The sequence below is a fragment of the Hyphomonas sp. genome (genome assembly GCF_013823385.1).
In the GTDB taxonomy this organism is placed as follows: Bacteria; Pseudomonadota; Alphaproteobacteria; order Caulobacterales; family Hyphomonadaceae; genus Hyphomonas.
Window position 1 is genome coordinate 1 of the sequence record NZ_PNMA01000015.1, and the last position, 85,891, is coordinate 85,891.

The following is an 85,891-nucleotide window of genomic DNA, read 5'->3' on the forward strand; positions in this document are numbered from 1 at the left end:
AGTTTGGAGTCTTCCGAGAAGATGACAGCGAGGTTTGGCGCAATATGACTTTCCCAGATGGGATTGTCCCAACTCGGTTTGACGGCTTTGGGTTTCTTGTAGGCCCTCCAGTGGTCGCCGACATGGACGATGTGGACATGGCCCCATTTGCTGACCGAGATCAGGAGGGTCCTGAGTTCCTTGTCCTGACGTTTGAAGATCCAGCGCAGCTGCAGCCAGAGGTATGGCCAGAAGACTGGCAGCACATGGGCATAGAGGCGGGCGGCGATCTGGGGCGACATGGGGCGGAGTATAGCTCCGTTCCCGGAGGGGGTGGGAAAAGAAAGTTTTTTCTGCCTGTTTGCTGCAGGTTTGGCGGGAATTTTGTTGGATAGGGTGCGGATTTGCGGAGAGGGGCCCCACCCTATCCCTCCCCACCTCCGTGGGGAGGGGACCTGTTGCGTTGTTGGGTGAGGGTTGCTCTCCCAATGCACGATTTGCCCCCTCCCCATGGCTATGGGGGCTGCGAGGAAAAGCAATCGCACCGCGATTACCCGAGCAGCGGGTGGGGTGGCTATCCGCTTGAAATGCCGTTGGAGGTTTTTCCGGAAAGCTCCAACGGGACTCCAAAAAACTCCAACGGCATTCCTGCGCCCCTTCCGGGCAAAAGAAAACGGCGCGGGACTGATTGCTGTCCCGCGCCGCTGGCTTGAATGCTCTTTGGCCGGATCAGACGATGCGGCTGTTCTTGTTGCCCCAGTAGCGGTCGCGGATGAGGCGTTTGTAGAGTTTTCCGGTCGGGTGGCGGGGGAGTTCGGGGTCGAAGTCGATGCTCTTGGGGCATTTGAGCTTCGAGAGATTTGCCTGCGCGAAGGCCATCAGCTCGGCAGCCAGTTCTTCAGACGGCGCAATGCCCGGCATCGGCTGGACGACGGCCTTGACGGCCTCGCCGAAGTCTTCATCGGGCACGCCGATCACGGCGACATCGGCCACTTTCGGGTGGGTGATGAGGACGTTCTCGGTTTCCTGCGGATAGATGTTTACCCCGCCGGAGATGATCATGAAGGCCTTGCGGTCCGTCAGGTAGAGGAAGCCCTCTTCGTCCAGCTTGCCCACATCGCCCAGCGACGACCAGTCGGGATGTTTGGGGTTGAGGGCGGCTTTGTTCTTTTCCGGGTCGTTGTGATAGTTCGGCGGCGTGGTGCCGGAGAAATAGACCTGGCCTTCCTCACCGATGGGAAGCTCGTTGCCTTCCTCGTCGCAGATGTGGACCTTGCCATGGATGGCGCGGCCGACGGTGCCTTTGTGGGTCAGCCAGTCGGGGCTTTTCACATAGGTCATGCCGTTGCCTTCAGAGCCGGCATAGTATTCGTCGATGACCGGGCCCCACCAGGCAATCATCTGTTCCTTGACCGGCACCGGGCAGGGGGCGGCGGCGTGGATGGCGAAGGTCATGCTGGAGACGTCATATTTCTTGCGGACGTCTTCGGGCAGTTTCAGCATCTTCACGAACATGGTCGGCACGACCTGGGTGTGCGTGACCTTGTATTTCTCGACCGCTTTGAGGAATTCTTCCGGATCGAACTTTTCCATCACGATGACGGTGGAGCCGATGCGCGTGAAGGTCATGCACCAGCGCAGCGGCGCGGCATGGTAAAGCGGGGCAGGCGAGAGATAGACCGAGTCCGGATTGGCGCCGGACATGGCGCGAGCGATCTGGACGAGGATGTTGTCGGCATCGATCGGCAGGTTCCGCTCCAGCGGCGGGCGGATGCCCTTCGGGCGGCCCGTGGTGCCGGAGGAGTAGAGCATGTCGGTGCCGGCCATTTCGTCGGCAACCGGCGTCTTCGGGAAGGGGGCGGCGTGGGCCTCCAGGGCCGTGAAGCCGGCAACTTCGCCGTCGATCGACCAGAGGTCGGTGAGGCCGGCGGCCCTGGCGGCTTCCAGGGCGACGCTTGCCTTGTTGGCGCCGGCGATGAGCAGTTTCGAGCCGGAATCCTCGATGATGTACTGAACTTCCGGGGCCGTGAGGCGCGAGGAGATGCAGACATAGTAAAGACCGGCGCGCTGGGCGCCCCAGCAGATTTCGAAATAGCGCGGCGAGTTTTCCGCAAAGATGGCGATGGTGTCGCCGGGCTGGCAGCCGGCGGCGCGCAGGGCGTGGGCGATCTGGTTGGAGCGCTCGTCCAGTTGGCGGAACGTGATCGTTTCGCCCGATCCGGCCATGATGATGGCGGGTTTGTCAGGGTGGGTCCGCGCGTGATGACAGGGGTGCATGACGTATCTCCTCCGGGTGTGAAGCCTCGGCGCCAGGGCGCCCGCTTCAGTCTCGCGGCGGACTTTAACGACCCTTAAGGGACTGTCCACGACTGACCTAACGAGAGGGCCTGCGATTCCAGTGTCTTACCGGCCGGAGGGGGCTGCCCGGCCCCTTGCGGGGCCGGGTCGCGGAGAGGATCAGGGCTCCATCGGGCCGTCGAACTGGCGGGCGAAGAAATCCTCCTTCCGCCAGAGGGGGCGCTGATCGGCATTGGCGAGGGCGAGCGCGATGCGCGCCTTGATGGCGGCAAAGCGGGCGGCGGCGTCAAAGTCGATCGAGTTGGTCATGTCGTCTGACGGGCGGTGGTAGTTGGTCGTCATGTGGCGGGCGAACTCTTCGGCGCCGCCATTTTCCCAGCCGGGGATGAGATAGACAGACGGAATGCCCGCTTCGACGAAGCGGAAATGGTCAGACCGGGTGAAGAGGCCCTGATCGGGGACGGGGTCCGGGCTGAGGGTGATGTCCATTTCGGCGGCGGCCTTTTCGACCGCGTCGAGGATGGTGGAGCGGGCGCCGCCGAAGACGACGAGATCGGTGAAGGGGTAGGTCAGGATCGGCATGTCGAGATTGACATTGGCGACGAGATTGCCCTTCGGCACGGTCGGGTTCTGGGCAAAATACTGCGCGCCGAGGAGGCCTTTTTCTTCAGCGGTGAGGGCGATGAACATGACCGAGCGCTTCATCGGCGGGCCGGCCTTCAGCATCCGGGCGGCTTCCAGAAGCGTGGCCGTGCCGCTGGCATTGTCGAGCGCGCCATTGTTGATCTGGTCGCCTTCGATGCCGCGCGTAATGCCGATATGGTCAAGATGGGCGGTCAGCACGATGACTTCGTTCTTGAGGACTGGGTCTGTGCCCTCGATCATGCCGATGACATTGGCCGATTGGACCTGATCGTGCGTTGAAGCCTGGGTGAGATGCACCGTATAAGGAAGGGCGAAGCCCTTGACATTGCCCCCTTCCGCTTCTGCCGCTTCAAGGATGGCGGGCCAGCTTTCGCCGGTGCCTTCAAACAGTTTCGCCGCGCTATCCATGGATACGGAGGCACCGGCCTTGATATTGGGCGCGCTGCTGAACGGGGCGCCGTCTGCGCCGATCCAGGTGAGGCTGGCGCCATCGAGGCGGCCTTCACGGATCAGACGCTCGAAGGGATAGACCCCGCGCGAGGTGGGCGTTTCCAGCGTGACGACGGCGATGGCGCCGCGCTCGGACGCGTTCATGAATTTGCGGCTTCCGTAGAAGGCGCGCTCCTCGCTCTGGATGCCTTTGGGCGTGCCCGAAAGCATCACGGCGACCTTGCTGTTGAGGTCGAGCCCGGCATAGTCATCCCGGCCAAGGTCCGGCGCCACGATGCCGAAGCCGACGAACACGGCTTCGCCGGTGACATCGGAATTGGGGGCGGAGAGGGAATTGCCCATGGCGTAATCCACATTCTCCGTGAACGGAACGGGCGCGCCGGTGGCGGTGCTCGTGACTTCCATCAGCCGGCCTGCGGGCGCGCGGACAGAGCGCAGGAAGGTGATCGTCTGCATATAGCTGCCGGCGTCTCCGGCAGGCTTGAGGCCGATCTCGGCGAACTCGGCGGCGACATAATCGGCCGCCAGATCAAAGCCGGGCGTGCCCGCTTCGCGGCCTTCCAGATCGTCGGAGGCCAGGAATTCCATATCGGCGCGGATGTTCTCCGCATTGGCCTCGGGCAACTCTGCCGGGGCGGGCGGCGGCGTGGCGGCGGGGGCGCAGGCCCCGAGCGTCAGGGCGGCAGCGAGGATCAAGCTGGGTAAAGTGCGGGACATTCAGCAGTCTTTCTTGAAGTGAGGCGCCGGGATCAGAATTCGCGTAGCCAGTAGTTCATGGGGTGGGTGAGGTCTGGACCGCCCGGCTCCGTAGGCCAAGCGAAATCCGTAACGATGCCGGGAAGTTTGCGATAGCCGCGTTTCTGCCAGAAACTGTCAAGCGGGCTGTAATCTGCCGGGCGGCGCGGATGGTCTGACGGGCGGTCCACCGCGCAGAAGCAGGCGCGGGCATAGCCGCGTTCCCTTGCGTGCGCCTCACGCGCATCGAAGAAGGCATGGCCGAGGCCGCGCCCGCGGAAATCCGGCTTCAGCACGGATTCGCCGAAATAGAAGGTGCCCGCCAGATCAAAGCCTGCGTCTTTCAGCGGGGCGGCAAATTCGCCGTGATGCGCTTCCATTGCAGAGCCGGTGGCGCAGCCGACGATCTCGCCGTCTTCCTCGGCGGCGATGATGAAGGCGTCGCGCGCGGTTGCAAAGCTGCGCAGGTATTTCTGCTCGTAGTCTTCTGTGCCGGCATAGAGATAGGGGAAGGCGGCAAACACCTCGATGCGCAGCCGCGCCAGCGCCGGCAGCGCCCGTTCCAGATCCTCTCCTGTCAGGGGACGGACGATCATGAAACCTGACGGATCCATTCCTTGAGATTGTAATAGGTGGTGACGCGCTGGATCTCGCCATCCTTCACATCGAAGAAGGCGCCGGCGGGCAGGCGGTAGGTCTGGCCGCGCGCTTCGGGAAGACCCGCATCGGTTTTCTTGTAGACGCCGTTGACGATGAATTCGGCCGAGGCGCGGGTGCCGTCGGGCGAGGCCATGACGACGATATCGGTCAGCGTCTCGTCATAGCAATCGTCCATATGGGCGATGAAGTCTGCAAAGGCGGCGCGCCCGCCGCGCTTGTCGCCCTCATTGACGAAATGGTTGATGTTTTCCGAGACGCAGCCCGCCATCCCGGCCCAGTCCTTGGCGTTGAAGGCGGCGTAATAGCGGCTGATGAGGTCGGTCGTCGTGGTCATTCGGGCGTTCCTGATGGAGGGGCAATTCAGCGGGCCGGTGGGGCAGGAGAATACCTATAGCCTCAAAATCCGCAGCGCAAACACCCTGCGGGCCTAGTCTTCCTCCCTGCGGCGCGGGGGATTGGCAGCTGCGCCGATGGAGGAGGTGGTTTCGCCCGAAACAGTGGCCGCCAGGGCAGAGGCTTCGGCTGTTTCCGCGTCTGGCACGCGCATGTCCCGTTCGCTGCGCCAGTTGCCGAAACGGTAAAGCACGATGGCGAGCAGCATGGTGACCACCATGCCGGCGGGGAAGCTGTACCAGATGGCGTCCGAACCGAGCCAGCCCTGGAGGCCATAGGCGAAGCCGAGGCGCACCGGGAACATGGAGATGAAGAGGATGATCAGCGGCCAGATGACCTGGCCATTGGCGCGCACCGTGGCGAACAGCACCATGGTGACGGCGAAGGGGATGAAGCCCCAGGTGGCAAGGCGGGCGATGTTCTGGCCGATGGCAACCGCGTCGCTGGCGCTGCCGAGGAAGATTGTCATCGCCGCCCGGTCGGTCAGCAGGAGCAGCACAACCAGCGCGCCGGTGAGGGCGAGGTTGAACAGGATGCCGGTGCGGGTGATCTGGTTCACCCGGTCCCAGCGGCCTGCGCCGATATTCTGGGCGGCCATGGCGCTGACAGCCGCGCCGATGGCCATGGCGGGCATCTGCACATAGGTCCAGAGCTGCTGGGTGGCGCCGAAGGCGGCGGTGGTGTCAACGCCCTGCCGGTTGACGAGGGACATCATGGCCAGCAGCGAGCCGGAGATGACGATCATCTGCAGGCCCATGGGGAAGCCTTTGACGACCATCAGACGCAGGATGGAAAGATCGGGCTTCAGGTAAGCCAGTTCCGGCCCGCGCAGGCGCAGCGGCAGGTCGCGGCGGTAGATGTAGATCAGCATCGCGATGAGGCTGATATAGTTGGCAAGCGTCAGCGCGAGGGCCGAGCCGCCGATGCCGAGGCGCGGGAAAGGGCCGATGCCGAGGATGAGGAAAGGGTTCAGGGACGCGCAGACAACAACCGCCACCGCCATGAAGATCAGGGGCGTCATCGCGTCGCCCGCCCCGCGCAGGGCCATCATCAGCATCGTCATGATAAGGATGGGTGGCAGCGCGAGGAAGACGATCTGAAGAAACTGGATGGCGAGCGGCACGACCTCGGCTGGCGTTTCCAGCACGCCCAGCAGGGCCGGCGCGAGAAACCAGCCGGCAATGGCGAGGGCCGCCGAGATGGGCAGGAAGGTACCGATCACGGTGCCGACAACACGCCGGGCCGCGGTCACATCATTGCGGCCCATCGACTGGCCAATAAGGATGGTGGAGGCCATGCCGAAGCCGAAGACGAAAGCCGTCAGCAGGAAGACGACGAGGTTCCCGTTGGTGGTGGCGGCGACGGCGTCTTCGCCGAGGAGGCGGCCGACCCAGATCGTATCAATCGAGCCATTGGCCGATTGCAGGATGGAAGAGGCAAGCGTGGGGAGCGTGAAGGCGATCAGCGCCGGGCCGATGGGGCCCGTTGTGAGGTTGTTGCGCTTCTGCATTCCCCTACCGCTTGAACACGCGCTCTCCGCCCACGAAGGTCTGCATCACGCGGCCCTGCAGGCGGCGGCCATCGAAGGGGGAGTTGGTGGAGCGGGAGAGAAGATCTTCCCGCTCGCAGAGCCAGGGCTTGCCGGGATTGAACAGGATGACGTCTGCCGGGGCATCCTTCGCCAGACGGCCCTGGGGCAGGCCGAGGATGGTGGCGGGGCCGAGGGTGACCGGGGCGATGGCTTCCAGCAGGGTGAGCGGGCCGTCATGATGCAGGTTCAGCAGCGCCGAAAGCACCGTCTCGAGGCCTGCGGCGCCGAAGGCCGCTTCGCCGAAGGGCAGGCGCTTTTCTTCCGGGGGCTGAGGATCATGGGCGGAGACGACGGCGTCGATCTCTCCGGCTTTGAGCGCTTCGATCAGGCCCTGACGGGTGGCCTCGTCGCGGAAGGGCGGGTTCACCTTGCAATAGGTGAGATAGTCGCCGACATCGCGCTCGTTGAAGAAGAGGGAGTGGGCGGCGGCCGTGGTGTACACTTTTGCGCCGCGCTTGCGGGCGGCGGTGGCGATTTCCAGCGTGCGGGCCGTGGAGACCTGATCGAGGATCAGCGTGCAGCCGGTCTGCTCGGCCAGCGTCACATCCCGCATCGCGCCGATCCATTCGGCCTCGGGCGGAATCCCCGAGAGGCCCGCGCGGGCGGCAAAAGCGCCGGCATTCATCACGCCGCTGCCGGTGAGCGCGCGCTCGTCGGGGCGGGACATGACGATGGCGCCGCGGCTGGCGGCATAGGCCATCGCGCGCTTCATGACCTGCGCATTGGCGACGGGAATGTCGCCATTGGTGAAGAGGATTGCGCCGGCGTCGGCCATCAGGCCAAGCTCGGCCATCGCTTCGCCGGCAAGGCCCACGGTGAGACCGCCGGCGGGATAGATGCGGGCTTTGGAAGTTTCGCGGGCACGCTCGGCGATGAACTGGACGAGCGCCACGTCATCGATCACGGGGCGCGTGTCGGGCATCACGACGAAGCTGGTGATGCCGCCGGAAAGGGCCGCGCGGGCGGCGGTTTCCAGTGTTTCCTTCTGCTCGTCGCCGGGCTCGCCGGTCTTGACGCGCATATCGATCAGGCCGGGGGCGAGGCAGAGGCCGGCCGCGTCGATGGTCGTTTCCACGCCGGGAAAGGCGGATTCGGCGCCTTCGCGGATGTCCTTTATCTTGCCGTCTTCGATGAGAATGGCGCCGGGGCTGTCAAGCTCCGTGGCCGGATCAAGCAGGCGCGCATTGATGATCTGCAGGCTCATGACTTTCCTCCGGCGAGAAGGTGGAGGACAGCTTCGCGCACGGCGACGCCCATTTCGACCTGCTGGGTGATGACCGAGCTGGGGCCGTCTGCAATGATGCTTTCGATCTCGACGCCGCGGTTCATCGGGCCGGGGTGCATCACGGTAGCGTTGGGCTTGGCGAGGGCGAGGCGGGCCTGGGTGAGGCCGAAATAGCGGAAATATTCGCGGCGGCTGGGGAGGAAGGAACCGTTCATGCGCTCCAGCTGCAGGCGGAGCATCATGACGACGTCTGCGCCTTTCAGCACCTTGTCGAAATCGGTGCCTGCGCTTTCGGCGCCCCAGGTGTCCGTGCCCGGAGGGATCAGCGTTCTGGGGCCGCAGAGATGCACGCGCGCGCCCATCAGGTGGAGCGCCATGGTTGTGGAGCGGGCAACGCGGCTATGGGCGAGGTCGCCGCAGATGACGACTTTCAGGCCCTCGATGCGGCCTTTTACGCGGCGGATCGTGAGCAGGTCGAGCAGCGCTTGGGTCGGGTGTTCATGGGTGCCGTCGCCGGCATTGATCACCGCGCAGTCGACCTTGCGGGAGAGGAGCTTTGCCCCGCCTGAGGCCGAATGGCGCACGACGAGGGCGTCCGGCTTCATGGCGTTGAGGGTCATCGCCGTGTCGATGAGGGTTTCGCCCTTCTTCACCGAGGAGTTGGCCACCGGCATCGAGACCACATCGGCGCCAAGGCGGCGGGCGGCGATCTCAAAACTCGACATCGTGCGCGTGGAATTCTCGAAGAAGAGGTTTACCACCGTCTTGCCGGTCAGCACCGGATCGGGCCGGATGCCGGCGCGCGTCTTTTCGGCATAGCTGTCTGCAAGGTCGAGAATATGGGCGATATCGAGGGGATGAAGGCCTTCGATTCCGAGCAGATGCTCGTGGGTGAAGGTGTAGTCTGGCCTACGCGGCGCCATCGGAATACCTCAGATTTGCGGCGGTGTAGGCGGGATTCTGAGGCAGGGCAAGCCTTTGGGGGACGTTACTTTGAGATGGGTATCTACCCATCCGGTCGTCACCCTCGACGGGCTTTGCCCGTCTGAGGGCCCAGCTTCGAACGCCTTCGTGGGCGCAGCGGGTGAAGGCAGGAGATGGGCGCTCAGATGGCCTGCGGCCATCGAGCGTGACGAAAACGAGAGAATTGGAAGACCTTTGGGCGCGCGGATTGACGGTCAAACCGCCCCCAGCCACAGGATCAGGGCCCAGGTGAGCGGCAGGGTGATGGCCGCCAGCAGCGTCTGCACGGCGATCAGGTTAGCCGCCAGCGTCGTGTCGCCGCCGAGTTCGCGGGCGAGGACGTAGGAGTTGGGGGCGGTCGAGGTGGCCGCGCAGAGAAGCGCGATGGCGAGCGGCAGGCCGCTGAGGCCGATCATCAGGCCGATGGCCAGGACGAGCGCGGGCATTCCCAGGAGGCGGATGAGCGACCAGGTGAAGGTGCGCAGGCCCGCGCGGGTCAGGGCTTTGAGGTCTACGCCCGCCCCGGCGCTGAGAAGGCCGGTGGCGATGGCGGCGCTGGCGAGGATGCGCAGGGTTTCATCTATCGCGGCCGGAATCTCAATGTGGGCCGCAGCCAGGCCGATGCCGATGACGCAGGCGATGACCAGCGGATTGCGTGTCATGGCGAGGAATGGCCGGGGTTTGGTGCCAGGCGGGCGCTCGGCATGGGCGGTGAGGGCGTAGACGGAGAGGACGTTTGCCGCCGGGATCATCACGGCGGCGGCAAGGCCTACAAGGGCGACGCCTTCATCGCCAAAGAGCGCGGCGCCGAGGGAGAGCGCGATGATCGTGTTCCAGCGGACGTTTGACTGGATGATCGTGCCGATGGCGGGGCGGCTGATCCCCGGCCAGCCATAGGCGGCGAGGCCGATGACGCCCATCAGGCATTGGGCGGCGATGAGGGTGACGACCATCTGCCAGGGCGCGGTGTCGAACTCGGCATTCGCCAGTGCGCGCACGATAAGGGCGGGCAGGAGCACAAGGAAGGAGAGCCGGTCGATCGAGCGGAAGGCTTCGGGCGCGATCCAGCGGCGGGTGGAGAGAAGTTGCCCGAGGGCAACGATCAGGATGACCGGCAGGAGCGCGATCAGGAAGGCGCTCATGGGCGCTGCTCCAGCCGCGAGAGGGCGTCCTGCAGGATGATCGCGGCGGCGGCGGCGTCGATCCCCGCTTCGCGGTGGCGGCGGGAGGCCCCGGCGGCGCGCAGGACGTCGCCCGCTTCGGCGGAGGAATAGCGCTCGTCCTGAAAGGCGACGGGCAGGTCTCGCACCTTCAGGAGGCTGGAGACGAGCGTGCGGACGGATTGGGCGCGGGGGCCCATGCTGCCATCGACATTCAGCGGCAGGCCTACGACGAGGCCAACGGCTTCGCGCTGGTCGTAGATCTGGAAGAGGCGCTCGAGCGCGGGGGCGAGCTTTTTCTTGAGGATCGTCTCTACGGGCGAGGCCATCATGCGGATGCGGTCGGTGGCGGCAACGCCAATCGTGGCGGTTCCGGGGTCGATGCCCAGAAGAACGCCCTCGCGGGGCAGGTCGAAGAGATCCACCACAGCCATGTTCGCTGCGTCCCTTACAGCCTTGATGGGCCTCTGCCTATGGCGTATGGGGCGGGGATTATCAGGAAGTCTCTTCAGGAATCCGGCCCATGAGCGTTACCCGCGACGATGTCCGCAAAGTTGCCCGCCTGTCCCGCATTGCGGTGCCGGAAGAGCGGCTGGACGAGCTGGCCGGTGAACTCAATGGCATCCTCGGCTGGATCGACCAGCTGAATGAAGTGGATGTCGAGGGTGTGGAGCCGCTGACCTCGGTGGTGGAGACCAAGCTGCCGATGCGCGAGGACGTGGTGACGGATGGCAACATCCAGGACCAGGTGCTGGCCAACGCTCCGCGCAGCGAGCACGGGTTTTTTGTGGTGCCGAAGGCTGTGGAATAAGACGCCGAATAAGACCGGCTGCCCGCCTTACATTCCGCGCAGTTGTGCATCACATTGGTTTGAAGGGGCGATTCTTGCCCCGGTCACTGAAAGTGCGAACCGATGGCCAAGGGTCAAATGAAATCCAAAAAGGAAATCCGCAAACCGAAAGCGGAAAAGCCCAAGGCGAAGCCGGGTGGCCAGCCTGTTGCTGCGCCGGGCGCGATCAAGGGGCTGGAGCATCTGAAGCGCTAAGGCGTTTCGGGGCGCTCTTCGCCACTCTCAATTTGAAAGAACGACCTGCGCGCGTCACCCCGGAATTGCCGAAGGCAATGTCCAGGGTCCAGAATTGTGGCAGGTCTGGGTCCCGGTCTTCGCCTGCGGCGAAACCGGGATGACGAAAGCTGGGAGGGCCGGTTAGCCTTCTGCTTATTTGCTCGGATTGATCAGATACTTCGTGCCCGTGGCCTTGGCGTTGTAGGCGTGGAGGGTGTCGAGATCGAGCGCTTCGGCGAGCGAGATTTCGGCGGTGTAGTGGCTGGCGAAGGTGGTGGTCAGTTCGTCCATGACGCGCTGGCGCATCTTGGCGCGCACTTCGGCGCCGGCCTTCTGCAGGAAGGGTGTGAGCAGGTAGCCGGAAAGGTTCCAGGCAAAGCCGACGCCGGGGGGCACCGTGGTCGGCGACATGTCGAGCCGGCCGTAGATGTAGACCTGCGTTTCCTGGCCCGAGCCGTAGCGGCTGAACTCTTTCATCTTGCGGCTGGCGGCTGCTTCCATGGCGATCAGCAGCTGGCCGGCGAGCGGGCCGCCGCCGATGGCGTCGAAGCCAAGCGTGGTGTCGGTCTCGGCAAGCGCGGTGATCAGTTCTTCCATGAAGTTCGGTGAGGTCGAATCGATGACGTATTTCGCGCCGAGGCCTTTCAGCAGATCGGCCTGTTCCTGCTTGCGGACGATGTTGACCAGCGGGACGTTATCCTTCTGGCAGATCTTCACCAGCATCTGGCCCAGGTTTGAGGCGGCCGCTGTGTGGACGATGCCCTTGCGGCCTTCCATGCGCATCGTCTCCACGAAGGAGAGCGCCGTCAGCGGGTTGACGAAGCAGGAGGCGCCGTCGCGCGAGGTGGCGCCGGCGGGAAGCTCCATCACCTGGGCGACGTTCAGCATCCGGTACTGGGCGTACATCTCGCCGCCGAGGCCGGTGACGCGCTTGCCCAGAAGGGCCTGCGCTGCGGGCGAGGAACCGGCTTTAACGACAAGCCCGGCGCCTTCATTGCCGGCGGGCATGGACAGGTCGAGCCGCGCTGCCATGGCGCGCAGGGCCGCCTGGGGCACATCGGCGGTGATGACCGGGCGGTCTTTGGTGCCCGATGCCTGGGCGGTGCGCATGTCGGCGCCCCCGACGAGGAGGCCGAGATCAGACGGGTTGATCGGGGTGGCTTCCACCTGGATCACCACATCATCCGGGCCGGGCTCAGGCACGGCGACTTCGGCGAGCGACAGCTCCAGCTTGCCGTCTTTGGTGACAAGGCTGCGCAGTTGCAGGCCGGTTGCGGGAACGGTCTGGCTCATGGGGGATTCCTCCAATTTTATATCTGGGTCGAGGGAGCCTGCTGCGCCGCTCAAAGCGCCTCGTCAGCAAAGTCCTCGTAATCAATCAGGATTTCATCGCCCGCTTTGAGGGCGACACGCGAGGTCAGGGTGACGGTTTCTGCTTCGGCGTCAACGTAGAAGTCTGCGTTTGCGTCCGGGCTGTGGTTGCACATGGATATCTTGCCGAAGGCCACGGCGGCCCGCATGGCGCCGTCTTCTGCGCGCTCATCGACATAGAAGACGTAGTGGTAGACGCGTGTGGTCTTCAGCCGCTCGGTGTCTTCATGGGACAGGATGAGCAGCGGATAGACGCCAAGCAGCGCGCCGGCCGGTATGTCGGTTGAAGCAAACAATCCGCGTCCGTGAAGGGGCGAGGTTTTGACCTCGACGCGCGCGCCCCCTGATGATGTGGCCATGGGCGGGGTGTCTAGCACGCCCGGAGGCAGCCGCCATCCGGGGGCCGGGGAAAATTATTCAGGCTCGGTTTCGGCGGCAGGTTCCGCGGGCTTTTCAGCTTTCGGGTCCCATTTGCGGATTTCCCGGATGTGGCAGCGCTGGGGGCCCATGCCGGTGCCGCCGGGGCTGTAGCCGACAATGATCGCATCGCTTTTGGTCAGGCATCCAGTGGCGGAATCGATGCCAATGCTCTGGGCGTATTCCAGGTCCGTGCAGGCGCCGAACACTTCGACCAGATACGAATCGCGCCCTTCGCGCAGGACGACGGTGTTGCGGGTGTTGTTGCTGAAGCCGTCAATGCTGGATGCAAAGCAGATGCGGTCCACCGGCTCGCCAAGGCGCGGGTCATCGGCATAGGCGGCGATGCCCTGGGGTTTTGCTGTGCCCGGCGCCGACTGGCAGGCGGCCAGCAGGGCGGTGGTGAAAATGAGGGCGGCGGATCTCAGCATGGGGAACTCCAGGAGCAGGTGAGCCTTGAGGCACACTGTGCACCCGGCCCGGAACCGCAGCAAGCGGCCTCACGGACACTTGAACTTTTGGGCATTGGGGCCTAGCAGGCGGGGGTTATTATCCATGGGATTTCCCGATGACCGACCTGACCGACCTGACCCTCGCCGCCGCGCTGGATGGGCTGAAATCCAAGCAGTTTTCCTCGGTGGAGATCACGCAGGCCTTCCTGTCGGCCATGGAAAAGGCCCGCATCCTCAATGCCTATGTCGTCGAAACGCCGGAAAAGGCGCTGGAAATGGCGAAAGCCTCCGACGCCCGGATCGCCAATGGCGAGGGCGGCAGGCTGGAAGGCGCGCCGCTGGGCATCAAGGATCTCTATTGCACCAAGGGCGTTCGCACGACCGCCTGCTCGAACATCCTGGGCGAGTTCACGCCCACTTATGAGTCGACCGTCACCCAGAACCTCTGGGACGAAGGCGCCGTCATGCTGGGCAAGCTCAACATGGACGAGTTCGCCATGGGCTCGTCCAACGAGACCTCGCGCTTTGGCCCCCCGATCAACCCCTGGCGCCGCAAGGGCGACAATGCCGGGCTGACCCCGGGCGGCTCCTCGGGCGGCTCGGCCGCGGCCGTTTCGGGCAATCTCTGCCTCGCGGCGACGGCATCTGACACCGGCGGCTCGATCCGCCAGCCAGCTTCCTTCACCGGCACGGTGGGCATCAAGCCGACCTATGGCCGCGCCAGCCGCTATGGCATGGTGGCGTTTGCCTCCTCGCTCGATCAGGCCGGGCCGATTGCCAAGACGGTGGATGACAGCGCGCTGCTGCTGGAGATCATGTGCAGCCATGATCCCAAGGATTCCACCTCGCTGAACATCGAGACGCCGGACTGGCGCGCCGATGTGCGCAAGGGCGTAAAAGGCATGAAGATCGGCATTCCGAAGGAATACCGCATCGAGGGGCTCTCGGAAGAGATCGACGCCCTCTGGCAGCAGGGCATTGCCTGGCTCAAAGCTGCAGGCGCCGAGATCGTCGACATCTCTCTGCCACACACGAAATATGCCCTGCCAGCCTATTACATCGTCGCCCCGGCGGAAGCCTCGTCCAACCTCGCCCGTTATGACGGCATGCGCTACGGCGCGCGCGTTGAGGGCAACAACCTGACGGGCACCTATGAGGCGACCCGCGCTGGCGGCTTCGGCAAGGAAGTGCAGCGCCGCCTGATGATCGGCACCTATGTGCTCTCCTCTGGTTACTATGACGCCTATTACCTCCGGGCACAGAAAGTCCGCACGCGCATCTTCCAGGATTTCGTGGATGCGTTCGAGCAGTGCGACGCGATCCTGACGCCGGCCTGCCCGTCGCCTGCCTTTGCGTTCGGCGAGAAATCGGGCGATCCGATCGAGATGTATCTCAATGACGTGTTCACCGTGACGGCAAACCTTGCGGGTCTGCCGGGGATTGCGGTGCCTGCCGGCCTTTCGGCCAATGGGCTGCCGCTGGGTCTGCAGGTGATCGGCAAGGCGCTGGACGAGAGCGCCTGCTTCCGCGTCGGCGGCGCGCTGGAAGAAGCAGCCGGCTTTGTGGCCAAGCCGGAGCGCTGGTGGTAATATCGGGCGTATGACCCGATTTCTCATCATTTTTGCCATCACGCTGGGTATTTCCTTCGCTCTGATGGCCAGCGTGCTTACCCAGAATGGTTACAGCATGTTTGCCCCCGAAATGCAGACGATGATCGCTGTCTGCATTGCTGTCGCGCTGTATGTGGCGTGGCGGATTTCCAATGTCCTGCGCCGCCGGCAGGAAGATGCCGTTCCCGGCGCGGAAGGCAGCAAGAAGCCGGCGCTCGCCCTGGGGCTCGGCTCGCTGACCGGTGGAAAAAGCCGCGCCCTGCGGGAGCGGGAAGCGCGCGTGGCCGCAAGGCGCCGCCGCCTTATCCAGGAAGGCAAGCTGCAGGAAGAAGAGCCCGCCGCTCCCGAGCCTCCCCTCGCCGCCGAACCAGCCCCCCCGGCTGAAGCGCCCACGCGCGCAGCCTCCACCGCCACCATGAAGGAAAAGATGGCGGCGCGCGCCGAGCGTGTCAGGCGGGCGCGGGAAGAGGGGAAGATCTAGGCGGGCGAGAGACGGGTTTGGCCTTCGCCGGCGTAACCGGCGCTTTCGTGCCCCCGCCGGGGCGGTCTTCATCATCGTTGTCGCTCTGCGGGGCTTCCGCCTCGGCCCGGTTGCGGTCGGTGATCTGCGAGAGATAGACGCCCGCCCCGATCAGCCCGCCAATCGGCCCGAACTGCAGCAGCATGGCGGCCACGAACACGAAGGGCACATTCAGCTCCAGATGGCTGAACATCAGAAAGATGCCCGCCACCAGAGCCGCCCCCAGCGCCAGGCCGCAGGCGAAGCCAGCCACAATATGCTTGAGAAAGCCGCGCGCGATGGGCCGTTCCTCAGCCTTGGCGCCATCGAGGATCATCTTGAACAGCATGGCCGTGCTGGCTCCTTGTGCCCCTCAGCTGATTTTGCGCCATCTGCCGCCAATTTGAAGCCCTTTTTTTGCAGCCTTGCAAAGGCAGGCGAGGTGCGGTGTCAGCGTGTCTCGACAGGGCCAGCCGGCGAGGGTTAGAAGGGCGCCTTAATTGCAGGTATTGATTGAGAGAAGCGATGACCGAGCGCACCCCCTACCGCATCAAAGGCGAAACCGGCGACTGGGAAGTCGTCATGGGGCTCGAAATCCACGCCCAGGTGGCCTCGAATGCCAAGCTTTTCTCGGGCGCCTCGACCACCTTTGGCGCTGACCCCAACTGCAACGTCTCGCTGGTGGATGCCGCGATGCCGGGCATGCTGCCGGTGATCAACAGGTTCTGCGTGGAGCAGGCGATCCGCACCGGCCTGGGCCTGAAGGCCAAGATCAACACCTACAGCCGCTTCGACCGGAAGAACTATTTCTACCCCGACCTGCCGCAAGGCTACCAGATCAGCCAGTTCGCCCACCCCATCGTGGGCGAAGGCGAGATTGATGTGGATGTCGAAGTGCCCGGCAAGGAAGACTATTCCTTCCCCTGCCGCATCGAGCGCCTGCATCTTGAACAGGACGCGGGCAAGTCGATCCATGACATGGACCCCAACTCCACCTATGTGGACCTCAACCGTTCGGGCGTCGCGCTGATGGAGATCGTCTCCAAGCCGGACGTGCGCTCGCCCGCTGAGGCCGCCGCCTATGTGAAAAAGCTGCGCGCCATCGTCATTGCGCTGGGCACCTGCGACGGCGACATGGAGAAGGGCAATCTGCGGGCGGACGTGAACGTTTCCGTCTGCCGCCCCGGCCAGTATGAGAAGTTCCGCGAGACGGGCGATTTCAGCCATCTGGGCACGCGCTGCGAACTGAAGAACATGAACTCCTACCGCTTCATCCAGCAGGCCATCGAATATGAGGCCCGCCGCCAGATCGAGATCATCGAGAATGGTGGCAAGGTGGATCAGGAAACCCGCCTCTTCGATCCGGTGAAGGGCGAGACCCGCTCCATGCGCTCGAAGGAAGACGCGCATGACTATCGCTATTTTCCGGACCCGGATCTTTTACCTCTTGAGTTCGAGCAGGCCTGGATCGAGGAAATCCGGGCCTCGCTGCCGGAACTGCCAGACCAGAAGCGCGCGCGCTTCGAGAAAGACTATGGCCTCTCCCGCTATGATGCCGGTGTGCTGACATCGGACGCCGACAAGGCCGCTTTCTTCGAGGAAGCCGCCAAAGGGCGCGACGCGAAACTCACCGCCAACTGGGTGACGCAGGAACTGTTCGGCTATCTGAACAAGGAAGGCCTTGAACTTTCCCAGAGCCCGGTTTCGGCATCCTCGCTGGGCGGGCTGATCGAGCTGATCTCGAACGACACGATCAGCGGCAAGATCGCCAAGGATGTCTTTGCCCGGATGATTGCGGGTGAGGGCGAGGCAGCGGCCATCGTCGAGAAGCATGGCCTCAAACAGGTCACCGATACCGGCGCGATTGAAAAGGTTGTTGACGAGATCATCGCCGCAAACCCCGATCAGGTCGCCAAGGTGAAGGACAAGCCGCAGACCCTCGGCTGGTTCGTTGGCCAGGTGATGAAAGCCTCGGGCGGCAAGGCCAATCCGAAGGCCGTGAACGACATCCTGAAGGCGAAGCTGGGGATCTGATTGCCCGCTCCTTGAACCCCTCTCCCCTTGGGGGGAGGGGCAGGGGTGAGGGGGCGAGGCAAATTACAACTTATCCGCTTATAGCCGGAGAGGGCGCGCCCCTCACCCCCACCCCCCTCTCCCCAAAGGGGCGAGGGGGCTAAAAGTACTGTTCAAATCGCCGCGCGGATCTTTGCGGCCACCGGTTCCAGCTCTTCCGGCTTTGCCATGGCGCCCGTGCCATGGCGGCCGAGTTCGCGGCCTTCCCACATCGGGATGATGTGGAAGTGCAGATGGAACACCGTCTGGCCCGCCGGGGCGCCGTTGAACTGGATCACGCGCAGGCCGTCCGGCTTCAGCCCCCATTCCACCGCCTTGGCCACCCGCTGCACGCGCAGCATGTAGCTGCCGAGATAATCGGGCGGCATGTCGAGGAAATTGCGGGCCTGAACGCCTTTGGGGATCACCAGCGTATGCCCTTCGCTTTGGGGAAACACATCCATGAAGGCGAGGGCGACATCATCCTCGAAGACCTTCATGCTCGGCATGTCGCCGCGCAGGATTTTGGCAAAGATGTTGTCGGGATCGTAGGCTGCGTGAAGGGTCATGCGCTCTGCTTCTGCCTTGCTCTCTGATTCAGGAACCGGCGTGCAAGAAACACGAAAACAGATAGAGGGACAAGGAAGTAAGCTGCGGCGAATATTTGCGCGAGCGCGAGTGCCAGCCAATCTATCCAGTTGAAGTGCAAGGGTATGAGCGACCAGTCAAAGCCGTAGATTTTTGCATCGGCGGACACTCTGAGACCCCCCGCGATCAGGGCAGGGATGACGATCAGCGGCAGATAGGCCAAGCCGGTATAGTAGGCGAGAAGGATGTAGTAGCGAAGCCGTTTTGGTTTCAGCGGGTAGTCTTCCAGTTTTGGGAACTCGGCCGACAGGCGGTCTTCAGCGCTCTCGGCGTATTCGATGATCGCCCGCCTGGCGTCGTCGAACTGACCGGCGGGCACCAGAACGCCGACACCGCCCAATGCCTGAAGCGCGCCCCAGTCGATCATTGCATGATGCCAGTTTTCCAGACTCGCTGGAATGCCCGCATCATTCAGCAGGGCGCACACAATCGCCGCTTCCTCCGCGCTTGCGCATCGTCTGATAATGACTGCCCCGCTCATTCCCCTTTCTTAAACGGCGTTCTCTCTTTCAGGTAGCCGAAATCTTCGTCAACCGCCGCCCGTTCGCGCTGCAGGTAATCAGCCACCGCGTCGCGGAAGCCGGGATGGGCGATCCAGTGGGCCGAGCGGGTGAGGACGGGGCCATAGCCGCGCGCGAGCTTGTGGCCGCCCTGCGCCCCGGCCTCCACCGTTTTGAGACCGTGCGCGATGGCGTAGTCGATGGCCTGGTAATAGCAGGTTTCGAAATGCAGCATGGGCCGCCCGTCCAGCGTGCCCCAATAGCGGCCATAGAGCGTGTCCGAGCCGACAAGGTTCATCGCGCCGGCAATGATGCGGCCTTCCTCGCAGGCGAAGATGAAGAGGAGGTCGTCAGCCATCCGTTCCCGGAGCATCGAGAAGGATTTCCGCGTGAGATAAGGCGAGCCCCATTTGCGGCTGCCGGTGTCCATGTAGAACTCGAAGAAGATGTCGAGATGGTCTTCGGTGATCTCGCTGCCGCGCACATGCTGGAAGGTTAGACCGGCCTGCGCCTTGGCGCGCTCCTTGCGGAGGTTCTTGCGTTTCTCGGAGGAAAGGGTGGCGAGGAAATCGTCAAATGATCCGTATCCGTCATTCTGCCAGTGGAACTGCTGGTCGGTGCGGATCAGGAGGCCTGCCGCTTCAAGGAAGGGCGCTTCGGTCTCTTCGATGAAATTGATGTGCATCGAGGACACGCCTGTCTGCTCGGCCAGTTGCAGCGCCCCGTCCAGCAGGGCGGCGTGATAGGCGTTGGCGTCCGGCCCCACCAGCAGGCGGCGTCCGGTTACCGGGGTAAATGGCACGGCGCAGAGCAGTTTGGGGTAATACTCCCCGCCCGCCCGCTCCCAGGCTTCCGCCCAGCTCTGGTCGAAGACAAACTCGCCGCGCGAATGATATTTGAACCACATCGGCATGGCCGCCCGCAGGCGCCCATTGCCGTCGCGCACGAGGATATGCGCGCCGCGCCAGCCGGTGCGCGGGGTAGCCGCGCCGGAGCTTTCCATCGCTTCGAGGAATTCCCAGGTCAGGAACGGGTCGTAAGGCACGCCCGGCGGATTGGCGACGCCATTCCATTCGGCCGGATCAATGCCGGCGAGGGTGGAAACAGAGCTGATCTGGGGGAGGGCGGCGTCCATGGCCCTCAAATCTAGGGCGCGATCGCGCCCAGCGCCAGCGCCGGGCTGAAGTGTTCAAAGATCAGGGCAGGCTGGTGGGGCTTGAGGGCGGCAAGATCCGCCTGCGTGCGCACGGTCCAGACCACGAAGGGCATATCCTCCCCCTCAAGCGCGGCCGCAGCGCGGGCAGCATCGGTATGGTGGACGGCGAGATAGTCGATCCCGTCGGCGATGGCCGCTTCGGCGAAGGCATCGAAATAGGCCTCGCCATACTGGGCGCTTGGCGCAATCAGCTGCCCGCGCATCAGGCCTTCGGGTAGCGCGCGCACGGCAATGTCGGAAAAGCTCATCGCTGCGGCGAGGCCCGGCCACTCCAGCAGGCGCTGGCCGACCCTGAGGGCAAAGGCGGCCGGATCGGTGCCCCCGTCGATCTTCATTTCCGCCAGCATCGGCAGATGCTGCGGCCAGAGGGAGAGCAGATCCTCGAAGGAGGGCAGAGGCTCATCCCCGCCATTCAGCCGGTGGCCGCGCAGAGTGGCGGCTGGCAGGGCTTCAAACGTGCCCGCAGCGCCGGTCATCCGTTCCAGCGCCGCGTCATGGAACACCATCACCTCGCCATCGGCAGAGGGGCGCAGGTCAAATTCGATGCCGAGGCCGGCTTCCGCCGCTGCCCTGAAGCTGCCGAGGGAATTCTCCGGCAGGCCGTCCTTCGTCCAGAGGCCGCGATGGGCGTAGGCGAAGTCCTTCAGGGCAAAGCGGCGGGCCATCGGGATCAGGCGATCTCGAAGATGGCGTCGACTTCCACCGCCACGCCAAGCGGCAGGGTGGGGCAGGCAACAGCCGAGCGGGCATGGGCGCCGACTTCCGGGCCGAACACATCCACCATCAGGTCCGAGCAGCCATTCACCACCTGCGGGATGTCCACAAAAGAGGGCGCCGCATTGACGAAGCCGCCAAGCTTCACGACGCGCTTGATGCGCGAAAGCTCGCCCACGGCGGCCTTGGCCTGGGCGATCAGGTTGATGCCGCAGATGCGGGCGGCCTGCTGGCCGGCAGAGAGTTCCATATTCTCGCCGAGGCGGCCCATGATGCGGCCCTCGGCCGTGGCCGAAACCTGGCCGGAGACGAACAGCATGTTGCCGGTGATGACGAAGGGCACATAGGTGGCGACCGGCTTCATCGGCGTCGGCAGGGCAATGCCGAGGGCATCAAGACGGGCTTCGGGGGTGGACATGGGGGCTACTCCTGTAATGCGTTCGCGCCCGTCCTAGCCTGCCGTGGCGGCAGAGTCAGCCCTCAGGCTTGCGGATGTGTTTTGCGGCTCTGCCGGTGACGACCGCCCCGGCGCCGAACTTGGCGCGGGCCTTGTCGGAGGCGCGCTCGGCGGCGGCGCGTTTGGCGATCTTGGGGTCGATCAGATCGGCCGCATCTGCGCGGTAGGTGGAAAGGTCGGACAGGCCGACGCCGATCAGCCGGTATTTTACCCGGCCGGTCACCTCCTTCAGGAGCAGAGGCCGCGCCGCCCGGAACACTTCCTGGGCGAGCTGGGTGGGCTCTGCCAGCGAGAGGCGCCGCGTCAGCGGGTGGAAGTCCGCCGTCTTCAGCTTCAGCGTCACCACGCGGCCGGAGACGCCTTCCGCCTTTGCCCGGTCGGCCGTTTTCACGCTGAGGCGCCAGAGATGATCCTCCAGGATGCTCAGATCGGCGGTATCCTCGAAGAAGGTCGTCTCGCTGGAGACCGATTTGCGGTCCTCATGCGGGTTCACTTTCCGGTTGTCCTGGCCATGGGCGCAGCGTTTCAGCCAGTCGCCGGTTTCGCCATAGCGCCGGATCAGGCTTTTCAGGTCCGCCTTCTGGATGTCTTCAATGGTGTAAAAGCCGTCCTTGGCGAGGGATTCGGCGAATTTCGGGCCGACCCCGTGCAGGAAGCTGACGGGGTGGGGCGCAAGAAAGGCTTCGGCCTCCTCCGGCGCGATGATGGCAAAGCCGCGCGGCTTGTCGAGTTCGCTGGCGGTCTTGGCGAGGAATTTGTTGGACGATAGGCCGACCGAGACGGTCACGCCCACCTCCCGCTCCACATTCTTCGCCAGCCGGGCAAGGCTGGCGGCGGGCGGGGCGCCATGCAGGCGCTCGGTTCCGGCAAGATCCAGATAGGCTTCGTCGATGGAAACCTGCTGCACCAGGGGGGTGAGATGATCCATCTCGGCCCGAATCGCTTTGGCCGCTTCCCGGTATTTCCGGAAATCCGGCGGTACGACGACCGCGTCCGGGCAGAGTTTCAGCGCCTTGAACATCGGCATGGCTGACCGGACGCCATAGAGGCGGGCGATGTAGCAGCAGGTGGTCACCACCCCCCGCTGGCCACCGCCGACGATCAGCGGCTTGTCCTTGAGCGTTGGATTATCTCGCTTTTCCACAGTGGCGTAGAAGGCGTCACAGTCCACATGCGCAATCGAGAGGCTGAACAGGGCCGGATGGGTCACGATCCTGCGGCTGCCACAGGCAGGGCAGGCCGTGAGGCCGGCCTCGCTCCGGTGCTGACAATCGCGGCAAAGACTCGACATGACAGAGCTGTTCCTGCCATGTTCCGGGGTCTGCCGCAAACAGGCCCTGCCGCAGGCGTAAAGGCGCGTTAACAATTTGCAGTATAGCTGAAGCTGGCGCCCCCGCGCCCGTGCGAATCGTCAACTAATCGGAAACCGATGGTCAAGAAGCGATCCGGAAAGGTGCTTGTTGTTGAGGACAATGAACTCAACATGCGCCTCTTTTGCGACCTGTTGGGCGCATACGGATTCACGACCTTCCAGTGCCGTGACGGCGCCAAGGCGGTCGAGATCGCGCGGAAAGAGCTTCCTGACCTCATCATCATGGACATCCAGCTGCCGGAAGTGTCGGGTCTCGACATCACCCGCTGGCTGAAGGACGACAAGAAGGTCGCCCATATTCCCGTCCTCGCCGTCACCGCCTTTGCCATGCGCGCCGACGAGCAGCGGGTGCGCGAAGCGGGCTGTGAGGGCTATCTCTCCAAGCCGATCCAGATCGCCTCTTTCATTCGCGCCGTGGAAGCGCTGATGCCGAAAGAGCCGGCAGAATGACTGCCCGCATCCTCGTCGTCGATGATATCGAGGCGAACCGGCGTCTGCTGCAGGCAAAGCTGGAAGCGCAGTATCATACCGTACTCCTCGCCGAGAATGGCCCCCAGGCGCTGGAAGTTACCCGCCGCGAGCATCCCGAGATCATCCTGCTGGACGTTATGATGCCCGGCATGGACGGTTATGAGGTGTGCCAGCGGCTGAAGGCAGACCCGGCGACCTCCTATATTCCTGTCGTCATGGTCACCGCGCTCAGCGAGCTCGAAGACCGGGTGAGGGGGCTGGACGCCGGCGCGGAAGACTTCCTCACCAAGCCGGTGGACGATTTCCTGCTCAATTCCCGCATCACGGCGCTGATGCGCTACAACACCGTGGCGTCCGAACTGCGCCAGCGGGAGGCAAGCGGCCTGCGCTCCGGCGCCATGGAAGAGGTAAGCCGCGAAGAGATCGACCGGCCCTCCCGCATCTTCATCGTGGATGACGACGCCCGTTCCTCCGGGCGCCTCGCCAACACCCTGCGCGCGCAGGGCCACATGGCCACGACGCTGATGGAAGCAGGCGACATGGGCGAGCTTGCGTCCGAGCGCGTCGATGTCCTGATCCTGTCGCTGTTTGCCCGCAGCTTCGATCCCCTGAAGATGATCGCGCATTTCAAGACGAACCCGGTGACGCGGTCCATTTCGCTCATTCTGATCTGTGATCCGCATGACAAGGCGAAGGCCCTGCGCGGGCTTGAGATCGGCGCCAGCGACATGATCACCATCCCGATTGACCGGCAGGAGCTGGCCGCCCGCATCCGCACCCAGACGCGCCGCACCCGCTATATCGACATCCTGCGCCAGCGCGTGGACCGGGGGCTGGAGCTGTCGGTCATCGACCAGCTGACCGGCCTGCACAACCGGCGCTACATGAACGGCCAGCTTGAGCAGTTCATGCAACGCGCCGTGCGCGGCAACCAGCCCCTGTCGCTGATGATGACCGACATCGACCATTTCAAGGCGGTCAACGATACCCACGGCCACCAGGCCGGAGATGATGTGTTGCGCGAGATCGGCAAACGCCTGCGCGCGAATGTCCGGCCCACCGATGTCGTGTGCCGGACGGGCGGGGAAGAGTTTGTCGTGCTGATGCCCAACACGCCGGGCGATCTGGCCTGCGCCGCCGCCGAGCGTATCCGCAAGGCAGTGGCCGCAGAGGCGTTTCCGGTTCTGGGCGGCACAAAGGATCTTCGCATCACTGTCAGCGCCGGCGTCTCCACGCTCCAGGGCGCGGGCGACACCGCCGACGACCTGATGCACCGGGCCGATACGGCGCTCTACCAGGCCAAGACGGGCGGGCGGAACCGGGTGGAGAGCATCGCCGCCTGATTGACTTTGCGGCACCGCAGGCCCACAGCGGCTGACCAGCCGTGAGGGAGCCTATTCGCGCTCATGTCAGATCGTTTCGAAGCGTTCCGGTTTCCGTCCTACACGCGGTATTTCATCTCTCGCTTCTTCACGTCCTTTTCCACGCAGGTGCTGTCGGTCGCCATCGGCTGGCAGATCTATGACGAGACGCGCAATCCCATCTGGCTTGGCTGGATCGGGCTGGTGCAGTTCCTGCCGGCGCTTGGGCTGGTGGTCGTGACCGGGAATGTGGCCGATCGGGTGGGGCGCCGCCTTGTGATGGCGAGCTCCATGCTGCTGATGATGGCCTGCGCCGCGGCGATCCTTTACCTTGCCCTGACGGGCCAGTTCGCGCCGGTTCCGGTGCTGAGCGTGCTCACCGTCTTCGGCGTCGCGCGGGCCTTCTACGGGCCTGCCTCGTCCAGCCTTGTGGCCAATCTGGTGCCCAAGGAAGCGTTTCCTAATGCCGTGGGCTGGATGTCTTCCTCCTGGCAGCTGGCCTCCATTGCCGGGCCTGTGGCGGGCGGCCTGCTGGCGGGCATCTCCCCGGCCTTTGCCTATGGCACTGCGATGAGCCTGCTGACCGTGGGCGCCGTTCTTATCCTGACCCTTCCCAAGCCCGACCAGAGGATCGAGCGGACGCCCACGACGCTGTCAACGCTGCTGGGGGGCTTCAGCTATATCTGGAAGGAGAAGATCGTGCTGGGCGCGATCACGCTGGACCTGTTCGCGGTGCTGCTGGGCGGGGCTGTGGCGCTGCTGCCGGTATATGCGCGGGATATTCTGGATGTGGGGGAAGCCGGGCTCGGCCTGCTGCGGGCCGCGCCGGGGGTGGGGGCGATCGCCGCCATCGTGCTGATCACGGCGTTCCCGATCCGCGACTATGCCGGCTGGATCCTGCTGGTATCGGTGGCGCTGTTTGGCCTGGCGACAGCCGTATTTGGCGCGTCTACGCTCGCCTGGCTGTCAATTTTGGCGTTGATGCTGGTGGGCGCCTTTGACATGGTGTCGGTCTATATCCGCGATATTCTCGTGCAGATCTGGACGCCCGATCAGGTGCGGGGGCGGGTGAATGCGGTGAACTCGATCTTTGTGGGGGCTTCCAACGAGTTGGGGGAAACCCGGGCGGGGTTTATGGCGGCGGCGCTGGGGCCCGTGTTTACCGTGGTGGCGGGGGGAATCGCGGCGGTGGGCGTGGCGGGGCTTTCGGCCTTCCTGTTCCCCAAGCTGCGGGACGCGCGCAAGCTGCATGACGGGCGGCCGGAGGCTTGAAACCTCAAGAAAAAACCCGCGCCGGAAAGCGCGGGTTCTTTGAAAAGTTCCTGAAGGAACAAGACCTTACTTGATCTTGCCTTCTTTGAACTCGACATGCTTCTTCGCGATCGGGTCATACTTCCGCTGGACCATTTTCTCGGTCATCGTGCGCGGGTTCTTCTTCGTCACATAGAAAAAGCCGGTATCAGCCGTCGAGTTGAGGCGGATTTTGATGGTTGCGGGTTTGGCCATGTCGCGGCCCTTCTGAGTCAGGGTTGAATCCGGAAAACGCGCTTAATGGCGAGGGTTCCGGGTGAAGTCAAGCGCCAGACACGGTCAGGCCTGTGCCAATTCGCGGACAGTTCCGGACAAATCCGGACAGTTCGTGACAAATCCGGACACTTCCGGCGTCACAGGCGGTCAGTCTGGTGCCCTGTGCGGGTCCAGCGCAGGAAGGGCGGGCTGTGCGCGTCCTGGGGCCGGGCGAGCCGCTCGGCAATCTCTCCCAGCATGAAGCGGGTGACCGAGGGCAGGTCGAGCTTCATGGCGTCCGCCAGCGTCACCCATTGCAGGTCAGACAGCTCTGCCCCGTCTACCGGGGGGCGCTCGTCGATCAGGGCGAGTTCGGCCTCGGCCATGAAGAAGCGGGCGTCAAACCGCCGGGGCCGGTAAGGCGGGGTCACCGCGCGGCCGATGAAGGTGAGCGGGGCAAGATTGGGCACCACGTCCAGCCTGTGGAAATCCTCCCAGCCGATGGGGCAGGTGTCCGGCATCTCGGCCGAGCGCCCGACGATCAGGCCGGTTTCCTCGAAAGTCTCGCGGATGGCGGTCAGCGCCATGGCGCGGGGCAGGCGGCGCGATTGCAGCCGCAGCTTCTGCTCCACATCCGGGCGCAGCTCCTGCCAGGCAAGGGCCTTGCCGTCATGCGGGTCAACCCGTCCGCCGGGGAAGACGTATTTGTCCGGCATGAAGGCATTGGTGCCCGCGCGCTTGCCCATCAGCACGCGGGGCTGGGCCTGATCGCGGCGCACGAGGATCAGCGTCGCTGCATCCTTCGGGCGCGGGCTCGGTTTGCCCTTGATGACGACGTCGCCGTCTTCTTCCTTGTCGAACGCAGATTTGAGCATACCGGACATGTGGTGATCTTAAAGACGAATCGCGGCCTCTGAAACCATGACGTTGGGGGAAGTTTCGCCCGCCGCGTCGCAATACGTGGAATGGGCAAGGCGATCGCGATGCTGTGCGTGCCATCTTCACGGATACGGGCAGGTGAAAAGATCAGTAAACGATCAACCGGCCTTCAGGGAATTTGCCCTCCCATCCACAGGGAATATGGCCCCTTAGATACCAACTGCCCAGTGCGCCGAAAAAGCCCGGCGGATCAAATTCAGAAAACTCATTTTCTATCCCCCAATGCAGAATGTCCCATCGTACGCATGCCTCAATAACCTTGAAGCTGGGATCATTCCGGAACGGCTCAATCTTGCGTTCTATCAACGGCAAAATGATGGGCTTCAGGAGATCAACCGGTTCATTCCACCTCCTGTAATCGGACCAGGACTTTCTCTGAATTGCCTCGCGGATTTGATTGGCCGCTTCCAGCGTCACATCTTCCCAGTAAGGATTGTTTATGGATTCTGCAAAGTCGTTCGGGTCTCGCGCAGCTTTCACTGAGCGATCATTGATGGCGTCTCCCAGGCGAGAAAACCATTCCTGCGCTTCAAGCTCCAAAAGCCATTCATGAGTCGCAGGCTTCAGCTTGGCCATATCTGTTCACCTGATTTGATCGGCCTCTAATTCCAGTACCAATTACTTCCGCTTGGGCTTGCCCTTCTTGGGCAGCGTGCGCTTGTCGAATTTCGGCTTGCCTCTGCGGGGTGGGCCGCCGCCGCCTCCGCCGCTGCGGCTGCGCGGGCCGCCCCGCTCGCGCGTGATGGCCTGGCGGGCGGCATGGCGGCCAGGCGGGGCAGGCAGCGGTTCTGACAGCATCTCCAGCAGCAGCCCGCCCTGAAGCGGCGTCACTTCCCGCAGCTTTACACGGACGATCTGACCGATGGAGAAAGTCTTGCCCGACCCGCGCGCATAGACGGCCACGGCCGCCGCATCATGTATCCAGTAGTCTTCCGAGATCGAGGAGATCGGCACAAAGCCATCGGCGCCCGACCCTGCCAGCGACACAAACAGGCCCGCCGGAGTGACGCCCGTTATGCGGCCATCAAATTCGGCGCCCACGCGGTCTGACAGGAAGATCGCCAGATAGCGGTCGGTCGCGTCGCGCTCGGCGGCCATCGAGCGGCGTTCGGTCATCGAGATGTGTTCGGCGATTTCCTCAAGGCGCACGGCGGCGCGCTCGGAGAGGCCATCGGGGCCGAAATCATGTGCGCGGATCAGCGCGCGGTGGACGACAAGGTCTGCATACCGCCGGATGGGCGAGGTGAAGTGGGCATATTTGGGAAGGTTGAGGCCAAAGTGGCCGAGGTTTTCTTCCGAATAGATCGCCTGGGCCTGCGTGCGCAGGACCATCTGGGAGATCATGCCTTCATAATCCCCGCCGCGTATCTCTGCCAGCAGCCGGTTGAACTTGTGCGTCTGCGGACGTTCCCCGATATTCCATTTCATGTCGAGCGTCTGCAGGAACTCGGCAAAGGCCGCCACTTTCGCGTCCGACGGCGTATCATGCACGCGGTACATGACCGGGCTGTTCTTCTGCTCCAGCGTTTCGGCCGCGGCGACGTTTGCCTGGATCATGAATTCTTCGATCAGGCGGTGGGCATCAAGGCGCACTTTGGTGGTGATGCCGTCAAGTTCGCCTTCGGGCGTAAACATGATCCGGCGCTCGGGCATGTCGAGGTCGAGCGGGCTGCGGATGTCGCGCGCCTTGGAGACGGCCGCATAGGCGCCCCAGAGCGGCTTCAGCACCGTTTCCAGAAGCTCGGCCGCCCTGCCTTCGGGATGGCCGTCGATGGCGGTTTGCGCCTCCTCATAGGAGAGCTTGGCCGCCGACCGCATGGTGGCGCGCAGGAAGCGGTGGCGCTTCTTGTGGCCGTCCTTTGAGAAGATCATCTCCACGGCGAGGCACGGCCGGTCTTCATTCTCGCGCAGCGAGCAGGCGTCCGCCGAGAGTTCAAACGGCAGCATGGGGACGACCCGGTCCGGGAAATAGGTCGAGTTGCCGCGCTTTTCCGCTTCGCGGTCGAGCGCCGAACCCTCGGTGACATAGGCGGCGACATCGGCAATCGCGACGATCACCTTCCAGCCGCCATCTTCCAGTTCCTCGGCCCAGACGGCGTCGTCATGGTCGCGGGCGTCATGCGGGTCGATGGTGATGAGGGGGGTACCCCGAAGGTCCGTTCGCGGAACGTCGGCGGGTTCCTTCTCGCGCGCTTCCTTCAGGGCGGCTTCGGGGAAGTCTACCGGAATGTCATGCGCATAGATGGCGATGAGGCTCGCCGAGCGGGCGTCGGTGATGTGGCCGATCACCTCTTTCACCACGCCCAGCGGCGGGCCCATCTGGCGGCGGCCCTGGGGCTTGGGCTCGGCCACGACGAGATCGCCATCCTTGGCGCCCTTGCGGTCGCCTTCCTGGATCAGCAGCTCGCGGCGTTCCTTGCGGCTCGCCGGAAGGATGCGGCCGCCGCGCGGGGCGTGTTCATAGAGGCCGACGATGCGGTCGCTGAGGCGCTTTTCCAAGAGCGTGATGACATAGGCGCGCCATTCGCCATTGTCGCGCTGGGCAATCTTGCAGACAGCCCGGTCGCCCTTGGCAGGCGCGCGGCCACGGCTTTTGCCGGAGGGGCCGCCATAGACCAGCTCTGGCCCGAAGAGGCCGCTATCGCCAACGCATTGGCCGAGGAGATCGCCGTCTTTGGTGAGGCGGGTGAATTCGACAAGGCCCGACGGCGGGGGCCGGTCGGCCTGGGCGAAGCTGCGCTTGCCGGTGCGCTCCAGCTTGCCTTCTTCCTCAAGCTCCTTGAGCACATCGCGCAGGATGGCCCGCTCGTGACCCTTCACTTTCAGGCCCCGGGCGATATCGGCTTTGGTGGTGGCGCCTGGATTTTCCCTCAGGAAATCAAGGACAGTCTGTCTATCTGGAAAACTCATGACGCCGCATATAGTGTAATTCGGGCGCAATTGCGCGGGAATTTATGCGCAACGCCCTTTCAACCCACCAGCTGCACCAGTATTGCCGTGCTGGCCCCATCGCTATTGGTGGTCAGGCGTACCAGCCGGGCAGCGATGAACACGCACTGGCCGGGAACGATCACGGTCTCGACCGTCTCGGCCTCGTCAAAATCCGGATCCCCGGAGAGGATCACCGCATTCGCGGCGCCGCTGCCGGCATGGCACACCTGCAGCACCGGGGTGGAGAGAACCTGCACGCCCTGGGGCAGGGGCTGGCCAATCAGGACGGGCACGACCTCCCTTCCCTTGGCGGTGACCCGGATGGGCGGGGGCACCTGGGCAAGCGCGGCAAGGGGCAGGGCCAGGAGGGCGGCCAGGGTTGCCAGAAGGATTTTCCGGAGCATGATCGTTTGATGTCCCCACGGTTCGTTGTGGCCGAGCTTGCTTGAGGCAGCGGCGGTGTCAATCTCAGCGCAGCAGCGTGACCGAGGCGCGCAGGGTGCCCACGCCCTTCCAGACGGCAAGATCTATCTGATCGCCGGCGAAGAAACCGCACCGGCCGGGCGGCAGCAGCTGCGTGCGCGCGCCGATATGTACGCTGAGGGTTTCCGGGGCGGGGGTGGACGCGCCGCTGCGATAGCAGATGCGGAAGACCGGCAATGTGCCCGCCGCCGCCATCTCCGGCGCGGCGAGGAAAACGGTCTCGCTTACCTTTTCACGGACGTAGATTTCCATCTCATAGGGGCTGTCTACGCTGGCGGGCGCGCCCATCAGGGCGATGGCGGAGAACAGGGCGGGCAAGGGCATGGTCGGCGGCCTCCGGTCACTTTCCTCCGCATAGGGACAGAGGGGAGATGAAGGGAGGGTGAATGACTATTCTTATGGAGACTGCTGTGTTTGAGGAAACGTCAGGAGATGGGCCCTCAGATGGCCTGCGGCCATCGAGGGTGACGAAATCTGATGGCTTAGCCGGTGATTTCAAACCACAGGTCTTTCCAGTCCGGGTTCTGCTGTTCGATCAGATTGATCTTGTTCTGACGGCGGTAAACCTTGATTGATTTCTCGCGACGAATGGCCTCGGAGATTTCGTCATGGGTTTCAAACCAGACCAGCCGGGTGCATCCCCACTTCTTCGAGAAACCTTCAAAGATCCCCTCTCTATGCTGCCAGATCCTTTGCACGAGATTTGAGGTAACGCCTGTATAGAGCGTGCCGTTCTTGCGGTTTGCGGTGATGTAGACGGCAATAATCCGGTCTTCGTTTGCCACGCCCTCGCCCCTTCGTCACCCTCGATGGCCGCAGGCCATCTGAGGGCCCATCTCCTGCGGAACGGCCGATCAATCCACTATCGGTTTGAAAATCTTTTGGCTAGGGTACTTAGACCTATTGTGGTGTACCCTAATGCGGCATCTGATCACTTGATCTGAAATCTCATGAGCATCGACCGGATGCTCGAATGATTGTCCGGGAAGCAGAGAACTTTTTGTGTGAGAGCTCAGTACCCACACTAAGGGTGTATGAAACTTTGAAGGCGTCTTTTCACCTTTCAACGTCCATTCGAAATCAATATCGAATAGTTGAATTGGAGCGGTATGATCATTTCTAATTCTGATCCACTGCCTCCCGTCATGTGGGAGGCAATCAATTACTTCAATGGTACAAGGATTTTGCCGAAGCGCGGTCCAAATCCTGTAGAGCAGCGGTGCCGGATTTGGAATATCCACCATCTGCCTACTCCTTCTTCGCAGCCTTCTTCTTCGGGGCCGCTTTCTTCGCAGCCGGCTTTTTCGCGGCGGCCTTCTTGGCGGGCGCTTTCTTCTTCGCGGTGCCGCCCTTGGCGTTTACAAGTTCGATGGCCTGCTCAAGCGTCACGGCATCCGGCGTGATTTCCTTGGGCAGGGTGGCGTTGACCTTGCCCCATTTCACGTAAGGCCCGTAGCGGCCTTCGAACACTTCGATGGCGCCGCCGTCAGGGTGATCGCCGAGGGATTTGAGGGCGGTGGCCCCGCCGCGGGCGGAGCCGCGGGCTTTCTTGTCCTCGATCAGCGCGACGGCATGGTTGACGCCGATGGTGAACACGTCGCGCGGGTCTTTGAGGTTCGCATAGGTCTTGCCATGCTGAACATAGGGCCCGAAGCGGCCGAAATTGGCGAGGATCATCTCGCCATCTTCCGGATGGGGGCCGACTTCACGCGGCAGCATCAGCAGCTCAACGGCGCGCGCCAGGGTGAAGCCGTCCAGATTGTCCTTGTCCGCCTTGGTCAGCGAGGCGCGCTTGGGCTTCTCGCCGTTTGCCATCTCCACATAGGGGCCGAAGCGGCCGGATTTGAGGAAGATGGTTTCGCCCGTATCCGGATGAACGCCAAGCTCGTTGCCATCGGGGCTGATGGCGGCGCTTTCTCCGCCCTCGGAGGAAAACTGGCGGGTGTATTTGCACTCGGGGTGGCGCGAGCAGCCGACAAAGGCGCCGAACTTGCCGAGCTTCATCGACAGCTCACCCTCCTTGCAGAGCGGGCATTGGCGCGGCTTTTCAACCGGGTTGCCTTCGGCGTCCGTGCGCGGGAACACGTAAGCGCCCAGCGCCTCGTTCAGCGCGTCAAGCACGGCCGAGACGCGCAGATCCTTGGTGCCGTCGATATCGGCAGCAAACTGCTGCCAGAATTCGCGCAGGAAAGCTTTCCAGTCGAGCTTGCCATCGGAGATCACGTCGAGCTTTTCTTCCAGGCCTGCGGTGAAGTCATACTCCACATAGCGGCTGAAGAAGTTCTCGAGGAAGGCGGTGACCAGCCGGCCTTTATCCTCCGGCACCAGCGCCTTGCCCTCGATGCGGACATAGCCCCGGTCTTCCAGGGTGGAGAGGGTGGAGGCGTAGGTCGAGGGGCGGCCGATGCCGAGTTCCTCAAGCCGCTTGACCAGCGAGGCTTCGGTATAGCGCGGGGGCGGCTGGGTGAAGGACTGGTTGGCGTCCGCCTTCAGAAGGTCAGGATGCTGACCTTCGGCCATCTTCGGCAGGCGGCCTTCGGCGTCGTCATCATCCTCGCCGGCGTCGTGGCCTTCGGTGTAGAGCTTGATATAGCCATCAAACACGACGACCTGGCCGGTGGCGCGCAGGCCCGCGCGCTTGTCCTTCGAGGTGAGGTCGATGGTTGTGCGCTCGAACAGCGCCGCTTCCATCTGCGAGGCCACAGCCCGGCGCCAGACCAGCGTGTAGAGCTTCTTCAGGTCGCCGTCGCCATGATAATCTTCCGGGCGCAGATTGAAATCGGTCGGGCGCACGGCCTCGTGGGCCTCCTGCGCATTCTTGGCCTTGGAGGAATAGCGGCGCGTGTTTTCCGGCAGATAGCGCGCGCCGTAATTGGACTGGATCATCGCGCGGGCGGCCACATAGGCCTCCTCGGCCATGTTGACGCCGTCGGTCCGCATATAGGTGATGCGGCCTTCCTCGTAGAGCTTCTGGGCGGCCTGCATCGTGCGCTTGGCGGAGAAGCCGAGCTTGCGGCTGGCTTCCTGCTGCAGGGTGGAGGTGATGAAGGGCGGCGGCGGGTTGCGCTTGACGGGCTTTGCCTCAACCGAGGTGACGGAATAGCCGCCGACCTTGACGATCTCCAGCGCGCGGTCGGCGTCGCCCTTGTTGCCGAGGGTGAACTTCTTCAGCGTCTCGCCATCGAGCGAATGCAGCCGGGCCTCGAAATGCGAGCCATCGGGCGCACGCAGCTCGGCGGCGATGTTCCAGTATTCCTGCGGCCGGAACATCTCGATCTCGTTCTCGCGGTCGCACACGATGCGCAGGGCAACCGACTGCACCCGGCCGGCCGAGCGCGAGCCCGGCAGCTTGCGCCAGAGAACCGGGGAGAGATTGAAGCCGACCAGATAGTCCAGCGCCCGGCGGGCGAGGTAGGCATCGACCAGTTCCTCGTCCAGCTTGCGCGGGTTTTCCATGGCCTGGGTCACCGCGCTCTTGGTGATCGCGTTGAACACCACGCGCTCGACCGCCATGTCCTTTTTCAGGGCCCGGCGCTTCTTCAGCGCCTCGATCAGGTGCCAGGAGATGGCCTCGCCCTCGCGGTCAGGGTCGGTCGCCAGGATCAGCGTATCGGCGTCCTTCAGGGCGTTGGCGATGTCGGAGATGCGTTTGGCGGACTTGGCATCGGCTTCCCAGACCATTTCAAAGTCGTTTTCGGGGTCAACCGAGCCGTTTTTCGACGGCAGATCCCGGATATGCCCGTACGAAGCGAGGACTTTATAGTCCTTGCCCAGGTACTTGTTGATCGTTTTGGCCTTTGCCGGAGACTCGACGACGACAAGTTTCATGCGGGGGGTCCACCTCTTCAAGGGCGGCAGAGATGGTCTGCCACGGCAGGGGCTGTCAAGGCCGGGACAGCGTCAACCGTCTTCGCGGTAGGCGATGAAGGCCAGGCTGGCGAACAGGAAGAACAGCGGCGGAGCCCATGCCGCCACGGCCGCAGGCGCGGCGCCGGTTGCCCCCAGGCTGGAGGAAAATTGCGTGAAAAAATAAAGCCCAATGGCCGCCATGACGCCTGTTGCAAGCAGCCGGGAAGTGCCCCCCAGACGCTGCAGGCGCAGGCAGGCGAGCGCCCCGATCAGGGCCATTGCCGTAAACAGGATCGGTGTCGCCGTCAGGGTGAACCAGCGCATCGAATAGCGCGAAGTGTCCAGTCCTGCGGCACGTGTTTCATAAATGAAGCGGGGCAATTCCCAGAAACCGATCGTGTTGGGCGTGGCAAATTCGTCCAGCAGGCGCACCGCGTCCAGCGAGGTCGGGATGGCCAGCGTGGCGCGGCGTTCCGGCACCTGGTTGGGCAGGTTCTCGACCAGATTCTCCAGCTGCCAGAAGCCATCGTTCAGAACCGCCCGCTGGGCGTCGATCCGGCGCACAAAGGCAAAGTCATTGGTCGGCTGGCGCCCATTATAAAGACGCTGTTCCTCGATGATCTTCACGCCGGTCAGTGTCCGGCCGCCATCTTCGACCCGGCGCGCATGGATCACATACTGGCTGGTATCGTCGCCCTGACGCAGCCAGATGCCGGTTTCGGCAACCGAAACAGTGCCCCGGCCGATGTTCAGCAGCCGGGCCCGTTCGGCCTCGAAAGACTGGGTAAGGCTCGCCGCAAACGGGTTCAGCACCATCGAGGAGAACAGGCCCAGCACCACGCCCAGCACGATGACCGGCGTCAGGAACCGCCAGGCCGACAGGCCGCTTGCCCGGATGATCGAGAGTTCGGACCGCCGGTTCAGCCGGGTGAAGGCCATCATCGTGGCGGCCAGCAGCGCAAAGGGCAGGGTCTGCTCGACAATCATCGGCAGTTTCATGGCCGACAGGCGCAGCGCATCAAGCAGCGTGATCTCCACATCGCTGCCGATGGTGCGCAACTGCTCCACAACGTCGATCATCACGATCGCCAGCAGCAGGATGCCGAGCACCAGAACGAGGCCGGAGATGCATTCGCGCAGGATATAGCGCTGGATGCGGGAAAACACGGGCATCAGGCGCGCGCTCCGGGTATGTATCCGGACGGAGGGGCAATCCTCTGCTTGCGCCCGATGCGGGCGCCGCGGCTGAAATAGATCCAGCCCAGCATCAGGCCAGCCAGGAGCGGCACCGCCCAGAGCGCGATATTGAGGGCCGGGTCATCCGCCGCCGCCGATTGCAGCGCCAGATGCACCACCAGCACGAAGATCGCCCCGCCGGTCGCGATGCCGATCCGCTTGCTGTAGCCCTGGCGGCTGAAATCCCCGCCCAGAACGGCAAAGATCGCCAGCAGCGCCATGACGATGTTGAGCAGCGGCGAGGTGAGGCGCGCATTGGCCTCGGCCAGGAAGGTGTCGGCCTCCTTGCTCTCGAAATAGTTCTTCCGGTCCACGAACAGCAGTTCGAAGAGGAATTTGTCCGATGCCTTGAGCACCAGTTCGGAATCTTCCTTCATGAAGTCCGTCAGGTCGAACATGTACTGGTCGAATTCCAGCACCGAGAGCTGCTGGTTGGCGTCCAGCTGCTGGCTGAGCGCGTCGCGCAGGAGGAGGGTGGGGTGCCCGTCGACCGTCACCAGCGCCGCCGACCGGGCCAGGATATCGGTCGGATAGTCAGGATCGGTCATGTCCGAGATCAGAACGCCGCGCAATTCCCCGCCCACCTGATCGCGCGCGTAGAATGTGAGCCGTTCGCCATTGGAGGTGAACTGTCCGGCCCGGAACAGGGCGGCGGCAAGATCGGCCCGTGCATCGGCCACCGCCTCGCGCATCGCCCGCTGGGACATCGGCTGAACCCACAGGTTCACCGACATGTGCGCCAGCATGCAGACCACCGCCAGCCGCATCACCGGCGAGGCTATCTGCCAGCGCGTCATCCCGGCGGCCTGCGCCACCACGATTTCGGAATCCTTGTGTATCCGGTTGAGCGACCATACCCCGGCCACGAACAAAGCCAGCGGCAACAGCAGGGCAATCACCTGCGGCGAGCCGAGCATGACGATATAGAAATAGGTGAGCGCCGACTGCCGGTTTTCCAGGATCACATCGGTACGGGACAATCCCTGCGCCAGCAGCGCGACCATCACGAGGCTGCCCACGATGATCAGCACGGCCTGCAGGACCTGCCGGAAGAGGTGCAGCTGGATCTTGGTCATAAGTGGGGCGCGGGCACTCTAGCGTCCAGAAATCGAACCGGAATTGGCAGCATTTCTCTAGCTAACGAGTTGCGCTTGGCGCGTCGATGCCTAGTTTCCGCTCGGGCCGGAGTTTCCGCACATGGCGCGCCGTTTATCCGCGCTGCCTTGGCGCCGCCGCAGCCATTCCTGCTTAATTCATTCGTAAACGTTCTGGTGGATGGTCCTTAGTTAACCATGGGTTTTGCCTGCGGCGCAGGGAATCATGGATGCTGGGGGCAACAGGGCAGTGGCTAGCGCTAGGCTGGATGCAACGGGACGCGAGCGGAGCTCTCCGGCTCGGCACCAGGCCGTGCGCGCTATGACCGCCATCGCCGCGATCGGCGCCTGCATCGCCATCGAGTTTTTTCTGGCCAGGGCAATTCTGGAAGCGGGTTTTCCGCCCATCGCATGGTGCATAGGGAGTTGATAGTGTTCGGCACGTTGAAAACAGCCTCTACCCCGACCCTTTTCCTCCTCTATTCCTTCTTCCATGTGCCCATTGGGGCCGGCGCGGCCCTGTTGGCCGGCGCTCCGGTATTGCTGCTGATTGCCGGGTCTCTGGGGATCGCCATGATTTCGGTGATCGCGCGCTATGTGATCCAGGGGCAGGTTGGCTCGGTCGTCATGGGCGTCACCATCATGGCCCAGGCGGCCCTTCTGGTGTTGGCCCTGAGCGGCCATCCGTGGCAGATCGACGCGCATATGTACTTCTTCGCGGCGCTTGCCCTGCTGAGCGGTTTCCGGATGCTCACCGTCATCCTCGCGGCGGCGGCATTCGTTGCGGTTCACCATATCGTGCTCAACTTTGCCGCCTCCGATTTCATCTATCCCGGCGGTTCGAGCTTTGGCCGTCTGGCGATGCACGCCATCATCCTGGCTGTGGAAACCGCCGGGCTTTGCTTCGTGGTCCGCTCGGTTCAGGTCTATGCTGCAGCGGCCGATCAGCGCCAGCGAGACGCCGAACTTGCGCGCGCCGAGATCGAGCGGGAGTCCGAGAAACTTAAAGTCACGCTGGCAGACCTTGAAACGGCGCGCCTCAAGACCGCCGAGGCCCAGCAAAAGGAAGCCACCGCCCGCGCTGAAATCGAGCGGGAAGCCACTGCGCTCAAGAAGACGCTTGAAGATCTCGAAGCCGCGCGCAATTCCCAGGCCGCCGCAGAAGCCAAGGCCGCCAGCCAAAGGAAGCTCGCCGAAGCCGAAAGCGAGCGTGTGCGCGCCGAACAGGCGGAGATCGTGGAAGCGCTGGCCGAAGGACTGGGCGCGCTTTCCGCCGGCAATCTGACCTGCGAAATCGAGCGCCCCTTCGCCGCCAGCTATGAGGAACTCCGCCGGAACTTCAACGCAACCGTCGTCAACCTTCGCACCCTGCTGAAAGACATTCAGGGCGTTGTCCACGGCGTGGAAAGCGGTGTGCGGGAGATTGCCGGGGCGGCCGAGAACCTCTCGGCGCGAACCGAACGCCAGGCTGCCGCCTTGAGCGAAACCGCCTCGGCCATCGGTCAGATCAATTCCAACTTGCGCAATTCTGCCGATCAGGCGGGCCAGACCAAGATGGTTGTGGAAAGCGCCCGTCAGGAGGCCGACGATGGCGGCGCGGTCGCGCGCTCTGCCGTCCAGGCAATGGAAGACATCTCCGCTTCGGCCCTGAAAATCCAGAGCATTACCAATGTGATTGACGAGATTGCCTTCCAGACAAACCTGCTGGCGCTGAATGCCGGGGTTGAGGCTGCCCGCGCCGGGGAAGCCGGCAGAGGGTTTGCGGTGGTTGCCACCGAAGTCCGCGCGCTTGCCCAGCGATCGGCTGACGCCGCCAAGGAAATCGAAGCGCTGATCAAGACCTCCACCAACCAGGTCGGCAGCGGGGTCGCTCTGGTTGCCCAGACAGGGGACGCCTTCAAGCAGATCTCCGCCAAGGTTTCCGAAATCAGTGACCTGGTCAGCGATATCTATGCCGTCTCGAAACAGCAGGCGGCGTCCTTCGGCGAGATCAACTCGGCCGTCGGTGAAATGGATGCCTCGACCCAGCAGAATGCGGCCATGGTGGAAGAAACCACGGCGGCCACCCACACGCTGTCGCGCGAAGCCCAGCATCTGGCCGAACTCATCTCCCGATTCTCCGTCGAGGCCCGCCGCAGCCCCGCGCTGGTCGTTCCGGGCCGGAAGGCCAGCTAGGAACGTCAGGGGCCGGCCCGCCGCCGCCCTGACAGAGCCTGCGCGCGGCAGACCGGCGCAGTTCGCACCCGCGTTCTGAAAACGACACAGTATTGGCAGTTGTTTACTCGCTAACGAGTTGCGCTTGGCGCGCCGATGCTTAGTTTCCGCTCCAAACGGAGTTTCCACACATGAAGATTACATTCGCAGAAGCCGCAAAGGCCGACATCGCCGCCTTCATCGCCGATGAAGGGGCAGGTCTGCCGGGCAGCGCAGAAGCGCTCGACAAGGCCGCAGGCGGCCTGATCGCCGAAGCCATCGAGGGCGGCCGATTCGATGGCAAGGTTGGCCAGCAGGTGGCGGTTGTGCTGCCCAAGGGCTCGGACGCGCGCCGCGCCGTCGTGCTGGGCGGCGGCAAGCCGAAGAAGCGCGATGCCCGCGCGCTGGAGAATATCGGCGCCCATTTCATTAAGGCATTTGCCTCCTCCGGCTTCAAATCTGCCTCCATCACGGTCCACACTGCGGAAGAAGCCGCCCGCGTCGCTGCCGGCGCCAAGCTCGCCGCCTACCGCTTCGATACCTACTTCACCAAGCTCAAATCCGACCAGAAGCCCAGCCTTTCGACCCTCACCATCGTGTGTGACGATCCCAAGGCCGCCAAGGCTGCCTACGCCCTGCTCGATGCCGCCACCGACGGCACCTATCTGGCGCGTGACCTCGTCAACATGCCGCCCAACGACCTTCACCCGGAAAGCTTCGCGGAGAAGATCAAGGAACTCGCCGATCTCGGCGTGGAAGTGGAAGTGCTCGGCGAGAAGCAGATGGCCAAGCTCGGCATGGGTGCCCTCCTCGGCGTCGGTCAGGGCTCGGTCAAGGAAAGCCAGCTCGGCATCATGAAATGGAATGGCGGCAAGCCGGGCGAAGACCCCGTCATCCTCGTCGGCAAGGGCGTCTGCTTTGACACCGGCGGCGTCTCGCTTAAGCCCGGCCCCGGCATGGAAGAAATGCGCGGCGATATGGGCGGCGCGGCGGCCGTCACCGGCACGATGCGCGCCCTGGCCCAGGCGAAAGCCAAGGTCAACGTCGTCGGCCTCATCGGCCTTGTCGAGAACATGCCCGATGGCAACGCCATCCGCCCCGGCGACATTCTCCGCTCGGCATCCGGCCAGACCATCGAAGTCCAGAACACCGATGCCGAAGGCCGCCTCGTCCTGTGTGACGTGCTCTGGTACGCGCAGGAAAACTTCAAGCCGAAAGCCATCGTGGATCTTGCCACGCTGACCGGCGCGATCGTCATCTCCCTCGGCCACCATCATGCCGGTCTCTTCACCAACTCCGACGATCTGGCAGATGAGCTGACCAAGGCGGGCCTTGCCGAAGGCGAGCGCGTCTGGCGCCTGCCGATGGGCTCGGAATATGACTCGCTGATCAAGTCGAAGTTTGCCGATATGCGCAATATTGGCGGCCGCGCGGCCGGCTCGATCACGGCGGCCCAGTTCCTCAAGCGCTTCATCAAGGACGGCGTCCGCTGGGCCCACCTCGACATCGCCGGCGTCGCCTGGGTCGAAGGCGACAAAGCCCCGACCGACCCCAGCTGGGCGTCAGGCTACGGCCCGCGCCTGCTCAGCCGGTGGATTGTGGATAATTACGAAGCGTAGTTCCCACGCGCTCGCTGCTCGTCACCCTCGACGGGCAATGCCCGTCTGAGGGCCCATCTCCAGACCTCTCCGTTTGCGAAAGCGGAAGGGGCAGGAGATGGGCGCTCAGATGGCTTTCAGCCATCGAGCGTGACGACCGATAGGTTCCTTTATCCAGTCAGGCCGCTTGCAACCCTTGCTCTTCCTGAGCAAAGTCGAAGGACAAGAGGAGCCGCGCAGAGAGTGTCCCAGCCTGCCCCCCCCGAATGGTGGTTCTACCATCTCTCGCGCACGGCGCTGGAGGAGGCGGCCGCGCCGCTGCTGCAGAAATGCCTTGAGGCCGGCTGGCGCGTGCTGGCCGTTTCTCCGCGGGCGGAGCGTCTGGCAAAGCTGGATGCCGTGCTCTGGACGTTTGATGACGCTTCCTTCCTGCCCCATGGCCAGGCCGATGCACCGGGGCTCGATGTCGCCCGCCAGCCGGTGCTGCTCTCAGCCAAGCTCTCCAACGCCAACAGCGCCGAGGCGCTGATGCTCATGGACGGCGTGGAGGCCCCGGTGGACGCCGCCTTCAAGCGCTGCATGGTGATGTTCGAGGACTCCGACACCGGCACCCGCAACAAGGCCCGCGCCCAGTTCAAGGCGGCGAAAGACGCCGGCCTCGTCACCCGCTATTTTCAGCAGACGGATCGTGGCGGCTGGAAAGAGGCGGGGGTTTAGTCTTCTTCAAACCCTTCGTAGTCGATCTTCCAAACCCCATCCCCTTGTCATCCCGGCGAAAGCCGGGATGACAAAACGGGAGGTCAGGACAAGTGAGCCGCGTAGCCGTAGGGTGGGTTGAGCGCCGCGATACCCACGAACGCAAACTCCTCCGTGGTCGTCACCCTCGACCGGCAAAGCCGGTCTGAGGGCCCATCTCCCGCCCGCTCCAATATCGCAGCAATAGTTTGTCGTCATCCCGGTTTCGCCGCAGGCGAAGACCGGGACCCAGTTTCAGTCAATGCTTCTGGGCCCCGGACATTTGCTCTCGCAAATTCCGGGGTGACGAAACGGAAAGTGGTTGTCCGGGAATCAGGTAATCCGTATCCTGACTCAAAATCAAGTTTTGGCTAACCGCCAAGCCGCTTCTCAAGGCGCCGCTCGCTCTCTCCCGTGTTGACCGGGGCGTATCCGCAGGCGAGATAAAAGTTCAGTGCCGTTCTCGTGCTTTCAAGGAAGCAACACCCAAGCCCCCGTTCGGAAGCGCCGCGCTCCATGTGGGTGAGCAACTTCTTGCTGATGCCGGCAAACCGCGCGTCCGGTTCAACATAGTTCAGCATCACTTCGCCAGCAGTGCTGATCATGCCCACGCCGAGGATGAGGCCGTCCTGCTCCGCCACGAAGACCAGCCGGTCGGCCCGCCCCAGCCAGTCATGCCATGAAGCTTCGGTCTTGTTCGCGAGCCAGCTTTCGAGGGCCTCGGGATCATCTCCGTGATCGGCGCGGCAAAGCTCGGTGATCGAGCGGCGCAGGGTTTGGATCGCCGCTTCGGCGTCTTCCGGTTTTCCGCTGCGTATTTCCGCGGCCATCGACCCCCCTCACCCCTTCTTCACAAACTCCGACTTCAATCCCATCGCGCCGACGCCGTCGATCTTGCAGTCGATGTCATGATCCCCTTCCACGAGGCGGATGTTCTTCACCTTGGTGCCGCGCTTTACGACGAGGGACGAGCCCTTCACCTTCAGATCCTTGATCACCGTCACCGTGTCGCCATCGGCCAGCACATTGCCAACCGAGTCCTTGACCACCTTGGGCCCGTCTTCGGCGGCCGCTTCGCCCGGCGCCCATTCATGCGCGCATTCGGGGCAGACCAGCAGGGCGCCGTCTTCATAGGTGAGGGTGGAGCCGCATTTCGGGCAGGGGGGAAGGTCGCTCATGGGAAGGGGGCTTTCAAACGGAGGGGCCTCAACGCCCCTAATCCCCGGCGGGCGTCCCCGCAACCCCCGGTATGTCCCCGCTTGCCCCGGCGGCCGGGCGCCGCTATAGGCCGCGCACATCCCCGGAAACAACACGAGACGACAGGAAGCCCCATGGCCGCGCAGCGCACCTTTTCCATCATCAAGCCCGACGCCACCGAGCGTAACCTCACCGGCGCCATCAATGCCGTGATCGAGAAAGCCGGCCTGCGCATCGTCGGCCAGCGCCGCATCCAGATGACGCGCGCCCAGGCCGAGCGTTTCTACGCCGTCCACTCGGCCCGCCCCTTCTTCGGCGAGCTGGTTGACTTCATGACCTCCGGCCCGGTCGTCGTGCAGGTCCTCGAAGGCGAAGACGCCGTCGCGAAATACCGCGAAGTGATGGGTGCCACCAATCCGGCCGACGCGGCCGAAGGCACCATCCGCAAGCTGTTCGCCAAGTCGATCGGCGAGAACTCGGTCCACGGGTCGGACTCGGCCGAGAACGCGGCCCTCGAGATCGCCCAGTTCTTCTCGGAAGCTGACATCACCGCCTGAGCGGCGCGCCTCCGGGCGCTGACATCCAGCCGGAGGCCGGGCCCGCCCGCCTCCGGTTTTTTGTGTCCGGAAGTGTCCGAAACTGTCCGGATTTGTCCATGAAATGACCGGGCCTGACCCTGAAATGCCCGCCGTTGGCCCGGTTCTGGCGCCTATTTGCGGGGATCAGCGCCGTGCGCAGCTTCTTCGAGCAGCTCGATCTGGAGCCTCTGGATCGAGGCCAGCCTTTCCCACTGGCGGTGCAGGTGGAGGTCCAGCTTCTCGTGCAGGTGCCGGATTTCCAGCTCCGCCTTGAGGTTCACCTTATAGTCGTTCTCCGAGCGCAGCCGGTCCTTCGCCTCCTGCCGGCGCTGGCTCATCATGATGATAGGCGCCTGCAAGGCCGCAATGCAGGAGAGCACCAAATTCAATAAAATGAAGGGGTAAGGGTCAAAACTGCCTAGGAGGAATCCGGTGGCATTCACCAGCATCCATAATACCAGGATGAAGCAGAACAGCAGGATGAACGTCCACGAACCGCCAAACCGCGCGACGGCATCGGCCGCCCGCTCGCCAAAGCTGCGCGCTTCATCCCAGCCCGCATCCGGCTCGTCGGCCACCAGCGTGCCCGTTTCCAGGCTGTACAGCACCTGCTCATCCAGCGCGGTCAGCTCTCCGCGTTCTTTTTCCAGCAATTGTTCCAGAAACAGACGCCGCATCCGCGCAATATCGGGCAGGCAGACATGCTGGTCCGGCTGGATGCCGGGCAGCTGCGATTGCAGCGCCGCCTTGGTGCCCCGTGTGGTGTCACTTACACGCCGGACCTCGGCGGGCGGGAAGGTCTTGTCACAGACAGCGCAGGTAACTTCGCCAGTATCCGAAGCCATCAGCTTCTCCCGTTCAGAGTAAAATTGGCCGGTTAACCTTCATCCAAAAACAATAAAAATCTGATATTGAGAAGGCCGGAAGTAAATTGTCAGGTAGTCTCTCCCATGTCCAAAGCGCCGAAAAATACCGAAGTAAAACAAGGCTCCGAAGATCTGGAGGCCCGCCTCGTCACGCTGCGTGCCGAGATTGACGAGATCATGGCCGCGCTTGCCGACAAGGCGCAGGCTGAGGCCGAAGAAGCCGCGCACTCTGTTGCAGACACTGCAGAAGACATCGGCGAGGAAGTCCTCAAGGAAGCCCGCCGCGCCCTGAAACAGATCCACAAGCAGGCCTCCTCTCTGGAGAAAACGCTGGGCGTGCAGACGCGCGCCAATCCCCTGCAGACCCTGGCCATTGCCTTTGGCGCCGGCTTCATCGTTTCGCTGCTGATGACCCGCCGCTGATGCTGTCTTTCCTGTCGTCATTGCTGCAGAGCCAAGTCGAGGACAAGGTGAACCAGGGCATCCGGGGCCTTGGCACCGCTGCTCTGGTCGGCCTGCTGCTTCTGACAGCCTATGTGGCGGCCGTGGCGGCGCTGGCGCTGTTCCTGGCCGAGCGGATGAGCCCCTGGGCCGCCGCAGCCTTCATGGCGCTCGGCTTTGCCCTGATGGCGGGCACGATCCTGCTGGTCATGTCGATGAAGCACGACGCGGACAAACGCGCCGAAGAAGCCGCCGCCAAGGCCCGGCAGGACGCGCAACAACAGATGCTCTCGGCCCTCACGGGCGGGGAGGGCGGCGGCAAGCAGGCGATGGTGATCGCCGCGATTGCCGGCCTGGTGCTCTCCAGCCTGCTCGGCAAGGGCGACGGCGACGAAGACTAGTCCGCGCCGACCTTTACCACCCGCCGCCCGGTATTCTCGCCCCTGAACAGACCGCAGAAGGCGTCCGGCATCGCCGCGATGCCCTCAAACCGCTCCTCCTGGATTTTCAGCGCGCCGGTTGCGATCATTTTCGCCATGGTTTCAAGCGCTTGCGGGAAGCCGCGCGCGAAGTCGAACACGACCAGCCCCTGCATGTTCACCCGGTGGGTGATGAAGGGTTTGGTATTGACGATGCCCGGCGTTTCCTCGGGCGTGAGGTTGTAATCGGCCACCTGTCCGGAGATGCAGATGCGGCCACCCATGGCCATCAGCGGCAGCACGCGGTTGACCATCGCATTGCCGACATTGTCGAACAGGATGTCGGCGCCCTTTGGAAACTCAGCAGCGATGGCGGCGGAGAGGTCAGGCGCGGTCTTGTAATTGATGGCGGCATCAAAGCCCGCTTCACGGGTGAGCCAGCTGCATTTCTCGTCACTTCCGGCCACGCCAACCACCTTTGACGCGCCCCAGGCTTTGGCGAGCTGTCCTGCTGTGGCGCCTACAGGGCCCGCTGCGGAGGTGACGAGAACCGCGTCGCCTTCCTTGAAGCGCGCGACGTCCTTCAGGCCAAACCAGGCCGTCAGGCCCGGCACGCCGAGAACACCGATCCAGGCAGACAGGGGAACGCCCGGCACATCGGCAATCCTGCCGATGAAGCCTTTGCCGGACTGGAGCGAGTGGGTCTTCCAGCCACCGGCGCAGAACACCTTGGTGCCCACGGGCCAATCGGGATGATTGGAAACGTCGATCACGCCCACGCTGAACCCGTCGATGGGTTTGCCGAGCGGCAGCGCGGCGGCGTAGCTGTCGCCGCCCGAAAGGCGCGAGCGGGTGCCGGGATCCACCGAGCACCAGACATGCGCCACGCGGAACTGGCCGTCCTTGGGCTCCGGCAAGGGCAGGGTTTCAAGGCGGAAGTCGGAAGGTTTCGGGGCGCCCTCGCAATACTGGGCCAGCACGATCTGCTGCATGGTATCGGCGCTCCTCAAGGATCTTCTCCTGGCTTCGTTGTGAACAGGTCAGACCATTCGGGATGTTTGGCATACTGGCCGCGAACATAGGGGCAGACGGGCACAATCTTGAAGCCCGTCTTGCGCGCATCTTCCAGCATGAAGTTCAGAAGCGCGCCCGCGACGCCGCGTCCGCCCATGGCTTCGGGAACGCGGGTGTGATTTGCGCTGATGATGCCGGGGCGGGGATAGGTGAATTCGATTTCGCCTTCAGCAGGGATGCCCTCGATGCGGGCGACATAGCGTCCTTTCTGCGGGCCATCCTCACGTGTGATTACGATGTCGCTCAATTGACCCTCCCTGTGCCGTAAAGCCATGCGGTGAACCCGCACTGGTTGTGCTTCGGGGATAGCGGGTGGGGGCAGAAGTGTCCACAAGGGCGCGTCGGCGCATCGGACGGCTCATCCTGAGCGAAGTCGAAGGACGAGCCGGGGCAGGGAGCAGCTCTGCTTGGCCCATCCTTCGACTTCGCTCAGGATGAGCTTCTACTTCGCTCAGATGAGCGTTGCTTGTGGTGGCCTGGTGTTTCAGGGCCGCAGACGCGCGCAGGCAATCGCCAGGGCGCGGGGGTAGAGCCTGTGTTCCTCCGGCAGCAGGCGGGCGGCGAGGCTGTCGGCGGTATCGCCCGGCAGGATGGGGATGGCGGCCTGGGCGATGATCTCGCCCTCATCCACGCCTGCGCTGACCCAATGCACGGTGCAGCCGGCTTCGGCATCGCCCGCATCGATGGCGCGCTGATGGGTATCGAGACCCTTGTATTTGGGCAGCAGGGAGGGGTGGATGTTGATCATCCGGCCTTCCCAGCGGCTGACGAACCAGGGCGTCAGCACGCGCATGAAACCGGCGAGCGCGATGATCTCGATGCCGGCATCGGTCAGCGCCTTGTCGAGTTCGCGCTCGAAGGCTTCACGGTCCTTGCCATAGAGCTTGTGGTCGATGGCGAGGGTGGGGATACCGGCGCTGGCAGCGGTTTCGAGGCCTTTGGCTTCCGGGCGATTGGAGAGGACCAGCTTGGGCATTGCTGGAAAGGCCGGGTCTTCGGCAGCCTTCAGCAGCGCCTCCATATTGGAGCCGCGCCCTGAAATCAGGATCGCCAGTTTGAGGCGGTTCATGCGCTGGCGAGCTCGCCGACCACACGCGGGTCTTCACCGGCAGCTTTCAGCTCGGCCATCACGGCATCTGCCTCTTCCGGCGCCACCGCGAGGACGAGCCCGATGCCCATATTGAAGGTGCGGTGCATCTCTTCCAGGTCCACCTGTCCGGCATCCTGCAGCCATTGGAATACCGGCGGGGGCGTCCAGGTAGCGCGGTCGATGCGGGGGATCAGCTCATCAGGGCACATGCGGGGGGTGTTCTCGGTAAGGCCGCCGCCGGTGATATGGGCGAGGCCTTTCAGCTTTCCGGCGCGGATCAGCGGCATGACGATGGGGGCGTAAAGCCGCGTCGGCGTCAGCAGCGCTTCGCCGAGGGTTTCGGAGTTCGAGAAAGGCGAGGGGCCGCCATAGAAGAGGCCCTCGCGCTCCACGATGCGGCGGATCAGCGAATAGCCGTTGGAGTGGGGGCCGGAAGAGGCGATGCCGATCAGCACGTCGCCCGGTTGCATGTCGCCCATGCGGGGGAGCACTCTGGCGCGGTCCACGGCGCCGACGACGAAACCGGCCAGATCATAATGGCCGGGCGGGTACATGCCGGGCATTTCAGCGGTTTCGCCGCCCACCAGGGCGCAGCCCGACCGGCGGCAGCCTTCGGCGATGCCCGCGATGACAGCTTCCGCGATGCCGCCCTCAAGCTTTCCGGTGGCAAAATAGTCGAGGAAGAACAGCGGCTCGGCGCCTTGAGCGAGCACATCATTGGCGCACATGGCCACAAGGTCGATGCCGACGGTGTTGTGGATGCCGGTCTCGAAGGCCAGCATCAGCTTGGTGCCAACGCCGTCTGTGCCCGAGACGAGGATGGGATCGTCATAGCCGGCGGCCTTCAGATCGAAGAGGGCGCCAAAGCCGCCTAGGCCGCCCATCACGCCGGCGCGGGCGGTGGCCTTGGCCATCGGAGAAATTGCATCGACGAGACGTTCGCCTGCCTCAATATCGACACCAGCATCACGATAAGAGAGAGGCGTCTTGGACGGAGTGTTCATCGGATTCTAGCCCCTCAGTTTGCCTGAATCGGCGCGTTAGCATGAGGAAGGCCCAAGTTCCAGTGAAGCTTCGGAAGTGAAGCAGCAGGTTCCCGCAGCCCGGATGGGTTGTTAGAAGGGTAACCGACAAGGAGTTTAACCACGATGATTCGATGGGTACTTGCCGCCGCGTTCCTGATTTTTGCCGCAACGCCGCTGGCTTTCGCTGACGTCCGCGACGTCTACACGATCCGCGATATTGAGGTGGATCAGCAGGCGGCAACCGTGATCGAAGCGCGCGAAGCGGCGATGTCGTCGGCCCGCGCGGCGGCCGCGCGCGCCCTCATCAACAAGATTACGCTGGCGTCGGACCGGAACGCGGCCGGCGGCATCCCGATCGATGGCGCGCTCGCTGCCCGCATGACGGCTGCGGTCGACGTTCAGGAAGAGACGGCAGGCGCTGGCCGGTATCGTGGCAAGCTGGCGGTCGTTCTGAACCCGCAGATCGTGCGGGCGCATCTGGACTCCCTCAAAGTGCCCTACCTGGACGCCCAGGCGCCGCTGGCGCTGATGGTGCCGGTAACGTCCAACGCTGCTTCGGCGGATCTCTGGCGCCAGGCTTTCGGGGAGCGCAACAATGGCGCGCTCGTGCCTTACGTGACCGCTGTGGGCAATTTCTATACGGCTTACAGCGCCTGGCCGGAAATTTCGGCCGAAGCGACGCCGGTAAACGCCCGCCGGGCGCTGATTGCCGACCTGCAGGGGCGTGAAGGCGCCTGGCGCGTGGTGGTCTCCTCGGTGACGGCTGTGGGCAACGAGCCGGTTGGCGCGACGCCGCCGGTGGCGACGCTGGCAGATGCGGCGAAAGCTGTCTCGACCCTGCTGGGCGAAAGCTGGAAAGAGGCCTCCATCGTCCGCGATGGCAGCCGCACCAGCGTAGAGGTCTCGGTACGTTACACCTCGCTTGCCGAGTGGAATACGCTGCGCGGGGCGCTGGCGCGCTCGCCGCTGGTGTCGGATTTCCGCACCAAGGCTGTGGCGCGCGAAGGCGCGCTAGTGTCGTTCGCCTATGCCGGCGATGAAAACCGACTGCGCAGCGATCTGGTTCAGCGCGGTGTCAGCATCAGCCGGGAAGAGGGCAAGCTGACGCTTCGTTCGGCTGTTTCAACGACCGGTATCCAGTGACATCTGACCCCAACGGACCGCAGGACAGTCCGGCCCAGCCCCTGCTTTCCTTCCCCCCGCCGGAGGCGCATTGGGACGGGCTGGTTCGCGGCGCGCCCAATGATGTGGCTGCCGGGCTGGCCAGCCGGCCGGAGGCCTGGGCAACCCATGCCCTCTGCGTGACCGGCCCGGCCTTCTGCGGGCTGAGCTATCTGGCGCGGGCCTGGGCGGCGCGGTTTGGCGGGCAGTATGTGACGGCGGCGGAGTTCAATACGCTGAAGCTGGGCGCGCTGGACGCGCTGGCGGCAGGCTATGCCGCGCTCGACGATGCCGATCTGATCGTGGCCAAACGGGACGAGCAGTTTCTATCATTCTACAACATGGTCGGCGCCAAGGGCGGGCGGCTTCTGCTGGTGGCTCATTCCGGGCCGGCCGCCTGGCGGACGGGCATTGCCGACCTGCGCTCGCGGCTCAACTCCATGCCGGTGGCCGAAATCAGCCAGCCGGACGAGGATCACCTCCGGGCGCGGCTTCGGGCCGCAGCGGCGCAGCGCTTCATGAAACTGTCGCCGGAGACGGTCAATTACCTCGTGCCCCGTATTGACCTTTCCTATGAGGCGATTGAGACCCTGATGGACAGGCTCAGCGGGGCAGTGAGCATGGCCGGGAAGGCACCGGGGCTGGCACTTGCCCGCGCGGTGCTTGAAGGTTTGGATGAACACGGCGAAGAAGATGAGGGCGCTGGCTGAATGCCGGGCGCCGGAGCAGGGGTGACCGATGCCGGACGGGCAACAACAGCGCGCAATCAGACAGATCATGGCCTCGCCGCAGAGATTCCTGAACCGGGAGCTTTCCTGGCTTCAGTTCAACCAGCGTGTGCTGGACGAGGCGGATAACCCCGCCCATCCGCTGCTGGAGCGGCTGCGCTTTCTGTCGATCTCGGCGAGCAACCTCGATGAGTTCGACATGGTGCGCTATGCCGGCCTGCGTGAGCAGGTGCGCGCGGGCGTGACGCGGCCAAGCCAGGATGGGCTGACCCCGGCTCAGCAGGTGGCCGAAATCGAGACGGCGGCGCTGCGCCTGATCGCGGCGCAGCTTGAGCAGTGGCGCAAGCTGAAGGCCGAGATGGCCGGGCAGGGCATTTTCGTGCTTGAGCCCAAAGAGCTGACCCGCAAGGAGCGGGCGGAGCTGGAGGACTATTTCAATACCAATATCTTCCCGATCCTGACGCCGCTGGCCGTGGACCCGGCGCACCCGTTTCCGTTCATTCCCAATCTCGGTTTCACCATCGCCTTCGATCTTGAGTCAGAAACGGGCGGTGAGGGGCAGGTGGGCATTGTGCCAATGCCGACTTTCGTGCGCCGGTTCATCCGCCTGCAGACGGGCACGAAACCGGGCATCCGCTTCATCGCGCTGGAGGATGTGATCGGGATGTTCCTGGGGACGCTGTTTCCCGGCTTCAAGGAGGTTGGGCGCTGCCTCTTCCGCATCGTGCGTGACAGCGATATCGAGATTGAGGAAGAGTCCGAAGACCTTATCCGGGAATTCGAAGTGTTGCTGAAGCAGCGTCGGCGGGGACGGATTGTCCGCCTGCGGATGCAGGCGAGCGCGCCGGAGAAGCTGCGCGAATTCATCATGCGCGAAATGGGTGCGGAGCCCTCGGATATTGTTCTCTATGACGGCATTCTCGGCATGGCGCGCCTTTCCGAGTTGATCGTCGATGATCGGCCCGAATTGCTGTTCCCGGCTTATGAGCCGCGTTATCCCGAGCGCATCCGCGAGATGGGTGGGGACATCTTCGCGGCTGTCCGTGCGAAGGATATTCTGGTCCATCACCCTTTCGAGAGCTTCGATGTGGTAGTGGAGTTTGTGCGCCAGGCGGCGGCAGACCCGCAGGTGGTGGCCATCAAGCAGACGCTTTACCGCACGACGGTCAATTCTCCCATCGTGGGCGCGCTGATCGAGGCGGCCGAGTCCGGCAAGACCGTGACAGCGCTGGTGGAGATCAAGGCGCGCTTCGATGAGGAGGCGAACCTGCGGCTGGCGCGCGATCTGGAGCGCGCCGGTGTGCAGGTGGTTTACGGCTTCATCGAATACAAGACGCACGCCAAGGTCTCGCTTGTGGTGCGCCGCGAGGGCAATGATCTTCGGACGTACACGCACTATGGAACGGGAAACTATCACCCGACCAACGCCCGTATCTATACGGATCTTTCCCTGTTCACGGCAGATCAGGCCCTGGGGCGGGATGCCAACCGGCTGTTCAACTATGTGACAGCCTATCGGGAGCCGCCGGAAGTGGCGCCGCCGTTTGAGGTGATCGGTATGTCGCCGGTGACGCTCAAGAAGCAGCTGATCGAGATGGTCGAGGCGGAGGCGGTGGCGGCCCGAAAAGGCAAACCAAGCGGTGTCTGGGCAAAGATGAACAGCCTGGTCGATCCGGACGTGATCGATGCGCTCTACAAGGCAAGCCAGGCGGGCGTTCCGATTGTTCTGGTGGTGCGGGGTATCTGCTGCCTGCGGCCCGGCATTCCCGGCGTGTCGGAGAATATCACGGTGAAGAGCATCGTCGGCCGTTTCCTGGAGCATTCACGCATCCTCTGCTTTGCCAATGGCGAAGCGCTGCCTTCGGCGAATGCGAAGGTGTTCATGTCCTCGGCGGACTGGATGCCGCGTAACCTGATGCGCCGGGTGGAAGTGCTGGTGCCGCTGACGAATCCCACCGTTCATCGGCAGGTGCTCAACCAGATCATGGTTGCCAATCTCAACGATGAGCGCCAGACGTGGCTGATGCACTCGGACGGCACTTATGAGCGGTTCCCGGTGTCGTCACCTGAAACCGCCTTCACAGCGCACGGATATTTCATGGACAATCCCAGCCTATCGGGACGCGGCAGCGCGCTGGAGGTCAGCCTTCCGCCGCGCCTCTCCTATCGCGAGATCCAGCCTAAATGAGTTTCCCCAAGTCCAGGCTCGCGGGCGTAATTGATATCGGATCGAACTCGGTGCGCCTTGTGATCTGCGAGGTCATGGGGGCCTCGATCCTGCAGACCTTCAATGAAAAGGTGATGGCAGGCCTCGGAGAAGGCATGCCGAAGACGGGCCATCTCTCACCCAAGGGCGTTGAAGCTGCGTTGCAGGCACTCAGCCGTTACCGCGCGATCCTGCGTGCGCTGAATGTCGAGACGTATCAGGCCGTCGCGACGGCTGCCGTGCGGATGGCGGGCGATGGCGAGGCTTTCCTCAAACAGGCTGGCAAGGTGCTTGGCCGGCCTGTCCGTCTGCTCAGCGGCGAGGACGAGGCGCGGCTTTCCGCGCGCGGCGTAGATCTCAGCATTCACAATCCTGTGGGCCTGATCGGCGATCTCGGCGGCTCCAGCCTCGAACTCAAGCGCATCGGTCTGGAGAAGGGCCCGAAAAACGGGGAGAGCCTGATGCTGGGGCCATTGGCGCTGGGCGATATCGTTAACGACCCCAAGGAACTGCGCAAACGTGTGCGCGATGCGCTCAAGGCCAGCCATGTGATCAAGGGCGCCAAGGGACGGTTTTATGCCGTGGGCGGGGCCTGGCGCGCATTTGGCCGGCTCGTGATGGAGATGGACAGATATCCGCTTCACGTGCTGCAGGGGTTTCAGATCAATGAGGGGCAGGTGGCACGGGCCGCCAAGCTTTGCTTCGACTCGCTGACCAACCCGGCCGCCCGCCAGCAGATCGAGATAATCGACAAGAAGCGCGCGAAGCATTTCCCCATGGCCGCTGTTCTGCTGGAGGAAATCCTGGCCGTCAGCGCGCTGGAGGGCGTGACGATTTCTGCCGCAGGTGTGCGGGAAGGCGTGCTGCATGACCTTCTGGGTATGAGCCTGGATGATCCGTTGACGGATGGCATCATCGCGTATGCGCGGCTGGACCACAACCAGATTGCCTTCGGGCGTGCGTTGCACGATTTCATCTCGCCGGCGCTGGTTCCTCAGAACGATCTTTTCGGATCACCGGCTGCTGACATCCGTATAGAGATGGCTGCTTGCATGATGGCTGACAGTGCGGGACGGTTCCATCCCGATCACCGCGCCGAGATGGCCTATGACCAGGCGCTGCGGGCGCCATACCTGGGCGTGACGCATCCAGAGCGCGCGATGATCGCTCATGCCATCGGCTGCCGCTATGAGAAGGACTTCAGGCGCCCCGCGGAGCATGTGGCGCTGACGACAGAGCAGCAGGCCGAACGGGCAAAACAGATTGGCTTGCTTATGCGGCTTGGCGCCGTGTTTTCCGGCCGCTCGGGCCCCATCCTGCAGCGCGCTTCGCTTCGCCGCGAAGGAGATGTCCTAGCGCTGGAGGTTCACCGCAAGGACGCCAACCTCATTTCAGAAACGGTCGAGCGGCGCCTGTCACAGGCAGCAGGTATGCTGCGCCTGAAATCCACAACCGTGGTGCGCTGAGCGCGCCTTAAACGTCGAACAGACGAACCTGGCCACCAGCGAAGGACACAGCAAGCTTGCCTGACAGCAGAGCGATGGCCCGCTTGCCGAACATGTCATAGCGCCAGCCGGTCATGGCCGGGATGTCTTCGCTGGTTTCGCCGCGGGCGATCCGGTCGATGTCGCTGGAGTTGGCGATGAGGCGGGGGACGACATTGTGTTCGTCCGAGACATGCTTGAGCAGCACTTTCAGCAGCTCGGGCGCACCTGCCGGGATCTGCGGGTTCTGCACCGGGCGTGTCAGCTCGGGCGCAAAGGCATCGGGATTGGCGAGCGCTTCCTTGATGGCCTCGATCAGGCCCTGGCCATGCTTGGAGCGGATGAAGCCGTTTGGCACAGCGCGCAGCTGGTTGAAGTCTTCTTCGGTGCGCGGTTTCTGGGCGGCGATTTCCTGGATGGCGTCGTCCTTGAGGATGCGGCGGCGGGGCTTGTCGAGTTCCTGGGCGGTGCGTTCGCGCCAGGCGGCGACGGCGACGACGATGGCGGCATAGTCCTTCTTGGGCATGCGCAGTTTTAGGCGCTGCCAGGCATTCATCGGGTCGGTGTCATAGGTGGCCGGGTCTTCGAGTTCGGCCATCTCCTCGCGCACCCAATTGAGGCGGTCGGTCTTTTCCAGCTCGTCGCGCATCTTCTGATAGGCGTCTCGCAGGTGGGTCACGTCCCCGAGCGCATAAACGAGTTGTTTCTGGCTGAGTGGGCGGCGCATCCAGTCAGTAAACTGGCTGGACTTGTCGATATGCTTGCGCAGGACGCGCTGGATCAGGTTGTCGTAGGAAATCGAATCGCCAAAGCCGAGCGCCATGGCGGCAACCTGGGTATCGAAGACCGGGCCGGGGGGATGGCCGATCAGGCGGTTGAAGATTTCGATATCCTGCCGGGCGGCGTGGAACACCTTCGTCTGCCGGTCGGAGGCGATCAGATCCAGAAAGGGTCGGATATCGAGATCTTCCGCCCTGGGGTCGATCAGGCCCTCGACGCCGGGGGCGGAGGCCTGGATCAGGCAGAGTTCCGGCCAGTAAGTCGTCTCCCGGTGGAACTCGGTGTCCACGCAGACGAAGTCGGATTCGGCGAGGGCGCCGCACAGATCTTCCAGTGCGGACTGCTCTGTGATGGGGGTCAGGGTGTTGTCAGTCATCGCTTCAGCGCTTATCGCACCAACTTGACAAAGGCGAGGGGGTCTGTGCCCTACGCCGCTTCTTTCTGATTCAAGCGATTTTCCGGAGATTTCGCCCGATGCATGCCTATCGCACCCATACCTGCGGCGAGCTGCGCAAATCCCATGTGGGAGAAACCGTAAAGATTTCAGGCTGGCTGCACCGCCGCCGGGATCATGGTGGGGTCATGTTCATCGACCTGCGCGATCATTACGGCCTCACACAGATTGTTTTCAATCCGGGCTCGCCGGGCTTTGCCACGGTTGAACGCCTGCGCGCGGAAAGCGTCATTACGGTTGAAGGCAAGGTGGTTGCCCGCGATGCCGAGCTGGTGAACGCAAACCTTGCCACGGGCGAGATCGAAGTGGTGGGCGGGGAAGTCTCGGTTCAGTCCGAAGCGGCCGAGCTGCCGATGCCGGTATTCGGGGACCACTCCTATCCGGAAGAAATCCGCCTCAAGCACCGCTATCTGGATCTGCGCCGCGAGCAGCTGCACAAGAACATGATCCTGCGCAGCCAGGTGATCTCCAGCCTGCGCCGCCGCATGGTCGAGCAGGGCTTCACCGAATACCAGACGCCGATCCTCACCGCTTCCAGCCCGGAAGGCGCGCGTGACTTCCTGGTGCCGAGCCGCCTGCACCCCGGCGAATTCTACGCCCTCCCGCAGGCGCCCCAGCAGTTCAAGCAGCTGCTGATGGTGTCGGGCTTCGACCGCTACTTCCAGATTGCGCCCTGCTTCCGGGATGAGGATGCCCGCGCGGACCGCTCACCCGGCGAGTTCTACCAGCTCGATATCGAGATGAGCTTCGTGACGCAGGAAGACGTTTTCAACGCTATTGAGCCTGTCATGCGCGGCGTGTTCGAGGAGTTTGCTGACTGGGAAGGCAAGGGGCGCACCGTGCCGGCTGGCCCGTTCCCGCACATTCCCTATGCCGAAGCGATGCTGAAATACGGCGTCGACAAGCCGGACCTGCGCAACCCGATCATCTGCTCGGATGTTTCCGACATCGTGACGCGCGATGACGTAACCCTCGCCGTGTTCAAGAAGATCGTGGCCGGCGGCGGTATCGTGCGCGCCATTCCGGCGCCGAACTCAGGCGAGCAGCCCCGTTCCTTCTTTGACAAGATGGATGCCTGGGCGAAGAAGGAAATGCAGGCGCCGGGCCTCGGCTATATGCGTTTCGTGGAAGAGAATGGCCAGCTGGCCGCGACCGGCCCGATTGCGAAGTTCTTTGAGCCGGCTGCGCTCGCCGCGCTGGCAGAACGCGCCGGTATCAAGGCGGGCGACGCGCTCTTCTTCTCTGCCGGCGACAAGACTGCCGCCGTGAAGCTGCAGGGCCAGGCCCGTATCCGCATTGGCGAAGAGCTGGGCATCATCGAGCCGGGCGTGTTCCGCTTCTGCTGGATTGTCGATTTCCCGATGTATGAATGGGACGAAGACAACAAGAAGGTGGACTTCAGCCACAACCCCTTCTCGATGCCCCAGGGCGGCATGGAGGCGCTGCTCAGCGCTGATACGGTTGAGAAACAGCTCGCCCTCAAGGCGTTCCAGTATGACATCGTGTGCAACGGTGTGGAGCTCTCCTCAGGCGCCATCCGGAACCATCGCCCGGATGTGATGCTGAAGGCCTTTGAGCTGGCTGGCTATGGCCCGGAAGTGGTGGAAGCGAAGTTCGGCGGCATGCTGAACGCCTTTCGCTATGGCGCCCCGCCACATGGCGGCATTGCGCCCGGCGTGGACCGCATCGTCATGCTGCTGGCCGAGACCGACTCGCTGCGCGACGTGATCCTCTTCCCCATGAACCAGCAGGCCCGCGACCTGCTGATGGGCGCGCCGAGCCCGGTGGACGAGCGCCAGCTGAAGGAACTCAACATCCGCCTCGCGCCGGTGGTGAAGGCGTAAGCCTCTCCTCGAGCCTTGCGATCAAAAGCAAACCGCCGGGTGATGAGCCCGGCGGTTTTGATTCGGGGCAGTGATCGGGGGCGGATCAGTCCTCAGCTTGGATGAGGGACACGTCGCACATGGGCAGGCTCATATTTGCCGGCAGGCGGGTTGTGAGCGAGCCGCAGGCGCCGGAAAAGTCTGCCGTAGAGGCGCCGGTGATGCCGGTCAGGTCCGCGCCCGGCAGGCGGGCATCGCGGAAGGAGGCGTTGGACACGTCTGCCCCGGCGAAGCTGGCGTCGGTGAGGTTTGCGCCGTTGAAGATGGTGCCGCGGAGATTGGCCCTGTCCATTACGGTGTCGGTGCAGTTGGCGCCCGAGAGGTCTGCCGTTTCAAGACGGGCAAAGAGCAGCGTGGCGCCTTCGAAATTCACGCCGATGAGGCGGGCCTTTTCGAGGTTTGCGCCCTGCATGCGCGCGCGGCGGAAATCAGCGCCGGAAGCGAGCACATCCTGCATGCGGGCATTGTTGAACACGGCATCGGCCAGCCGGCCGCTGGTGAGGTCTGCCCCGCGCAGGTCGGCGCCGGTGACATTGGCCTTCTGCATGTTGACGGCCGTGGCGCGCACGCCGCGCATGAAGGCGTAATCGAAGCGGGCGCCGGAATAGTTGGCGCCGTTCAGCGTCCACCCAGCAAGGTTGCGCCCGGAGAGATCACAATCGGCACAGGCCCCAATATAGCTGGGAGACCACGCAACGGGTTGGCCCTGGGCCAGAGCCGTACTGGCAAACGCAGCCGTCATGAGACCGGCCAGAGAGATAAGACGCATTTGTGGCGCGAACATATGACTTGGATAATGGCAATTCTGAAAAGTCTAAACTGAACAAACAGTAAGAAGTGTAAAAGGCGCGTAACTGTTGCACGCCTGCAATAACTCTTGCACCGGCCGCAGGGTTAATTGCCCGCTCACAGGGGCAATCTGAGGCCAGCCACTCGCGCGGCAGGATTATTGCGTGGCTCTGCTTTCCTCGCCACAGGTGTCGCAGGCATGGTGTCCGCCAGGGCCCGCTTCAAAAAGGGTAAAGCTTCCACAGGCCGGGCACGCCTGGGCGAGATAGGCCGGTGTCAGGTCAATCGTGCCGTCTTCGCCCTCTTCGGGTTCTCCGGCCGCCTTTTCGGCCCGCCGCTTGTTCAGAATCACGATGTTGTCCGGCAGCTGGCCGCGCGAAAAGCCGCGAGAGATGATCTGGGCGGCTTCGGTGGTGAAGGCAGCCGTCTGCGCGCCGCGTGTGGCGTCGCCCGCGCCCCGGCCGAGGCCGTCATGGGTGACATCGGCTTCGGCAAGATCATCCCGGCCAAGATAGGAGAGGGCAAGTTCGCGGAAGATATAGTCGAGGATGGAGGTCGCCTTGGTGATCCGGTCATTGCCGGTCACTTCACCGGCCGGCTCGAACCGGGTGAACACGAAGGCGTCGGCATACTCTTCCAGCGGCACGCCATATTGCAGGCCGAGCGAGACGGAGATGGCGAAATTGTTCATCAGGCTGCGGAAGGCGGCGCCTTCCTTGTGCATGTCGATGAAGATTTCGCCGAGGCTGCCATCATCGAATTCGCCGGTGTGGAGATACACCTTATGCCCGCCAACGGTGGCCTTCTGGATGTAGCCCTTGCGGCGATCCGGAAGGCGCGTGCGGCGGACGGGCGGGCCTTGTTCGGTGAGCACCGGCAGGGCGGGCAGAGCGTCGGCATCCTCGGCGAGTTCCTCAGCGAGGGAGAGGATCTGTTCCATGCGCTCCCGCACGTCTTGCGAGGGCGGGGTGCGGTGACCGGTCAGCAGGACGGAGAGGTCCGCCGCCATGGCTGCCTCCGCCATGGCCAGCCCTTCCTGGGCGGGTACGCGCAGCATGGTCATGCCGTTGAGGGCGCGGGCGGCCGCCGAAGTGAAGCGCAGCTCGGCATCCATCGAGACGTTCAGCGAGAAGCCGGCATTGGCAAGGCCCTTGCCGGCAATGTCTTCGACCGCGCCGTCTATGGCAGCTTCTGCGGCGGCGATGTCCTTCTTGGAGAAACCGACAGCGGAGAGCAGCGCGCGGCCATCGGAGTCGAAACGCTCGGGCGAGAGGCGCAGGTCGTTCGTGATGATTTCGTCCCCCAGCACCCAGCGGGAGAAGGCGGCGTTGAGCGGCAGGCCATCGCCGATGGCGCGGGTGACGCGCTCGATGGCGTCGTCCGTGAAGCCGCGATCGCGCAGCCTGGAGCGGCCAAGGGCGGCGTCGAGATCCTGCTCCCCAGCGGCAGCGAGGCGGCTGAGCAGGAGAGGCAGCTGCTCGGGCGCGCGGCGGGCAAGGCCGAGGCGGGCGGCGCGGCCAAGGGAAGGTGATTCCTCGCCATAGGCGAGCACGGTGCGGACCGGGGCAGCGCCTTCGCTTTCACAGTCTGGCAGGATGCCGCCCAGATCGCTCAGCGGCAGGATGGCCACCTGGCAGCCACGCCGGCCGGCCGCCTTGATGGCCTCCAGGCCAAGCACGCGGGCATGAGCGGCGGGCAGGGCAGCGCCGGTGGCCGCGCTGCGAACCAGCGCGGTGAGCGCGGCGCCGGCCGCGATGCCGGCTTCGGAGGCATAGTCGAGCCCGAGGGACATGACCGCTGCGCCGAGCCCGGCGATGACGAGCACCCCATCTGGCAGCGAGCGGGCAGCGGCGTCAGCTGCGCCCATGAGATAGTCTGCCTCCAGCCCGCCGGGGCCGATGGCGGCGGCCACATCGATCACGCGGCAGCGGGTCGCCGCGTCGGGCAGGGGCGCGCGGGCGAGATGGATTTCTGCGCCTTCGTCCAGCACGGCATCGAGGGCAGCGCGGACGGCCGCGTCGAGATGGCCGGTTTCAAACATGCCGGGGCGGGGCGAGGGCGTGCTTACGGCCGCTGCGCGCAGGGCGGCTGCAGTTTTCTGGATACCGCCTGGCTGGCGGAGGGCCTCTTCCAGCACATCCTGCGGCAGGCCGGCGGCAATGGCTTCGGCAAGCTCGGCATTGCGGGGCGCGTCCCCGAGGCGTTCCAGCATTTCGGCGGTTGCCAGCTGGGACACACCCAGAAGATTTGAGGCAGACCAAGCCGCCCGCACCTGTTCCAGAGCGGCCGGCGTCAGCGGCTGAAGCGCGCGCCCGGCAGAGCGGGAAATGTCCCGCATCCTTACCTCGCGGGAGACCAGACCGTCTGCTTCTGCTGCCTCGAGGATTTCCGAATGCGATTTTGCCGCCATCTGTCCCGTGCTCCTGCCGAATCAGTCCTGGTCAGGGTGCCCGCTTGCCCCCCTTGCGGCAACCGCTTTTAAGGCGCTCGAAGCAGTGGATTGCCTGCAATCACGGGGCCCGCGCGCCCAGGGCGCATTGCCTGCCTGCCATGGATGGATTAATCGCCCCGGCAACGCCATATTGCGGCCATCAAACACGGTCAGGAAAGCCTCAGATGCTGAAGCAGATATTCACCTGGTGGAGCGGAAACACCGTCGGAGCCGCCTTCGACATCAAGCGGCGTTCGGCCTTTGTCGGCACCGATGAATACGGCAATCGCTATTTCGAGGAGAAGAAGCCCTCGCTCGAAGGCCGCCGCCGCCGGTATGTGATGTATCACGGGCTGGCGGAGCCCTCGAAAGTGCCCGCGGACTGGCATGGCTGGCTGCACCACACGCTGGACGCGCCGCCCACCAAGATGCCGCTGGAGCGCCGCGAGTGGGAGACCGACCACACGCCCAACATGACCGGCACGCCCTATGCTGTGAAGCCGAAGGGCGCCATGTCCAGCAAGCGGGAGCGTCAGCGCTCCGACTCCGATTACGAGGCCTGGACTCCGGATGCGTGAATCGTTTTTCGAAACCCTGATTGGGGCCGTGGTCGTCGGTCTCGCCGGCTTCTTCCTCTGGTTCGCGCTGGCACGGGGGGGCGATTCGAGCGGCCTGGGCGCCAACCAGTATGAAGTGACCGCACGCTTCAACAGCGTGTCAGGCATTTCGCGTGGATCGGATGTTCGGATCGCAGGCGTGAAAGCTGGTGTTGTGAAGTCCATTGAGGGTGACCCGCAGACGTTTGAAGCGGTGCTCAAGCTCGCGCTGGATTCGAAGTGGGAGCTGCCCGACGATACCGATGCGCGGATTTCCACGGATGGCCTGCTTGGCGGCGCCTATATCGCGCTCGAGCCCGGCGCGGGCTTTGACAACATCGCGCAGGACGGCACAGGCGAAATCCAGTTCACGCGCGGCAGCGTTGACCTGCTGACCTTGTTTGCATCCTTCGCATCGGGCGGTGGTGGCAGCAGCAATAGCGGCGCGTCGTCTTCTTCGGCCGGGGAGGACCTTGGCCCTGTTGATCCCCCCGAAGTTCCCTCTGATGGAGCTGTTGAATGAAAATTGCTTCGCGCCTTCTGGCAGCTACCGGTCTTGCCGTAGTGGTGGCTCTGACCGCTTCGGCGAGCACGATGGCGCAGAAAAACCAGGCAACCCTGCGCGCGCTCGACAAGATTACCGGGCGCTCGACGGATATCGTTGTGAAGGTGGGCGAGCCGGTAACTTTCGGATCGCTCCGGGTGGAGCTGAAAACCTGCTACCAGGCGCCACCTGAGGAAGTGCCCGAAAGCGCCGCCTTCCTGCGGATCACCTCGACCCAGCCGGTTGCGGTAGAGACGATGGAAGCCGTGGCCGCCAAGGACGCGCCTGCGGCGGCGGCCCAGAACCCCAAGCTGTTTTCAGGCTGGATGTATGCGTCCTCGCCCGGTCTCAATGCCCTGGAGCATCCGGTCTATGATATCTGGGTGATCCGCTGCACGGCGCCCGAACCGGTGAAGCTGCCGGAGCGGGTGACCATCCCGGAGAGCGTGGAGCCGCTGTATGACGACATCCCGGCCGGCGTGACGGAAACGGAAACCCCGCCGGACGAGGACATCCCGATCGACTGATCGGGTGACGGCTCCGGCGAGCCCCCATGAAATTCTGCATCGACTTTCAGCGCCGCCTTGAGGCGGGCTTTGAACGCGTCGCGGCTGATCTCGATCAGGCCGAACTGCACGAGATGCGGATTGTGGAATTGCGCGTCCAGCAGGACATAGCCCCGGTCTATCAGCCGGGCGACCAGATGCACCAGCGCGATCTTTGACGCGTCTGTGGCGCGCGAGAACATGCTCTCGCCAAAGAAGGCGCCGCCGAGGGCAACGCCGTAAAGCCCGCCGACAAGTTCGTCCCCCTCCCAGCACTCAACCGAATGGGCAAAGCCCTGCCGGTGCAGCGCGCTATAGAGGTTTACGATCGGGGAGTTGATCCAGGTATTCGGGCGGTTGTCATGCGGCTCGCCGCAGGCTTCGACGACGCGGGTGAAGGCGGTGTCGAAACTCACCCGGAACGGGTCCTGGCAGACCCGGCGTTTCAGGCGTTTGGGGATATGGAAGGCGTCCAGCGGCAGGATGCCCCGGAAATCCGGATCGACCAGGAAGAGACGCGGATCATCCCGCGAGTCCGCCATGGGGAATACGCCCCGGCGATAGCAGGCAAGCAGGTCTTCAGGGCCGAAACGGGCGGACATAGACTTGAGATATGGGTTGCGCCGCGTTGACTGTAAACGCGGCGCAATGGCGGGAGCCTATTCGCTCGGCTGAAGCTTGTTTTCAGCGAGGAACTTCTCAAGCCAGTGGATATTGTAATCCCCGGCCTGAACATCGTCGTTTTCCACAAGGCGGCGGTGCAGATCGAGCGTCGTGTGGACGCCGCCGACCACCATTTCCTGCAGCGCGCGCTTGAGGCGCATGAGGCATTCGCGGCGCGTGCGGCCGTGAACGATCAGCTTTCCGATCAGCGAGTCGTAATGCGGCGGGATGCGGTAACCGGCATAGGCGGCGCTATCGAGGCGCACATCCGGCCCGCCCGGCGCATGGAACTCGGTGATGAGGCCTGGCGAGGGAACAAAGGTTTCCGGATGCTCGGCATTGATGCGGCACTCGATGGCATGGCCGACGAGCATCACATCTTCCTGGCGGAAGGAAAGCGCCTTGCCCTCGGCAATGCGGATCTGCTCGCGCACCAGATCGATGCCGGTGATCATCTCGGTGACGGGATGTTCCACCTGCAGACGGGTGTTCATTTCGATGAAATAGAATTTGCCGTCTTCGTAGAGAAACTCGATTGTCCCAGCGCCGCGATACCCGAGCTTCTGCATGGCTCGGGCGCAAATTCCGCCGATCTCTTCGCGCTGCACCTGGTTCAGGGCCGGCGAGGGGGCTTCCTCGAAGACTTTCTGGTTGCGGCGTTGGAGGGAACAGTCGCGTTCCCAGAGATGGGCGACGTTGCCGTGCGTGTCGGCGATCACCTGGATTTCGATATGGCGCGGGCCCTGGAGGTATTTCTCCAGGTAGACGGCGTCGTCCCCGAAGGCGGCCTTGGCTTCGGTCTTGGCTGTTTTTACCGCGTTTTCGAGGTCAGCCTCGGTCATCGCCAGCTTCATGCCGCGGCCACCGCCGCCGGCAGAGGCCTTCACAAGCACCGGGAAGCCGATTTTCTTGGCGGCTTTCTTCGCTTCGGCGATGGTTTCGACCGCGCCATCAGAGCCCGGCACGCAGGGCACGCCGGCCTCGATCATGGCCTGTTTGGCGGCGATCTTGTCGCCCATCACGCGGATATGCTCCGCCGTCGGGCCAATGAAGGCGATGCCGTGAGCCTCGACCATTTCGGCAAACTGGGCGTTTTCCGACAGGAAGCCATAGCCGGGGTGAATCGCGTCAGCGCCTGTGATTTCAGCAGCGGCGAGAATGCGCGACTTCTTCAGATAGCTTTCCGAAGAGGGCGCCGGGCCGATGCAGACGCTTTCGTCTGCCAGGCGCACGGCCATGGCATCACGGTCTGCCTCGGAGTGAACGACGACGGTGGAAAGGCCCATTTCCTTGCAGGCGCGGTGGATTCGCAGGGCGATTTCACCGCGATTGGCGATCAGGACCTTCTGGATGGGACGGGGAGCCGACATGCTACTCGATCAGGACCAGGGCTTCGCCAAATTCGACCGGCTGGGCGTTCTCGACATAGATTGCCTTCACGGTGCCGGCGCGGTCTGCCTCGACGGGGTTGAACGTCTTCATGGCTTCGATGAGCATGAGCGTATCGCCCTTCTTCACCTTGTCGCCGATGGTGATGTAAGCCTTGGAATTCGGATCGGGAGAAAGGTAAACCGTTCCAACCATTGGAGATTTCACGGCGTTATCTGAAGCTGCAGCTGCTGCGGGCGCCGCGCCTGCGGCCGCCGGAGCGGCTATGGCGGGCTGAGACGGCATCGCGGCTTGAGCCGGGGCCGCCACAGTCTGGACGACAGTAGCAGGGGCAGGTTTCGACACGCGGACCCGGAGGCCCTCATGCTCGACTTCCAGCTCACCCAGATCGGCTTCCCGCAGGATTGCAGCCAGTTCCCGGATCAGGCCGGTGTCCAGCTTGTTCTTGGCAGTACTCATAATTTTAGCTCCTAGCCTCTCCCGATAGCCTCAGGGCCGCGCTCAGCGCGAGTTCATATCCATAGGCACCTAGCCCGGCAATTGTACCAACTGCAACAGGCGCCACGTAATTGACATGCCGGAACGCCTCGCGCGCAGCGGGGTTCGACAGGTGCACTTCGATCAGCGGAATCTTCAGCGTTTTCAAGGCGTCATGCAGGGCGATGGACGTGTGCGTGTAGGCGGCTGCATTGAGGATCAGAGCCCGGCCCTCACGGGCGGCCTCCTGCACCCAGGACACGAGCTCACCTTCAGAATTCGTCTGACGCGCGACTATTGCCACGTCGCCTGCGAGCGCCCTGAGTCGGGCGTGGATATCTTCGAGCGTATCCCGCCCGTAGATTTCCGGCTCGCGCGTACCCAAAAGGTTGAGGTTCGGCCCGCCGAGGACATATACCGGTTTCGACATGCGCCTTCGTTTGCGCTGTAACGGCCAGCGTGGCAAGAGGGCAACAGTCAGGGAATTTTACGGATGCAGATCACGCTGAACGGTGAGGCGCTCGAGATCGCCCCCGGCACGACGGTTGCGCAGCTTGTCCACCGGATATCCGGCGAGACGGGCCGTGATCCGCGCGGCATTGCGGTGGAGCGCAATCGCGAGATCGTGCCGAAATCCGAACATGCCATGACCGTGCTGACCGAGGGGGACAGGCTGGAGATCGTGCAGTTCGTAGGGGGTGGATAAGGGGCGCAAAAAACTCCAACGGTTCCTCCAACGAGCGTCCGGATTCCTCCAAAAAAACTCCAACCGCTGCGCCCTTTCGCGCCCCATTTTGCAAGTTTCTAAGTCAGGAGACACAAACCCCGTGCCCGACACCGCCTCCCAGAGCCCGATCAACGACCCGCTGGTGATCGCCGGCAAGACCTATGCCTCCCGCCTGATCGTCGGCACCGGCAAGTATGCCTCCTATGAGCAGAATGCCGAGGCCGCGCGCGCGGCCGGCGCCGAGATCGTCACTGTGGCCCTGCGCCGGGTGAACCTGTCGAACCCGAACGAGCCGCGCCTGACCGATCATGTGAAGCCTGACGAGTTCACCTACCTGCCCAACACGGCGGGTTGCTACACGGCGGACGACGCCGTCCGCACGCTGCGCCTGGCGCGCGAGGCGGGGGGCTGGAACCTTGTGAAGCTGGAAGTGCTGGCCGATCAGAAGACGCTCTATCCCAACATGCCCGAGACGCTGAAGGCCGCAGAGGCCCTGATCAAGGATGGCTTCGAGGTGATGGTCTACTGCTCGGATGATCCGGTTTATGCGCGCCTTCTGGAAGAGGCAGGCTGCGTGGCGATCATGCCGCTGGGGTCGCTGATCGGCTCCGGGCTCGGGATCATGAACCCGGTGAACATCCGCCTGATCATCGAGGCGGCGCGCGTGCCGGTGATCGTGGACGCGGGCGTGGGCACGGCATCTGACGCGGCGATTGCCATGGAACTGGGCTGTGACGGCGTGCTGATGAACACCGCCATCGCGCAGGCCAAAGACCCCATCCGCATGGCGCGGGCGATGAAGCATGCGGTGATTGCGGGGCGCGAAGCCTATCTGGCTGGCCGGATGCCGAAGAAGCGGTATGCGGATCCAAGTTCACCGCTGGCGGGGCTGATTTAACAGGCTTCCGGTCTATGAGGCGTTGAGGAGCGCTGTGCGGATTTTCCTGAACTTGGGCTTGAGTTCCAATTCAGACAGGCGCCGGACAATTGAAGATGTTCGGATCCCTTCATTTGATATCCAGTGGACGCGGGGATCGGCGTCAACATCTGCCGGGGTCACCAGGCCGGGAATTGGTTTTCCGTAGCGATCAAGGATTTCGCCGGCCTCATTTCGGCGCGGAATCGAACGGCGGTGCAGGGCAATTACATCCCAATTGGTGTTGAATACCGGTGAGCCCGAGCTTCCCCGTTCCGTGTCGGTCGTGTAGTTGCAGAAATCCGGATACGGATCGTTGTCTCTCAAGAACTGCAGGGCACTGTTGTGCACAACAATGCTCTTGGGGCCCTCGCCCGGAAATTGGATCATTGAGACCGCCTGACCTTCGAATATCTCTTCGTGGCCTGATCTCAGTGGAAGGAATGCAGCCTTCTGAGTATCCGCAGATTTCACAGCAATAATTGTAAAATCAAGTTCGGTGTCGGTCGCAAAAAAAGTACCGGGATCAAGATCGAGATCTATCAAAGGCAGCGGTGGTCTTACCTTGTATCGTTCAAAATTCAGAACAAAAGAGCGGCTCCGGGCAGAATCTTCCGTCGGCAGAACATGATTGTTTGTGATGATCAGGTTTTCTGCAATGAAAAATCCGGTACCCACACCCTTGCCGTTGGCGGTGGAAATCTGCCCAACGGACTGGGCTTTCAAGAGGCCCTCCGCCAGAAACTCGATATCGAGGATTTCTCGATGCTGCAGCATGATGCGCTCAAGGCCCGCCAGACCCTTGTCAAATTTGCTGCCCATCTCGTCCAGCACGGACCGAAGCGCATTGTCAGGAATGTCAAACAAGCGCTCTGGCGCAATGACACGCAGTGGGGCGGTCAACGAGGCCGCAGACAATTCCGGATCCGGAGTTTCGCTCGTCAAAAGATTATACAGATCTGCGCGCGCAAACATCATGCCGGACGCCGAACTTCCAGCCCCGGATGGGGAGGGGAGGGATGGCGCCTGCCCAAGTGATTTCGTGATGACGGGCATGCCGCCTGCAGGACCGGAGACTTTTTTCCGATCACGGAAACGTTGTTCCGCTTCTTTCAATAAATCAGATGAAGAGGTCATTTCCCGGCACGATTTTGAATTCACCCGAAAAGAATACTGTGGTAAACTTTAAAACGAATTCAAGAAATGCGCAAATGAAAAGCGTAAGGTGGGGACTTCAATGACCAAAGACAAAACCAAGATATCCTATGGCGACTATATCGCGAAGATATATGACCCTCAGACAACGGAACAATGGATCGCTGACCACTCCATTGTCAGACCTGTGGATGGTCCTTTTGACCTTCGCCTGGAGCCGGATCCGGATAAGGTTGAAATTCCTCCCGCGCTGCTGGGCAACGAAAACGCCATGGCGCTGGCCAATGATGTTTCCCGTTCGCGGAGGAAGAACAAATTTGATCGCCGGAAGAAATCCGGCCGCCATCCACCTGTGCTCGTTTCAGAAGGCGACAGTTGGTTTCAGTTTCCCGTACTTGTCGAAGACATCATTGATGGTCTGGATCGCGACTACCTGATCTATTCGCTCGACGCCGCCGGGGACAAGCTGAGCAACATGATTTATGGCCCGCCCCGGAAAGGGAAACGTGAGTTTCTCGATGGGCTGGATTATACCAAGAAAGACGTTCGGGGCTTTTTGTTTTCCGGCGCCGGCAACGACATTCTGGGAGATGATGCTTCCGGAAAGTCTGTGCTTCTGACCTTGATCAAGAAGTTCAACGGAAACCTGAACGACGCCGTTGGCCATATAGACCACGCTGCCTTGGCTTCGCAGCTTTCCTTCATTGAGGGCGCCTATCAGAGCCTGATCAATGATATCAGGGCAATCAAGGCTTTCCGGACCCTTCCGATCTATGTCCATGGGTATGATTATGTCTTTCCCTACCCTTGGAAAGAGAATGGCAAGCCCGACCCCCGAAAGCCGAAACACGCAAAGCCCGACCAATGGCTGGGCAGCATTTTCGCTTCGAAAAACATAGCCGATCAATCGCTTCGCCGCGACATACTGATGGATCTGATCGATCAGCTTTACGCCAGGCTGGGGGGGCTTGCGGCCAAACCCGGCAATGAGAATGTCTTCATTGTTGATTGCAGGGGCGCGATGCCGAAGGTGAGTGATTGGATCGACGAAATTCACGGCACTTCAGCCGGGTTCAGCAAGGTCTCCCAGCGGTTCAGGGACACCATCTCCAACAAGACACCTCCAGGGAACATTCACCCGTAACCCGGGAACAACCCAATCCAGCAAAGCAATTGCCGCGTTGTCTGCTGGTTAGAGTGGCGCGATAGCCAGCGGCTGCGGTCTTGCGCAGCTGCTGCGCCGTTATGAAAGGCTTTCCTTGGGTCGCAGCCTATGCTTTCGGTTGCTGGAACTTCGGAAAGCCCAAAATGAAACCCGACCTCATCATCTTCGATTTTGATGGCACGCTGGCGGACAGTGTGGGGTTTTTCCGTGAGCTGCTGCCGGAGCTGTCGCAGAAGTTCCGGTTCCGGATGCCGAGCTTTGAGGAGCAGGAAGCGATGCGGGGGCATCCGCCGCGCGAGGTGATGCAGGCGCTGGGCATTCCGGGGTGGAAGCTGCCTTTCATTGCCGTGCATGCGCGCAAGCGGGCGAAGGCGGCCGAGACATTCCCGCTGTTCGAGGGCACGCTGGATCTGCTCGATACGCTGATGGCCAAGGGCATTCCCGTGGCGGTCGTTTCTTCCAATTCCGAGGCGGTCGTACGCCGGGCGCTGGGGCCGGAGATCAGTTCACGGATTTCTGCCTGGAGCTGCGGGGCGGGCATGTTTGGCAAGGCCAAGCATTTCCGGGACGTGATGAAGCGCCTGAAGGCCGATCCGGCGCGGACGCTGGCGGTCGGCGACGAAATCCGCGACATTGATGCGGCGCGCGAAGTGGGCATCCGCTGCGTGGCCGTCAGCTGGGGGTTTGCGCCGCGCGAGGCGCTGAGCGCGGCGCAGCCCGACCATGCCTTTGATTGCGGGGAAGACCTCAAGGCCTTCCTGGCGGGCTGAAGCAGCGATCAACCAGCCGTGAGCGGAATCCCGCGCATCCATGCCTCAAAAGGGCTGGACAGGCGGGCAGAATTTTCCGAGGCAAATGTAACAATAAAACAGAGAGGATCCCGCCCATGAAAACATGGATCACCGCCGCTGTATCCGCGATGGTGCTGGCCATGCCAGCGCTTGCCGAAGTGCCGCGTATCGATTTTGCCAAGGCCGAACGCCCCGCCGGAGGCGCTGTGGCGCTGCCCGTGGGCAAGGATGGCGCGCTGGAAGGCATTTCCCGTGACGTTGACCGGGCCGCGAAGGGGGCGATTGCCGAGGCGATCAAGACCGCCGGCTTCAAGGGCGCGGCCGGGCAGACGCTGACGCTCTATGGCGTAGGCCCCTATGGCGCGGTGTTGCTGGTGGGCACGGGCGAGGGCCTGAAATCCGCCGCCGACCTGCAGACCTATGGCGGCACGGTGGCCAAGGGTACGGCGGGATGGACGGCGGCGGTGAACGTCGTGGTGCCCGACGCCAAGGATGTGGGCAATGACGCGGCGATTGCCGCCCAGGGCGCGATGCTGGGCGCGTATGATTTCGGCAAATGGGGCAAGGCTGCGCCGGCCGCTGAGCCCAGGGTGACGCTGACCTTCCTGGCGCCGGACGCCAATGCCGCGCGCCGCGCCTGGGAAACGGACGCCCGCGCCGTGGCCGAAGGCGTGTTCTTTGCGCGGGACCTTGTCTCCACGCCGTCGAACATCAAGACACCGGCCTGGTTTGCCGATCAGGTGGTGGAAAAGTTCCAGGGCCTGTCGAATGTGACGGTGACAGTGCTGGACGAGACGCAGATCGAGGCCCTTGGCATGGGCGCGCTTTACGGAACGGGGCAGGGCTCTGTGCGTCCACCGCGGCTGGTGGCGGTGGAGTATAGGGGCGGCCAGGCGGGCGAGGCGCCGATTGTCTTTGTCGGCAAGGGCATCACCTTTGATACTGGCGGCATCTCGATCAAGCCGAGTGCCAATATGTGGCGTATGCGGATGGATATGGCCGGGGCAGCGGCGTCGGCGGGCGCGGTCCTGACGCTGGCAAAGCGCGGAGCGAAGGTGAACGCGGTCGCGGTGCTTCCGCTGGCCGAGAACATGCCGGATGGCAATGCGATCCGCCCCGGCGATGTTCTGACCTCGATGAGCGGCAAGACGATTGAAATCATGAGCACGGACGCCGAAGGCCGGCTTGTTCTGGCCGATGGGCTCTGGTGGGCGCAGGCGCAGTACAAGCCGAAGCTGGCTGTGACGATTGCGACGCTGACGGGCGCTGTCGGGGGTGCTCTGGGGTCTGACTATGCCGGTCTCTTCACCAAGGATGATGCGCTGGCCGAGAGGTTTCTTGCGGCGGCGGATGCGTCGGGTGAGGCGCTGTGGCGCCTTCCGGTGCATCCCAATACGTTCAAGGCCATCCGCAGCGATGTGGCCGACGTCAAGAATGGCGGCGATGGCGCGCCGGGCGCTTCTGTTGGCGCCGCGTTCGTGATGGAATGGGTGAAGGAAGAGACGCCCTTCGTTCACCTCGATATTGCGTCAATGGCCTGGCAGAACTCGGGCAATGCGGTCGATCCCAAAGGCGCGGTCGGCTATGGCGTGCGCCTCTTTGACGAGCTGGCGCGGACTTACGAAGCCAGGTAATCCTTTGACAGAATGAAATGGGAAGCCCCGGCAGGATGCTCGTCCGGCCGGGGCTTCGCTTTTTTAGGGCCAAGGCTTCAGGCGGCGATGCCCTCGGCGACGCGGCGCATCAGGAAACTGGGGTAGTTCAGGCCGAGATTGACGACGCAGGTGCGGTCTAGAATATCCAGCGTGCGGGCGCACATATCCGGGGTGTAGGTAATCTCGCGTTTGGCCCAGGCCCAGGGGTTCATCTTCGGATGGAAGGTGCGCCGGGCAAGGATGGGTTCCCAGTTGGTGTAGATGTGCTTGGAGCTGTCGCGCAGGCGGTTCCAGATGCCTTTGCGTCCCTGCAGGGCGATGGCGGCCTCGGTGGTGGGCGCAATCACGGTGAGGCTGACGGCGCTGTCTGCGTCATTGTGCGGGGTGACCTGATAACCCGTGCCTCTGGCGAGGATGTCCGCCAGGGCGGCGCGGCGTCTGCGCTTGCGCTCCAGCATGGGGACAACCTTGCGAAGCTGCACACGCGCCATCGCGCTCTGGATCTCGTTGACCTTCATGTTGACGCCGACGAAGGCGGGCTCGTTATAGCGCTCCTCATGGCCCCGGATCATCGCGCCAAGATCATGATAGGAACGGGCGCGGGCATAATACTGGTCGTCATTGGTGAGGATGGCGCCGCCCTCGCCGATATTTAGGTTCTTCATCTTGTTGAAGCTGAAGGCGCCGAGATGGCCGATGGTGCCGAGGGCGCGGCCCTTATAGGTGACCCCGACGGACTGGCAGGCATCTTCGATGACGATCAGGCCGTGCTTTTTCGCAATCGCCATGATCGCGTCCATGTCGCAGGGGGCGTTGCCCATATGCACAGGGATGATGGCGCGGGTGTAGGGGGTGATCTTCCGCTCGATGTCTTCGGGATCGATGGTGAGGGTCTCGTCAATGTCGACCAGGATCGGAACAGCGCCGACCATGACGGGCGCGGCGGCGGTTGCCATCCAGGTATAGGCTGGGACGAGGACCTCATCGCCGGGGCCGATGCCAGCGGCGGCGAGGGCCGCGATCAGCGCGCCGGTTCCGGACGTGACGGCCAAGCTGTGGCGCGCCCCAGTCAGCCGGCAGAGGTCCTGCTCGAACTCTTCGGTGAAATGAGCCTTCTCGGAATAGCGCGTGAGCTGCCCTTCCGCGATCGCGCGGCCAGCGGCGATCCATTCGCAGATACCCATGGCTGGCATTTCGGCGTCTCCCAGATTGGCTCAGGCCATCCAGGGACAGTCAATTTGCATGCCAGAGGGCAAGTCCGGGAACGTCGGGTAGACCGGCCCTCCGGAAGGGCCGGCCGTCAGCTGCGTTCCTTGACCAGGCCGATCTCGCGCAGGCGTTCCATCAGAAAGTCCTGAGCCGTGATCGGCTTTTCTGCCTTGCCCCCTTCGGCGAGGCAGCCGGGGAGGGCTTCGATCAGGAAATCCTGATTGAAATGAAGGAAGAAGGGGGTGGAGTAGCGCGGGAAACGGGAGCGTTCCGGGGCCGGGTTCACGACGCGGTGCGTGGTCGAGGGCAGAACGCCGCCGGCATAACGCTGCAGCATGTCGCCGCAATTGATCACGAGCGCGCCGGGGGGCGGATTGACGGCAAGCCAGGCGCCTGAGCGGTGTTTCACTTCGAGACCGGCTTCCTCGGCGCCCAGAAGCAGGGTGATGACGTTAATGTCTTCATGCGCGCCGGCACGGACCGAGCCTTCCGGCGGCGGGTTCATCTGCGGGGGATAGTGCAGCAGGCGCAGGATGGAGTTGCCGAAGTTAACCTTGTCGTCAAACCAGGCCTCCGGAAGGTTCAGATGCAGCGCAACGCCCTTGAGCAGCTCCGCGCCAAAATCGTCCAGCGCGGTGTAGAGCGCGCGGGTGGCGCGGTCGAAGTCTGCCACTTCGGTGACGCTGGGCGTATCCTTCATCGTGGCGCGGTAGGGCGAGCCGGGTGGCAGGTCGCGGCCGGTATGCCAGAACTCTTTCAGGTCAGCCTGCGCCTGTCCCTTGGCGTTTTCAGTGCCGAAGGGCGTGTAGCCGCGCTGCCGGCCGCCGGGAGCATCGTGATATTTTTCCTTCACATCCTCGGAGAGGGCGAAAAAGCCTTTGGTGGCGGCAAGGTTTGCATCGATCACGGACTGCTCGACCGGGTGGCCGGTGATGACGGCAAAGCCGGTTTCCCGGAAGGATTTTCCGAGCTTGTCAGCGAAGGCGGCCTTGTCGGTGTGCCAGAGGGCATAGGGGATGGGTTCGAAATATTGGGTCATGGAAGAAGTCTGCCAGAAGTAGCGCCGCGCCGATAGATGGCGGCCTGACGCGGGCATTTCGGGACCGGAAAATGGAGCATTTCTGATGGCAGGCTGACGGCTGTCTGACGAGGGGCTGACGGAAGGAAAATTAAGTTGCATCAAGGAGTTACCTTTCCCTAGCGTGCGCCCGGATACGGAGAGGAGAGCGCGCTGTGCAGCTGAAAATCGTGGACCGCTACAAGCGGGACTGCCCCGCCTGTCTCAGCGAGGATGAGCGCCCTCTGGACCGCTACAGCCGGGATGGCTGGAACATGGTTCAGTGCGCCCGGTGCGAGCAGGTGTATCTGAACGAAGCGCCTGTCTATGAGGCGCTGTCGGAGGAGCTGGCCTGGACGAAGCAGTTCGCCAAAGAGGCAGCACGGCGAAAGCAGAAAGACCCCATCGTGCAGTGGCTGGACACCAAGACCCGCTGGCGGCTGCACATGTTCCGCGAAGACGAGTGGGGTTATATCGCCGAGCGGGTTGAGGCGGGGCGCGTACTGGATGTCGGCTGTGGCTCCGTGAACCGTATCCCTGAGCAGTTCACCCCGTTCGGCATCGAGATCGAAAAGGAAACGGCCGCCATCGCGAATGAGAAGATGCAGGCGCGCGGCGGACGGGCGGTGCACGCGCCCGCGCTGGACGGGTTGGAGCAGTTCGAGGACGGCTTTTTCAACGGCATCATCATGCGCTCCTATCTGGAGCATGAGGCGCAGCCGCGCGCGGTGCTGGAGGCCTGCTACCGCAAGCTGGCACCGGGGGGCGTGATTTATGTGAAGGTGCCGAATTTCGGGACGCTGAACCGGGCGGTGCGCGGGGCAGAATGGTGCGGGTTCCGCTATCCAGATCACCTCAACCAGTTCACCATTCCGGGCCTGAAACGGCTGGCCGAAACGCTCGGCTACCGGTTTGAACTGAAAAACGTGCTGACGCGCTACACCAACGACAATCTGCACAGCTTCCTCATCCGGCCCTGAAGCGGCACTGAAGCGGGCTGGCTGGGGGGCAGCCCCTTGATGCTTAACGAAATCTCAAACGCGCCATGGCATCTGTGACAGGTTGAGTACCCGCAGGGAGCGGCGCGAACCTATGTCTCCAGCCGATGCCGGCCAATCTGAAGCGCGGGCAGCGCTGCCGCGCTTGCGGCCACGCCTGGGCGCGGCGGATGTGCTGGTGCATCTGTGGCGGGCGAAATGGCTGATGCTGCTGGTCTTCCTGCCGCTGTTCACGCTCGGCCTGTTTGCGGCGCTGATGCTGCCGCAGCGGTATGTGGCGCAGGCACGGATATTGGTGGCACCGGCATCCGAGCGCGCGGACGCTGACAGCGCCGCCCGGTCCGAGATCGAGCTGATGCGCAGCCCGGTGGTGGCGCGCGCGGCGCTCGAGAAGGTGACCCTGGCGCGGGCCTATCCGGCACTTGCCGCGCAATGCGGCCGGAAAGACTGCGTGCGGATCGGCGCAGACCTTGTGGACGATAGTCTTCAGACAGATGTTATGCCCGGCGGAAGGGCCATCAGCCTGCGGTTTTCCCATGCCGATCCGGAAATGGCTGCGGCCCTGCTGAATGCCCTGACACGGGCCTATCTCGATTATCGCCCGGCGGTGCTGGGGGAGGAGCCGGCCCTCAGCTTCGCAGCCCAGCGGGAGCGGTTTGAACGCGAGGTGGCCGATGCCGAAACGGCGATCCTGGCCTATCTTGCGCAGAACGGGCTGACCGGGCTTGAAACTGAGCGCAGCACGCAGCAGCGCCTCTATGAGGCCGCAAGTCTTGAACTGATGACAGCGGCCGCCCAAAAGGCTCAGCTTGAGGCGGAGCTGGCAAGCTATCGCCGGAAGCTTGGCACGCTGCCGGCCGATCAGGCGCTGTATACGGAAGACACCGCCCACCAACGCCTGCAGGAGCTTTACGTTCAGCGCGAAGAGCTGCGGGCCCGTCTGGCGCCCAATGCCCTGGCGCTGCGCGATCTGGACAACCGCATCGAGCGGATCGAAGGGCTGATCGCGGCGCAGGCAGAGACTGCCGGCGCCGTGCGCCGCGGGCCTGATCCGCTCTATCAGGAAGTTCGCTTGGCCATTGCGCGGCTTGAGGCAGAAGTGCAGGCGGCAAGCCGTCAGCAGGCGGAGCTGCATGCGCAGATCGCCAGCCTTGAAGCGCGGGATCAGCAATTGCGGGAACTGGCGCCGGGGCTGGCAGAGTTGGCGCGCCGGCGGGATATTGCCGCCGATGCGGCGCGTCAGTTTGGTGCCAGAGCCGCTGAGGCGCGGGCGCGGAGTGATCTTGCCCGGGAGGGCGCGGGGGATGTCCGCCTTGTGGAAAAGGCAGCGCCGCCGCTACGCGGGGAAAGCCTGCGGATATTCGCGTCTGTCGCCGTATTTCTTCTGGCGGCGCTGGCCGCACTCGGCGCGGGCCTTGCGCACGCGTTCAGCGCGCGGGGCTTTGCCACGCCGCGCGCACTGGAGCGGACAGTGGGCCTGCCCGTGCTTGCCACCGTGCGGCAGCACTGAGACCAGGCGAGCGCTTTTCCTAAAGACGCATTAACCATGGCATGCTAGCGCTCCAGCAGGAAGAAGCGAAGGCACGTCATGCTTGATCTGCGGCAGGATCTTGCCAGCCTCTGGCAGGCTGCAACGCGGGTCACCCCGCGTTCGGGGGGGCGTGTCCTGATGTTTATGTCGGCGAGCGAGGGAGAGGGCACGAGCAGTGTTGCCGCCTCCTTTGCCCTGATGGCCGCAGCGCGGGCCGCCCGCATGACCTGGCTTATTGATCTCGATCTGCGGGGTAACCCTCTTTATACGGCGTTTTCAAAGGGGGTTCTCGGCGGTATTGGCCGGCCGGGGCATGCGCTGGACGCTTCCCTTGGGGTGGAACAGGTTTATTCTGTGCCCGGATCAGAAAATGTGCCGGCCATGTCAAAACTGCTGACGGCGCATCAGATCGATGGTCTGCGCCTCCTGGTGACGCGCTTCCGCAATGAGCGGCTTTCGCCGGGGCAGAGTGTGCGCATGCTGCCCGCGCCAGGCTGGTGGGCAGCACTTCGGCGCAGCGCGGACTGGGCCGTCATCGACGCCCCGGCGCTTTCGCGTTCCGCAGCGGGGCTGACCTACGCGCCTCTGGCTGATGGAGTGGTCCTGGTGGTTCAGGCCGAAGCAGCCGGCGCCGATGAGGTGGAGGATCTGCGCGCGGCGGTCGAGGCGGCGGGCGGGAGCGTCATCGGGGTCGTCCTGAACCGGTTGAAATCCGGCCGGGCGCCTGCGGGCCATCAGCGGCCGGGCGCCTGACGGCGCGTTGAAGGCGCCGTGCGGGCTGTGGAATTCCGGGAGGCGCGGCCCGGCGCGGCGCCAAACTGGCCGATTTATTCCGTCTGTTTCGGCGGTATGGCGACTTTTCCCGCCCGAGGGCGTCCAATCACCGCAATTCAGACTTGCCCCAATTCCCCCTCCTCTATAGGGAATTCCGAGCGCTGGAGAGGTGGCCGAGTGGCTGAAGGCGCGCCCCTGCTAAGGGCGTATACGTTAACGCGTATCGAGGGTTCGAATCCCTTCCTCTCCGCCACTTGTACCAAGGCGCTTGTTTTTAGATAATAATCTGAAAAATCAGGGGAAAGCTGTGTACCCCGGTACAAAACTTGGTACAATTCGAGGATGAAGAAAGCCCCTGATAAGTGCGTTTTTAAGCGTGAGAATGGCACCTACTATTTCCGCCGGGCCGTCCCCAAAGAACTGGTGGGACGGATCGGAAAGCGCGAATGGAAGGTGTCTCTAAAGACCACGGAGTACGGTCGGGCGCACGCCGAAGGGGTCGCAATATTCGAGCGCACTGAACGTCAGATCGCTCAACTGAGAGGTACAGCGCGCTCCGCCGATCCGGTAGAGGCCGGACTTCCTGCTTCGGACGAGCAAGTCGAGGCAATTGCTGCGGCTGTGTTTTCCCGCAGCGCCACGATGACCATTGGGCGGTTCGAGGGGCACGTTGTTGCTGGGCGTGTCCAAGGCAATGCTGCTGCGGAAACTTTGCAGAAGTTGGAAGCGGAGTGGGCGAGCCTACAAGCTTCTACGCCTCTTGGTGCCATACACACTGAATTTCTGGCGTTACTTCCCAAAATCGAGCAGCGGGCAAATCGGGATATCGATCCCATGAGTGCTCTTGGTGTGAAGCTTCGTAGAGCGCACTGGCAGATGATGAAAAGCTCGCTGAGAAATCGGATCGCACAACTGAAGGGGGATGCTGACGAATTGGCTGCTCTGAACTCGTCGCGCCGTCCGCGACCAGATCTAAAATTGCTCGTGGAGCTTTTCAGGAAGCATAGGACGGCAGATTGGGCGCCTAGTACGCACCAGAAGTTCGATGCTGTCTCTGCTGTTCTCCTCGACATTCTCGGGCCGAACCTGAAACTTTCAGCGATTGATCGCGAAGTGGGCCGCGACCTTCATGAAGTGCTGCATGATCTACCTCCCAACTACAAAAAAAGGCGCCAGCTTGCGGGTTTATCTGCGCGCGAGGCGGCGGCAGTTGGCCGGGAAAAAGGGCTGCCAAAGCTGGGGCGAAAAACTTTGGAGGACTACCTCAACCACATATCCTCAGTCTTTGAGTTTGCTGTGCATGAGGACCTCATCAAGGGGAACCCCGTGAAGGGCTTGAAGGCCACCGCGACTAAAACCGATGCTGATCGTGTACCCTTCACGCAATCAGATTTGGTGAAGCTATTTAGCGCTCCGATATTTACAGGGTGCGTTGACGACGAAAAATCCTGGAGGGAGCCAGCTAGGACGCAAGTTAGACGGGGGCGCTATTGGGTTCCACTAGTTGCCCTACATACCGGCATGCGCCTGAATGAAGTATGTTGCTTGCGCAAAGGCGACATCAAATTCGAAGGATCTGTTCGATACATTGAGGTGTCAGATAGCGGCGGGCGGCGTCTAAAAACGGAAAATGCACGCCGGGTTATTCCGATGCATCCTCAACTATTGAAGCTCGGCTTCTGGGACTGGGTGCAGAGCACTCCGGGGGGAGATGATGCAGATTTATTCCCTGAGCTCCAAATGGATGCGAAAGGATCTCGAACCAACGTTTTTTCTAAGTGGTTCGGGCGCCTTCGGAAGTCGGTAGGTATCACTGATGCGGGAAAAACGTTTCACAGCTTCCGGCACCTTTTTACGGACTTGCTCAGGGAAGCAAGCGTTTCAATGGAGAACAGTGAGCGCATCATGGGCTGGACGAATAACCACGTTCAGAGAGGTTATGGGCGTGGCCCGTCTCTAAACTCTCTGAGCGCGGATATGAATAAGATTGATCTGTCGATGGCCAGCATTGACCATCTAATCCCATTGCAGAAACGTCAGCTGTCTGAGTGAAATCTATTCGAGCTATTGCTTATTGTCTCGCCGAGATGTAACGTATCAGCCATCTGAGCTGGAGCGTCTTTTTGGGTGCGGCTCTGAAACTCATCACCATAGCAAGAAATTCGAAATCCTTTTTTGCCCATTCAATTGGGGAGGAATGGAGAAAACTAGTATGGCGTTATGGGGTGATACAAAAGGACGGTTTGCGTTTGCCCCGAATGCCCTGCACGGCGCTTCCCCTTATATAGACCGTTTGCAGGTAGATATCAGTATTCCTGCTCCGTTTTTAGAGGAGCGTCAGTTTGCTGAATTCCTAGACACGCTTTCAGGAACTTTGTTTTCAGCCAGGCATGGGTATGAAGCCGCAATTCACGCTGGATGGCTTTTCGCTGGGGCCATCCGTTTGTCGCGCGCGCGATCAGGCCGCGAAAACAAGGAGATATCGATAGGACTAAATCTCAATCCAACGCGCTTTCTGCAAGCTCACAATGTCCCCAGCACAGTGAACGCTAGAAGAGGGATACTTTCTCACCCTCGCATTAACTTGCGTCGAAGCGATGGCGCCGCTCACACAGAACGTCTTTTGATCGCCGAGCGGCTTTCATTTGATCGGAACGATAACTTTTTAACTCATCATGACACAGTCCATGGACCAGTCTTGGACTGGAGTACGCGGACAAGCGAGTATCTTGAAGCATGCTATTCTCTGATCCGTGAGGAGATTATTTTCGCCTGTAGGCAACTGCTGGGGGCAAACTTTAATGCCGACTATATTCCGCGTTTTGACCGAGCTAGCTGTCGCCTCAGTTCAATCGAATTTTATTGGGAATACGCGGTGGATAACTCCATCGCAAAAGTGCATGAGGTGTCGAAAGATTTTCGGGCAATTTTGCGCGATGCATTTCAGACAGAGTTCCGCGTTGTTCGAGAGCGCGAATTCGGCGAAGGGCGAGAAAGAAATTCACCTTTTGTAAAAGGCCTTTTGGGGCATGCGGATATCAGCGCCAAGCTATACGCGAAGGCGTCACATGTAGTTCGCTTTGAGGTAACGTTTCAGCGGCAGCCGTTGCGCACTCTGACAGGAGATAGAAGCCTACGTTTCGGCCGCCTTGGAGGCGCAACGCTGTCGCTGGAGCAACAACTTGAAATCATGGGCGATGAGGCTTCTTCTAGGTCTTCGAATTTCTGGAATGACTTCTGGCAACGAATGCATTTGGCGCCGCAGCCTGAACGGGCAACAATCTTTCGCCTTCTGGAAAGGCTTTTTCGGGCCGCAGAAAACTCAGCGGTCAGCGTGCCCGAATTGATCTCAATGTTAGTAGAGGGTGGAGGATTGGAATCATTCGGGGCATCCGGTGATGAAATGGACCCAATAGCCCGGCTCCGTCGTGATCGAATTCTTACCCGCATCACTTCAGCGCCCAACCGGCGGGCGAGGTATCAGTTCCGGTCAGACTTGATGCCTTTGATCAATTTGCTGACTACGAACCCAAACGATGAAGCACATGAATTGGACCTAGGCGACACTTCACTCTTGCAACATGAAGAAAAACCGTCAGTCCGCATACGTCCCCGAAGCTACAATAGGCTTCAGATAGAATAGTTATCCGATTTCGTTGCGGTTCAGAGCGTCACACTGTCACGCAGCCACGCTGATCTGCGCAACGCACCCAGCTTCAAGCCGCCATCGCCTGTAGTGGGGAACCTATCACTTGCAAAGTTCAAGCCCCATATCGATGAATACGCTGCTATCGCCTGCATACGCACCAAACTCGTCTCGTCCCATGAGGGTTCGCGCGTCGGGATATTCTCCAACACCAATAGCGGCACCGTTCAAACCGTACTTGGTGTTCCCAAGTTCGATGAGGACTAGAGGGCGGCGTACCCCACCAAACGAGCCGTTTCGACATGATAGACGACCGCTTGCGAAGTCAGGCCACGGCCAGGCATCCGGATAGTCGGCGGCTAATACAGTACCGCGCGGCAATTTCTTCGGTGCAGAAGCTTCTGCTTCTGCAGCCTCTCCATTTTCGGCCTCTGGGCTTGAAGCATACGGTGTGCAGCCCGTCAGCATGATCAGTGCGAAGCCAACGGCGGCGACTAGGTTCCGATTGCAAAAGTTGGCGTTTGTGTACCCCGGTGAAATCAATGCAGCCTCCCAAGCAATTCTCTGGAATACCGAATACATTCGGTAAAAATATTTAAAATCCGTAGATCGTTCGGTGGCGCATTTCAACCGTACAATTGAGCTATCTGCATGTCAGATCAGCTTAAAATTCAAATTGGCCAGCGCATCAAAGCGGCCCGCAGCCAGCGCACGCTTACGCAGGAGCGTCTCGCCGAGATCGCTGATTGTCACATAGATACGCTCTCATTGATCGAGCGGGGCAAAACGCTTCCATCCATCGATGTGTTGCTGCGCCTTAGTGAGGCTCTCGAACTGGATATTGCGGCGCTGCTGAAAGGAGGTGTCTCTTCGGGCAAGCCTCAGGCCAGACAGGAAGCGGAAGCGCATTTTTGGGCACTGGTAAGCCAAATGTCTGACTTGGAGCTGGAGAAGCTTAAAGACATGGCATCGGTGTTGTTGAGGTAATTCTCAAGCTTGCGGCATTCGGATCGCGCCGATTGGCGATGATATCCCGTCTGATCGAATGTCTCAAAAACGAAAGTTTGTGCGACCACGAATTAAGTGGCTCCGGGTAGCCGTTTCATGCCCGAAACAGACCAATAAGTGTCTCAAATAACATCTTGAAAATGCGGTGTATCAAAATACAATACAGATACGTATTTGAGACACTTCGGGGTTTGCGGTGAAAATTGGATATGCGCGCGTCAGCACGCGGGATCAGAATCTGTCCTTGCAGGAAGAGGCGCTGAAGAAATTCGGATGTGATCGGATCTTTATTGAGACCGCATCAGGTGCCCAGAGGGATCGACCACAGTTGAAGGAGGCAGTTTCCTTTCTTCGCGAGGGCGATGTTCTGGTTGTGTGGAAACTGGACCGGTTGGCGCGTTCGCTGCGGCAGCTTATCGAGACCGTAGACGAGCTTGCTGGAAAAGGTGTCGGCTTCGCGTCCGTTACGGAAGCAATCGATACTACGACGCCGGGCGGCAAGATGATTTTCCATGTCTTTGGCGCCCTGGCTGAGTTTGAGCGCGAGCTTATCCGAGAAAGAACCGCATCGGGTCTAAGTGCAGCCAAAGCGCGAGGGGTCCGGCTTGGCCGACCTAACTCACTAGATGCGAGCGAATTGGGGGTAGCTCGTTCTTTGAAAAAGAGTGGCGAGATGACAGCGACCCAGATTGCCGACCACTTGGGTGTCAGTCGCGCAACGCTTTATCGGGCGTTGAAGGAGGGCGCGTAACTTATGGCCCGGACTGTATGTACCCCGGTGCACGGAAGCATCCACCATCTGGTGCGGCCCAGCGGTTAGGTTGGAAGATAGTTATGACACGGATGAAAATTTTTGATACACTTATATATGCACGATATCAAATCTTCCGTCCGATCATACCGTTACCTTGAAGAGATTGGCCGCATCCGTCTCTCGGAGAATTTTCTACTCAGAGATTTTTTGCACTCTGAAATCGCCTCGGCGTTTGGCTTAATAAATGCCCCCTCCGATCTAGGTTTGGCAGTCGAAGTAGGTACAAAACTTTGCTCTGAAATATTAGAGCCCATTCAGCAGGAGTTTGGGCGAATATCGGTTCGGTCAGGCTATCGATCAGCTCAAGTAAATGCGCTTGGTCATAGGCTGCGTTTAAACTGCGCGTCGAATCAAAAAAATGCTGCGGGCCACATATGGGATATTCGCGATCAATTAGGCAGAAAGGGGGCAACAGCGTGCTTGGTCATCCCCGAATTCTGTAATCGATACCAGCACGCTGGCGCCTGGCGTATCTTGGCAGACTGGATAGATGACCATCTTGAATATGGCACTGCGTGCTTCTTTCCAAAATTGTGGGCCTTCAACATTCAATGGCATGAAGCGCCTCTGCGTGAAATACGGAGCTATGCCTGGCCTCGCGGTAAGTATTTTAGAACGGGCTCGCGCGAGTGTGGCTGTGTAGATCAAATGTGCTTTCATGACATATAGACATTGGTGCGCAACTTCGCTCAATGGTTTCATCGAAACTCTTTTGGTGGGAAACGGTAAGCGGGGTGGAAAGTGCCAAACGGTAAAATTCCGGCATTGAGATTGAAGCAGTGGTTGTCCGACTGGGACGGCTACGAGTTTGAAGAAACGGCTCAACGCCGAAAACCTGAGCCGTACATTTATCTTTTTTCAATGCCCGCCAATCAGCTTCGAAAGCTCAGCGATGTTTATCGCAGAGAACGTGAAGTTGAAGCTACTGAAGGAATTCAGCGTGCGCGTGACGACAACCGCACGAGCCGCATTAGGCGTTACATAAAATACGGCTACCCATTCGGCGACTTGCGTGCCGACCAGCAGAATGAAGAAAATTTGAGCCTAAGAAAACCCGGCTGGCTGCCAACCGCGATTGTGGTCAATGTGCTTACTTCGCAGGACCGGGCTCGTAGAGGGCGAAAAATAAAGCCGGCTCATCAGGCTAGTTTCTCTCAATCAAAAGGTGGCGCGTTCGAGCTAAATACTCCGTCAGAAGATATTTTCGAAGATGGTGATGTTCGACCATTTGAAGTGATTGATGGGCAACATAGATTATGGGCGTTTGATGAAACCGACGATTTGCCTGGAGATTTTGAGCTTCCTGTAGTGGCTTTTGTTGGGCTTGATATTGCCTGGCAGGCCTATCTATTTTGGTCGATCAACGTATCGCCAAAGCGGATCAACCCCAGCCATGCGTTTGATTTGTACCCACTACTGCGGACACAAGACTGGCTGGAAAAAACTGGTGAAATTGCAGTTTATCGAGAGGCCCGGGCGCAAGAGTTAGTCGAATGGCTTTATAAGCACCCCAAAAGTGTTTGGGTCGGCAAGATCAACATGTTGGGCCAAAAGGGCGAGGGCCGTGTAAGTCAGGCCGCCTGGATTAGGTCGATACTTGCGTCGTATCTTGGTACTGGTCGAGGAAAAGGTCGGCACGGCCTTTTTCATGCACCAGTTCACAATGAAGAGCCGTTGGGGTGGAGTAGGCCGCAGCAAGTCGCATTCATAATGCTTTTTTGGGAATATTTGGCCGAAGAAATCAGGCAACAGGTCCCAGATTGGGCTGAACATTACATCAACGAAGAGCGAGATCCCCTTTTCGATCGCTCAAGCATGCTTAATCAGGACATGGGCGTTCGTGCCGTAAATGCTGCGGTCAATGATCTGTTTTTAAATGCAGCCCTCTCGGGGGAAATTTCGGACTGGCATTTTAATGCCGACAACGACACTGATACTTCAGCTGAGGACATAACTAGAGCTTTGCGCAGTCTACGAGTTAAACCTCTGGCAGGACTCCTCAGGTCTGTGGCTCAGACCCTTGCGCGGTTCGACTGGAGATCGGTAGACGGACCATACGTTAAGGGAACGGATGCCGAAATTTTAAAGCGCGCTTTCCGGGGTAGCGGTGGTTACACTCTTCTGGTTAGAAATCTGCTATCGCATTTGGTTACCGAAGGTGACGGCCAAGTTGCTCATTTGGCTGAGGCGGCGTCCGAAGGTGACGTTGAATGAGCATGGTACTAAGTGTTGTAGCGAGCGCTAGTGACAGCCACGTCATAACAGCCCTTGCTGGTTTCAGGCCTAGGTCAGCGCTAACTTGGTTGCCGAGTGTGCATCCCGCTCCCAGAGGCGAGATTCTTGGATCTAACGGGAGACCACTCAGAGATTACAATGCGTTTGTCACTGCACTGACGGAAGCAGACGCAGCGCAACTATTGGCCGCGGTAGCCCCGAATCACTGTTTAGATGGTTGGAGCTACCTTTCCCGATCGTTGGATGCATTGCTGTCAGGTGACCTCCATGCGGCGCGGCATTTGTCTTACTATGCGCAGCTTAGAGGGGCTCTCAGCATACTGGCATTTTCCGGTATTGGCATATTCAACGGCCTCTGCTTTGCAATTGACGCAAACGGACGCCGCTCAAATCTCTATTCTGGGCGGCGAAGCCCTGGTACCCATGTAGCGGCGTGGCAAGCTTTGGAAGCTTGGGGCGACGAGCCAGCGCAGGCTGCCCGATTTATGAATGCAATTCAGTTCGGTGGCGCCTCTCTTTTTGATAGCGTGCAGGCGATCTGGCCGAGCAGCACAGCTATTAGCTTGGTGAGCCAGATTGTGGATGCATGGGGTGTGGATCTAAAGAGCGGTGTGAGAGACCATGATGCGCGGAACATTTCCAGTTACAATCCCCATCAGCTCAATCCCCATACCTGCTCCGCGGTAGACGCCGCAGAGTTTGTGCAGCATGTCTGGAGTGTGCTTGAGCCAGTGTCTGGCGGAGATTACGTTTTGCTAGATCGGCATCTGCTGAGAAGGTTGCTTCAGCAAGTCCACCAAACCGTTGAGCCTCCTGGCACACCTTTTTCGGCAGGAGCAATATTTGCGAGACATGCCAATCTTGCTCCACGGGTGGCCGGTTTAGCGTCCCGAGACTTTTTATCAAGTGTTGTGGAGCCAGATGATTTGCCGCTGTTGGCGAAGGCCCAAGTGTATTCAAGCGGCAACGCGATAGGCATGATTAGCCGGGCTGTTTTGCTATTGCGAGTGGCAACTGGGATCACTCGTTCGGCGCTAAAGGATGCCGGGTTCCTTCTTGAAAATGATGCTCTTGGTTGGTTGGAAGCGACCGGCGTTGACAGGGGATTTTGGCCCTCCGGTAGTGCGTCGCGACCGCAATTCGCCGAGTTGTGGGACGATGTGGCCTTGGCTCTGGATGATCTTGGTAGAATCATTGTCCAAGTGCCGCCAGATCGCCATTCGATGTCTGCTTTGTTAGGGATGTCATCCCGTTATTTAGGGCAGTGTGAACGCGCCTTTATGTGGGGACTGGGTACGTGAAATATATGGGCTCCAAACGCTATATGCTTTGCAATGGCCTTGGAGATACAATCACCAAACTTGCTCCCAAAAGTAGGCGTTTCATTGACCTGTTTTCGGGATCCGGGGCTGTATCGTGGTTCGTAGCAGAGCAGTTCCCTATTCCTGTCGTCGCCGTAGACCTGCAGCTTTACAGTTCAGTTCTGGCGGATGCCATATTAGCGCGTACTGGACCTTTGGAGATCAGGTGGGTTGAAAACTGGCTCCAGCGTGCCAAGGCACATGCAGAGTCGAGCAAGGGATATCAGCGGGCGCAACAACTGCAAAATACGATTGCCGTTGGGGCCGTACACTCCGCCGCCACTTCTGCCAGAGAGCTATGCGCAAATTCTGAGTACTCTATTTGCAGAGCTTATGGCGGTTATTACTACAGTGCTCTACAAAGCATATTGATCGCTTGCTTGCGCCAAACCCTTCCATCAGATCCGAGCAGGAAGCGAGTAGCGTTAGCAGCGTTAGTTCAAGCTGCAAGCATGTGCGCTGCAGCGCCGGGCCACACCGCTCAACCCTTCAAGCCAAATTCATCAGCAGGAAGGTTTCTGTTGGAGGCATGGCGCAAAGATGTTCTGGAGATTGTGGCTCAACGAGCTAAGGAGCTTTCCGCTCGGTTTGCTCTGGTTGAGGGTAAATCCATAGTGGGTGACGCCAACATTCTTGCGCGTGAGTTGAACGTCGACGATCTTGTATTTCTTGATCCACCATATTCAGCGGTGCACTACAGTCGCTTTTACCATGTACTCGAAACAATTGCTTCGGGGAAGGACGTAGAGGTGAGCGGAGAAGGCCGGTACCCTCCTCAAGAATTAAGGCCACATTCAAGCTACAGCGTCGGAACAAAGTCCTTGTCCGCAATTGAAGACCTACTCGCCACGCTGGGCTCGCGTGGATGTCGCGTCATCATCACATTTCCTGCAGGCAAAGCTTCGAATGGGCTGAGCGGTGAATTGGTGACGTCCGCAGCCGAGAAGTACTTTAAAGTCGATTCGGCAACAGTTCACGGGCGTTTTTCAACGCTCGGCGGTAATGCGAAAATTCGCAGCGCGCGTCAGACATCAGAGGAGCTAGTTCTGAGCCTCCGCCCAAGATGAGTTGATATTTTTTAGTCGACCGCAATAGAAATGTCCGTACAAGAACTTATGATATCCAATCATTCACGCAGTTGAATGCGTATAATCAATGGC

General features: G+C 62.1%; 83 protein-coding genes, 1 tRNA gene and 2 pseudogenes. 38 read left to right on the plus strand and 48 right to left on the minus strand.

Annotation, left to right across the window (positions count from 1 at the left end; all coding sequences use genetic code 11):
- The 10 genes from C0456_RS10360 to ruvX all read right to left on the minus strand — a co-directional run.
- On the minus strand, positions 1 to 281 hold a 281-nt coding region (locus C0456_RS10360; RefSeq protein WP_291051420.1), incomplete at its 3' end, for a hypothetical protein.
- Positions 282 to 708: 427 nt separating this feature from the next.
- Entirely contained in the window at positions 709 to 2,256 is a 1,548-nt protein-coding gene (locus tag C0456_RS10365; RefSeq protein ID WP_291051423.1) for an acyl-CoA synthetase, read from the minus strand.
- Positions 2,257 to 2,436: 180 nt separating this feature from the next.
- On the minus strand, positions 2,437 to 4,089 hold the full coding sequence (locus tag C0456_RS10370; RefSeq protein WP_291051425.1) for a M28 family metallopeptidase: 1,653 nt from the start codon (positions 4,087 to 4,089) through the stop codon (positions 2,437 to 2,439).
- 32 nt (positions 4,090 to 4,121) lie between these two features.
- Positions 4,122 to 4,703 carry a GNAT family N-acetyltransferase gene (locus tag C0456_RS10375; protein WP_291051428.1) on the minus strand — a complete coding sequence of 194 codons (582 nt, stop codon included), beginning with the start codon at positions 4,701 to 4,703 and terminating at the stop codon, positions 4,122 to 4,124.
- On the minus strand, positions 4,700 to 5,101 hold the full coding sequence (locus C0456_RS10380; protein ID WP_291051431.1) for a ketosteroid isomerase-related protein: 402 nt from the start codon (positions 5,099 to 5,101) through the stop codon (positions 4,700 to 4,702). Before C0456_RS10380 ends, C0456_RS10375 begins: the two co-directional genes overlap by 4 nt.
- 93 nt (positions 5,102 to 5,194) lie before the next feature.
- On the minus strand, positions 5,195 to 6,670 hold the full coding sequence (locus C0456_RS10385) for an MATE family efflux transporter (RefSeq protein ID WP_291051434.1): 1,476 nt from the start codon (positions 6,668 to 6,670) through the stop codon (positions 5,195 to 5,197).
- A 4-nt stretch (positions 6,671 to 6,674) separates the two neighbouring features.
- Complete coding sequence (pyrC, locus tag C0456_RS10390) at positions 6,675 to 7,955, minus strand: dihydroorotase (protein WP_291051436.1); 1,281 nt, start codon at positions 7,953 to 7,955, stop codon at positions 6,675 to 6,677.
- A complete protein-coding gene (locus C0456_RS10395) occupies positions 7,952 to 8,899 on the minus strand; it encodes an aspartate carbamoyltransferase catalytic subunit (protein ID WP_291051439.1) in 948 nt (315 codons plus the stop codon). Before C0456_RS10395 ends, pyrC begins: the two co-directional genes overlap by 4 nt.
- Positions 8,900 to 9,154: 255 nt before the next feature.
- Entirely contained in the window at positions 9,155 to 10,081 is a 927-nt protein-coding gene (locus C0456_RS10400) for an AEC family transporter (RefSeq protein ID WP_291051442.1), read from the minus strand.
- Positions 10,078 to 10,533 carry a Holliday junction resolvase RuvX gene (ruvX, locus tag C0456_RS10405; protein ID WP_291051445.1) on the minus strand — a complete coding sequence of 152 codons (456 nt, stop codon included), beginning with the start codon at positions 10,531 to 10,533 and terminating at the stop codon, positions 10,078 to 10,080. The genes C0456_RS10400 and ruvX overlap by 4 nt, the downstream gene beginning before the upstream one ends.
- Positions 10,534 to 10,622: 89 nt before the next feature.
- Between ruvX and gatC the strand changes: the two genes are divergently transcribed.
- Positions 10,623 to 10,910, plus strand: a complete 288-nt coding sequence (gene gatC / locus C0456_RS10410; protein WP_035594483.1) for an Asp-tRNA(Asn)/Glu-tRNA(Gln) amidotransferase subunit GatC — start codon at positions 10,623 to 10,625, stop codon at positions 10,908 to 10,910.
- Positions 10,911 to 11,012: 102 nt separating this feature from the next.
- On the plus strand, positions 11,013 to 11,144 hold the full coding sequence (locus C0456_RS10415; RefSeq protein WP_291051448.1) for a hypothetical protein: 132 nt from the start codon (positions 11,013 to 11,015) through the stop codon (positions 11,142 to 11,144).
- A 174-nt stretch (positions 11,145 to 11,318) separates the two neighbouring features.
- On the opposite strand, the gene C0456_RS10420 is transcribed toward C0456_RS10415, so the two are convergent.
- The 3 genes from C0456_RS10420 to C0456_RS10430 are packed head-to-tail and all read right to left on the minus strand — an operon-like array spanning position 11,319 to position 13,384.
- The gene (locus C0456_RS10420) at positions 11,319 to 12,458 is read right to left on the minus strand and encodes a zinc-binding dehydrogenase (RefSeq protein WP_291051450.1); all 1,140 of its coding nucleotides are present in this window, start codon (positions 12,456 to 12,458) and stop codon (positions 11,319 to 11,321) included.
- 50 nt (positions 12,459 to 12,508) lie between these two features.
- Complete coding sequence (locus C0456_RS10425; RefSeq protein ID WP_291051453.1) at positions 12,509 to 12,895, minus strand: SET domain-containing protein-lysine N-methyltransferase; 387 nt, start codon at positions 12,893 to 12,895, stop codon at positions 12,509 to 12,511.
- Between the two features lie 54 nt (positions 12,896 to 12,949).
- The gene (locus C0456_RS10430; RefSeq protein WP_291051456.1) at positions 12,950 to 13,384 is read right to left on the minus strand and encodes a DUF6491 family protein; all 435 of its coding nucleotides are present in this window, start codon (positions 13,382 to 13,384) and stop codon (positions 12,950 to 12,952) included.
- 137 nt (positions 13,385 to 13,521) lie between these two features.
- Here C0456_RS10430 and gatA point away from each other — a divergent pair, with 137 nt between their 5' ends.
- The gene (gene gatA, locus C0456_RS10435) at positions 13,522 to 14,994 is read left to right on the plus strand and encodes an Asp-tRNA(Asn)/Glu-tRNA(Gln) amidotransferase subunit GatA (protein WP_291051459.1); all 1,473 of its coding nucleotides are present in this window, start codon (positions 13,522 to 13,524) and stop codon (positions 14,992 to 14,994) included.
- Positions 14,995 to 15,004: 10 nt separating this feature from the next.
- Positions 15,005 to 15,496: a hypothetical protein gene (locus tag C0456_RS10440; RefSeq protein ID WP_291051461.1), complete on the plus strand. Its 492-nt coding sequence runs from the start codon at positions 15,005 to 15,007 to the stop codon at positions 15,494 to 15,496.
- Here C0456_RS10440 and C0456_RS10445 read toward each other — a convergent pair.
- Positions 15,465 to 15,863, minus strand: coding sequence for a hypothetical protein (locus C0456_RS10445; protein ID WP_291051464.1), 399 nt, complete (start codon positions 15,861 to 15,863; stop codon positions 15,465 to 15,467). The two genes, C0456_RS10440 and C0456_RS10445, sit on opposite strands and share 32 nt — an antisense overlap.
- Positions 15,864 to 16,039: 176 nt before the next feature.
- On the opposite strand from C0456_RS10445, the gene gatB reads away from it, so the two are divergent.
- A complete protein-coding gene (gatB, locus tag C0456_RS10450; RefSeq protein ID WP_291051467.1) occupies positions 16,040 to 17,548 on the plus strand; it encodes an Asp-tRNA(Asn)/Glu-tRNA(Gln) amidotransferase subunit GatB in 1,509 nt (502 codons plus the stop codon).
- A gap of 152 nt (positions 17,549 to 17,700) precedes the next feature.
- Here the strand turns inward: gatB and C0456_RS10455 are convergent, their stop codons facing one another.
- Genes C0456_RS10455 through C0456_RS10480 form a run of 6 tightly spaced genes read right to left on the minus strand, consistent with a single transcriptional unit; the run spans position 17,701 to position 22,392 of the window.
- Complete coding sequence (locus C0456_RS10455; protein WP_291051470.1) at positions 17,701 to 18,135, minus strand: HIT family protein; 435 nt, start codon at positions 18,133 to 18,135, stop codon at positions 17,701 to 17,703.
- Positions 18,132 to 18,695, minus strand: coding sequence for a DUF2007 domain-containing protein (locus C0456_RS10460; RefSeq protein ID WP_291051473.1), 564 nt, complete (start codon positions 18,693 to 18,695; stop codon positions 18,132 to 18,134). The genes C0456_RS10455 and C0456_RS10460 overlap by 4 nt, the downstream gene beginning before the upstream one ends.
- Positions 18,692 to 19,849, minus strand: a complete 1,158-nt coding sequence (locus C0456_RS10465; protein WP_291051476.1) for a GNAT family N-acetyltransferase — start codon at positions 19,847 to 19,849, stop codon at positions 18,692 to 18,694. Before C0456_RS10465 ends, C0456_RS10460 begins: the two co-directional genes overlap by 4 nt.
- Positions 19,850 to 19,860: 11 nt before the next feature.
- A complete protein-coding gene (locus C0456_RS10470; RefSeq protein ID WP_291051479.1) occupies positions 19,861 to 20,595 on the minus strand; it encodes a glycerophosphodiester phosphodiesterase family protein in 735 nt (244 codons plus the stop codon).
- Positions 20,596 to 20,600: 5 nt separating this feature from the next.
- Entirely contained in the window at positions 20,601 to 21,062 is a 462-nt protein-coding gene (locus C0456_RS10475; RefSeq protein ID WP_291051482.1) for a RidA family protein, read from the minus strand.
- A 55-nt stretch (positions 21,063 to 21,117) separates the two neighbouring features.
- Complete coding sequence (locus C0456_RS10480) at positions 21,118 to 22,392, minus strand: DNA polymerase IV (protein WP_291051485.1); 1,275 nt, start codon at positions 22,390 to 22,392, stop codon at positions 21,118 to 21,120.
- A gap of 138 nt (positions 22,393 to 22,530) precedes the next feature.
- Here C0456_RS10480 and C0456_RS10485 point away from each other — a divergent pair, with 138 nt between their 5' ends.
- The 3 genes from C0456_RS10485 (at position 22,531) to C0456_RS10495 (ending at position 25,577) form a co-directional block, all read left to right on the plus strand.
- On the plus strand, positions 22,531 to 22,923 hold the full coding sequence (locus C0456_RS10485; RefSeq protein WP_291051488.1) for a response regulator: 393 nt from the start codon (positions 22,531 to 22,533) through the stop codon (positions 22,921 to 22,923).
- Positions 22,920 to 24,287: a PleD family two-component system response regulator gene (locus C0456_RS10490; RefSeq protein ID WP_291051491.1), complete on the plus strand. Its 1,368-nt coding sequence runs from the start codon at positions 22,920 to 22,922 to the stop codon at positions 24,285 to 24,287. Before C0456_RS10485 ends, C0456_RS10490 begins: the two co-directional genes overlap by 4 nt.
- 63 nt (positions 24,288 to 24,350) lie before the next feature.
- Positions 24,351 to 25,577, plus strand: a complete 1,227-nt coding sequence (locus tag C0456_RS10495) for an MFS transporter (RefSeq protein ID WP_291051493.1) — start codon at positions 24,351 to 24,353, stop codon at positions 25,575 to 25,577.
- A gap of 66 nt (positions 25,578 to 25,643) precedes the next feature.
- Here C0456_RS10495 and rpmG read toward each other — a convergent pair whose 3' ends face one another.
- The 10 genes from rpmG to C0456_RS10545 form a co-directional block, all read right to left on the minus strand.
- The gene (gene rpmG / locus C0456_RS10500) at positions 25,644 to 25,811 is read right to left on the minus strand and encodes a 50S ribosomal protein L33 (protein ID WP_035594522.1); all 168 of its coding nucleotides are present in this window, start codon (positions 25,809 to 25,811) and stop codon (positions 25,644 to 25,646) included.
- A gap of 158 nt (positions 25,812 to 25,969) precedes the next feature.
- Positions 25,970 to 26,695: an NUDIX domain-containing protein gene (locus C0456_RS10505; protein WP_291051495.1), complete on the minus strand. Its 726-nt coding sequence runs from the start codon at positions 26,693 to 26,695 to the stop codon at positions 25,970 to 25,972.
- A gap of 142 nt (positions 26,696 to 26,837) precedes the next feature.
- Positions 26,838 to 27,326 (minus strand): hypothetical protein, encoded by a 489-nt coding sequence (locus tag C0456_RS10510; RefSeq protein ID WP_291051497.1) that lies wholly within the window; start codon positions 27,324 to 27,326, stop codon positions 26,838 to 26,840.
- A gap of 42 nt (positions 27,327 to 27,368) precedes the next feature.
- Positions 27,369 to 29,660 carry a ribonuclease R gene (rnr, locus tag C0456_RS10515; protein ID WP_291051499.1) on the minus strand — a complete coding sequence of 764 codons (2,292 nt, stop codon included), beginning with the start codon at positions 29,658 to 29,660 and terminating at the stop codon, positions 27,369 to 27,371.
- Positions 29,661 to 29,719: 59 nt separating this feature from the next.
- Positions 29,720 to 30,085 carry a hypothetical protein gene (locus C0456_RS10520; protein WP_291051500.1) on the minus strand — a complete coding sequence of 122 codons (366 nt, stop codon included), beginning with the start codon at positions 30,083 to 30,085 and terminating at the stop codon, positions 29,720 to 29,722.
- A 64-nt stretch (positions 30,086 to 30,149) separates the two neighbouring features.
- Positions 30,150 to 30,488: a hypothetical protein gene (locus tag C0456_RS10525; RefSeq protein ID WP_291051502.1), complete on the minus strand. Its 339-nt coding sequence runs from the start codon at positions 30,486 to 30,488 to the stop codon at positions 30,150 to 30,152.
- Positions 30,489 to 30,646: 158 nt separating this feature from the next.
- Entirely contained in the window at positions 30,647 to 30,949 is a 303-nt protein-coding gene (locus C0456_RS10530) for a GIY-YIG nuclease family protein (RefSeq protein ID WP_291051504.1), read from the minus strand.
- A gap of 463 nt (positions 30,950 to 31,412) precedes the next feature.
- Positions 31,413 to 33,992 carry a type I DNA topoisomerase gene (topA, locus tag C0456_RS10535; protein WP_291051506.1) on the minus strand — a complete coding sequence of 860 codons (2,580 nt, stop codon included), beginning with the start codon at positions 33,990 to 33,992 and terminating at the stop codon, positions 31,413 to 31,415.
- Positions 33,993 to 34,064: 72 nt separating this feature from the next.
- Positions 34,065 to 35,186: an LPS export ABC transporter permease LptG gene (gene lptG, locus C0456_RS10540; RefSeq protein ID WP_291051508.1), complete on the minus strand. Its 1,122-nt coding sequence runs from the start codon at positions 35,184 to 35,186 to the stop codon at positions 34,065 to 34,067.
- Positions 35,186 to 36,325 carry an LptF/LptG family permease gene (locus C0456_RS10545; RefSeq protein ID WP_291051510.1) on the minus strand — a complete coding sequence of 380 codons (1,140 nt, stop codon included), beginning with the start codon at positions 36,323 to 36,325 and terminating at the stop codon, positions 35,186 to 35,188. The genes lptG and C0456_RS10545 overlap by 1 nt, the downstream gene beginning before the upstream one ends.
- Before the next feature lie 462 nt (positions 36,326 to 36,787).
- Here C0456_RS10545 and C0456_RS10550 point away from each other — a divergent pair, with 462 nt between their 5' ends.
- The 3 genes and pseudogenes from C0456_RS10550 to C0456_RS10560 all read left to right on the plus strand — a co-directional run bounded on the left by C0456_RS10550 (position 36,788) and on the right by C0456_RS10560 (position 40,851).
- Positions 36,788 to 38,518, plus strand: coding sequence for a methyl-accepting chemotaxis protein (locus C0456_RS10550; RefSeq protein WP_291051512.1), 1,731 nt, complete (start codon positions 36,788 to 36,790; stop codon positions 38,516 to 38,518).
- A gap of 164 nt (positions 38,519 to 38,682) precedes the next feature.
- Positions 38,683 to 40,155 (plus strand): annotated as a pseudogene (locus C0456_RS10555) (leucyl aminopeptidase); the annotation flags it as partial.
- 222 nt (positions 40,156 to 40,377) lie between these two features.
- Positions 40,378 to 40,851 (plus strand): DNA polymerase III subunit chi, encoded by a 474-nt coding sequence (locus C0456_RS10560; RefSeq protein ID WP_291051513.1) that lies wholly within the window; start codon positions 40,378 to 40,380, stop codon positions 40,849 to 40,851.
- A gap of 389 nt (positions 40,852 to 41,240) precedes the next feature.
- Here the strand turns inward: C0456_RS10560 and C0456_RS10565 are convergent, their stop codons facing one another.
- Positions 41,241 to 41,699 (minus strand): GNAT family N-acetyltransferase, encoded by a 459-nt coding sequence (locus C0456_RS10565; protein WP_291051515.1) that lies wholly within the window; start codon positions 41,697 to 41,699, stop codon positions 41,241 to 41,243.
- Between the two features lie 9 nt (positions 41,700 to 41,708).
- Complete coding sequence (locus C0456_RS10570) at positions 41,709 to 42,047, minus strand: zinc ribbon domain-containing protein YjdM (RefSeq protein WP_291051517.1); 339 nt, start codon at positions 42,045 to 42,047, stop codon at positions 41,709 to 41,711.
- 153 nt (positions 42,048 to 42,200) lie between these two features.
- On the opposite strand from C0456_RS10570, the gene ndk reads away from it, so the two are divergent.
- A complete protein-coding gene (gene ndk / locus C0456_RS10575) occupies positions 42,201 to 42,623 on the plus strand; it encodes a nucleoside-diphosphate kinase (protein WP_291051520.1) in 423 nt (140 codons plus the stop codon).
- 152 nt (positions 42,624 to 42,775) lie between these two features.
- Here ndk and C0456_RS10580 read toward each other — a convergent pair whose 3' ends face one another.
- The gene (locus tag C0456_RS10580; protein WP_291051523.1) at positions 42,776 to 43,489 is read right to left on the minus strand and encodes a DUF1003 domain-containing protein; all 714 of its coding nucleotides are present in this window, start codon (positions 43,487 to 43,489) and stop codon (positions 42,776 to 42,778) included.
- 105 nt (positions 43,490 to 43,594) lie between these two features.
- Between C0456_RS10580 and C0456_RS10585 the strand changes: the two genes are divergently transcribed.
- Complete coding sequence (locus tag C0456_RS10585; RefSeq protein ID WP_291051525.1) at positions 43,595 to 43,933, plus strand: hypothetical protein; 339 nt, start codon at positions 43,595 to 43,597, stop codon at positions 43,931 to 43,933.
- Positions 43,933 to 44,352, plus strand: coding sequence for a phage holin family protein (locus C0456_RS10590; protein WP_291051527.1), 420 nt, complete (start codon positions 43,933 to 43,935; stop codon positions 44,350 to 44,352). Before C0456_RS10585 ends, C0456_RS10590 begins: the two co-directional genes overlap by 1 nt.
- On the opposite strand, the gene C0456_RS10595 is transcribed toward C0456_RS10590, so the two are convergent.
- From C0456_RS10595 to purM, 4 genes are all read right to left on the minus strand, one after another.
- Positions 44,349 to 45,380 carry an NADP-dependent oxidoreductase gene (locus C0456_RS10595; protein WP_291051530.1) on the minus strand — a complete coding sequence of 344 codons (1,032 nt, stop codon included), beginning with the start codon at positions 45,378 to 45,380 and terminating at the stop codon, positions 44,349 to 44,351. The two genes, C0456_RS10590 and C0456_RS10595, sit on opposite strands and share 4 nt — an antisense overlap.
- The gene (locus C0456_RS10600) at positions 45,377 to 45,691 is read right to left on the minus strand and encodes a GNAT family N-acetyltransferase (protein WP_291051533.1); all 315 of its coding nucleotides are present in this window, start codon (positions 45,689 to 45,691) and stop codon (positions 45,377 to 45,379) included. Before C0456_RS10600 ends, C0456_RS10595 begins: the two co-directional genes overlap by 4 nt.
- Before the next feature lie 237 nt (positions 45,692 to 45,928).
- Positions 45,929 to 46,513, minus strand: a complete 585-nt coding sequence (gene purN / locus C0456_RS10605; RefSeq protein ID WP_291051536.1) for a phosphoribosylglycinamide formyltransferase — start codon at positions 46,511 to 46,513, stop codon at positions 45,929 to 45,931.
- Complete coding sequence (purM, locus tag C0456_RS10610) at positions 46,510 to 47,538, minus strand: phosphoribosylformylglycinamidine cyclo-ligase (protein ID WP_291051539.1); 1,029 nt, start codon at positions 47,536 to 47,538, stop codon at positions 46,510 to 46,512. Before purM ends, purN begins: the two co-directional genes overlap by 4 nt.
- Positions 47,539 to 47,682: 144 nt before the next feature.
- Between purM and C0456_RS10615 the strand changes: the two genes are divergently transcribed.
- From C0456_RS10615 to C0456_RS10630, 4 genes are read left to right on the plus strand one after another with little or no spacing between them, the layout of a single operon-like run.
- A complete protein-coding gene (locus C0456_RS10615) occupies positions 47,683 to 48,702 on the plus strand; it encodes a hypothetical protein (protein WP_291051542.1) in 1,020 nt (339 codons plus the stop codon).
- Entirely contained in the window at positions 48,699 to 49,430 is a 732-nt protein-coding gene (locus C0456_RS10620; RefSeq protein WP_291051545.1) for a DnaA/Hda family protein, read from the plus strand. The genes C0456_RS10615 and C0456_RS10620 overlap by 4 nt, the downstream gene beginning before the upstream one ends.
- Positions 49,431 to 49,458: 28 nt before the next feature.
- Positions 49,459 to 51,636, plus strand: a complete 2,178-nt coding sequence (locus C0456_RS10625; RefSeq protein ID WP_291051548.1) for an RNA degradosome polyphosphate kinase — start codon at positions 49,459 to 49,461, stop codon at positions 51,634 to 51,636.
- Positions 51,633 to 53,120, plus strand: a complete 1,488-nt coding sequence (locus C0456_RS10630; protein WP_291051550.1) for a Ppx/GppA family phosphatase — start codon at positions 51,633 to 51,635, stop codon at positions 53,118 to 53,120. Before C0456_RS10625 ends, C0456_RS10630 begins: the two co-directional genes overlap by 4 nt.
- 7 nt (positions 53,121 to 53,127) lie before the next feature.
- On the opposite strand, the gene rnd is transcribed toward C0456_RS10630, so the two are convergent.
- Positions 53,128 to 54,294 carry a ribonuclease D gene (gene rnd, locus C0456_RS10635; protein ID WP_291051554.1) on the minus strand — a complete coding sequence of 389 codons (1,167 nt, stop codon included), beginning with the start codon at positions 54,292 to 54,294 and terminating at the stop codon, positions 53,128 to 53,130.
- 98 nt (positions 54,295 to 54,392) lie between these two features.
- On the opposite strand from rnd, the gene aspS reads away from it, so the two are divergent.
- Positions 54,393 to 56,216 (plus strand): aspartate--tRNA ligase, encoded by a 1,824-nt coding sequence (aspS, locus tag C0456_RS10640; protein WP_291051557.1) that lies wholly within the window; start codon positions 54,393 to 54,395, stop codon positions 56,214 to 56,216.
- 85 nt (positions 56,217 to 56,301) lie between these two features.
- On the opposite strand, the gene C0456_RS10645 is transcribed toward aspS, so the two are convergent.
- Positions 56,302 to 57,024 (minus strand): pentapeptide repeat-containing protein, encoded by a 723-nt coding sequence (locus C0456_RS10645; protein ID WP_291051560.1) that lies wholly within the window; start codon positions 57,022 to 57,024, stop codon positions 56,302 to 56,304.
- A gap of 177 nt (positions 57,025 to 57,201) precedes the next feature.
- Positions 57,202 to 59,454: a hypothetical protein gene (locus tag C0456_RS10650; protein WP_291051563.1), complete on the minus strand. Its 2,253-nt coding sequence runs from the start codon at positions 59,452 to 59,454 to the stop codon at positions 57,202 to 57,204.
- A 206-nt stretch (positions 59,455 to 59,660) separates the two neighbouring features.
- On the opposite strand from C0456_RS10650, the gene C0456_RS10655 reads away from it, so the two are divergent.
- Genes C0456_RS10655 through C0456_RS20930 form a run of 3 tightly spaced genes read left to right on the plus strand, consistent with a single transcriptional unit; the run spans position 59,661 to position 61,142 of the window.
- Positions 59,661 to 60,053 carry an NADH:ubiquinone oxidoreductase subunit NDUFA12 gene (locus C0456_RS10655; RefSeq protein ID WP_291051565.1) on the plus strand — a complete coding sequence of 131 codons (393 nt, stop codon included), beginning with the start codon at positions 59,661 to 59,663 and terminating at the stop codon, positions 60,051 to 60,053.
- Positions 60,046 to 60,594, plus strand: coding sequence for an outer membrane lipid asymmetry maintenance protein MlaD (mlaD, locus tag C0456_RS10660; RefSeq protein WP_291051568.1), 549 nt, complete (start codon positions 60,046 to 60,048; stop codon positions 60,592 to 60,594). The genes C0456_RS10655 and mlaD overlap by 8 nt, the downstream gene beginning before the upstream one ends.
- Positions 60,591 to 61,142 carry a DUF2155 domain-containing protein gene (locus C0456_RS20930; protein ID WP_367179248.1) on the plus strand — a complete coding sequence of 184 codons (552 nt, stop codon included), beginning with the start codon at positions 60,591 to 60,593 and terminating at the stop codon, positions 61,140 to 61,142. Before mlaD ends, C0456_RS20930 begins: the two co-directional genes overlap by 4 nt.
- Before the next feature lie 23 nt (positions 61,143 to 61,165).
- On the opposite strand, the pseudogene aat reads toward C0456_RS20930, so the two are convergent.
- The 4 genes and pseudogenes from aat to aroQ form a co-directional block, all read right to left on the minus strand.
- Positions 61,166 to 61,762 (minus strand): annotated as a pseudogene (gene aat / locus C0456_RS10670) (leucyl/phenylalanyl-tRNA--protein transferase); the annotation flags it as partial.
- A 57-nt stretch (positions 61,763 to 61,819) separates the two neighbouring features.
- The gene (gene accC, locus C0456_RS10675; RefSeq protein ID WP_291051573.1) at positions 61,820 to 63,193 is read right to left on the minus strand and encodes an acetyl-CoA carboxylase biotin carboxylase subunit; all 1,374 of its coding nucleotides are present in this window, start codon (positions 63,191 to 63,193) and stop codon (positions 61,820 to 61,822) included.
- A 1-nt stretch (position 63,194) separates the two neighbouring features.
- Complete coding sequence (accB, locus tag C0456_RS10680; RefSeq protein WP_291051575.1) at positions 63,195 to 63,671, minus strand: acetyl-CoA carboxylase biotin carboxyl carrier protein; 477 nt, start codon at positions 63,669 to 63,671, stop codon at positions 63,195 to 63,197.
- Between the two features lie 4 nt (positions 63,672 to 63,675).
- Positions 63,676 to 64,119, minus strand: coding sequence for a type II 3-dehydroquinate dehydratase (aroQ, locus tag C0456_RS10685; RefSeq protein ID WP_035594597.1), 444 nt, complete (start codon positions 64,117 to 64,119; stop codon positions 63,676 to 63,678).
- A gap of 63 nt (positions 64,120 to 64,182) precedes the next feature.
- Between aroQ and thiS the strand changes: the two genes are divergently transcribed.
- Together thiS and C0456_RS10695 are read left to right on the plus strand one after the other, a co-directional pair.
- Entirely contained in the window at positions 64,183 to 64,395 is a 213-nt protein-coding gene (thiS, locus tag C0456_RS10690; RefSeq protein ID WP_291051581.1) for a sulfur carrier protein ThiS, read from the plus strand.
- A 121-nt stretch (positions 64,396 to 64,516) separates the two neighbouring features.
- A complete protein-coding gene (locus C0456_RS10695) occupies positions 64,517 to 65,314 on the plus strand; it encodes a thiazole synthase (protein ID WP_291051584.1) in 798 nt (265 codons plus the stop codon).
- A gap of 12 nt (positions 65,315 to 65,326) precedes the next feature.
- Here the strand turns inward: C0456_RS10695 and C0456_RS10700 are convergent, their stop codons facing one another.
- Positions 65,327 to 66,469, minus strand: a complete 1,143-nt coding sequence (locus C0456_RS10700) for a serine protease (protein WP_291051587.1) — start codon at positions 66,467 to 66,469, stop codon at positions 65,327 to 65,329.
- Positions 66,470 to 66,569: 100 nt separating this feature from the next.
- Here C0456_RS10700 and C0456_RS10705 point away from each other — a divergent pair, with 100 nt between their 5' ends.
- From C0456_RS10705 to C0456_RS10715, 3 genes are all read left to right on the plus strand, one after another.
- On the plus strand, positions 66,570 to 67,631 hold the full coding sequence (locus C0456_RS10705; protein WP_291051590.1) for a hypothetical protein: 1,062 nt from the start codon (positions 66,570 to 66,572) through the stop codon (positions 67,629 to 67,631).
- Positions 67,632 to 67,795: 164 nt separating this feature from the next.
- Entirely contained in the window at positions 67,796 to 68,422 is a 627-nt protein-coding gene (locus C0456_RS10710) for an HAD hydrolase-like protein (RefSeq protein WP_291051593.1), read from the plus strand.
- A 116-nt stretch (positions 68,423 to 68,538) separates the two neighbouring features.
- A complete protein-coding gene (locus tag C0456_RS10715) occupies positions 68,539 to 70,077 on the plus strand; it encodes a leucyl aminopeptidase (RefSeq protein WP_291051596.1) in 1,539 nt (512 codons plus the stop codon).
- A 77-nt stretch (positions 70,078 to 70,154) separates the two neighbouring features.
- On the opposite strand, the gene C0456_RS10720 is transcribed toward C0456_RS10715, so the two are convergent.
- Positions 70,155 to 71,291: an aminotransferase class I/II-fold pyridoxal phosphate-dependent enzyme gene (locus C0456_RS10720; protein WP_291051599.1), complete on the minus strand. Its 1,137-nt coding sequence runs from the start codon at positions 71,289 to 71,291 to the stop codon at positions 70,155 to 70,157.
- Between the two features lie 107 nt (positions 71,292 to 71,398).
- Positions 71,399 to 72,346, minus strand: a complete 948-nt coding sequence (locus C0456_RS10725) for a 2-oxoglutarate and iron-dependent oxygenase domain-containing protein (protein ID WP_291051602.1) — start codon at positions 72,344 to 72,346, stop codon at positions 71,399 to 71,401.
- A gap of 194 nt (positions 72,347 to 72,540) precedes the next feature.
- On the opposite strand from C0456_RS10725, the gene C0456_RS10730 reads away from it, so the two are divergent.
- From C0456_RS10730 to C0456_RS10755, 6 genes are all read left to right on the plus strand, one after another.
- A complete protein-coding gene (locus C0456_RS10730) occupies positions 72,541 to 73,344 on the plus strand; it encodes a class I SAM-dependent methyltransferase (protein WP_291051606.1) in 804 nt (267 codons plus the stop codon).
- Between the two features lie 112 nt (positions 73,345 to 73,456).
- Positions 73,457 to 74,872: a Wzz/FepE/Etk N-terminal domain-containing protein gene (locus tag C0456_RS10735; RefSeq protein ID WP_291051609.1), complete on the plus strand. Its 1,416-nt coding sequence runs from the start codon at positions 73,457 to 73,459 to the stop codon at positions 74,870 to 74,872.
- Positions 74,873 to 74,950: 78 nt separating this feature from the next.
- The gene (locus C0456_RS10740) at positions 74,951 to 75,646 is read left to right on the plus strand and encodes a hypothetical protein (protein WP_291051612.1); all 696 of its coding nucleotides are present in this window, start codon (positions 74,951 to 74,953) and stop codon (positions 75,644 to 75,646) included.
- Positions 75,647 to 75,830: 184 nt separating this feature from the next.
- Positions 75,831 to 75,920: transfer RNA gene (locus C0456_RS10745), tRNA-Ser, on the plus strand.
- 89 nt (positions 75,921 to 76,009) lie between these two features.
- Positions 76,010 to 77,719, plus strand: coding sequence for a site-specific integrase (locus C0456_RS10750; protein WP_291051615.1), 1,710 nt, complete (start codon positions 76,010 to 76,012; stop codon positions 77,717 to 77,719).
- A gap of 22 nt (positions 77,720 to 77,741) precedes the next feature.
- A complete protein-coding gene (locus C0456_RS10755; RefSeq protein ID WP_291051618.1) occupies positions 77,742 to 79,310 on the plus strand; it encodes a hypothetical protein in 1,569 nt (522 codons plus the stop codon).
- 105 nt (positions 79,311 to 79,415) lie between these two features.
- On the opposite strand, the gene C0456_RS10760 is transcribed toward C0456_RS10755, so the two are convergent.
- The gene (locus C0456_RS10760) at positions 79,416 to 79,895 is read right to left on the minus strand and encodes a hypothetical protein (protein ID WP_291051621.1); all 480 of its coding nucleotides are present in this window, start codon (positions 79,893 to 79,895) and stop codon (positions 79,416 to 79,418) included.
- 69 nt (positions 79,896 to 79,964) lie between these two features.
- Here C0456_RS10760 and C0456_RS10765 point away from each other — a divergent pair, with 69 nt between their 5' ends.
- The 5 genes from C0456_RS10765 (at position 79,965) to C0456_RS10785 (ending at position 85,798) form a co-directional block, all read left to right on the plus strand.
- Complete coding sequence (locus tag C0456_RS10765) at positions 79,965 to 80,300, plus strand: helix-turn-helix transcriptional regulator (protein WP_291051624.1); 336 nt, start codon at positions 79,965 to 79,967, stop codon at positions 80,298 to 80,300.
- Positions 80,301 to 80,517: 217 nt separating this feature from the next.
- A complete protein-coding gene (locus C0456_RS10770; protein ID WP_291051626.1) occupies positions 80,518 to 81,072 on the plus strand; it encodes a recombinase family protein in 555 nt (184 codons plus the stop codon).
- Positions 81,073 to 81,876: 804 nt separating this feature from the next.
- On the plus strand, positions 81,877 to 83,349 hold the full coding sequence (locus tag C0456_RS10775; protein ID WP_291051629.1) for a DGQHR domain-containing protein: 1,473 nt from the start codon (positions 81,877 to 81,879) through the stop codon (positions 83,347 to 83,349).
- Positions 83,350 to 83,609: 260 nt separating this feature from the next.
- Complete coding sequence (locus tag C0456_RS10780) at positions 83,610 to 84,671, plus strand: hypothetical protein (protein WP_291051632.1); 1,062 nt, start codon at positions 83,610 to 83,612, stop codon at positions 84,669 to 84,671.
- Positions 84,672 to 84,676: 5 nt separating this feature from the next.
- Entirely contained in the window at positions 84,677 to 85,798 is a 1,122-nt protein-coding gene (locus C0456_RS10785) for a DNA adenine methylase (RefSeq protein WP_291051634.1), read from the plus strand.
- The last annotated feature ends 93 nt before the right edge of the window (positions 85,799 to 85,891 follow it).

Bases quoted from the DNA above. Each gene is read 5' to 3' on its own strand.
- C0456_RS10365 (WP_291051423.1), bottom strand. From the start codon at position 2,256: ATGCACCCCTGTCATCACGCGCGGACCCACCCTGACAAACCCGCCATC.
- C0456_RS10370 (WP_291051425.1), bottom strand. From the start codon at position 4,089: ATGTCCCGCACTTTACCCAGCTTGATCCTCGCTGCCGCCCTGACGCTC.
- C0456_RS10375 (WP_291051428.1), bottom strand. From the start codon at position 4,703: ATGATCGTCCGTCCCCTGACAGGAGAGGATCTGGAACGGGCGCTGCCG.
- C0456_RS10380 (WP_291051431.1), bottom strand. From the start codon at position 5,101: ATGACCACGACGACCGACCTCATCAGCCGCTATTACGCCGCCTTCAAC.
- C0456_RS10385 (WP_291051434.1), bottom strand. From the start codon at position 6,670: ATGCAGAAGCGCAACAACCTCACAACGGGCCCCATCGGCCCGGCGCTG.
- pyrC (WP_291051436.1), bottom strand. From the start codon at position 7,955: ATGAGCCTGCAGATCATCAATGCGCGCCTGCTTGATCCGGCCACGGAG.
- C0456_RS10395 (WP_291051439.1), bottom strand. From the start codon at position 8,899: ATGGCGCCGCGTAGGCCAGACTACACCTTCACCCACGAGCATCTGCTC.
- C0456_RS10400 (WP_291051442.1), bottom strand. From the start codon at position 10,081: ATGAGCGCCTTCCTGATCGCGCTCCTGCCGGTCATCCTGATCGTTGCC.
- ruvX (WP_291051445.1), bottom strand. From the start codon at position 10,533: ATGGCTGTGGTGGATCTCTTCGACCTGCCCCGCGAGGGCGTTCTTCTG.
- gatC (WP_035594483.1), top strand. From the start codon at position 10,623: ATGAGCGTTACCCGCGACGATGTCCGCAAAGTTGCCCGCCTGTCCCGC.
- C0456_RS10415 (WP_291051448.1), top strand. From the start codon at position 11,013: ATGGCCAAGGGTCAAATGAAATCCAAAAAGGAAATCCGCAAACCGAAA.
- C0456_RS10420 (WP_291051450.1), bottom strand. From the start codon at position 12,458: ATGAGCCAGACCGTTCCCGCAACCGGCCTGCAACTGCGCAGCCTTGTC.
- C0456_RS10425 (WP_291051453.1), bottom strand. From the start codon at position 12,895: ATGGCCACATCATCAGGGGGCGCGCGCGTCGAGGTCAAAACCTCGCCC.
- C0456_RS10430 (WP_291051456.1), bottom strand. From the start codon at position 13,384: ATGCTGAGATCCGCCGCCCTCATTTTCACCACCGCCCTGCTGGCCGCC.
- gatA (WP_291051459.1), top strand. From the start codon at position 13,522: ATGACCGACCTGACCGACCTGACCCTCGCCGCCGCGCTGGATGGGCTG.
- C0456_RS10440 (WP_291051461.1), top strand. From the start codon at position 15,005: ATGACCCGATTTCTCATCATTTTTGCCATCACGCTGGGTATTTCCTTC.
- C0456_RS10445 (WP_291051464.1), bottom strand. From the start codon at position 15,863: ATGCTGTTCAAGATGATCCTCGATGGCGCCAAGGCTGAGGAACGGCCC.
- gatB (WP_291051467.1), top strand. From the start codon at position 16,040: ATGACCGAGCGCACCCCCTACCGCATCAAAGGCGAAACCGGCGACTGG.
- C0456_RS10455 (WP_291051470.1), bottom strand. From the start codon at position 18,135: ATGACCCTTCACGCAGCCTACGATCCCGACAACATCTTTGCCAAAATC.
- C0456_RS10460 (WP_291051473.1), bottom strand. From the start codon at position 18,695: ATGAGCGGGGCAGTCATTATCAGACGATGCGCAAGCGCGGAGGAAGCG.
- C0456_RS10465 (WP_291051476.1), bottom strand. From the start codon at position 19,849: ATGGACGCCGCCCTCCCCCAGATCAGCTCTGTTTCCACCCTCGCCGGC.
- C0456_RS10470 (WP_291051479.1), bottom strand. From the start codon at position 20,595: ATGGCCCGCCGCTTTGCCCTGAAGGACTTCGCCTACGCCCATCGCGGC.
- C0456_RS10475 (WP_291051482.1), bottom strand. From the start codon at position 21,062: ATGTCCACCCCCGAAGCCCGTCTTGATGCCCTCGGCATTGCCCTGCCG.
- C0456_RS10480 (WP_291051485.1), bottom strand. From the start codon at position 22,392: ATGTCGAGTCTTTGCCGCGATTGTCAGCACCGGAGCGAGGCCGGCCTC.
- C0456_RS10485 (WP_291051488.1), top strand. From the start codon at position 22,531: ATGGTCAAGAAGCGATCCGGAAAGGTGCTTGTTGTTGAGGACAATGAA.
- C0456_RS10490 (WP_291051491.1), top strand. From the start codon at position 22,920: ATGACTGCCCGCATCCTCGTCGTCGATGATATCGAGGCGAACCGGCGT.
- C0456_RS10495 (WP_291051493.1), top strand. From the start codon at position 24,351: ATGTCAGATCGTTTCGAAGCGTTCCGGTTTCCGTCCTACACGCGGTAT.
- rpmG (WP_035594522.1), bottom strand. From the start codon at position 25,811: ATGGCCAAACCCGCAACCATCAAAATCCGCCTCAACTCGACGGCTGAT.
- C0456_RS10505 (WP_291051495.1), bottom strand. From the start codon at position 26,695: ATGTCCGGTATGCTCAAATCTGCGTTCGACAAGGAAGAAGACGGCGAC.
- C0456_RS10510 (WP_291051497.1), bottom strand. From the start codon at position 27,326: ATGGCCAAGCTGAAGCCTGCGACTCATGAATGGCTTTTGGAGCTTGAA.
- rnr (WP_291051499.1), bottom strand. From the start codon at position 29,660: ATGAGTTTTCCAGATAGACAGACTGTCCTTGATTTCCTGAGGGAAAAT.
- C0456_RS10520 (WP_291051500.1), bottom strand. From the start codon at position 30,085: ATGCTCCGGAAAATCCTTCTGGCAACCCTGGCCGCCCTCCTGGCCCTG.
- C0456_RS10525 (WP_291051502.1), bottom strand. From the start codon at position 30,488: ATGCCCTTGCCCGCCCTGTTCTCCGCCATCGCCCTGATGGGCGCGCCC.
- topA (WP_291051506.1), bottom strand. From the start codon at position 33,992: ATGAAACTTGTCGTCGTCGAGTCTCCGGCAAAGGCCAAAACGATCAAC.
- lptG (WP_291051508.1), bottom strand. From the start codon at position 35,186: ATGCCCGTGTTTTCCCGCATCCAGCGCTATATCCTGCGCGAATGCATC.
- C0456_RS10545 (WP_291051510.1), bottom strand. From the start codon at position 36,325: ATGACCAAGATCCAGCTGCACCTCTTCCGGCAGGTCCTGCAGGCCGTG.
- C0456_RS10565 (WP_291051515.1), bottom strand. From the start codon at position 41,699: ATGGCCGCGGAAATACGCAGCGGAAAACCGGAAGACGCCGAAGCGGCG.
- C0456_RS10570 (WP_291051517.1), bottom strand. From the start codon at position 42,047: ATGAGCGACCTTCCCCCCTGCCCGAAATGCGGCTCCACCCTCACCTAT.
- ndk (WP_291051520.1), top strand. From the start codon at position 42,201: ATGGCCGCGCAGCGCACCTTTTCCATCATCAAGCCCGACGCCACCGAG.
- C0456_RS10580 (WP_291051523.1), bottom strand. From the start codon at position 43,489: ATGGCTTCGGATACTGGCGAAGTTACCTGCGCTGTCTGTGACAAGACC.
- C0456_RS10585 (WP_291051525.1), top strand. From the start codon at position 43,595: ATGTCCAAAGCGCCGAAAAATACCGAAGTAAAACAAGGCTCCGAAGAT.
- C0456_RS10590 (WP_291051527.1), top strand. From the start codon at position 43,933: ATGCTGTCTTTCCTGTCGTCATTGCTGCAGAGCCAAGTCGAGGACAAG.
- purN (WP_291051536.1), bottom strand. From the start codon at position 46,513: ATGAACCGCCTCAAACTGGCGATCCTGATTTCAGGGCGCGGCTCCAAT.
- purM (WP_291051539.1), bottom strand. From the start codon at position 47,538: ATGAACACTCCGTCCAAGACGCCTCTCTCTTATCGTGATGCTGGTGTC.
- C0456_RS10615 (WP_291051542.1), top strand. From the start codon at position 47,683: ATGATTCGATGGGTACTTGCCGCCGCGTTCCTGATTTTTGCCGCAACG.
- C0456_RS10625 (WP_291051548.1), top strand. From the start codon at position 49,459: ATGCCGGACGGGCAACAACAGCGCGCAATCAGACAGATCATGGCCTCG.
- C0456_RS10630 (WP_291051550.1), top strand. From the start codon at position 51,633: ATGAGTTTCCCCAAGTCCAGGCTCGCGGGCGTAATTGATATCGGATCG.
- rnd (WP_291051554.1), bottom strand. From the start codon at position 54,294: ATGACTGACAACACCCTGACCCCCATCACAGAGCAGTCCGCACTGGAA.
- aspS (WP_291051557.1), top strand. From the start codon at position 54,393: ATGCATGCCTATCGCACCCATACCTGCGGCGAGCTGCGCAAATCCCAT.
- C0456_RS10645 (WP_291051560.1), bottom strand. From the start codon at position 57,024: ATGCGTCTTATCTCTCTGGCCGGTCTCATGACGGCTGCGTTTGCCAGT.
- C0456_RS10650 (WP_291051563.1), bottom strand. From the start codon at position 59,454: ATGGCGGCAAAATCGCATTCGGAAATCCTCGAGGCAGCAGAAGCAGAC.
- C0456_RS10655 (WP_291051565.1), top strand. From the start codon at position 59,661: ATGCTGAAGCAGATATTCACCTGGTGGAGCGGAAACACCGTCGGAGCC.
- mlaD (WP_291051568.1), top strand. From the start codon at position 60,046: ATGCGTGAATCGTTTTTCGAAACCCTGATTGGGGCCGTGGTCGTCGGT.
- C0456_RS20930 (WP_367179248.1), top strand. From the start codon at position 60,591: ATGAAAATTGCTTCGCGCCTTCTGGCAGCTACCGGTCTTGCCGTAGTG.
- accC (WP_291051573.1), bottom strand. From the start codon at position 63,193: ATGTCGGCTCCCCGTCCCATCCAGAAGGTCCTGATCGCCAATCGCGGT.
- accB (WP_291051575.1), bottom strand. From the start codon at position 63,671: ATGAGTACTGCCAAGAACAAGCTGGACACCGGCCTGATCCGGGAACTG.
- aroQ (WP_035594597.1), bottom strand. From the start codon at position 64,119: ATGTCGAAACCGGTATATGTCCTCGGCGGGCCGAACCTCAACCTTTTG.
- thiS (WP_291051581.1), top strand. From the start codon at position 64,183: ATGCAGATCACGCTGAACGGTGAGGCGCTCGAGATCGCCCCCGGCACG.
- C0456_RS10700 (WP_291051587.1), bottom strand. From the start codon at position 66,469: ATGACCTCTTCATCTGATTTATTGAAAGAAGCGGAACAACGTTTCCGT.
- C0456_RS10705 (WP_291051590.1), top strand. From the start codon at position 66,570: ATGACCAAAGACAAAACCAAGATATCCTATGGCGACTATATCGCGAAG.
- C0456_RS10710 (WP_291051593.1), top strand. From the start codon at position 67,796: ATGAAACCCGACCTCATCATCTTCGATTTTGATGGCACGCTGGCGGAC.
- C0456_RS10715 (WP_291051596.1), top strand. From the start codon at position 68,539: ATGAAAACATGGATCACCGCCGCTGTATCCGCGATGGTGCTGGCCATG.
- C0456_RS10720 (WP_291051599.1), bottom strand. From the start codon at position 71,291: ATGCCAGCCATGGGTATCTGCGAATGGATCGCCGCTGGCCGCGCGATC.
- C0456_RS10725 (WP_291051602.1), bottom strand. From the start codon at position 72,346: ATGACCCAATATTTCGAACCCATCCCCTATGCCCTCTGGCACACCGAC.
- C0456_RS10735 (WP_291051609.1), top strand. From the start codon at position 73,457: ATGTCTCCAGCCGATGCCGGCCAATCTGAAGCGCGGGCAGCGCTGCCG.
- C0456_RS10740 (WP_291051612.1), top strand. From the start codon at position 74,951: ATGCTTGATCTGCGGCAGGATCTTGCCAGCCTCTGGCAGGCTGCAACG.
- C0456_RS10750 (WP_291051615.1), top strand. From the start codon at position 76,010: ATGAAGAAAGCCCCTGATAAGTGCGTTTTTAAGCGTGAGAATGGCACC.
- C0456_RS10760 (WP_291051621.1), bottom strand. From the start codon at position 79,895: ATGTATTCGGTATTCCAGAGAATTGCTTGGGAGGCTGCATTGATTTCA.
- C0456_RS10765 (WP_291051624.1), top strand. From the start codon at position 79,965: ATGTCAGATCAGCTTAAAATTCAAATTGGCCAGCGCATCAAAGCGGCC.
- C0456_RS10785 (WP_291051634.1), top strand. From the start codon at position 84,677: ATGGGCTCCAAACGCTATATGCTTTGCAATGGCCTTGGAGATACAATC.